At 64.5% G+C, this 115343-nt stretch carries 95 protein-coding genes and 6 pseudogenes (2 of these 101 cut by a window edge); 50 read left to right on the top strand and 51 right to left on the bottom strand.

Going from position 1 to position 115343, the window contains the following annotated elements; all coding sequences use genetic code 11:
• Both JOE31_RS13415 and JOE31_RS13410 read left to right on the top strand, forming a co-directional pair.
• Window positions 1-140 carry the end of a hypothetical protein gene (locus JOE31_RS13415; protein ID WP_209745364.1) on the top strand. The gene continues 535 nt to the left of window position 1, outside the view, so only the last 140 of its 675 coding nucleotides appear in the window; its start codon lies beyond the left edge, outside the window; it ends in the stop codon at window positions 138-140.
• Between the two features lie 9 nt (window positions 141-149).
• Window positions 150-464 carry a hypothetical protein gene (locus JOE31_RS13410; protein WP_209745361.1) on the top strand — a complete coding sequence of 105 codons (315 nt, stop codon included), beginning with the start codon at window positions 150-152 and terminating at the stop codon, window positions 462-464.
• Between the two features lie 878 nt (window positions 465-1342).
• On the opposite strand, the pseudogene istB reads toward JOE31_RS13410, so the two are convergent.
• Both istB and JOE31_RS21540 read right to left on the bottom strand, forming a co-directional pair.
• Window positions 1343-2183: pseudogene (gene istB, locus JOE31_RS13405) on the bottom strand (IS21-like element helper ATPase IstB).
• Window positions 2098-2430 (bottom strand): annotated as a pseudogene (locus tag JOE31_RS21540) (IS21 family transposase); the annotation flags it as partial. The pseudogenes istB and JOE31_RS21540, both read right to left, overlap by 86 nt.
• On the opposite strand from JOE31_RS21540, the gene JOE31_RS21535 reads away from it, so the two are divergent.
• The 4 genes and pseudogenes from JOE31_RS21535 to JOE31_RS13385 all read left to right on the top strand — a co-directional run.
• Window positions 2409-2555, top strand: coding sequence for a hypothetical protein (locus tag JOE31_RS21535; protein ID WP_245199175.1), 147 nt, complete (start codon window positions 2409-2411; stop codon window positions 2553-2555). The pseudogene JOE31_RS21540 and the gene JOE31_RS21535 overlap by 22 nt on opposite strands.
• A complete protein-coding gene (locus tag JOE31_RS21530) occupies window positions 2552-2773 on the top strand; it encodes a hypothetical protein (protein ID WP_245199174.1) in 222 nt (73 codons plus the stop codon). The genes JOE31_RS21535 and JOE31_RS21530 overlap by 4 nt, the downstream gene beginning before the upstream one ends.
• Window positions 2774-4321: 1548 nt before the next feature.
• Window positions 4322-5311 carry a serine protease gene (locus tag JOE31_RS13390; protein ID WP_307864417.1) on the top strand — a complete coding sequence of 330 codons (990 nt, stop codon included), beginning with the start codon at window positions 4322-4324 and terminating at the stop codon, window positions 5309-5311.
• A gap of 97 nt (window positions 5312-5408) precedes the next feature.
• Window positions 5409-5852 (top strand): annotated as a pseudogene (locus tag JOE31_RS13385) (molybdopterin dinucleotide binding domain-containing protein); the annotation flags it as partial.
• Between the two features lie 18 nt (window positions 5853-5870).
• Here JOE31_RS13385 and JOE31_RS13380 read toward each other — a convergent pair.
• Both JOE31_RS13380 and JOE31_RS13375 read right to left on the bottom strand, forming a co-directional pair.
• A complete protein-coding gene (locus tag JOE31_RS13380) occupies window positions 5871-7301 on the bottom strand; it encodes an MFS transporter (RefSeq protein ID WP_209745352.1) in 1431 nt (476 codons plus the stop codon).
• Window positions 7302-7656: 355 nt separating this feature from the next.
• Complete coding sequence (locus JOE31_RS13375; RefSeq protein WP_209745349.1) at window positions 7657-8295, bottom strand: DJ-1/PfpI family protein; 639 nt, start codon at window positions 8293-8295, stop codon at window positions 7657-7659.
• Window positions 8296-8455: 160 nt separating this feature from the next.
• Here JOE31_RS13375 and JOE31_RS13370 point away from each other — a divergent pair, with 160 nt between their 5' ends.
• The 5 genes from JOE31_RS13370 (at window position 8456) to JOE31_RS13350 (ending at window position 15333) form a co-directional block, all read left to right on the top strand.
• The gene (locus tag JOE31_RS13370) at window positions 8456-11173 is read left to right on the top strand and encodes a LuxR family transcriptional regulator (protein ID WP_209745346.1); all 2718 of its coding nucleotides are present in this window, start codon (window positions 8456-8458) and stop codon (window positions 11171-11173) included.
• A 109-nt stretch (window positions 11174-11282) separates the two neighbouring features.
• Window positions 11283-12311, top strand: coding sequence for an NAD(P)-dependent alcohol dehydrogenase (locus tag JOE31_RS13365; RefSeq protein ID WP_245199173.1), 1029 nt, complete (start codon window positions 11283-11285; stop codon window positions 12309-12311).
• Window positions 12312-12527: 216 nt separating this feature from the next.
• On the top strand, window positions 12528-13895 hold the full coding sequence (locus JOE31_RS13360) for an alpha/beta fold hydrolase (protein ID WP_209745344.1): 1368 nt from the start codon (window positions 12528-12530) through the stop codon (window positions 13893-13895).
• Between the two features lie 35 nt (window positions 13896-13930).
• Window positions 13931-14797, top strand: coding sequence for a type II CAAX prenyl endopeptidase Rce1 family protein (locus tag JOE31_RS13355; RefSeq protein WP_209745339.1), 867 nt, complete (start codon window positions 13931-13933; stop codon window positions 14795-14797).
• Window positions 14798-14976: 179 nt separating this feature from the next.
• Window positions 14977-15333: an NAD(P)/FAD-dependent oxidoreductase gene (locus tag JOE31_RS13350; RefSeq protein ID WP_209745336.1), complete on the top strand. Its 357-nt coding sequence runs from the start codon at window positions 14977-14979 to the stop codon at window positions 15331-15333.
• A 617-nt stretch (window positions 15334-15950) separates the two neighbouring features.
• On the opposite strand, the gene JOE31_RS13345 is transcribed toward JOE31_RS13350, so the two are convergent.
• On the bottom strand, window positions 15951-16217 hold the full coding sequence (locus JOE31_RS13345) for a hypothetical protein (RefSeq protein ID WP_209745333.1): 267 nt from the start codon (window positions 16215-16217) through the stop codon (window positions 15951-15953).
• A gap of 287 nt (window positions 16218-16504) precedes the next feature.
• Between JOE31_RS13345 and JOE31_RS13340 the strand changes: the two genes are divergently transcribed.
• Window positions 16505-17164 (top strand): GNAT family protein, encoded by a 660-nt coding sequence (locus JOE31_RS13340; protein ID WP_307864416.1) that lies wholly within the window; start codon window positions 16505-16507, stop codon window positions 17162-17164.
• Between the two features lie 149 nt (window positions 17165-17313).
• On the opposite strand, the gene JOE31_RS13335 is transcribed toward JOE31_RS13340, so the two are convergent.
• Window positions 17314-17532, bottom strand: a complete 219-nt coding sequence (locus JOE31_RS13335) for a three-helix bundle dimerization domain-containing protein (protein ID WP_209745327.1) — start codon at window positions 17530-17532, stop codon at window positions 17314-17316.
• Between the two features lie 246 nt (window positions 17533-17778).
• On the opposite strand from JOE31_RS13335, the gene JOE31_RS13330 reads away from it, so the two are divergent.
• Window positions 17779-17988: a hypothetical protein gene (locus JOE31_RS13330; protein WP_209745324.1), complete on the top strand. Its 210-nt coding sequence runs from the start codon at window positions 17779-17781 to the stop codon at window positions 17986-17988.
• A gap of 133 nt (window positions 17989-18121) precedes the next feature.
• Window positions 18122-18610, top strand: coding sequence for a universal stress protein (locus JOE31_RS13325; protein WP_209745320.1), 489 nt, complete (start codon window positions 18122-18124; stop codon window positions 18608-18610).
• A gap of 14 nt (window positions 18611-18624) precedes the next feature.
• Here JOE31_RS13325 and JOE31_RS13320 read toward each other — a convergent pair whose 3' ends face one another.
• The 4 genes and pseudogenes from JOE31_RS13320 to JOE31_RS13305 all read right to left on the bottom strand — a co-directional run bounded on the left by JOE31_RS13320 (window position 18625) and on the right by JOE31_RS13305 (window position 21844).
• Window positions 18625-19041: an SRPBCC family protein gene (locus tag JOE31_RS13320; protein WP_209745317.1), complete on the bottom strand. Its 417-nt coding sequence runs from the start codon at window positions 19039-19041 to the stop codon at window positions 18625-18627.
• A 131-nt stretch (window positions 19042-19172) separates the two neighbouring features.
• The gene (locus JOE31_RS13315) at window positions 19173-20690 is read right to left on the bottom strand and encodes a CYTH and CHAD domain-containing protein (RefSeq protein ID WP_209745314.1); all 1518 of its coding nucleotides are present in this window, start codon (window positions 20688-20690) and stop codon (window positions 19173-19175) included.
• 311 nt (window positions 20691-21001) lie between these two features.
• Window positions 21002-21280, bottom strand: a pseudogene (locus JOE31_RS21525) (amino acid transporter); the annotation flags it as partial.
• A 327-nt stretch (window positions 21281-21607) separates the two neighbouring features.
• Window positions 21608-21844, bottom strand: a complete 237-nt coding sequence (locus JOE31_RS13305; RefSeq protein ID WP_209745308.1) for a hypothetical protein — start codon at window positions 21842-21844, stop codon at window positions 21608-21610.
• A 184-nt stretch (window positions 21845-22028) separates the two neighbouring features.
• On the opposite strand from JOE31_RS13305, the gene JOE31_RS13300 reads away from it, so the two are divergent.
• From JOE31_RS13300 to JOE31_RS13260, 9 genes and pseudogenes are all read left to right on the top strand, one after another.
• Window positions 22029-22646 carry a hypothetical protein gene (locus JOE31_RS13300; RefSeq protein ID WP_209745305.1) on the top strand — a complete coding sequence of 206 codons (618 nt, stop codon included), beginning with the start codon at window positions 22029-22031 and terminating at the stop codon, window positions 22644-22646.
• 155 nt (window positions 22647-22801) lie between these two features.
• Window positions 22802-24778: an amino acid transporter gene (locus JOE31_RS13295; protein WP_209745302.1), complete on the top strand. Its 1977-nt coding sequence runs from the start codon at window positions 22802-22804 to the stop codon at window positions 24776-24778.
• Window positions 24779-25040: 262 nt separating this feature from the next.
• On the top strand, window positions 25041-25139 hold the full coding sequence (locus tag JOE31_RS13290) for a potassium-transporting ATPase subunit F (protein ID WP_209745299.1): 99 nt from the start codon (window positions 25041-25043) through the stop codon (window positions 25137-25139).
• A gap of 7 nt (window positions 25140-25146) precedes the next feature.
• Window positions 25147-26814, top strand: coding sequence for a potassium-transporting ATPase subunit KdpA (gene kdpA, locus JOE31_RS13285; protein WP_209745296.1), 1668 nt, complete (start codon window positions 25147-25149; stop codon window positions 26812-26814).
• Window positions 26811-28937 carry a potassium-transporting ATPase subunit KdpB gene (gene kdpB / locus JOE31_RS13280; RefSeq protein WP_209745293.1) on the top strand — a complete coding sequence of 709 codons (2127 nt, stop codon included), beginning with the start codon at window positions 26811-26813 and terminating at the stop codon, window positions 28935-28937. The genes kdpA and kdpB overlap by 4 nt, the downstream gene beginning before the upstream one ends.
• A gap of 9 nt (window positions 28938-28946) precedes the next feature.
• On the top strand, window positions 28947-29567 hold the full coding sequence (kdpC, locus tag JOE31_RS13275) for a K(+)-transporting ATPase subunit C (RefSeq protein WP_209745290.1): 621 nt from the start codon (window positions 28947-28949) through the stop codon (window positions 29565-29567).
• Between the two features lie 33 nt (window positions 29568-29600).
• Window positions 29601-32252, top strand: coding sequence for a DUF4118 domain-containing protein (locus tag JOE31_RS13270; RefSeq protein WP_209745287.1), 2652 nt, complete (start codon window positions 29601-29603; stop codon window positions 32250-32252).
• On the top strand, window positions 32249-32923 hold the full coding sequence (locus JOE31_RS13265) for a response regulator (RefSeq protein ID WP_209745284.1): 675 nt from the start codon (window positions 32249-32251) through the stop codon (window positions 32921-32923). Before JOE31_RS13270 ends, JOE31_RS13265 begins: the two co-directional genes overlap by 4 nt.
• A gap of 75 nt (window positions 32924-32998) precedes the next feature.
• Window positions 32999-33307: pseudogene (locus JOE31_RS13260) on the top strand (transposase); the annotation flags it as partial.
• A gap of 929 nt (window positions 33308-34236) precedes the next feature.
• Here JOE31_RS13260 and JOE31_RS13255 read toward each other — a convergent pair.
• The 6 genes and pseudogenes from JOE31_RS13255 to catA all read right to left on the bottom strand — a co-directional run bounded on the left by JOE31_RS13255 (window position 34237) and on the right by catA (window position 43951).
• On the bottom strand, window positions 34237-39093 hold the full coding sequence (locus JOE31_RS13255; RefSeq protein WP_209745281.1) for an NAD-glutamate dehydrogenase: 4857 nt from the start codon (window positions 39091-39093) through the stop codon (window positions 34237-34239).
• Between the two features lie 489 nt (window positions 39094-39582).
• Window positions 39583-40031, bottom strand: a pseudogene (locus JOE31_RS13250) (GntR family transcriptional regulator); the annotation flags it as partial.
• 120 nt (window positions 40032-40151) lie between these two features.
• The gene (locus JOE31_RS13245; RefSeq protein WP_209745278.1) at window positions 40152-41168 is read right to left on the bottom strand and encodes a DUF808 domain-containing protein; all 1017 of its coding nucleotides are present in this window, start codon (window positions 41166-41168) and stop codon (window positions 40152-40154) included.
• A gap of 114 nt (window positions 41169-41282) precedes the next feature.
• Window positions 41283-41501 carry a three-helix bundle dimerization domain-containing protein gene (locus JOE31_RS13240; RefSeq protein WP_209745275.1) on the bottom strand — a complete coding sequence of 73 codons (219 nt, stop codon included), beginning with the start codon at window positions 41499-41501 and terminating at the stop codon, window positions 41283-41285.
• Between the two features lie 156 nt (window positions 41502-41657).
• Window positions 41658-42947, bottom strand: a complete 1290-nt coding sequence (locus JOE31_RS13235) for a benzoate/H(+) symporter BenE family transporter (protein ID WP_209745272.1) — start codon at window positions 42945-42947, stop codon at window positions 41658-41660.
• Between the two features lie 107 nt (window positions 42948-43054).
• Window positions 43055-43951 (bottom strand): catechol 1,2-dioxygenase, encoded by an 897-nt coding sequence (gene catA / locus JOE31_RS13230; protein ID WP_209745267.1) that lies wholly within the window; start codon window positions 43949-43951, stop codon window positions 43055-43057.
• Window positions 43952-44270: 319 nt separating this feature from the next.
• On the opposite strand from catA, the gene benA reads away from it, so the two are divergent.
• The 5 genes from benA to JOE31_RS13205 all read left to right on the top strand — a co-directional run bounded on the left by benA (window position 44271) and on the right by JOE31_RS13205 (window position 51643).
• Entirely contained in the window at window positions 44271-45653 is a 1383-nt protein-coding gene (gene benA, locus JOE31_RS13225; RefSeq protein WP_209745264.1) for a benzoate 1,2-dioxygenase large subunit, read from the top strand.
• Between the two features lie 37 nt (window positions 45654-45690).
• The gene (gene benB / locus JOE31_RS13220; RefSeq protein WP_209745262.1) at window positions 45691-46227 is read left to right on the top strand and encodes a benzoate 1,2-dioxygenase small subunit; all 537 of its coding nucleotides are present in this window, start codon (window positions 45691-45693) and stop codon (window positions 46225-46227) included.
• A gap of 124 nt (window positions 46228-46351) precedes the next feature.
• The gene (gene benC, locus JOE31_RS13215; RefSeq protein WP_209745259.1) at window positions 46352-47923 is read left to right on the top strand and encodes a benzoate 1,2-dioxygenase electron transfer component BenC; all 1572 of its coding nucleotides are present in this window, start codon (window positions 46352-46354) and stop codon (window positions 47921-47923) included.
• Window positions 47923-48750, top strand: a complete 828-nt coding sequence (locus JOE31_RS13210; RefSeq protein ID WP_209745256.1) for a 1,6-dihydroxycyclohexa-2,4-diene-1-carboxylate dehydrogenase — start codon at window positions 47923-47925, stop codon at window positions 48748-48750. Before benC ends, JOE31_RS13210 begins: the two co-directional genes overlap by 1 nt.
• A gap of 61 nt (window positions 48751-48811) precedes the next feature.
• Window positions 48812-51643: an AAA family ATPase gene (locus tag JOE31_RS13205; RefSeq protein WP_209745253.1), complete on the top strand. Its 2832-nt coding sequence runs from the start codon at window positions 48812-48814 to the stop codon at window positions 51641-51643.
• A 40-nt stretch (window positions 51644-51683) separates the two neighbouring features.
• On the opposite strand, the gene catC is transcribed toward JOE31_RS13205, so the two are convergent.
• From catC to JOE31_RS13185, 4 genes are all read right to left on the bottom strand, one after another.
• On the bottom strand, window positions 51684-51962 hold the full coding sequence (gene catC / locus JOE31_RS13200) for a muconolactone Delta-isomerase (RefSeq protein WP_209745251.1): 279 nt from the start codon (window positions 51960-51962) through the stop codon (window positions 51684-51686).
• A 26-nt stretch (window positions 51963-51988) separates the two neighbouring features.
• Complete coding sequence (locus JOE31_RS13195) at window positions 51989-53092, bottom strand: mandelate racemase/muconate lactonizing enzyme family protein (RefSeq protein ID WP_209745248.1); 1104 nt, start codon at window positions 53090-53092, stop codon at window positions 51989-51991.
• Complete coding sequence (locus JOE31_RS13190) at window positions 53089-54033, bottom strand: LysR substrate-binding domain-containing protein (protein WP_209745245.1); 945 nt, start codon at window positions 54031-54033, stop codon at window positions 53089-53091. The genes JOE31_RS13195 and JOE31_RS13190 overlap by 4 nt, the downstream gene beginning before the upstream one ends.
• A gap of 121 nt (window positions 54034-54154) precedes the next feature.
• On the bottom strand, window positions 54155-55540 hold the full coding sequence (locus tag JOE31_RS13185) for an aromatic acid/H+ symport family MFS transporter (protein ID WP_209745243.1): 1386 nt from the start codon (window positions 55538-55540) through the stop codon (window positions 54155-54157).
• A gap of 282 nt (window positions 55541-55822) precedes the next feature.
• Between JOE31_RS13185 and JOE31_RS13180 the strand changes: the two genes are divergently transcribed.
• Both JOE31_RS13180 and JOE31_RS13175 read left to right on the top strand, forming a co-directional pair.
• The gene (locus JOE31_RS13180) at window positions 55823-56521 is read left to right on the top strand and encodes a maleylpyruvate isomerase family mycothiol-dependent enzyme (protein ID WP_209745240.1); all 699 of its coding nucleotides are present in this window, start codon (window positions 55823-55825) and stop codon (window positions 56519-56521) included.
• A gap of 696 nt (window positions 56522-57217) precedes the next feature.
• On the top strand, window positions 57218-58756 hold the full coding sequence (locus JOE31_RS13175; protein WP_307864415.1) for a hypothetical protein: 1539 nt from the start codon (window positions 57218-57220) through the stop codon (window positions 58754-58756).
• Window positions 58757-58938: 182 nt separating this feature from the next.
• Here the strand turns inward: JOE31_RS13175 and JOE31_RS13170 are convergent, their stop codons facing one another.
• From JOE31_RS13170 to JOE31_RS13150, 5 genes are all read right to left on the bottom strand, one after another.
• Window positions 58939-60060, bottom strand: a complete 1122-nt coding sequence (locus tag JOE31_RS13170; protein ID WP_209745233.1) for an FAD-binding oxidoreductase — start codon at window positions 60058-60060, stop codon at window positions 58939-58941.
• Between the two features lie 55 nt (window positions 60061-60115).
• Window positions 60116-61162, bottom strand: coding sequence for a Gfo/Idh/MocA family oxidoreductase (locus JOE31_RS13165; RefSeq protein ID WP_209745230.1), 1047 nt, complete (start codon window positions 61160-61162; stop codon window positions 60116-60118).
• The gene (locus tag JOE31_RS13160; RefSeq protein WP_280872861.1) at window positions 61162-61947 is read right to left on the bottom strand and encodes an amino acid ABC transporter ATP-binding protein; all 786 of its coding nucleotides are present in this window, start codon (window positions 61945-61947) and stop codon (window positions 61162-61164) included. Before JOE31_RS13160 ends, JOE31_RS13165 begins: the two co-directional genes overlap by 1 nt.
• The gene (locus JOE31_RS13155; protein WP_209745227.1) at window positions 61944-62732 is read right to left on the bottom strand and encodes an amino acid ABC transporter permease; all 789 of its coding nucleotides are present in this window, start codon (window positions 62730-62732) and stop codon (window positions 61944-61946) included. The genes JOE31_RS13160 and JOE31_RS13155 overlap by 4 nt, the downstream gene beginning before the upstream one ends.
• Window positions 62733-62829: 97 nt before the next feature.
• Entirely contained in the window at window positions 62830-63699 is an 870-nt protein-coding gene (locus JOE31_RS13150) for an ABC transporter substrate-binding protein (protein ID WP_209745224.1), read from the bottom strand.
• Window positions 63700-63860: 161 nt separating this feature from the next.
• Here JOE31_RS13150 and JOE31_RS13145 point away from each other — a divergent pair, with 161 nt between their 5' ends.
• Window positions 63861-64991, top strand: a complete 1131-nt coding sequence (locus JOE31_RS13145) for a LacI family DNA-binding transcriptional regulator (RefSeq protein WP_209748417.1) — start codon at window positions 63861-63863, stop codon at window positions 64989-64991.
• A 305-nt stretch (window positions 64992-65296) separates the two neighbouring features.
• On the opposite strand, the gene JOE31_RS13140 is transcribed toward JOE31_RS13145, so the two are convergent.
• The 8 genes from JOE31_RS13140 to JOE31_RS13105 form a co-directional block, all read right to left on the bottom strand.
• The gene (locus JOE31_RS13140) at window positions 65297-66547 is read right to left on the bottom strand and encodes an AGE family epimerase/isomerase (protein ID WP_209745221.1); all 1251 of its coding nucleotides are present in this window, start codon (window positions 66545-66547) and stop codon (window positions 65297-65299) included.
• A 282-nt stretch (window positions 66548-66829) separates the two neighbouring features.
• Complete coding sequence (locus JOE31_RS13135; protein ID WP_209745218.1) at window positions 66830-67573, bottom strand: sulfite exporter TauE/SafE family protein; 744 nt, start codon at window positions 67571-67573, stop codon at window positions 66830-66832.
• The gene (locus JOE31_RS13130; protein WP_209745215.1) at window positions 67574-69013 is read right to left on the bottom strand and encodes an NAD-dependent succinate-semialdehyde dehydrogenase; all 1440 of its coding nucleotides are present in this window, start codon (window positions 69011-69013) and stop codon (window positions 67574-67576) included.
• A gap of 40 nt (window positions 69014-69053) precedes the next feature.
• Window positions 69054-69869 carry a carbohydrate ABC transporter permease gene (locus tag JOE31_RS13125; protein ID WP_078029829.1) on the bottom strand — a complete coding sequence of 272 codons (816 nt, stop codon included), beginning with the start codon at window positions 69867-69869 and terminating at the stop codon, window positions 69054-69056.
• 4 nt (window positions 69870-69873) lie between these two features.
• Window positions 69874-70836 (bottom strand): carbohydrate ABC transporter permease, encoded by a 963-nt coding sequence (locus JOE31_RS13120; protein ID WP_209745212.1) that lies wholly within the window; start codon window positions 70834-70836, stop codon window positions 69874-69876.
• A complete protein-coding gene (locus JOE31_RS13115) occupies window positions 70833-72119 on the bottom strand; it encodes an ABC transporter substrate-binding protein (RefSeq protein WP_209745209.1) in 1287 nt (428 codons plus the stop codon). Before JOE31_RS13115 ends, JOE31_RS13120 begins: the two co-directional genes overlap by 4 nt.
• An 89-nt stretch (window positions 72120-72208) precedes the next feature.
• Window positions 72209-73093: an aldolase gene (locus tag JOE31_RS13110; RefSeq protein WP_209745205.1), complete on the bottom strand. Its 885-nt coding sequence runs from the start codon at window positions 73091-73093 to the stop codon at window positions 72209-72211.
• Window positions 73094-73105: 12 nt separating this feature from the next.
• On the bottom strand, window positions 73106-74023 hold the full coding sequence (locus tag JOE31_RS13105) for a PfkB family carbohydrate kinase (protein ID WP_209745203.1): 918 nt from the start codon (window positions 74021-74023) through the stop codon (window positions 73106-73108).
• A gap of 135 nt (window positions 74024-74158) precedes the next feature.
• On the opposite strand from JOE31_RS13105, the gene JOE31_RS13100 reads away from it, so the two are divergent.
• From JOE31_RS13100 to JOE31_RS13090, 3 genes are all read left to right on the top strand, one after another.
• The gene (locus tag JOE31_RS13100; RefSeq protein ID WP_209745200.1) at window positions 74159-75301 is read left to right on the top strand and encodes a Gfo/Idh/MocA family protein; all 1143 of its coding nucleotides are present in this window, start codon (window positions 74159-74161) and stop codon (window positions 75299-75301) included.
• A 73-nt stretch (window positions 75302-75374) separates the two neighbouring features.
• Window positions 75375-76157, top strand: coding sequence for a DeoR/GlpR family DNA-binding transcription regulator (locus JOE31_RS13095; RefSeq protein ID WP_209745196.1), 783 nt, complete (start codon window positions 75375-75377; stop codon window positions 76155-76157).
• The gene (locus JOE31_RS13090) at window positions 76154-77074 is read left to right on the top strand and encodes a 2-hydroxyacid dehydrogenase (RefSeq protein WP_209745169.1); all 921 of its coding nucleotides are present in this window, start codon (window positions 76154-76156) and stop codon (window positions 77072-77074) included. Before JOE31_RS13095 ends, JOE31_RS13090 begins: the two co-directional genes overlap by 4 nt.
• On the opposite strand, the gene JOE31_RS13085 is transcribed toward JOE31_RS13090, so the two are convergent.
• Window positions 77071-78459, bottom strand: coding sequence for a phosphomannomutase/phosphoglucomutase (locus JOE31_RS13085; protein ID WP_209745166.1), 1389 nt, complete (start codon window positions 78457-78459; stop codon window positions 77071-77073). The genes JOE31_RS13090 and JOE31_RS13085 overlap by 4 nt on opposite strands.
• A gap of 383 nt (window positions 78460-78842) precedes the next feature.
• Between JOE31_RS13085 and JOE31_RS13080 the strand changes: the two genes are divergently transcribed.
• Both JOE31_RS13080 and JOE31_RS13075 read left to right on the top strand, forming a co-directional pair.
• On the top strand, window positions 78843-79205 hold the full coding sequence (locus JOE31_RS13080; RefSeq protein ID WP_209745161.1) for a hypothetical protein: 363 nt from the start codon (window positions 78843-78845) through the stop codon (window positions 79203-79205).
• A gap of 10 nt (window positions 79206-79215) precedes the next feature.
• On the top strand, window positions 79216-79530 hold the full coding sequence (locus tag JOE31_RS13075; RefSeq protein ID WP_209745157.1) for a hypothetical protein: 315 nt from the start codon (window positions 79216-79218) through the stop codon (window positions 79528-79530).
• Between the two features lie 159 nt (window positions 79531-79689).
• Here JOE31_RS13075 and JOE31_RS13070 read toward each other — a convergent pair whose 3' ends face one another.
• From JOE31_RS13070 to JOE31_RS13055, 4 genes are all read right to left on the bottom strand, one after another.
• Window positions 79690-80595, bottom strand: a complete 906-nt coding sequence (locus tag JOE31_RS13070; protein WP_209745154.1) for an SRPBCC family protein — start codon at window positions 80593-80595, stop codon at window positions 79690-79692.
• A gap of 242 nt (window positions 80596-80837) precedes the next feature.
• The gene (locus tag JOE31_RS13065; RefSeq protein ID WP_209745151.1) at window positions 80838-81605 is read right to left on the bottom strand and encodes an SCO1664 family protein; all 768 of its coding nucleotides are present in this window, start codon (window positions 81603-81605) and stop codon (window positions 80838-80840) included.
• Window positions 81605-82156 (bottom strand): DUF3090 domain-containing protein, encoded by a 552-nt coding sequence (locus JOE31_RS13060; protein ID WP_209745148.1) that lies wholly within the window; start codon window positions 82154-82156, stop codon window positions 81605-81607. Before JOE31_RS13060 ends, JOE31_RS13065 begins: the two co-directional genes overlap by 1 nt.
• Before the next feature lie 24 nt (window positions 82157-82180).
• Window positions 82181-82873, bottom strand: coding sequence for an MSMEG_4193 family putative phosphomutase (locus tag JOE31_RS13055; RefSeq protein ID WP_209745145.1), 693 nt, complete (start codon window positions 82871-82873; stop codon window positions 82181-82183).
• A gap of 375 nt (window positions 82874-83248) precedes the next feature.
• On the opposite strand from JOE31_RS13055, the gene JOE31_RS13050 reads away from it, so the two are divergent.
• The gene (locus tag JOE31_RS13050) at window positions 83249-84298 is read left to right on the top strand and encodes a LacI family DNA-binding transcriptional regulator (RefSeq protein WP_307864414.1); all 1050 of its coding nucleotides are present in this window, start codon (window positions 83249-83251) and stop codon (window positions 84296-84298) included.
• Between the two features lie 69 nt (window positions 84299-84367).
• Here JOE31_RS13050 and JOE31_RS13045 read toward each other — a convergent pair whose 3' ends face one another.
• From JOE31_RS13045 to JOE31_RS13030, 4 genes are all read right to left on the bottom strand, one after another.
• Window positions 84368-86950 carry an alpha-L-rhamnosidase gene (locus tag JOE31_RS13045; protein WP_209745142.1) on the bottom strand — a complete coding sequence of 861 codons (2583 nt, stop codon included), beginning with the start codon at window positions 86948-86950 and terminating at the stop codon, window positions 84368-84370.
• A 68-nt stretch (window positions 86951-87018) separates the two neighbouring features.
• Entirely contained in the window at window positions 87019-87918 is a 900-nt protein-coding gene (locus JOE31_RS13040; protein WP_209745139.1) for a carbohydrate ABC transporter permease, read from the bottom strand.
• Window positions 87919-87924: 6 nt separating this feature from the next.
• A complete protein-coding gene (locus JOE31_RS13035; RefSeq protein WP_209745136.1) occupies window positions 87925-88809 on the bottom strand; it encodes a carbohydrate ABC transporter permease in 885 nt (294 codons plus the stop codon).
• A gap of 69 nt (window positions 88810-88878) precedes the next feature.
• A complete protein-coding gene (locus JOE31_RS13030; protein WP_307864413.1) occupies window positions 88879-90195 on the bottom strand; it encodes an extracellular solute-binding protein in 1317 nt (438 codons plus the stop codon).
• 229 nt (window positions 90196-90424) lie between these two features.
• On the opposite strand from JOE31_RS13030, the gene JOE31_RS13025 reads away from it, so the two are divergent.
• The 7 genes from JOE31_RS13025 (at window position 90425) to JOE31_RS12995 (ending at window position 96697) form a co-directional block, all read left to right on the top strand.
• Window positions 90425-90919 (top strand): TetR/AcrR family transcriptional regulator, encoded by a 495-nt coding sequence (locus JOE31_RS13025; protein ID WP_209745134.1) that lies wholly within the window; start codon window positions 90425-90427, stop codon window positions 90917-90919.
• A gap of 187 nt (window positions 90920-91106) precedes the next feature.
• Window positions 91107-91901: a hypothetical protein gene (locus JOE31_RS13020; protein WP_245199171.1), complete on the top strand. Its 795-nt coding sequence runs from the start codon at window positions 91107-91109 to the stop codon at window positions 91899-91901.
• Window positions 91902-91996: 95 nt separating this feature from the next.
• Window positions 91997-92524: a hypothetical protein gene (locus tag JOE31_RS13015; RefSeq protein ID WP_209745131.1), complete on the top strand. Its 528-nt coding sequence runs from the start codon at window positions 91997-91999 to the stop codon at window positions 92522-92524.
• Window positions 92525-92747: 223 nt separating this feature from the next.
• A complete protein-coding gene (locus JOE31_RS13010; protein ID WP_209745128.1) occupies window positions 92748-93713 on the top strand; it encodes an amidohydrolase family protein in 966 nt (321 codons plus the stop codon).
• A gap of 210 nt (window positions 93714-93923) precedes the next feature.
• Window positions 93924-94634 (top strand): class I SAM-dependent methyltransferase, encoded by a 711-nt coding sequence (locus JOE31_RS13005; protein WP_209745124.1) that lies wholly within the window; start codon window positions 93924-93926, stop codon window positions 94632-94634.
• Window positions 94635-94927: 293 nt separating this feature from the next.
• A complete protein-coding gene (locus JOE31_RS13000; RefSeq protein ID WP_209745121.1) occupies window positions 94928-95203 on the top strand; it encodes a DUF1326 domain-containing protein in 276 nt (91 codons plus the stop codon).
• An 84-nt stretch (window positions 95204-95287) separates the two neighbouring features.
• The gene (locus tag JOE31_RS12995; protein WP_245199674.1) at window positions 95288-96697 is read left to right on the top strand and encodes an MFS transporter; all 1410 of its coding nucleotides are present in this window, start codon (window positions 95288-95290) and stop codon (window positions 96695-96697) included.
• Here the strand turns inward: JOE31_RS12995 and JOE31_RS12990 are convergent.
• The 4 genes from JOE31_RS12990 to JOE31_RS12975 form a co-directional block, all read right to left on the bottom strand.
• Window positions 96684-97163, bottom strand: a complete 480-nt coding sequence (locus tag JOE31_RS12990) for a DUF2809 domain-containing protein (protein ID WP_209745115.1) — start codon at window positions 97161-97163, stop codon at window positions 96684-96686. The genes JOE31_RS12995 and JOE31_RS12990 overlap by 14 nt on opposite strands.
• Window positions 97164-97264: 101 nt before the next feature.
• The gene (locus tag JOE31_RS12985) at window positions 97265-97828 is read right to left on the bottom strand and encodes a hypothetical protein (RefSeq protein ID WP_307864412.1); all 564 of its coding nucleotides are present in this window, start codon (window positions 97826-97828) and stop codon (window positions 97265-97267) included.
• Window positions 97829-98146: 318 nt separating this feature from the next.
• The gene (locus tag JOE31_RS12980; RefSeq protein ID WP_209745109.1) at window positions 98147-100315 is read right to left on the bottom strand and encodes a glycogen debranching N-terminal domain-containing protein; all 2169 of its coding nucleotides are present in this window, start codon (window positions 100313-100315) and stop codon (window positions 98147-98149) included.
• Between the two features lie 253 nt (window positions 100316-100568).
• Complete coding sequence (locus JOE31_RS12975) at window positions 100569-101153, bottom strand: helix-turn-helix domain-containing protein (protein ID WP_209745106.1); 585 nt, start codon at window positions 101151-101153, stop codon at window positions 100569-100571.
• 121 nt (window positions 101154-101274) lie between these two features.
• Here JOE31_RS12975 and JOE31_RS12970 point away from each other — a divergent pair, with 121 nt between their 5' ends.
• Both JOE31_RS12970 and JOE31_RS12965 read left to right on the top strand, forming a co-directional pair.
• Entirely contained in the window at window positions 101275-102297 is a 1023-nt protein-coding gene (locus JOE31_RS12970; protein ID WP_209745104.1) for an NAD(P)/FAD-dependent oxidoreductase, read from the top strand.
• Complete coding sequence (locus tag JOE31_RS12965; protein WP_209745101.1) at window positions 102287-103078, top strand: trans-aconitate 2-methyltransferase; 792 nt, start codon at window positions 102287-102289, stop codon at window positions 103076-103078. Before JOE31_RS12970 ends, JOE31_RS12965 begins: the two co-directional genes overlap by 11 nt.
• 35 nt (window positions 103079-103113) lie before the next feature.
• Here the strand turns inward: JOE31_RS12965 and JOE31_RS12960 are convergent, their stop codons facing one another.
• The 4 genes from JOE31_RS12960 to JOE31_RS12945 form a co-directional block, all read right to left on the bottom strand.
• Window positions 103114-103926, bottom strand: a complete 813-nt coding sequence (locus JOE31_RS12960) for a hydrolase (RefSeq protein ID WP_209745098.1) — start codon at window positions 103924-103926, stop codon at window positions 103114-103116.
• Window positions 103927-104028: 102 nt separating this feature from the next.
• A complete protein-coding gene (locus JOE31_RS12955; protein WP_209745095.1) occupies window positions 104029-107478 on the bottom strand; it encodes a family 78 glycoside hydrolase catalytic domain in 3450 nt (1149 codons plus the stop codon).
• A gap of 149 nt (window positions 107479-107627) precedes the next feature.
• Window positions 107628-109340: an AarF/ABC1/UbiB kinase family protein gene (locus JOE31_RS12950; protein ID WP_209745092.1), complete on the bottom strand. Its 1713-nt coding sequence runs from the start codon at window positions 109338-109340 to the stop codon at window positions 107628-107630.
• Window positions 109341-109345: 5 nt separating this feature from the next.
• Complete coding sequence (locus JOE31_RS12945) at window positions 109346-109888, bottom strand: PadR family transcriptional regulator (protein ID WP_209745089.1); 543 nt, start codon at window positions 109886-109888, stop codon at window positions 109346-109348.
• Between the two features lie 210 nt (window positions 109889-110098).
• Between JOE31_RS12945 and JOE31_RS12940 the strand changes: the two genes are divergently transcribed.
• The 3 genes from JOE31_RS12940 to ppsA all read left to right on the top strand — a co-directional run bounded on the left by JOE31_RS12940 (window position 110099) and on the right by ppsA (window position 114045).
• Window positions 110099-110563 carry a phage tail protein gene (locus JOE31_RS12940; RefSeq protein WP_209745086.1) on the top strand — a complete coding sequence of 155 codons (465 nt, stop codon included), beginning with the start codon at window positions 110099-110101 and terminating at the stop codon, window positions 110561-110563.
• Window positions 110564-110657: 94 nt separating this feature from the next.
• Window positions 110658-111476, top strand: coding sequence for a pyruvate, water dikinase regulatory protein (locus tag JOE31_RS12935; protein WP_209745083.1), 819 nt, complete (start codon window positions 110658-110660; stop codon window positions 111474-111476).
• 151 nt (window positions 111477-111627) lie between these two features.
• Entirely contained in the window at window positions 111628-114045 is a 2418-nt protein-coding gene (ppsA, locus tag JOE31_RS12930; RefSeq protein ID WP_209745080.1) for a phosphoenolpyruvate synthase, read from the top strand.
• Between the two features lie 66 nt (window positions 114046-114111).
• Here the strand turns inward: ppsA and JOE31_RS12925 are convergent, their stop codons facing one another.
• Window positions 114112-114900: an alpha/beta hydrolase gene (locus JOE31_RS12925; protein ID WP_307864411.1), complete on the bottom strand. Its 789-nt coding sequence runs from the start codon at window positions 114898-114900 to the stop codon at window positions 114112-114114.
• Window positions 114901-115082: 182 nt separating this feature from the next.
• Here JOE31_RS12925 and JOE31_RS12920 point away from each other — a divergent pair, with 182 nt between their 5' ends.
• On the top strand, window positions 115083-115343 hold the 5' portion of the coding sequence (locus JOE31_RS12920; protein WP_209745077.1) for a hypothetical protein. 114 nt of this gene lie beyond the right edge of the window; the window shows 261 of its 375 coding nt (coding positions 1-261); it begins with the start codon at window positions 115083-115085; its stop codon lies beyond the right edge, outside the window.

The raw sequence follows: 115343 nt of genomic DNA, 5'->3' as shown, positions 1-115343 counted from the left end.
GACCAGCCCTGGCCTTGGCGGCGATCGTCAGTTATCGGGACCGCTCGGTGCTGTCGGCCATCGCCCTGGTCGCCGCCCCGGCGCAGCTGGCCTTCTTCGATCTGGCCTTTTTCATCAGTCTTTTCACACCCCACCCCTAGGCGGAAGACATGTTCCTGGCAGTCACACCACGATCAGCCTCCGGTCGCTGGAGCCTCCTCTTCGCTGCCATCACTGTGCTGGCGACCCTCACCGCATGGATCATTCTCCGGCCTATGATGGACTACCCATCCGCCCCCTGGGTGTGGAACTCACTCGGCCAGGCATGCATGGGACCCGCAGCCGCCGCAACAGCACTCGGACTGGTCAGCATCATTCACGACAAGGAACGCTCCCTGCTGACCTGGGCGACCACCGTGTTCGCCCTCGCAGCGGCGGTGGCGGCGGGCGTGATGATGTACTCCGCTGTCGCTCAGTATCAATAGGCCGCGTCGGCTTGGAATCAACGCACCAGCGATAGAGGTAGTGTCAGCGCCAGAGGCTGCGAGGGGATTGACAAGGTTTCAGTGAAAGTAGCCGTCCCATTTGGGCTCGTAGATGGTGTCTCGAAAAGCAAAAGTTTTCGAAACACGGGCTTCGCGTCTTGAAGTATCTAACGAATCGGCGTCGTGCCGGGCCACCCCGTCCGGCCAGACCTCTTATGGTAAGTACCGCTGGAACACCAGGGGCTGGGCTCGCGCGATTAACGGTGTCGTGGCCGGCGGCAATGAAGTGTGGGGGACACCTCAGGCCGGAACTTGCGGCGAATAGAAATATGGGAAGGCCGTTGCCTCACGATCGAGGTAACGGCCTTCCCGCTCTATTGCCTAGGGAACCCCCTATTTCGGGCCAAATCTAGTCGCCGCTGGTCCAGGAAGGACGAAGTGGACCCTCATCAGATTCGATCGGGCCACACCATCCTCGTGAGTGACCGCGCTGCTTTAGAACTCGTTCAACAGGATTCATCCGAAACACGTCGTCCGAGGAGAATCCTCCATAGGTCGCTGACCCCGGGCGGCGGAAGAGACCTATCGCCCACAGAGTGATCCGGGCGTAGGCCGTAGCCCCCGGACGAAGACCCCACGACGCCAATTCATAATCCTCAGCCATACTTGATTGTCACAGCCAATCCTTTGAGGTGTCTCGTCCTCCCTCAAGTCTCAATGCTGGCGGGCCGCCGGAACCTTGTCATTGCGACAACTCCTGTTGTTCTCCCAACCCCCGGAAAACTCCACCTACTTCCGCTTGGGATGGCTCTGGACCGGGAGTGTTGTTCCTGAAGCTGCTGCGGCATCTGACGCGATCCTCCGCCAGGAGTCTGTGATTAGGCTGATTTCTGTGTTCGGGTGTGGGCGAGACGATATGAATCGGTGCCTGTTTCGATGATGGCGCCGTTGAAGGTCAGCCTGTCCACGATCGCGGCGCAGAGACGTGGGTCGGTGAAGGTTTTGGTCCAGCCGGAGAAGGATTCGTTGGAGGCTATGGCGATGGAATTCTTCTCCTCTCGTTCGGTGAGGACCTGGAACAGAAGTTCGGCGCCGCGGCGGTCCAGTTCCATATAGCCCAGTTCGTCGATGCAGAGCAGATCCACGCGTCCGTAGCGGGCGATGGTCTTGGCCAGGACTTTCTCATCCGCGGCCTCGACGAGTTCGTTCACAAGCCGGGTCGCCAGGGTGTATTTCACCCGGTAGCCCTTCTCCGCCGCAGCGGTGCCGAGTCCGATCAGCAAGTGGGATTTTCCCGTCCCGGAATCCCCGATGAGACACAGGGGCGATCCTTTGTGGATCCAGTCCCCGGTAGCGAGGGTGTGGATAGTGGCGGGGTTGATATTCGGGTCGCGTCGAAATCGAAATCCCGAGCCATTTGTCCCGGGGAAAATTCGCGGCCTTCACGCGGCGGATCGAGGAGCGCCGGTCCCGGTCATCGCACTCGGCCAGCAACAGCTCCGCCAGGAACCCCTGGTAGCTCAGTTGTTCCTTTCCGGCGACGGTAAGGGCCTCGTCCAGGACCGCCCGGACGGTGGGCAGGCGCAGCCGGCGGCAGGCCTGGTCCACAGCCGCGACCGCGGCCTGTTCGGTCAGGCCGCGCCGCTGGCGGGAGCCCGGCGATGACCGCCGCCGGATCCATGAGCCGACGCTGGGTAAGGCTGACAACCCGTCGCACATTCGCGTCTTCTCGAGCAACGGGATGACGGTCCGAACCGGACCCGGCACCGGAGAGGCTTGAGATGTGTCTGCGGGCTTCGACCGCGACGACGTCGGCACTGACGGCACCCACCCCCAGCGCCGCGGTGATCCCGGCGTGGATATCACCTGCGTCCATGGAGCGGTGAAGCAGCAGGACATCGATCAGTTCACGGGTCCCGTCCGCGTCGCCGTTGACGGCGGGACATGGTCCTGACCAACGTTTATGGGCCGGCCATCCTGGCTAAAGCGGCATTACCGCACCTTACCGAAAACAGCGGCCACATGGTGCTGATCGGCAGCACCGCCGGGCGGAAGGTCTATCCCGGAAACCTGTACACCGCCACGCCGTGACCGGCTTCGCCGAATCCCTCCGCCAGCAGCTCGTGGGAACCGGCGTCCGGGTGCTGCACCTCGCCCCGGGCCACGTGGACACCCCTCTCTGGAAGGAGGCCCCGGACGCCGCCATCGCCCCGGAATCCGTCGCCGAAGCCATGCTGTGGGCACTATCCCAGCCGCCCGGCGTCGACGTCTCCGATATCACCGTCCGCGCGACAGGCCAGGTGTTTTGACACGAGCCCAGACCCATTTTCCTTCTGGTACGCGTTGAGCATAGATGCACTAATAAGCAATTCAGGAGCCAATTCGTGCTCCGGCGTCCGAAGGCAAGGATCGCCGCAAAGGCGACCTGGCCTGCGCAAGCAACAATTTCGTTAAAGAGCGGGACTCCCGCAGCTACTTCTACTCCCGCGCCGTAAGAGCCGATATTGAACCTTCCGTAACCTCAAGGGGAGACGGACTGATGCAGTGCTGTCCAGGTTCCGCACGCAGGGACTTTTGAGACCGGCGAGTCCACCGGCTGGCTCCAGCTGGGGGACGTAGTTCTTTCCTGATTCTGTTTTTAACCGAGAAGCGGCTCTACGTGCGCTACCTGGCGGGGGACTTCTATGGCTTGCTGCCGGCCTTAGCGCCCGGTTCCATGAACGCGGGCTCTCCGCCCAGCCCGCTGGTGACCCACACGGTACAAATCCGCGATTGCGGACGTTGTCGGTCCGCGGCCGCCCACGCTAATGACAAGAAGAGATTGATGGACTATTTTCAGCTGGCTTACCCATTCCTCGGTGCTGTTAACATCGAAGCTCGTAGCACGTTGCCTTGTGCCCCTGTTATCGAGGCAAAAGGCGCCAAAAGGAAACGCAAACAGGTCGGTCACCTTCGTGGCCGACTCGCGAATTTGCTCCATCGTGCCGCCTGGGCCCTGGGCCCTGGAGCCGGGCATGCATGATGGCACGCGGGCTCCAGAACCCGTTGCCCGCAGCCGGCCAGTTCCAACCAGCGCTGCATAGTCGGAACCGGACGGGTCGCTGCAATTGTCGTCGGCGATCTGGCCAGACTGGATCCAGACCCTATCTATTCACCAGCGGTAGATGCTATCTGATCTTGCGGTTTGGAGGATTGTTCGAACACATGCCCTTACCGATTTGTGCTCGGCCGCGGAACCCACGTTCCATGGTCTAGCCCCAATCAGGGGCGGCAACGAGCAGAGCCTGTTCATGAGTCAGGGGCGTTCATGCGAATGGCCGATGAGTTAAGCGGCGTGACACCATTCGGATTTGGCAGGACCGATCCGGAAAATCTGATTTTTCCGGTGCTAGTATGTCATCGCTGGGGTGTCTGAGTAACGAAAAGCGGCCGTTGATGGAATCATGGAGGGATCTCCCATTTTGCCTCCATGGCTCAAAGCTCTATTTCATGCGCCGCTTCCACGACTTATGAATGGCGTTGCGGGGCAGTAGGCAGGAGTGGTTCACACCCATGTACTGAGGCTGTTGTCCCGTTCCTTCAGCACCGGGAGGCAATTGATGAGCACTAAGCGAAGTCCCATGATTTGTACGATTGCGGCAGTCGTGAGCTTATGTTTATGGACAACGGGATGCACAACTGAGTCTGAACCTTCCCCTGATTCCTCTACCAGTTCGTCCGGACCGCCCACCGCACAAGGGCCTGTCCCAAGCGGAAGCACTCCTACCCCCAGCCAGAATCCATCCCAGAGCCCGAGCCCAAGCACGGAGGCCGTTCCCAGCAGTTGGCCGGAGGTTGTTGCACAGGCGCAGTCGGGTGTGGGGCAATTCAGCGTCACGAGGTGTGAGAACAGTTTCACGGGCACCGGCTTTCTTGTTGGCCCGGATTTGGTCGTCACCGCTGCGCACATGGTGCGGGACGCATCCGCGATAAGCATTTCGTTTGGCCGCACAACGGTAAATGCCACAACACTGGGTACGAACGAACTCGCTGATTTGGCGCTCGTAAGAACCGAGACCCCCGTCCAAGGTCATCAGTTTCAGTTCAGAACAACTGAACCGCCAATTGGAACTGATGTCGCTGCCCTCGGATTTCCCTTAGGTCGGCCTTTCACCTTGACCCGAGGGACAGTAAGCGCTCTGAACGCGGAACAGAGAATTGGCAACCGAGTTCTTAGCAATCTGATTCAAACCGATGCCGCTATCAACCATGGAAACAGCGGTGGACCCCTGATTACCCAGGATGGTCAGGTTTCAGGTGTTATCGTCACCATCGAATTCGACGAAAACGTCCGGGCCGAAGGCATCGCCTACGCAGTGACTGCGCCGCGGGCTGCTGCCGCCGTTCAGGAATGGCAGAAACGATCGGTGCCGGTCACGCTCAAAGACTGCGGCAACGCCCCGGCACCGGGTTCAGGATCCTTCCCGCTCACCGTCCTGGCAAGCCACGATCAAGCACGCAACATCGGGCAGAGCCTCTTGCTCCACGGCCAGGGCATCAACCAAGGGGCCTACGCCGCCGCCTTCAAGCAATTCACTCCCGAACTTCAAGCAACTTTCGGTGACTCAGTTGCATGGAGCGCTGACCTTGGATCCTCGTACTGGCAAAAGGTCGAAATCGTAGACGTTTCCGGCAGCGGCGATGCCCTCTCCGCTGATGTAAACCTACAAACACGCCAGGATGCAGCGCACGGCAGAAACGGCCAAACCTGTTCAAACTGGAAGCTTCGATATGCAATGCAGTGGGACGGCAGCGCCTGGCTCATAGCCGGCACGTCACTGCCCTTCGGTGAACCCACTGCCTGCTGAAGCTGACATAAGTAAGCCATAATCAATGTCATCCTTCATGCGCAATCGCGATCAATGCCCGGGCCGCCCGGTACTCCAAGCAAGCGGGTGAAAGCACGGGGCGAAAGTGCTCCAGACCATGCGCAGCCACGACCAGTACAACACCTCGTTCTACGGCGTGGATGACCGGTTCCGCGGGATCTCCGACGGCCGGCGCGTGATCCTGGTGCATCCGGAGGACGTGGCGGAACTCGGATTCAAGGACCGTGACCTCGTGGATGTGGTGAGCACGTTCCGGGGCAACGACCGGCAGGCGGACAAGTTCCGGCTGGTGGCGTACCCGACAGCGAAGGGCGCCGCGGCGTACTTCCCCGAAGCCAACGCCCTGGTCCACAAGGAAAACGTGGCCCGGGAATCCAACACCCCCGGGTTCAAAGCCATGTTCGTCCGCTTCGTGCCGCACGTTCCAGCTCGCTCCGAGGCACGCTACACGTCCGGGAGGGCGGTAGATTTTGATGGCGCGACCAGGCAGATGCACACGTCCCGCTGGCAGTTCGGCTAATGGTCTATGGCATTGGGGTCAGGGTCTGCCAACGGGCTTTGCGTCACTTTTGGAGGCTTCGGCTTGAAGGGTTTGGGGCTCCCTGTGCAGGGTTGACGAGCGGAGGAAAAATAGTGCGATGAGGGCTGCGGCAGTTGCCACCGTGCCCGAGGACACAAATGCGTATTGAAAGCCGATTTCGACTGAGTCGTTCCTTCCAACCGACATAACAGCGGTGAAGACGGCGACGCCAATAGCAGCCCCGATTTGGGAACTGGCGGTTGCTAGCCCAGAAGCAAGGCCGCCCTGGTCAGGAGCCAAACCGGAGGCGATGACCATCGTAGATGGCGTGAAGCTAAGGGCCACTCCCGCCGAGGCGACGAGCAGGCCAGGAAGAACATCAACCGAATATCCGATGTCTGCCGGCACCCGAGACAGCCAGAAGTGGCCTCCTGCTAGCAACACCAGACCCACTGTCAGTGTCCGCTCGGGGCCCAGCGTCCGCAGGAGCCGTGGCAAGAGTAGTAGCGAGACGATAAAGCCCCCTACCGATGTAGGGATCATCGCCAGCCCTGCCACGGAAGGGCTGGCTTTCAGAACTTCCTGAAGGTAGAGGGCGCTTAGAACAAAGGTTGATACTCTCACGGCCCCGCCGAGGAACCCGACGAGGATCCCGCCCCCGACCGATCGGCTGCGAAACAAGGTCAACGGCAAAATCGGATCAGGTGCTTTTCGTTCACAAAGAATGAAGTACACCGACAGTCCCACACTGATTCCCGCCCCACCGAGTGCCTCCGGGGACGTCCATCCCTGTTCGGCGCCAGAGAATATTGAGTAGATTGCTGCGAGGGCGCTTCCGGTTATGGCTGAGGCGCCCTTCACGTCGAAGTGGCGATTTTTCGTCTGCTTGGCCTGCCCCCGGAATAGCCTGGGAGCTGCCACGAGCGCGGTTACGGAGATCGGGATCGTAAGAAAGAAGACCCAACTCCACCCCGCGGTACCGGTAACTGCACCACCCGCCCCTACCCCTAAGGCCCCGCCGGCTGTCGAGGCAGCTCCCCATGCGCCCATTGTCTTGGCACGGCTTGCGCCCTGGAACTCCGAGAGAACTATGGAGAGTGCGGCCGGGCTGATCATGGCCGCGGCCACGCCCTGCACAAAGCGGGCGAAGACCAGTACTGCTTCATTTGGGGAACAACCGGCCAATAGCGTCGCCATCGCGAAAAGTGCGCTTCCAGCCATGAACATCCGCCGACTGCCGAAGAGGTCCACGGCACGCCCAGATATGAGTAAGAAACCGCCGAAAGCAAGGAAGTACGCGTTGACCACCCAGGCAACTCCCGTAGAGGTGAGGTCGAGGTCCCGCTGCATGGAGGGCAGCGCCACGTTCACTACGGAAGTGTCCAGCATGATCACGAACTGAGCTGAAATGAGGACAGGTAGGGTGAATCGTGCTTTCGACACCTTCATGATGGTTGCCTTTCTCTTTTTTGTGCGCTGTGGCTGGCTTTGGTGAATCTTTTGTTGCTTCCGCCCCGGGACCGGCTGACAGCGGCGGGTTCAAGCGTGACAGCCCCCTAACACGCTCGCCCCGGCCAAACTGCCGGTTTGGGCGTGAGTGGCATCCAACGCCCCAAAAGGGGAATCCACGGTTCTCTCCGTAGGGGGACGACACCGGTCAGCTGGACGCCATAAGGTCCGTGGCCGTGCTATGCAACGAGGAATCCTGGCGCAGTGGCCGAACCCTGCACAGGGATTACCGCACACCGTGGGATGTTCAGGGTCGTTCTGCTGGTCTCCTGGTCCAGGCTTCTGGCCGGCGGGCTCAGACTGGCGGTTCGGGGTCGTACTGGATGCCACGGCGGACGTCCTGCGCGCGTTCGGTCCCGGCGAACCGGGCGACCAGGTGCAGGGCCATGTCGACGCCGGCGCTGACGCCCGCGCTGGTGATGAGGTCGCCGTCGTCCACGAACCGCGCGTCCACGTCGGTGACGACGGTCGGGTCAAGCTCGGAGAGCAGGTTCAGCGAGGCCCAGTGCGTCGTGGCCGGCCTTCGGGTCAGTAGCCCGGCCGCCGCGTATACGAGGCTCCCTGTGCAGACCGAGGCCATCAGTGGAACCTCTGCCCGCTGCGTCCTGACCCACTCCAGGTGCGGCTCCTCCTTCAGGAGGCGCCGGGTGCCGGGGCCGCCAGGATAGATCAGGACATCGGGCGAGGGATAGTCCGCCACGGAGCCGTGGGCGCCGAGGACGAGGTTCTTTGAACCCACGACGTCCGCGCCGTCAACGGATACGCAACTGATGCTCCACCCGTCCTCGGGACATTCCTGCGTCCAGTGGGCCAGGACTTCCCAAGGGCCGACGGCGTCGAGTTCCTCCACGCCGTCAAAGAGGAACAGATTGATGTGGCGGCTGCTTCGGGGTGCTGGGTTCCGGTTGGCGGATGGGCGTGAAGGGGTGGTCATGCTGGGCCTCCTGGCGTTGGTGTCTGATGGTGCGGATTGACGGCGCGGCGACGGCCGTTGTGATGTTCACAAGTTTGGCGGCCTGAAGAGCGTCTCGCCCCGGTCAAACAGCCGGGTTTGGCGAAGGTTCAAAGGTGCCGGCCGATGGTAAACTCTGCCTGTGCTGGTTGGTCGTGAGCATGAGCTTGAAGTCCTGGCCGGAATCGTGGCCCGGGGACGTAACGGATCGGCCGGCAACCTGCTTATCCGTGGTGAAGCCGGTGTCGGAAAATCCGCCCTGCTCGACGAAGTGGTGCGCAAATCCCCGCCCGCCACAGTGCTCCGCACTCAGGGCATCGAAGTTGAAGCCCCCCTTCCGTTCGCCGCATTGCACCGCCTGCTCCGGCCCGTTACCCGCCTGCGCCAGCAGATCCCACCGCTCCAGGCCAGGGCACTCCGCATGGCATTCGGCGAGGAAGACGGCCCGACTGTGGAGCCTTTCCTGGTGGGAATCGCGACGCTGGGCGTACTTGCTGCCGCCGCTGAGGAGCACTTTCTGCTGTGCGTCATCGACGATGCCCAGTGGCTCGATCCGGCCAGCGCCGATGCCTTGCTTTTCTGCTCCAGGAGGCTGGGAGCGGACCGGGCAGTCATGCTGTTCGCCGTCCGGGAAGGCACCGCGGGCAGGATTGAAGACCAGGGCCTGCCCGAGATGACTTTGGGCGGGCTTGATCCCGGCGCTGCCACCGAACTGCTGATGAGCTCGGGACCCGGGGCCTGCGCCGCCGAAGTCGCCGACCGGCTCGTTTCCGACACCCGCGGCAACGCCTTGGCCCTGCTGGAAATCGCGGCCGACTTGAGCGAGGCCCAGCGTACGGGTGCGGCAGCGCTCCCGCCGCACCTGCACCTGCCGACACGGGTGGAACAGGTCTTCCTCGGCAGGATCCGGCAGATGCCGAAACCGGTCCAGTTGTTGCTGCTGCTGGCCGCGGCGGACGAGACGGAGGACGCCGGAGTCATCAGGCGGGCAGCTGACCACCTGGGGCTGGAGGCGGACGTCTTCCGGGAGGCCGCTGATTCGGGGCTGCTGATCCTCAGTGCCGAGGCGACTACCCTCCGGCACCCGCTGGTCCGTTCCGCGGTCTATCAGGCATCCAACACCCAGGACCGCCGCCGGGTCCATCTGGCCCTGGCTGCAGTCCATGCGGCGGGCGGCGACACAGAGCGCGAAACGTGGCATCGCGCCGCGGCGGCGGACGGGCCGGACCCCGACCTGGCCCTGGCCCTGGAGCGTGCGGGCCTTCGGGCGGTGCGGCGCGGCGCCCACGCCTCGGCGCTGGCTACGTACGAGCGTGCGGCCTCCCTGAGTTCCGACCCGCAGCGGCGCGCGGCGCTGACGTTTGCGGCAGCCCGCAGCGCGTGGGCCTGCGGGCAGGGGCTCCACGCTCGCGCCTTGCTCAATGAGGCGGACGGGGGCGCGGCGGAACCCGGACTGGTAGCGGACATCGCCCGGTTGCGCGGGCACATTGAGGTCAATCTCGGCTCGGCAGGCCTCGCCCACCGCATTTTCGTGGAAGCGGCAAGGGCCGCGCAGCACGCCGAGCCGCTCCGCGCCCTGGAAATGGCAGTCCTGGCCGCAACCCTGCGCGCCTATCAGGCCGACAGCGGGACAGCTTTCCCGGCGGATGGCCTCTCGCTGGAGCCGGCTGCCGGGGACACCCCGAGGACCCGGTGCCTGAAGGACATGTTCGCGGCCATGAACCTCAGCGTGGAAGGCCGCTGGGGCGAGGCGATTGAGGCTTTCGACCGGGCGGCGGGGAGCAGCGCGGACGTGGATGACCGGGAGGTGTTTTGGAATCTTGGCAACGCCGCGTTGCACCTGGGAGACGATGAGGCCCAGCTGCATTTCTACTCCGGGGCACTCTCGCGTGCCCGCGAGGCGGGTGCCGGCACCGCGGTGGTCTATGCACTGCAGCGGCTGTGCTTCAGCCATTTCCTTGTCGGCGACGCCGCCGCTGTGCGAAGCGCCGCTGAGGAAGCCATGGCGCTGGCGCTCAGCATTGGCCAGCCGTCGATGACCTTGCTCCCCACTGCGTGGCTGTGCTTGTTGGCAGCGATGCAAGGCAGCGACGAATACGACGGACTGGTGGCGCGGCTCGACGACGTCCCCAACCAGGCGTTGGGCATCCTCGCTGACCCTGTCCACGATCTCACCCGCTGGGCGAAGGGCGTGCGCGCAGTATCTACCGGCGACCGGTCCGGCGCACTTCATCACCTCTCCAGATTCCGGCTCCCGGCGCTGGCCCGGATGGCGGCCGTGGAGCGGCTCGATGCAGCCGTCCGCGCCGGGGACATCGACCGCGCACGCGCCTGGACGCACGAGCTGGAAAAGTTTGCCCAGGCGACAAACCGTCCCTGGGCACGCGCTGCGGCGGCGTACGGCCGGGCGCTCACCAGCGACGGGGCCCCCGCCGACGCGCTGTTCCGCGAGTCACTGACGGAGTACTCCCGGGCCCGGCGGCCCCTGGACGAGGCCCGCGTGCACCTCGCCTACGGGGAGTGGCTGCGGCGGGCCCAGCGCCGGGTCGACGCCCGGCACCATCTGCGCCTGGCCCTTGAAACCTTCCGGGATGCGCACACAGAACCCCTCGCGGAGCGCGCCGCCCAGGAACTTCGCGCCTCCGGCGAAACCGCCCGGAAGCGCGATCCTTCCACCCTGGTCAAGCTGACGCCCATGGAGTTGAAGATCGCCCGGCTCGTCGGCTCCGGAATGTCCAACAAGGACGTCGCCACCGAGTGCTGGGTGTCGCCCCGGACGGTCGCGTTCCACTTGCGCAACATCTTCTCGAAGGCCGGCATCACCTCCCGCAGCGAGCTCGCTCGGCTCGATCTCGTCTGACCCCAAACCAGCCGGATCCCGGCAATGTTGCCGGGGCGACGGGGTGGCGGAGAAAGGAAACTCTAGGAACAAGGTTCCCTCCCTAGCGAAAGCGAGACCCACAATGAACATGTCCGAACAGATGAACTCAAGCAAGGGGCAGACGCCTGGCACTGCCAATACGATGAAAGCAATCGTCCAGGACAGGTATGGCTCTGTCGACGTCTACCGTCAGGAGCGGATCGCGCTGCCTGAGGTCGCTGCGAACGAAGTGCTGGTCCGCGTTCACGCGGCCGGCATGGACCGGGGAACATGGCATATGATGACCGGCCGCCCCTACCTGATCAGGATCCTCGGGTTCGGCGTGCGGGGACCTAAAAACCGGGTGCCCGGGCTCGATGTCGCCGGCACCGTCGTCGCTGTCGGATCCGAGGTGTCGCGCTTCTCGGTGGGAGATGAAGTATTCGGGATCTCCCGGGGATCCTTCGCTGAGTACGCCGCCGTGCTGGAGGAAAAGCTCGCCCATAAGCCCTCCAACCTGTCATTCGAACAGGCGGCGGTAGTGCCGATCTCGGCCGGCACAGCCCTTCAGGCTTTAGACGCCGGCAAGGTGGAGCGCGGGCAAAAGGTTCTCATCCTGGGCGCCTCAGGCGGCGTTGGCACCTTCGCCGTCCAGTTGGCCAAGGCATATGGCGCCGAGGTCACGGGCGTTTGCGGCACCGGAAAGGTTGACTTGGTGCGTGCATTGGGCGCCGACCACGTGCTGGACTATACGCGGGATGACTTCGCCGACGGGACGCGGCGCTACGACCTGATCCTCGATATCGGAGGCAACCCCCCACTAACGCGGCTGCGTCGGGCCCTCGCACCAGGTGGAACAGCCATCATTGTTGGCGGCGAGTCGGGCGGCAAGTGGACCGGAGGCTTCGGACGGAACCTGCGGGCACCACTGTTTTCGCTCTTTGTGCGTGAGCGCCTGGCGATGCTCGCTTCCAAGGAACGCGCCAGCGACCTGGAACAACTCGCTCCCCTTATCGAAGCGGGCCAGGTGATGCCGAGCATTGACACGGTTTACAAACTCGAAGAGGTTCAGCAGGCCATGCGGCAGCTTGAAGCGGGCCGTGTTCGGGGCAAGATTGCCATCCACGTTTCCGAATAGGAGCGATCCGCCGAACGCATCTTCAGCGCCCGGCTTTTCTGAGCCGGGAAAGGGCTTCGACCGCTAAACCCGGTCGGGGCCCTTTCGTTTGGGCCCCCGGCTCCACGCGAAGGAATTACCTCTCGCGATCCCGGCCATCTTGCCGGGGCGACCAGGTGGCCGTCGGAAACACACTTGAACAACAAGGTTCCCTCCCCAACGAAAAGCGAGACCGCCATGAACACCAAGTCCCCGACAACCAACGCTGCTGGCGCCCAGCCTGCGGAGACGCGGCCGGACGGCACCCCGGTTGGGCGTGTCGTCGCCGCTTCCCTGACGGCGGGCGGCGTCGCGGCCCTCCTCCTTGTCCTGGTCGTGGTCCCGGGCGCGCCCGAGCATGTCATCACGGGTTCGTTGCTGCTGGCTTTCGGGTTCGGCTGGGCGATGCTGGCTGTGCTGACCTCCAGGCTCACCTCCCGGCCTCAGCGCTGGAGCACCGTTCCTGCGGCCGTGATGGGAACCATGGGTCTAGCACTTTTGGTATTCGCTCCGCGGGATGCCGCCCTTACCGTCCTGAACTGGGTCTGGCCGCCGGTGATGCTTGCCCTCGTTGCCTGGTCCGCGGTGAAAATGCTGGCTGCCCTGAAGGGCCGCGGCCGGTGGTTCATCGCACCTGTCCTTGCTGTGCTGGCAGCCGCAAGCATCGGAGCTGTCACCTCCAACATCGCCGACACCAATGCCCGGCAGTCGTACCCGGCCACCGGGAAGCTGGTGTCCGTGGGAGACCACCAGTTGCATCTTGACTGCCGAGGCCAAGGCAGCCCCACGGTGGTGCTGTTCAACGGACTCGGGGAGTTCTCGGGGTCGTGGGCGCGGGTCACTGACCAACTCACCGGCACCACCCGGGTGTGCGCCTACGACCGCGCCGGGCAGGGCTGGAGCGAAGATGCCGCGTCTGTCCAGGACGGGGTGACCGCCGCCGAGGAACTTCAACTTCTGCTCGCCCAGGCCGGCGAACAGGGCCCTTACGTCTTGGCCGGACATTCTATCGGCGGGACCTACGCCATGAGCTTCGCGGCGAAGTATGCCGAGCAAGTCTCCGGGATGGTGCTGCTGGACAGTTCAAGTCCCCAACAGATGACCGCCATCCCGAGCTACCCTGGCCAGTACGCGGTGATGCTGCGCGGCCTGGCGATGGGACCCACCCTTGCAAGGATCGGTTTGGGTCCGCTCTTCAGCTCCGGATCGCACCTTCCCGCCCCGGCAGCCGACGGGGTTCAGGCCCTGACCTCCACCGCCCGCGCCGCCAGGAACGCGCGGGACGAGATCGCCATGATTCCTGAGGTGTTCCAGCAGGCGCAGGCCCTGACGCTGAACGGGGTACCACTGGCTGTACTGACTGCGTCTGAATCATCCCTCGGAATAGCCGGATGGGACGCAGCCCAGGACAAGCTCGCAGCCCTCTCCGGCAACAGCTCGCACCGGAACATCGAGTCAACCCATCCGGGTCTGATTGAGGATGAACGCGGCGCCGAAGAATCCTCCCGTGCGATTGCCGACGTCGTCACAGCTGTCCGCACCGGCACTCCTCTCAGCGCACGCTGAATCCTGTCTCCCCATACAGCCCGGGAGGAATCACCATGAGCAGCAGTATTCCGGTTCAACCCGGAGCAGCGTCCGTCCGAACTGTTGTAACTACGTCGCAGAGGCGCCGCCTCGTGGAGGTGACCGGATTCGTTGCCGTATGGGCAGTCCTCGGACACCTCTTGCGGGTCGACTCCGAAACTTACCTGTTGATGGGTGTACCGCTCACGGTTGCATTCCAGCTCCTCATCCGCAGACGCCCGCTGCGCGAACTGTGGGTCAGGGATGCTCCCGCTTTCACGCTGGACCGCCGCGGCCTGGCTCTCGCCGGAGCGCTCATGGTCACCCCTCTGCACTTTGGACTGCAGGCACTCCTACAAGGGGCCCGGTGGGCCCTGGTGTGTTGGTGGCTGGTAGCCGCCGCAGGCGCCGTGTACGCAGCGTTCGCCCTGCGTTCCATTCCATTCAAGCTGATGCTGCGTTCCGCCGTGGTGCCCTCAGCGGTGGGTACAGGCGCCCTAAGCCTGGGTCTGGGTGGACTCCACATCATCACTGGCTCTCCGCTCGACGGGCTGGCAGTGGCCGGCACCATCCTCAAATACTTGGCGATCTACCTCCCGGTGACCTTCGTCCTCGAGGAAGTCACCTTCCGCGGTGCCCTGGACGCCCACGCCCACGAACCCGGCGAACCTCGCGGACGGCAGTCCGCACTGTTCATTTCCGCCCTGTGGGGGCTGTGGCACTTGCCCGTCTCCCCGAGCGGGTTACCCATTCCGCTCCTAATTCTCTTTGTGATCGTCTGGCATAGCCTGATTGGATTCTTCCTGTCAATGGCGTGGCGCCGTACCGGTAACCTGGCCGGCGCGGGCCTAGCTCACGCGGCCATCGACGCGGTCCGCAACGCTCTCATGCCGGGGCTGTAGGTACAGACACCGTGACCCTGACCCCCGCCGATGTAAAGAAGATGAGTCATGCCCGAATTTGACGTAGTAATCGTCGGCGGCGGACCGCCGGCCTGTCCGCCGCGCTGGTACTGTCCCGCACCCGGCGGAAAGTATTGGTGGTCGATTCCGGGGCGCCACGGAACGCGCCGGCGTCGCACATGCACGGCTTCCTATCCCGGGACGGGATGCCTCCGGCCCGGCTGCTGGCCATGGGCAGGGACGAAGTACAGCGTTACGGCAGCGAAGTCCGTAGCGGCATCGTTGATGAACTTGTAGCTGACGGCCAGTCCGGTTTCAAGGTCCTGCTCTCCGACGGCCAGAGGGTTTCGAGCCGCAGTGTGCTGGTGGCCACGGGGCTGCGCGACGAACTCCCCGCCGTCGAGGGGCTGCATGAGAGATGGGCGCGGGACGTGCTGCACTGCCCTTACTGTCATGGCTTCGAAGTCCGCGACCAGCAGCTCGGCGTGCTGGGAAGCTCTGCTGACTCGGTTCACTACGCCCAGATTGTGCGGTGATGCCGTGTTTAATGTGCAGTGGCCTATCTCTCCGACCCTTTCCTGTTACCTTCGGGTGCGGGAATGACTAGAGCCGCCCACGGCCTGGTTCATCGCACGGCAAGGGGCGAGTGCAGAATGCCAGGACGGGCGAAACCTAGGAGGCACGCTGATGCGGCCTTGATGTGGCACACCACCCCGGCTGGTATGCCCGCAGACATCGGCTGGTCATCCTCTCGAAAGACCAGGGAAACGTGTCTCGGGCATCGTTAAGTTGTGATGGATAGCCTTGAACAGAAGCCCGAATTGGCTGAGGAAGCCTCCGCCGCTCTGACTGCTTCTTGGGCGCCGCTTACTGTGGGCCAGGAGATTGAAGCCTGGTACCGGGGTCAGCTTGCTCATCGGGGCCGCGTGGCCCGCATTCTTCAGTCCAGTAATCTCTTTTGGATTAGCGATTCGTGCACGGGAGACAGGCGGCTGCTGGACTCGGATGAATTCAGCATCAGGCCATTGTCCGGGTAGTTCGTAAGTCAAGGCGCCGCGGTACGGGGCCTCGAGTCAGACGCTAGCCCCCGCCCGGGCCAACACCCGGGATTCCGCCAGTTGCGGTTCCGGACTGGCGGCGAATGTCGTGGCGGTCAGGCGTCCGCTCCGGCAGCCCCTTCCAGGGTCGAGGGGGCGAAAATTGCCGTGACGACGTCGTCGCGGAGGTAGTACTGGCGTTGTTCCAGCGGTACCAGGCTGCCGCGGACGACGTAGTAGCCGCGACCTTCTCCGGGGCCGCCGGCGGCGCGGTCAATGGCACCGAGTATGTCCGCGCTCAGCAGCTGTTCCGGCCCTTGTTTTTGAAGCGAAGCGAGCTCTTCCGGCCGGAGCGAGCTGATGAGCTTCTGAATGTCGGTCATTGTCCTCGTCCTTAACGGCACCGCAGGAATGCGATTGCTTCCCCCGCGGGCGTGTCCGGGGGTGCCTTGACCGGTTGCGTCCAACCCGATTGTAGAACCCGGTTATCTGCCGGAACAGGCGTTGATTTCGGGCCCGAATGGGGCTATGAGTGCGTCGAAGTGTGCTTTCCGGAACGTCAGGGCGGGTTCGTCGGCTGCAGGCTGTGCGGACGGACCTGCTACAAGTTCTGGCTTGGCAGAAAGAGAGAGATCGCCCTGCGTTCACCCGGTGTTAGTTGTGGTCCCGGATGCTGTCCGGACGATCCTCATATCGAAAGGTCACAATGACGCTTCGCCTGCCCCGCGCTCTTCCGACGCTCCCTACGGCCACAGGGCGGTTTGTTCTTACACCGTTCAGTACAGGTGACGTCCAAGCGCTGGCACATATCCTTGGCAACGATGAAATCTGGGCCACGGGGTTCGGTGACGGACACCACCGTCCGGTCACACACGATGAGATGGTCTGCTTTATCAACGTCCGCCATGAAGGGCTGCGGATCTTTGCCGTGCATTACACCGGCCTGCCCGGCGGCCCGCTGTTCGTGGGGACCACCGGCATCACGGAGTCACACACGCCAACACAGCGGGTGAAGATCGGCCGGACCATCATCAGCCCGGCATTCTGGGGCATGAACGTCAATCACGAGGTGAAGCTCGCCCTGCTCGACTGGGTGTTCTCCCGCGGCGCAGGACGCGTTGAGTGCGATGTGGATCCGCGAAACCACAGGTCAATTTCGTCGCTCAAGCGGTTCGGTTTCACCGTCGAGGGCACCCGACGGCGCTCCTCCCAACGGATCGACGGATCCTGGCGGGACATCGTGGTTCTGTCGTTGCTTACAGAGGAATGGCCGACGACCCGACAAAAGGCGCTCCTGGCCTTGGACAAACCGCGTGTTTCCCTTCTCTAGGCTAAGCCCCGGTCAACCGATATTTGACAGGAGCTTCGCCAATTGAACGACTATGAATCGCCTGCATATGTCCCAACGAGGAGCGCTGTTGGGCAAGGCCGGAGCCATGGCGTGACTTAATCGCGGGCATCGGACTCGGATTGGTGGTGTCAGTTCTCCGTTGGTGGCGAGGTAGCGAGGTGGCGGAGCCGGTTCTTGGCACCGTGTTCCACCAGCGTAGGTATGTAGGTCCGGATCCGGCTGGCCTCCAGTCGGTCGTATTCTTCGGCTACAAGGCCGGCGATGTAGTACCGGGATGTCTCGGGGTATCGCGCGGAGAGGCGGTCCGTGACTTTGGCGATGGTTTCGTGCTTTTCCTTATCGTCCATCAAATCAGTTTGGGGCCAGGGAACGGTGGCGTCCAGCAGCCTGCTTAGCGCATTGCAGCCCGGCGCCCGCCGCCTAAAGGGGGGATGTCGGCTGCCGCAGTGGGTGAGTAGCCTGGCATTTGGAAATCACGTTGTGGAAACTTTCGGGCAACCTGGGGCGTGCACTGTATAGATACGGAACGCTTTGGAAAGGACCCGCTCGTGAACGCAGCTGAGAAGAGAGCGGTGACTTCCTGTCATGAGCTGATGGACGGGGATAGTGTCGACGCCCTGTACAGGGAAGCGTTGGTGCACCGGGGACGGGTCACTGAGAGGATGCCCGAGCACGGGTTGTTTTGGATCATGGATGAGGTAACCGGTGGCCGGAGGCTGCTGGACATGGCCGAACTGGACATAGTCCTTCTGCAGCCGACGCCACTTCCGGACGCTGCCGGCACCGGGCCGGCCGCCGCGTAACTCCGGCCGAGACGGCGGAAGGAGGCGGCCCGGGCTTCCATTGGGGGAGCCCGGGCCGCCGGGGGATAGTGTTTGCGACGACGGCGTGTTTCGGTGCCCCAACCGCTTCGCCCCGACCACTGGGAGGTACCGGATGGATTCCTCATTCGACCCGGGGCCTGTGTGCGGTGACGGTCCAGTGGTGTTTGGTGCCCCGTGGGCCTGCCCGGCGCCATTGGTCAGGGCGTCGGCCCTCTTCGCCCGGTCGGTGAATGCTCATTTGGTTTGTGCGTTCGTGGATCCGGCGGGCTATCTGGCGGAATGGGATCCTCCCCGGTCCCGGAATGCTGTGTCGCTGGACCCGGCAGGCAATGCCGAGGCTCTGTTCCCGGCCGCGGACGTGAAGGCGAGCCTGGTGCGCTGCCTGGGTGCTCCCGGGTATGAGTGGTCCTTCCGGGTGCTGGGCGGGGCCGTCGCGCCGGCCCTGGCCCGTCTCGCGGCGAGCACGGGAGCGTCGCTGCTGATCGTCGGCGGTCCCCGGCCCGGTCTCCTCGCCGGGTTCCAGCGCCTGATGGAGGGCGCCGTTCCGGATGAGCTGCTCCGGATCCAGGACCGTCCTGTACTTATACTCCCGTCAGGGTAGCCCTCGCTATTCGGTCAGCCGATCAGTTCGGCACGTCTCTTCACGGCCCTGACATAGTCGGCGAAGGAGTGGTCCGCGTCCTGGACGGTGTTTCCTATGAGCCCCGCCAGGGGCCCGCAAGACTCCTCTGTGACCCTCAGGTGTGTCATCGCGGCCTGGGACGAGATCGTGAAGGTCCGGACGCTTTTGAACAGTCCCAGGGGCAGGCCGCGGGTCCAGGTCATGAACTCGCCCGGGACTTGTTCGACGTGGAGGCGGTACCTGCGGTTATCGGCGGTAGTGCGGATCCGGATGGTGCCGCCGTTGCGGACCTCCCCGTCGATCGCGGTGATGCCGGAGTCCCATACGGTGTAGTTCCCGGCGTCGGTGATGATGTCCCAGACGGTCGAGCTGCGGGCGTTGATCAGGGTCCCGGCATGAAGGATGTGCATGGCCGTCACAGTAGCCGCCGGCTCCTGTGACGGCCGGTTTTGCCCCCGTTGCGGGTGAACATCACATGTCCCTGGCAACACATTCCGGGAGATGGGCCTGGCGCCGCGTGTTCCAAGGTTTGCCGCCAGATCTAGAGGCGGCGCCCACGGGCCTTCTTGCGCAGCTTCCGATAGGCTGCCTCGGTTTTAGCGGCCGTTTCGGCTTCCTGTTTGGTCAGGGCCGTGTAGACGGCTACGGTTCCCGGGGCAATGTCAGGGGCTGCGGCGAGCCGGTGCAGGAGTTCGCGCGCGACGACGGTGTCCTGGTGGTCGCCGAGGACGGTTTGGATACGGTGCCCTGTCTTTTCCAGCCGCCTGGCCCGTTTCCCGTGAATGGTGATGACGGATTCTGCGGCGTGACGGAGCCGTTTGGCGTCTTTGCGGACCTGATGGAGCGCGGCGTCGTATCCGGGGCTTCCGGCAGCTTTACGGGAGGCCCGGTGGGCCCGGTGCAAGCGGCGCGCAGCGTTGTTCACCAGCCGTGTGCTGGCTTTCCGGGCGGGTTTGGAGGCTTTGGATTTTGATTTCACGGGCGGGTGGTCGCGGAAGTGTTCCAAAGCGGTCAGGATCCGGTAGTACCGGGCCGAGTTGAGCGTTGCGAGGGCGCGCTGGTAGCCGGTGTTGTAGGCGGTGCCGAGTACGTGCTCGATCTGTCCGAGCGCGGGCCCGGAGGCCTGCGCTTCGGGCAGGGCGTGCAGGTTCGCGAGGATCCGTTCCCGCATCACTTCGGCGTCGCGCGGGCGGCCCAGGATCCGGCCCAGCCACTGCAGGTCCCGCTCCAGTCCGACGACGGCGTCCTTTATGAACAGGGTCCGGTAGGTCCGCAGCACGGACCGGATCCTGCGGGCGGCCGAACGCATCTGATGCACGGCGTCCGGCACCTCCTGCCGGACGCCGGCGTCATGGGTGAGGAGTTCGTTGAGCTGCGCGCCGACATACGCGGTCACGACGTCGCGGACGGGTCCCTTTTTCCGTGGCGGGCCGGAGCCGGTGGTCCGGGCCGCGGGCCAGGCCTTGCCGAGGGCGCGGGCGAGTTTCGCGGCGTGGGCTGAGGGCACGGCCCCGGCAGCTTCCAGCGCCGGTTGCGCGGCCGTGAAGAGCTCGGGTGCGGCGTGGACGAGTTCGAGTTCCCATTCACGCCAGTGCGATTCCGGTCCCAGATTGCGTAACGGGACGGCGTAGACGCGGTCATCGGTGAAGTCGGCGAGGTGTTCCCCGGCCGGCCCGTGCAGCCGGTAGGTTGAGCGCCGGGTGGACAGGCGGGCCACGGCCGAGAGCTTCCGGCCGCGGGTGAAGGCGGCGAGGTGATCGAGCAATTCGGCCGGGACTTGGTCGGGCTGGCCGAGGGGTGCCTGGAGTTCGCGGCGGCTGTCCGGTCCGGCCGGCAGTTTCAGGTGCCATCCCTGGTCGGTGCCGCCCGTGCGGCGGCGCAGGGTAATGCCCCGGGCTGCGAGTTCGAGTCCGGCGGTGTCATAGTAGACGGCCTCCAGGAATGTCTCCGCGGGTTTGCCGGCCTGGTCGACGCCGGAAATATCGGCGAAGACCGGGACCCGGGCGTTGTGGCCGGTGTCGTACTTACGCTCCGTTTCGGTGCTGTCCCGGGATGCCATAGGTCTCAGCCCGTCGGCCTGGTGACAGGGGCGGTGACGGCTGCAGCGCTGTTCGTCATGGTGCATGTCCTTGCCTGACGCCGGGCGATGGCATGGGGCAGGACGCCCCCAGTACCCGGTTGTGCACTGATTCTAGGTCCCGAACCTGCGCCGGGCCAGTGTCCTTGGACCGTGTTCGGCGGGCCGGGACGGTCCCGGTCCAGAGTCTGACCGGGGTGCCAATCCAAGAGGTGCCGGCGGGCACTGTTTCCCCGCGCATGACCAGGGACGCCCGTCCCACAGTTCCGCCGGCGCAGATCCGGGCCGCAGGCAGCTGACGAAAGCGTGATGGCGATGATCCAGGAAGTTGCCACGAACCCGAGGAGGATCAGGACGAATATCGGCAGAAAGCTTTCCAGGATTGCCGCCGAGCCTTGTCCCTTGGGGCTTTCCCGGGGGACCCTGCAGTACATCGGCAGCATTCCCAGAAGGGTAAGGGCAACCATCAGCAGGGTGGCTAGCGGGGACAGGGCTCCGGCGGCAAGGGCCGCGATGGCCGGCAGGTAGGACAGCGTGGAGAAGTAAGCGCCGCCCGTCAGGCACATGACTTCAGCGGGAATGTCTCGTGGCCTGTGTCACTCACGTGCGTCTCCTCCGCTTCGCGGGGGCGCAGCTCATCCAAAATGTCCGACACTCCTGCGATTCAACCTAGTCCCCGGACGGTCGACGAATGCGTGTTTGAACGTTTTCTTTACGCGTTTATAACGCCCGCCGTTCCGCCAGGGTGGTGGCCGCGGCCCGGGTGCAGTGAGTCACTCGCATCTGAAGAAGCACTCGTGGTGGCAGGTGATGTGCCTGACGGGAGTGCTGGTGGCCGTCCCGCTGCCACGAGAGGGTGTGCCTTAAGCATCCGGACGATCGGTTGAACGCACACGGAACTACTCGTCCTCGGGAACTTCTTCGTTTGCCGTTTCCTCGATCCAGTCGATTGCCTCATCCGAGAGGAAGAACCCCTCTGGAGCGTTGTGCCCAACCCAGGAAGCATCTGCCGTGGATGCGCCTGCGACGGCGGAGATCTGTTCCAGAATATTGAGCGGCACGACGTCACCGTTGTTGTCGATTAGCCATTGCCGGGCTGACGGGTCCACCGCTGGCCACCACTCTTCAATGCGCATGGCCTTATCATGGCACGGCCCCAAACTCTCCGACAGCGGAATGATCACGCAAATTTTCGACCTCTGCGCCTATGGAAACCATCAAGGCAGGTTCCGTTGAGGCCCTTGTCGGTGGTGTCATGGAGGAAAAGTGACACCGCGGCCGCAGTGGCCGCGGTCCGCTCCCAGTCAGGAGCCAACTGAAATGAACAAGAACACGGTGCAGCAGGGCGGGGGCACGTCCGGTCTCCCGACCGGTACCGGTGACGCCCGGGATTTTATTGCCGTTGATGACAGCGGTGAGTTTTCGTATCACGGGTCCGAACAGGATCTGCTGTCTGCGTTTGAATACGTCGAGGAAGTCGCGTGCGTTGTTGACCGCAGCGGCGGAACCCACCGCCTGGCGTTGGATTCGAACCGCCATCTCATTTTGGGCCCCTCGCGCGGTCCGGTGGAATTCCATTGGCTCCGACAGGCGTGGCTGGACGCGCAAAACGCGCACCCGGAACGGCACCGGCTGCGGCGCTTCTTCCCCCTGACCAGGGACGAGGTGGTGGCGGACCTGTTCGAAACGTTGGTATTGGAACACGGGCCCGAGCCGGCCGTAGGCTCATGGACCATGGATGTCAGGGGCATGACATCGCAACCGGCCGGTCTGGTGGAAGTTGATCGCCGGCTCGCGCGTCGGGACCTGCCGGAACATGTCCACGTGAAGGACCCGTTCGGTCACGTCTACCGGCCGTTGCGGCACCGCAGGCACTGGTACCTGCCGGCGACCGCCGGATTCAACCTTTACATTGAAGTTCCGCCTCCGCCTCAGTAGTGCCTGTTCCCTCACCCGCGGCGAGTCAGGCGGGAACCGCGGGTCGTTGCGGCGTTAAGGATCCGTCAAGATTGTCCCGGGGCCGGGAGCGCCGCGCGGGGCCGGTGTTATCGTCGGCATTGGACGCGATGGCGCGCATCGCAAGGAAGGCCGCTATGACCACGATGAGCAGGCCGCCAGCGGATCCTCAGGCCGCACGGCCGGGAGCCGGGGACAACTTCAGGCGTTGGTTGCTGTTCGGCCTGGTGGACGCCAAGGGGGTCCACCAGGGGCCCGGCGCGGTTGGCGATTCGCACTTGAAGAAACATCCGTGGTGGCAGGTGATGTGCCTGACGGGTGTGGATTATTTCTCCACCCTGGGTTATCAGCCGGCCATCGCGGCCCTGGCGGCGGGCGTGATCTCACCGCTGGCGACCATGGTGCTGGTTGCGGTCACCCTGCTGGGTGCCCTGCCCGTGTACCGCCGGGTTGCCGGGGAGAGCCACCGGGGCGAGGGGTCCATCGCTATGCTGGAGAGGTTGCTGCCGCGCTGGGGCGGGAAACTGCTGGTTCTGGTGTTGTTGGGGTTCGCAGCGACTGACTTCATGATCACTATGACACTCTCGGCAGCCGATGCCACGGCCCATGCGATCCAAAACCCTTTCGTTCCGGGTTGGATGCAGGGACAAAATGTGCCGGTCACGCTGTTCCTGCTCGCACTGCTGGGCGCCGTCTTCCTGCGCGGCTTCAAGGAGGCCATCGGTGTGGCGGTCGTCCTGGTCGGCATCTACCTGGGACTGAATGTCGTGGTGGTGATCACCACCATCTTTGAAGCGTTTACTCACCCCGTTGCCGTGGGCGGCTGGTGGCAGGCACTGACCACCTCGCACGGGAATCCGTTCATGGTGGTCGGGATTGCGCTGCTGGTCTTCCCGAAGCTGGCGCTGGGCCTGTCCGGTTTCGAGACCGGGGTGGCCGTGATGCCGCAGATCAAGGGCCGGCCCGGGGATACCGAAGATAGGCCGGTCGGCCGGATCGAGGGGACCCGACGGCTCCTGTCCACCGCGGCCGTCATCATGAGTGCTTTCCTGATCACCACCAGCTTCACGACCGTGATCCTGATCCCGGAGCAGGAATTCCAGCCCGGAGGTCAGGCCAACGGCCGCGCCCTGGCTTTCCTGGCCCACGAATACCTTGGCCCGGGTTTCGGGACCGTGTATGACATGAGCACCATCGCGATTCTCTGGTTTGCGGGCGCTTCCGCGATGGCGGGCCTGCTGAATCTGGTCCCGCGGTATTTGCCGCGCTACGGTATGGCCCCCGGGTGGGCACGGGCTGTGCGGCCGCTGGTGCTCGTGTTCACTGCCGTCGGGTTCCTGGTCACCTGGCTGTTCGACGCCGATGTCGATGCCCAGGGCGGCGCATACGCCACCGGCGTGCTGGTGCTGATGACCTCCGCAGCGGTTGCCGTGACCCTGTCGGCAAGGCGCCGGCAACAGCGCAAACGCACCCTCGGGTTCGGTGTCATCGCCGTGGTGTTCATTTACACGACGGTGGCCAACATCTTTGAACGGCCCGAAGGTATCCGGATCGCCTCGTTCTTCATCGCCGGCATCATCGTGATCTCGCTGCTCTCCCGGGTCCGGCGGTCCTTTGAACTCCACGCCACCCACGTTCATCTGGACCGGCAGGCGTTGGAATTCATGTCCTCAAACCTTTCCGGCCCGATCGCGCTCATCGCCCACGAACCGCTCCGGCTGAGCCCGGAGGCCTACAGGGACAAGCTGACCTCTGCGATCGAAGTCAGCCACATTCCTGTTGATTACCAGGCGCTGTTCCTGGAAGTGGTAGTGGACGATTCCTCCGATTTTGAGACAGCACTGGAAGTGCGCGGCGTGACCCGGCACGGGTACCAGATTCTGGAGGTCCACGGACCGGTGGTACCGAACACGATCGCTTCGGTGCTGCTGCATATCAGGGACGTGACGGGCCTGATGCCGCACATCTACTTCCGCTGGACCGAGGGCAATCCGGTCACCAACCTGCTGAAGTTCCTGTTCCTGGGTGAAGGTGAAATCGCTCCGGTGACCCGCGAAGTGCTCCGCGAAGCCGAACCGGACGTCACCAAACGGCCTTGGGTCCACGTAGGCTGACTGCCGCTGCAGGCCGGGCGCGTTAAGACGGCGTCAAGATCCGCTGAGTGTGCGTTAAAAAAACATCAGGAACCTCATTTTGTCTCCGCCGGGGGAGTTGACTGTCAGTAGCCCCGCAAACGGGGCGCGGATGAAAGGAACCTGCAATGGCCGACCTGGCTGTTATCGGAATCCTCATGGTGTCCATGGGGTTCGTCATGTGGATCGGCCACGTCCTGGCTGGAATGGTCGGCGGAGCCGATGACAGGCCGGAGGGCGGGCAATGAGCCTCGACGCGATCATGTGGCTGGTCCTGCTCATCTCTGGCGTGGCTTTGTTCGGTTACCTTCTCGCAGTGCTGATCCACCCGGAAAAGTGGTGAGTACCAGGTGACGTTTAACACCGCATCCTTCCTCACCCAGATCGCCGTCCTGCTCCTGGCCCTGGCGGCCGCCCATAAACCGCTGGGCCTCTATCTCGCCCGCGTTTTTGAGGACACGACGTCGACACGCCCGGAGCGGCTGTTCTACCGGCTCGCCGGAGTCGACGCCGGCACCGAACAGACCTGGCCCGTGTACCTCCGCAGCGTCCTGGCCTTCTCCGCCGTCTCCATTCTGGCCGTGTTCGGCCTCCAGCGGCTCCAAGGTGTTCTCCCGGGTGCCGGTTCACTGCCGGGGGTTGATCCGTGGGTGGCGATGAACACTGCCATATCCTTCGTTACGAACACCAACTGGCAGACCTACGTCCCCGAAACGACCGTCGGAATCTTCGTGCAGATGTCCCTGCTGGCAGTGCAGAACTTCCTATCCGCCGCCGTCGGCATCGTCGTGGCCGTCGCCCTGATCCGGGGCATCGCCCGCACCCGGACTGACAGGCTCGGCAACTTCTGGGTGGACCTGGCCCGGACAAGCTTCCGCGTCCTGCTCCCGCTGGCAGCAGCCGCCGCCGTCGTACTGGTGATCGGCGGGGTGGTCCAGAACTTCTGGTCCACCGACGTCACCAACCAGGCAACGGGCATCAGCCAGACGATCCCCGGCGGTCCGGTCGCCTCGCAGGAGGCGATCAAGATCCTGGGCACCAACGGCGGCGGGTACTTCAACGCCAACTCCGCGCACCCGTTGGAGAACCCCAATGTTTTCATCAGCCTGTTCCAGGTCTTCCTGCTCCTGCTGATCCCCTCCGCGCTGCCGTACGCGTACGGCCGGATGGTGGGGGACCGTAAGCAGGGCTACACGGTGGCCGCCGTGATGGGCGCCTTGTGGCTGGCTTCGGTTTCGTTGATGGGATGGGCCGTTGCCACAGCCCAGGGCACCGCCACCGCGGCCGCGGGCGGTCTGGGCGAAGGATTCGAGCAACGCTTCGGCGCAGCAACGAGCGCGATCTTCGCCGCGTCCACCACGCTCACCTCAACCGGCGCCGTCAACGTCGCCCACGACTCCCTGCCGCCGCTGGCCGGTGGCCTTGCGATGGTGAACATGATGCTTGGCGAGGTCGCCCCGGGTGGCACCGGGTCCGGGCTCTACGGCATGCTCATCCTGTCCATCATCGCAGTCTTCATCGCCGGACTCATGGTCGGGCGCACACCGGAGTACCTGGGCAAGAAGATCGGGCCGAAGGAAATGAAGCTCGCCGCCCTGTACATCCTCGTCACCCCGACCCTGGTTCTGGCCCTGGCCGGCATTACCGTCCTGCTGCCGGACATCATGGCCAACGCACCCGCTACCGGACCGCACCAGTTCAGCGAGGTGCTCTATGCCTTCACTTCCGGGGCAAATAACAACGGCTCCGCGTTCGGCGGCATCACCACCTCCGGGCCGTTCCTCTCGGTCATGATGGGCCTGGCCATGCTGCTGGGCCGGTTCCTGCCGATTGTGCTGGTTCTGGCCCTTGCCGGATCCCTCGCCCGGCAGGCCAAGGTTCCTGCCTCCGCCGGTACCGTCCCCACGCACGGCGCGCTGTTTGGTTCGCTGCTGCTGGGCGTGACAGTCATCCTGACCGCCCTCAGCTACTTCCCGGCCCTTGCCCTGGGCCCCCTCGCAGAAGGACTCTTGAAATGACCCCGTCACGGACGGACACTGCCGCCCAGACTTACGCCGACGGCAACCCCCTCGGCACCCCCGGCGAACACAAACACCACACCAAGGCACCTGCGAAACTGACGCTCGCCTCCGTCGCAGCGGCCCTGCCCCTCGCTGTCCGAAAGCTGTCGCCGGGCCAGATGATCCACTCCCCGGTGATGTTCACCGTGCTCATCGGGGCCGCCCTATGCACGGTCATCTCCTTCCTCAAACCGGACGTGTTCAGCACCGCCGTCACCGCCTGGCTGTGGCTCACCGTGCTGTTCGGGACCCTCTCGGAATCCATCGCCGAGGGCCGGGGCAAAGCCCAGGCCGACAGCCTCCGCGCAAGCCGGAAAGGCGTCATGGCCAGACTCCGTCAGCCCGACGGCACCACCAAAGAAGTTCCGGGCACGGAACTGCGGCTCAACGACACCGTCATCTGCGAGGCCGGAGACGTCATCCCCTCGGACGGCGAAATCATCGACGGCCTGGCCAGCGTCGACGAGTCCACCATCACCGGTGAATCAGCGCCCGTCATCCGTGAATCCGGGGGCGACAGGTCCTCCGTCACCGGCGGCACGAAAGTCCTCTCGGACCGGATAGTCATCCGCATCACCGCTGAACCGGGCCAGACCTTCATTGACCGGATGATCAAGCTGGTCGAGGGCGCAGTCCGGCAGAAAACCCCGAACGAGATCGCACTGCACGTGCTCCTGGTGTCCCTGACCATTGTGTTCCTGGCCGTCACCATGTCACTGGCGCCGTTCGCGTCCCTCGCCGGAGCCACACCGTCGCCGATCGTGCTGGTGGCGCTGCTGGTCTGCCTGATCCCCACCACCATCGGCGCGCTGGTGCCGGCGATCGGCATCGCCGGCATGGACCGGCTGGTCCAGCACAATGTGCTGGCCACCTCGGGCCGTGCCGTGGAAACCGCCGGGGACATCACCACGCTGCTGCTGGATAAGACCGGCACCATCACCTACGGCAACCGCCGCGCCGTCAACTTCTACCCCGCCAACCACGTGGAGCGCACCGATCTGATCGAGGCGGCCCGGGTCTGCAGCCTGGCCGACGACACCCCCGAGGGGCGCTCCATCGTGGACCTCGCCGCCGACAAAGGAATGACAGGTCCGGATCTGGCCGCCCTGGAACACAGTTCCGGCGAGTTTGCAGTGGTTCCGTTCAGTGCCAGCACCCGCATGAGCGGGCTGGATCTTGACGGGCTGCAGATCCGCAAAGGCGCCGCCTCCACGGTGGGGGCATTCGTCGCAGAGCTAGGCGGACACACCCCGGCCGAGGTAGAGAACCGGGTCAAAGAAATCTCGGCCCAGGGCGGAACACCGCTGCTGGTCGCCAAGGTCGGAAAGGACGGCGTCGCGGACATCCTGGGCACCATCCATCTCGCCGACGTCGTCAAACCCGGCATGCACGCCCGGTTCGCCGAGCTGCGCAAGATGGGCATCAGAACGGTGATGATCACCGGCGACAACCCCATCACTGCGAAGGCGATCGCGGCCGAGGCCGGCGTCGATGACTTCCTGGCCGAAGCCACCCCGGAGGACAAACTCGCAGTCATCAAGAAAGAGCAGGCCGCCGGCCGGCTCGTGGCCATGACCGGGGACGGCACCAATGACGCCCCCGCCCTGGCCGCAGCCGACGTCGGCGTCGCGATGAACTCCGGCACCCCGGCGGCGAAGGACGCCGCGAACATGGTGGACCTCGACTCCGACCCCACTAAGCTGATCAACATCGTCGGGATCGGCAAGCAACTGCTCATCACCCGCGGAGCGTTGACCACATTCTCGGTCGCGAACGACGTCGCCAAATACTTCGCCATCGTTCCAGCACTCTTCACCGCAGCTTTCCCCGGACTCGGGCTGTTGAACATCATGGCGCTGGCCACACCGGCCTCGGCCATCCTGTCGGCGGTGATCTTCAACGCGCTGATCATCATCGCCCTGGTGCCGCTCGCGCTCCGCGGGGTCAAGTACCGTGCCGTTTCGGCGAACCAGGCGCTTGGCCGGAACCTGCTGGTCTACGGGCTCGGCGGCCTCGTCGCCCCGTTCATCGGCATCAAACTCATCGACCTGACCATCGCCCTGATCCCCGGAATCGGCTAGGAACATCCCATGAACGCTCTCACCGGTTACCTCCGCCAGGCCGGAACCGCCCTGCGCTTCCTGTTCCTGGCCACCCTCGTCCTCGGCGTCGCCTACCCCCTGGCCATCTTTGGCGCCGCGCAAGTGGTTGCCCCGTACCAGGCCAACGGCTCCATCCTCAAAGACGACGGCGGGGCCCCCGCAGCGTCCGCCCTAATCGCCCAGTCAGCCGCCGACGACACCGGCGCGCAGGATCCGCGCTGGTTCCACGCCCGACCTTCCGCCGTGAAGTGGGACCCGGCATCGTCCTCCGCCAGCAACCTTGGGCCCAATGATTCCAAACTCCTCGACGCCGTCAAGGCCAACCGCTCCGCCGTCGCCGGATCCGAAGGCATCAGCGAAGCGGACGTGCCCGCGGACGCCGTGACAGCGAGCGCCTCGGGCCTGGACCCGAACATCTCGCCGGACTATGCCCGGGTTCAGGTACCCCGTGTCGCCGCGGCCCACGGGCTGAGCCCCGAGGCGGTCAGGGCTCTTGTGGCGAGGCATACCAGCGGCGGTCTGGAGGCGTTCCTGGGCCAGCCATCGGTCAATGTCACCGACCTGAACTTGTCCGTGGCATCAGCGGCACAGTCCGGCCCTCAGCCGTGAGACCGTGCCCTGTTCAGGTGAAAGACTGACCCCATGGCACGCGGAACACTACGGATTTTCCTGGGGGCCGCCCCGGGAGTCGGCAAGACCTACGAAATGCTCGAGGAAGCCCACCGTCTGGGCGAACGTGGCGAGGACGTCGTCGTCGCGTTCGCCCTGGACCACGGACGTGCCGACACCCGCGCGCTGCTGGACGGGCTGGAAGTCATCCCGCCACGGCGGCTGCCGTACCGGGGCACCGAATTCGATGAGATGGATCTGGACGCCGTACTGGCCCGGGCACCCGAGACAGCCATCGTCGACGAATACGCCCACACCAACATCCCCGGCAGCCGGCATCCCAAACGGTGGGAGGACATCGACGAACTCCTCAACGCCGGCATCAACGTCCTCTCCACGGTCAACATCCAGCACCTGGCCTCCCTTGGGGACGTCGTCAACGCCATCACCGACGTCCGCCAGGCCGAAACCGTGCCGGACGAAATCGTCCGCAGGGCCGACCAGATCCACCTGGTCGACATCTCCCCGGAGCTCCTCCGCCAGCGCCTGGGCGACGGGAAGATCTACTCCGCCGAGAAGATCGATGCCGCCCTCTCGAACTACTTCCGCCTGGGCAACCTCACCGCATTGCGCGAGCTGGCGTTGCTGTGGTTGGCCGACAGGGTGGATGAAGGACTAGCACGGTACCGGGAAGAAAACGACATCCAGGCCACCTGGCCGGCCCGCGAACGCATCGTGGTCGGGCTGACCGGCAGCCCCGAAGGTGAAGTTCTCATCCGCAGGGCTGCCCGGATCCTGAACCGTGTCAACGGCGGGGACCTTCTGGCCGTGCACGTCCGCGCCGCCGACGGCGTCGCCGAGGAATCCCCCCAGGCCTTGGAGGCCCAGCGCCGCCTAATCCAGGACCTCGGCGGCAGCTACCACATTGTTGCAGGCGAAGACCCCGCCAGCGCGCTCCTGGACTTCGCCCGCAGCGTCAACGCCACCCAGATCGTCGTTGGCATCTCCCGCCACAAGAAACTGGCCGGCCTGTTGGGCGCACTGTTCGGCGGAGGCATCGGCACCAGGGTGGTCCGCGACTCCGGAGACATCGACGTGCACATGGTCTCCCACCCCCTCGGCGGGCGCGGTACTGGTCCGGTCCGGCAACGCGACCTCGGCAGGATCAGGGTCACCATCGGCTTCGGCCTGGCCGTCGTACTGCCCATACTCGTTCAGCTCATGCTCTCTGCGAATCCTGAACCGAACATCACCACAGCCGCACTCATCCAGCTGAGCGGCTGCGTACTCGTCGCACTCATCGGCGGCCTCTGGCCGGCCATTCTCGCCGCCCTCTGGTCCAGCCTGCTGGTCAACTACTACTCCACCCCGCCGGTCGGCACACTGACCATCAGCGACCCGCAGAATATCCTGGCCCTGGTGGTCTTCGTCGGAGTCTCCGCAGCCGTCGCGGTCGTCGTCGACATCTCGGCACGCCGCTCCAAAGAAGCCTCCCGCGCCCGCGCAGAAGCCACCACACTCGGAGACCTCACCCGAGGCGCAGCCCGCGCCGAAGACACCCTGAAAGGACTACTCGAACAGGCCCTGGACGTCTTCCAAGTCAGCGGCGCAGCCCTCTACACATCCACCGGCGACACGGACACAGGAGCGCCCGGCAGAACCGTCTGGCGGCCCGTTGCAGAAGCCGGCACACTCCCTCCCGGCGGACCGGATACTGCCGACAACATCGAACAGATCGACCCCACAACCCGGCTGGTTCTCACCGGCCGGACCCTTCCGGCCAGCGACAGAAGGCTGCTCGGCGCGTTCGGGGTGCACCTGTCCGCCCAACTGGAACGCCAACAACTGGCTGCCAGCCGCCGGGAGGTCCTCCGGCTCGCGGAAAGCAACACCATGCGCACCTCCATCCTCCGTGCCGTGTCGCACGACCTGCGGACGCCTCTTGCCGGAATCAAACTCGCCGTCGGCGGCCTCCTCCAGCACGGCGTCAAATACACTCCTGAAGAAGAAGTGGACCTGCTGCAGACCATCGACGCCTCCGCAGACAGGCTGGACCTGCTGGTCGGGAACCTCCTGGACATGTCCCGCATCAGCGCCGACTCCGTCAACCCCCTGCTCCGTCCCGTGCGCTGGTCCGAAGTCGTCCCCGCCGCCCTGCACGGCACGCCCCCGGGACGTGTCCGGGTGGAACTGCCTGCAAACATGCCCGAAATCGACGCCGACCCGGGGATGCTCGAGCGCGTCATTGCAAACATCGTCGAGAACGCGGTGAAATACGCCCCCGATTCCGAGATCGTCCTCGTGGGAGCAGTCGGCGGCTTCAGGTCCGCCACCACCGCCGGGCGGCCGGCCAGCGAGCTGCGGATCATCGACCACGGCCAGGGCGTACCGGCGGAACGCGTTGTCGAAATGTTCCGCCCGTTCCAGCGCCTGGACGATATCCCGCAAACCAACGGGGTGGGGCTCGGACTGGCCGTCGCCAAGGGGTTCACGGAAGCCATGGGCGGGACACTCAGTGCCGAAGAAACCCCGGGCGGGGGACTCACCATGGTCATCTTGCTTCCTCTCTCGACCGGTGCGGCCCCCGATGGCGGTGACCGGCAAGCGCCCGTGCAGCCGCAGTCCTTGCTGGCCAGGCGAACCGACTCGCGGCCCTTCCAATCGTCCACTACGGAGAACCCATGACCGCTGTCCTGGTCGTCGACGACGATCCGCTCCTGCTGAAAGTCCTGAAGATCACCCTCCAGGCCAACGGCTACACCGTCACTACCGCCACGGACGGTAAATCCGCCCTCCTGGCCGCCACGCAGCATCCGCTGCGGCTCATCGTCTTAGACCTGGGCCTGCCCGACATGGACGGGACTGCCGTGATCAAAGAGCTCAGGAGCTGGAACCCGGTTCCCATCCTCGTGCTCTCGGCCCGGCACGGCTCCGAGGACAAGGTGGAGGCATTGGACGCAGGAGCGGACGACTACATCACGAAACCCTTCGGACCGGACGAACTTCTGGCCAGGCTGCGAGCCCTGCTGCGCCGGGCGTCGGACCATAGCCAGGATCCCACCGTCAAAACGGACTCATTCACCGTGGACCTCGCCAGACACCGCGTCATGCGTGATGGCAAGGACGTTCGGCTGACACCCACCGAGTGGAACATCCTGGAACTCCTGGTCCGTAACCCGGACAAACTCATCACCCAGCGGCAGATGCTGACCGAAGTCTGGGGGCCCGCGTACGCCACCGACTCCAACTACCTGCGCGTCTACATGGCCCAGCTCCGCCGCAAACTCGAACCGGAACCAGGCACCCCCCGCCACTTCCTCACCGAAGCCGGCATCGGCTACCGATTCCAACCCTGACCCACGGGACTGTGGAATTAACGGTGTATCTGGCTCGACACGCCGGGCGGTGAGCCTGGCGGGGAGGAACCCGATATGGCCGCAACACTTGAGGCTGTGCCGAGTACGAAAACCGTTGAAAAACTGACAGAGAAGTCGGAGGCCGAGGCTGCCCGCGAATTGGTGAGGATGGCCAAGGAGCAGGGCCTGGCCTTGACCGGTCCTGACGGGCTGCTGAAGCAGTTGACCAAGACCGTCATTGAGACCGCGTTGGACGAGGAACTGACCGAGCATCTCGGGTATAAACGGCGCGACACGGCGGCTAAGGACACTGCCAACTCGCGCAACGGCGTTCGGGCCAAGACCGTGCTGACGGAGACGACAGGTCCGGTGGAGATCGATGTTCTGGGAGCGTCGGAGTCAAGCGTACTGTCAGCCCAGCCAAAAGCGATTAGATAACTGGAACACCATGAGCACCTAGGGGCGTTCTGCAGGGCGCAAGGACCTCATCCAAGGAAGCCGGCACCAGCGATTTGGTTGCGAAACCGTGGCCCTGATGCTCAGATCGGTATTCTTTCGGCGTTCCAGTGTTCGGGAGGTCAGTATCAGTATGGGCTGCCGAGCAGGGCTCCGAATATGTTTTTCGAACCATAATTTGTCCTTTGCAGTGTCTCTGGGGACATCTCAAGTTGACGCGCGCCTACCAAACGTGACGGACATAAGTCCATGATGCTCTCGTGCCCTCACTTCCTCGGGTGGGATCCCGGGTAAGGGGCTGGCGTACCCTTATGTCGAAGCTTTCAAGGCGGTCTGACTTTCCAGCTGAGCCATGCGGATCTTGCTTTTGGCTAGTCCGTCTCCTCTTGGAGGTTCTTCCTCGGCTAGCTGCTTTCTGCGAGGCAGGCAGAGGGCGCCCATCGCATGTTTGTCCGGCCAAAAGGGGCGTGCACATCGTGCACGGGCGGCTTTCGACCCGTATGTTGATCGCTTCCTCCCCGCTCTGCCTTCACTAGTTCATGCAGAGTATGAGAGGCTATGGCGTTCCACCCGGCGGCAGAGTGGAGGTGTGTGCGATCCGGACTCTCCTTCCGGGCAGCCCAAGTTTGGTTGATCCGCCTGACTTGGGGAAGGAACGACCCACCAGTGACCTCACGGCACGGCGCCACTCGCGACGGAATGAGGGGTTCCTCAACCGGCGCCGAGTTCCTCCGTCTGGCTACCGCTGAGCTGCGCCGCCACTGCCGCGGAGGAGCAAGATCGAAAAGGCCGAAGCCGCGCGGTCTGGTGGACCAGTGGCTTCGATATGGAACCGGAGCCGGGGAATGCACCTCTAGCTAGCGGCTGACCAAGGCCCGCAACAGCTTGACCGCAACGGACAATGCTGCAATGTCCACCGGCCCCGGCTTGATGGCCTCCTTGATGGTTTCCTGGATCCTGCCGAGTTGTTCGATGTTTTCGCGTTCCCAAACGACGATGCGCTCCACTGGATCGGTTCCGGGGGCGGAGGGGCGTGGAGTAGTCCGCACAACAGCCTTCGTCATGCCTGCAAGGACCAGATACAAGTCGTCTCGAAGCGCCGCCCGCGCGAGGGCCTGCCAGTGGGTTTCCCGCGGCAGCGCCGTGATGTGTTCAAGAATGGGGACCGCCGAGATCCGCTCGAAGACGGCAAAGTACACTTCGGCCACGGTGTCCGCGGGCTCTTGGAGCTCTTCCGATATGGCGGTGATGTCCAGAAGGCCATAGCTGACCAGGATCTCGGAGGCACGCACACCCAATTCATGGGGCAGGCCGACGGCGTCGGTGTGGGCCAGGCGGGTCATCACATGCTGCAGATTCACGCCGTGAAGGAAGCTGCTGAACTTTGGGCGCAGAAGTGACATGGGGGGCCCGAGCCGGGCCATTGCATCGGCGATTGGCTTGTCCCGGAAATCGTGGTTGACATACCACCGTGTCGAGCGGTCCAGCGTGCGGCGCATGTCCAGCGCCACGGCACACCCGTGCTCGCTAGGGATGCTTGCCGGCAGCTGTGAGAGGGCCTCGGCGATTGAGTCAAAGTCCCAGATCTTGCGCATGACCACGAACCCGCGGGCCACGGCGGCCGCCGATACCGTGGTCTCTTCCATTGCCCGGAAGGCGAAGGCAACGCCCCCCAGATTGATCATGTCGTTGGCAATAACAGTGGCCACGATCTGTTGCCGCAGCGGATGCGTGGACAGCTCATCCCCGAACCGCTCCGATAGCTGGCGCGGAAAGTAGTCACGCAGCGTCCGGGCGAACCAAGGGTCGTCGGCCAGTCCGCTGAGTGTAAGTTCCCTGGCCAGCTCGATCTTGGCATACGCGGCCAGCACTGAGAGCTCCGGAGATGTCAGGCCTGCGCCGGTCTGCAGACGGGTGTGCAGTTGCTCCGTGCTGGGCAGGCATTCAAGGTTCCTGTCCAGGTCCGTCACGGCCTCCAGCCAGTCCATGGTCCGCTCAAAGCTCGGGCTCCAGTGAAGCACCAGCTGGCGGTCGTTGAGGAGGAGCACGTTCTGGTCCGCATTGGTTCTCAAGACCAAGCGTCCGACTTCCTCCTGAAGGGAGTGCAGGAAGCCTGTCCTTTCGTCCTGGGACATCCTTCCCGCAGCGATCATCCGGTCGAGGAAGATCTTGATGTTTACCTCGTGGTCCGAACATTCCACCCCGGCGGAATTGTCGATGGCGTCGGTGTTCAGCAGGACCCCACCCAGTGCCGCCTCTATCCTGCCTCGCTGGGTGATGCCGAGGTTGCCGCCCTCGGCGATGATCCTGGTCCTTAGCTGACTGGCGTTGACACGGATGGCATCGTTGGTCTTGTCGCCCACATCCGAGTGGGTCTCGGTGGAGGCCTTGACGTACGTGCCGATGCCTCCGTTGTAGAGCAGGTCCACGGGGGCCCTAAGGACGGCCCTGAGCAGCTCCGGTGGGCTCATCGCCGTCGTCCCCGGCTCCAGCCCAAGGGCACGGCGCACCGCTTCAGTGATCTCGATCGACTTTTCCAGCCGGGAGAACACGCCGCCGCCCGGGCTGATTTTCGAGACGTCGTAGTCGGCCCAGGAGGAACGGGGAAGCCCGAACAGCCGCTGCCTCTCCGCATAGGCGACGGCCGGATCGGGGTTCGGGTCCAGAAAGATGTGTCGGTGGTCGAACGCCGCCACCAGCAGGATGTGGCGGGAAAGCAGCATTCCGTTGCCGAACACGTCACCGCTCATGTCGCCAATGCCTACTACCGTGAAGTCCTGGGCCGTGGAGTCGATGAGCAGCTCGCTGAAATGGTGCCGGACCGACTCCCAGGCCCCGCGTGCCGTGATGCCCATCTGCTTGTGGTCATAGCCTACCGAGCCGCCGGAGGCGAAGGCATCGCCGAGCCAGAATCCGTACTCGAGGGCCAAGGCATTGGCGATGTCCGAGAACGCGGCTGTCCCCTTGTCGGCGGCAACAACCAGGTAGTAGTCATCGCCGTCGTGCCGGACCACCCGCTCGGGCGGTACAACCAGCTCGGTGGACCCGTGGGCGCCGTCCGGGGATGGGAGTAGATTGTCGGTGATGTCCAGCATGCCGCGGATGAAGATCCGGTAGCTCTCCTGGCCTTCCGCCAGCCAGGCCGCACGGTCCGTGGCGGCGTCGGGCAGCCGCTTCGGATAGAAACCACCCTTGGCACCCGTTGGCACGATGACAGCGTTCTTGACAGTCTGCGCTTTCACCAGTCCCAGGATCTCCGTCCGGAAGTCCTCCCGGCGGTCGGACCAGCGAAGCCCGCCCCGGGCAATGGCGCCAAAACGCAGATGCACCCCTTCAACCCGGGGCGAGTAGACCCAGATTTCGTATTTTGGCCGCGGGGCAGGTGCGACGGGGACTCCGGAGAGGTTCAGCTTGAAGCTGAGGTAGGGCTTGTCCAGGAAGTAATTGGTGCGCAGGGTGGCCTCGACAAGACTCGCGAAGGAACGCAGCAGCCTGTCGGCGTCCAGGACCGGCACGGCGTCGATGGCAGCCGTCAGCTCGCTTCTGGCGGAGTCCATGTCGAAGAGGCGGGTTGGCTGGTCGAGATCCGGATCAAACTTTGCCTCGAACAACGCAAGGAGTGCGCGCGTGGCCCGGACGTTTGCCCGCAGCGTGTCCGCCATGAAGCCGTAGGAGTTGGTGGTCCCGAGCTGCTGCAGGTATTTCGCATAGCCTCGCAGGATGGCCGTCTGACGCCATCCGATTCCTTCCCTGATCACCAGTGCGTCAAATGTGTCGGACTCGATGTCTCCTCTCATGGCGGCGCAAAACGCGTCGGCAAGCAGCTCGCTGGTGCCCAGGGGGTCCACGCCGGAGGGGTATTTCAGCCCGAGGTCGTACAGGAAGAAGGTGCGGCCATCGGCACGCCGGACGTCGAAGGGCCGTTGGTCGAGTACCTCAAGCCCCAGGTTGTGGAAGAACGGCAGAATCTGCGTCAGGCTCTGCGGCCGTGTCAGGTAGAGGCGGATCCGGGCGTCCTCGGCCAGCACCGCAGTCCCCGGGCGTGCGTAGACAGAAAGCAGCGGGTCATCGCGGTTCCTGCCGCCAGGTCCGTCAAGGCTTTCGAATTTGATGATGTCCTCGACGGCATCCTCCACCTCGTAGTCAGCCTTGTAGCTTGCCGGAAACGCCCGGGCCCACTGCATGGACAGCCTGGCGGCGTCGCCAACGGGGAATCTGGCCTGCAGCGCCTCGTCCAAGCCCTCGGCCCATGACCTCGTGGCAGCAATGATGCGCAGCTCCAGTGCTGAGGCGTCGACGGCGGCCCCTCCTCCGCCCGCAAGGAGGATCCGGAAAAACACGCGGGCCATGGCCGACTCGCTGAGTCGAAGTTCGAACTCGACGGCCTTCGAGTTGAAGGCCTCCCGCAGTTCCCGCTCGATGTTGAGCCTGACCGCCGTGCTGTAGCGGCGGCGGGGGAGGAAGACCAGGGCGGACATGAAGCGTCCATAGGAATCGGGCCTGAGGAACAGCCGGGTGCTGTGGCGTTCCTGGAGGCGGAGGATTTCGCGCGTGTGGCCGGCCAGATCGTCCGCGTCGATGTGGAAGAGTTCGTCACGCGGATAAGCCTCAATGGCGGCCAGCAGTTCCTTGCCGGCCTGGGACCCTGGCGGGAATCCGAAACGGTCCAGTACCGTGGCCACCTTGTCCCGGATGACCGGGATCTGAAGCACGGAACGGCTTGCAGCGCCGGGGGCGAAAAGGCCAACAAAGCACGCTTCCCTGGTGGGATTGCCGGCCGCGTCAAACCTCAGGAGGCTGACTTCGTCCAAGTAGGCGTCCCGGAGGACTGTGGAACGGATGCTCGCCTTCGTGAGGGCCAGGGCCGGACCGGGGGGCCCAGGCATGGCGGAGCCTTGCAGAGGCCGGCTCTGCTCCCGGTGCCGGAGGAGCCCGAGCCCGGACCCCGGCCGCGCCGCGAGGACCGGCAGTCCGGCGTCGTCGTCCAGGCCATACCCGCGGTACCCGAGAAAAAGGAAGTTGCCGTCGTACAGCCACAGCAGCAAATCCTTGGTCTCCTGCACGGTTGCGTCGCTGGCCGCAGCCGCGCTGGCATCCAGGTCGGCAATTTCCGCAGTCAGATGCCGGTGGATGGCTGCGGAATCCTCGGCGGCCGCCCGAACATCGGCCAGGACCGCCTGGAGATTCAGAGTGAGCCGGTCGGCACTGGCCTGATCCGGCAGCCTGGCGATTTCGACGGCGATCCAGGCTTCCGCGCAGCTCAAATCTCCAGTCGATTCAGGCCGTGACGGCATCGCTGAAGGCTCGTTTCCCACCGGCAAGGCAGTGCGCAGCGGTACCGGCTGGATGTCCACGAGCCTGTTCGTTCCGCGGGCCCTGGCTACGGTGAACGTGGGGTGGACCAGCCAGCGTATGGCGGCATTGTCACGGGCCAGTGCCGCCGTGATGGAGGGAAGCAGATACGGCATATCCTCAGCCACGATTGCCACTATGCTGGCGTCCGTTTCACTCAGCACTCCGATGACGGCCTTGCCCGGGCCCCGGGTAGCGGCCAGCGAGCGATGGTATTCCGCACGGTTCCGGAGCGATTCGGCAGTGTAGTTCCGCAGGTCGTCGTCGGCCACAAGCTCGTAGTAGTCTGTCAGGAACTTGTCCGGTACCTCGACGGAAGGGTCCGCCGGCGCATGATCTGCAGGGCCGGTTCTTGGGGACATTGCGCTGCGCCTCCAACGCGCAAGGAGCGGCCGTGTTGCTGCGGTCGCCGGAACCTCGCGCCTGCTTTCATGATGGCTGACGCGGGGCAGGCAGTCCACCCCCTGCAGAGACAAGCAAAAGATCAGCAAGAACATTGGCCAGTCGCCGCCCTGCCCCAGTCCCGCAATCATCGCCAGTGGCCGGCCTTTACCGTCGCACGCATGGTGGATTTTGGTGCTCAGCCCGCCCTTGGAGCTTCCCGCGGCTGTGTCCGGAGGTCCAGCAAACAGTTTCTTGGCGGCGCTTCTGGTGTCACGCCGGGAGGCTGCGGTTCGTGGCAAGGCTGGAACGTCTTGTTCAAAGCGGGTCGTGCGTGTACCGGCCGGATATTGATCCGGCTGGTCCTCGCATGGTCCGAGGCACTCGAAGGCCTCCGTTCCAGGGGAAAGCCGGTCGAAAGACCGCGAGCTCGTTCGCCAGGACGACACCCACGCCAAATTCCGCAGGCGTCACTCGCCGTGGATTTCGGCCTGCTTTGCCTCGGAGCGGTCCAAGTATGCCAGCAGCAGCTCGGCGGCCCGCTCGAGTTCGCCGTTTCCCGCCAACGCGACTATCGCCCCGTGAAAGTGCTGGTTTGCGGTACCCAGCCCCTCGTCGTCGTCCGCTGCTGCGGCGATCTTGCCTTCCTCCATCGGCGCGCGTACGGCTGCCAGAGCCTCCGGGCTGCCCCCGCCGGGGATGGCGCCCACTTCGATTGTTCGGCGGACGGTGTAGACGTCGTGGATGTCGCCGGGCTCCAGGCTCGCCACAAAACCCGGTTGGGGTGCCGCACCACCAGCCGTTCGCTGGCCAGCTCGGCAAAGGCCTCGCGCACCGTGTTCCGCGAGACGCCGAGGTCCTCGGCAATGGTGGATTCGGTCAGCCGTGTGCCGGGGAGCAGGACTCCCTCGGTCAGCTGCAGGTGTGCGGACAGCCCGGTTCAGCTCCTCAGACGGCGAGCTCGGAGCGGATCTCACTGTGCTCTCAAAGCCCTTCCTGGACCCTGAGCGGGAACCCCGGCCACCCCACCGGCCGCCAGCTATGAAGCCGGATCGGAGTTACGGTTCGCCGGCCCGCGCACGGCGACTGCGTCGCTCTCATCGTGCCCTTTTTCCTTATTGCCGAACGGCAGCACTTTCAGCAGCGGGCCGACGATGGCCATGACAATGAGGCCCCAGGCGAGTCCGAGGACGGCCGAGCACAGCGTGTTTACGAGCCAGCCCAGGAAGCCGCCAACCACTGCGAACCCGGCGGCGGGCTCCTCAAGGACATGGACGAGGTCGTAAGGGGCGTGCCAGCCTAGGTCGTGCGCGCCCTGCAGCATGATGTGGCCGCCCACCCACAGCATGGCGATCGTCCCGATTAGGGTGATAGCGGTCAACACGGCGGGCATTCCTTTGACGAGCAGTTCGCCGAACCGCTGGGAGCGCGCGGAGTCCTTGGTGGTCAGGTGCAGGCCGACGTCGTCCATCTTGACGATGAGGGCGACGGCGCCGTACACGAGCACTGTGATCACCAGAGCCACGACGACCAGGATGAGCGCCCGGACCCATATGGACTCAGTGGCCACCTCGTTCATGGAGATGACCATGATTTCGCAGGACAGGATGAAGTCGGTGGTAATGGCGCCTTTGACCACCTTGGCCTCCGCCTCGGGCCCCCGTTCGACCGCCGGCGTATCTTCGTCCGTGGAGTGGTGGCCGCGGAGCTTGTGCCAGACCTTCTCGGCACCCTCATAGCAGAGGTAGGTGCCGCCCAGCATGAGGATGAACGGGATGGCCCACGGAACGAAGGCGCTGACGATCAGCAGTGCCGGCAGGATGAACAGCAGCTTGTTTTTGAGCGAGCCCCAGAAGATCCGCTTGATCATCGGTAGTTCGCGGGACGGGTCCGCTCCGGAAACGTACTGCGGGGTGACGGCGGCGTCGTCGATTACCACGCCGGCGGCCTTGGCCCCCGCCTTCGCAGCTCCGGCAGCGACGTCGTCCACCGAGGCGGCAGCTATGCGGGCCAGGGCTGCGATGTCGTCCAGCAGCGCGACAAGACCGCCGCTCACAGCTCGCTCCCTCGATGGTCGAGGGCAGGCTGCCGGGCGTGAAGGTCTTGGGTGAGGTGCGTGATTGGCATGCTCAGATTATATGCGCCGTGCTATCGCGGGAGACTGTTGGTGTCAGTGTTCTGCCGGTGGCCGGTTGGCGTTCCCCCGGAGTCGGTTCTTGGCCCCGTGCTCGATCAGTGTCGGGTTGTAGGTGCGGATCCGGCTGGTGTCCAGGCGGGCGTACTCTTCGGCGACGAGCCCGGCGATGTAGTACCGGGACGTTTCGGGATATCGTTCGGACAGGCGGTCCGTGACTTTGGCGATGGTCTCTCGTTTTTGCGTATCGTCCATCCAATCAGTTTGAGGGTCTGCCGGGGAATGTCTCCGGCTTCGGGCGGGTGTATGCCTGCCATGAGTTGATGGACGGGAGGCTTCTGAACAGTCCCAGGGGCCGGTCGCGGGTCCAGGTCATGACCTCGCCCTGCGGAGAATCATGAAAACACCTCGCTAGGATCCTGTTGCAGGATGGTCCGCGCGTTCAAGGACCCGGGACACTGTGTAGCCGATGACCAGTCCCCAGAATGCCGGGTGAATGTTGGCAAGGCTCATCCCGGACATGGTCACCACGAATGTCACCAAGGACCCCAGTGTGAAGGCATTGGCGAACGCGGTGACAAGAGCTTGCTGGAGTGCCCGAAGCATCGCAATGCCGCCCAGGGTCAATATGAATTCCCTGGGTGTTGCGAGCATGAGCCGGGTCAGTGCGGGAGCGAGAAGTGCGCAGGTCATGGCCAGGACGCCGAAAACCACGGCCGCCGTGTACTGGCGCTGCCTGGCTCCTGAGGAAGTCATGAGGGCGTTGGTTGGACCGGTCACGCACGCTGAGACAGCGCCGCAGCCGGCATTGATCAACGAAAACGCACCCGAAACGATGGCGAACACGTTGACCGGCGGGTTGTGGCCTGCGGCACGGAGAACCGCGATGCCCTGCCCATTCTGAACAAACAAGACCGTCAGGGCGAGGGGAACAACCAGTTCCAGCTGGGCAGCCCAAGCGAACTCAGGAACGGTGAAGACCGGGGTGGCCAGAACCGGGCCGCCTTTTTGGAGGGAAAATTGGCCACTTAGCGCCACAGCGACACCACCAACCGCAAGAGTACCGAGCACTGGCGGAATATACCTGCCGAGCGCAGGCGCGGCAGTGAGGACCAGGAATGCGACCACCATCGGTGCAGCCACTACAGGGTTGGCCTGGGTTGAACCAACTATGTCTGTGCCGAATTTCAGGAACACCGCGGCCACCATCGCCATGACGATCGGCATGGGCACCATTGCCATGATCCTGCGGACCAATCCGGTGGCGCCCAGCGCGAGGACGAGCAATCCGGACGTGAAGAAAGCCCCCACCACCTCTGGAAAGGACAAGTGCTGCAGGGACGGACCCAGGAGCACCGTCCCGGGAATGGACCAGGCAAAGCCCAGGGGTTGTCGGTAGAGGAGAGACATCACCAGCGTCGCCGCCCCGCCCGAAAAAAGGATGCCAAACACCCAGGACGCGAGTTGGCCCTCGGTGAGGCCTCCCGCCGCTCCCACGGCGAGGGTGACGGCTATGGGGCCGGAGGCGGAGAAGATGAGGCCGATCACGCCGTTGGAGATGTAGGGCAGGCCGAGGTCACGGAGAACCCGGCGTACGCCTGCGGGGCGAACGCCCGGACGTTCCAACAGCGGTTGGCGTCTCGGAGCCTCTACGGCTTCCACATGAGCGATGGCGGACGGGTTCTGTCGGGATGGCGGCATCAGGGCTCCTTGCAACGGCGGCAAAAGGAAGGCGCCCCGGAGCTTGCACTCCAGAGCGCCCTCGGTGCCGGGCCGAGGCGCCGGCACCGATCTGTCAGCGGTGGCTCTTACTTGTGCTGGCCTTCCTTGGCGAGCACGTAGTCATACACCACTTCTTCGCCGGCCCCGCCATCCGTGCGCCTCTTGGGTTCCAGCATCAGCTCAGCCTTGACTGCCGAGGCGATGTCGTCCGCGTTGTGCGGGTCGCCCGGGAAGTACAGCTGCTGAGTCACGGGCTGGAATCCCGGCGCGGAAACCTTGATGTGGATGTGCGCCGGGCGCCAGGCGTGCCATCCTGCCGCGCTAATCAGCTGCCCGCATGCCCCGTCCGTGGGGATCTGGTAGGGAGCCGGGCGCATCGTGTTGATTTCGAAGCGGCCCTCATCATCTGCTTTGACCGTTGCACGGAAGAGCCACTCGGGGAGACCCGGCGCGTACTGGGAGTAGAACCCGGCGCTGTCGGCGTGCCAAATCTCCACCTGTGCGTTCTGGATGGGGTTACCGTCCGTATCGGTGAAGCGGCCGCTGAAGTGCAGCGGTGTGCCCTCCTCGTCCTCACGCATCTCTACAGTGGCAGGGGTCGGGAGCGCGGGGGACCCCGGCACGTAGTAAGGCCCTTCAATGGTGCCCACGGTTCCGGGGCGATCCTGAGAGTTGACGTCCTCCACAGTGTGCTCCAGCCACACGTCAAGGAAGAGCGGCCATTCCCCGTCGGTGCCCACCTTGATAAGCCAGGCTTTGAGTGCGTTGTATTCCTCGTAGGTGACCTGGTGCTCGACGACGATGTCATTGGCGGCTTTGATGAGTGCCCCCGCCAGCAGACTCACTCGTTCCTTCGGCACATCCAGGTGGGAGAGCTTGCCTGATGCGGCGAAGCGTTCCGTGGCCTTGGAGCCGGCTTCGACTGCAGTGCCCTCGTCCTCGTGGCGGGTGTCTGCTTGGGTCTCGGTCATGGTGATGTCCATACTCCTCTTTGAATAGGGGACGGGAACTGCTCCCGAACCCGGTGCCACCGGTTTGGGGGCAGGATCTGAACCTGTCGCGGCGCAGTTCCCGTGATGTCCGTCTCATCGTAGGCGTCAAATAAGGACGCAACAAATATCGATTAGGCCTGTTTTCTGTCAAGAAGCGGACATAAAGGAACCCTTGGTCGAACCTAGGTATTTGCCTGATGTGAGAGCCATCACGATGGGTAAGACTTGCCTGACAACGTCCCGCGGGAACACCGCCGCCGGCAACAATTCCTGACCATCCGTCCAGCACTCTCCAATGAAGGAGCACGCCATGACCGAGAACCTGGCCCACGTCCGCGACGTCCTTGCCGACGCCGTGATCGACGACCGTGAGAACGGCGTCATCCGTGCCAAGCGCGAAATTTTCACCGATGAAGAGATCTTCGAACTGGAGATGAAGCACATCTTCGAAGGCAACTGGGTCTATCTCGCCCACGAATCCCAGATCCCCAACGTGGGGGACTACTTCACCACCAACATCGGCCGCACCCCCGTGATGATCACCCGCGATAAGGACGAGAAACTCAACTGCCTCGTCAACGCCTGCTCGCACCGGGGTGCCATGCTGTGCCGCCGCAAGACGGACAACCGCACCACTTTCACCTGCCCGTTCCACGGCTGGACGTTCAAGAACTCCGGCGAGCTGCTGAAGGTGAAGGATTCGCGAAACGCGGGCTACCCGGAGACCTTCAATAAAGCGGGCTCCCACGACCTCACCAAAGTGGCCCGCTTCGAGTCCTATCGCGGCTTCCTCTTTGGTTCCCTGAAGGCGGACGTGCTCCCGCTCGAAGAACACCTGGGTGATGCAGCCAAGGTAATCGACTCGATCGTGGACCAGTCCCCGGAGGGACTCGAGGTGCTGCGCGGATCGTCCACCTACACCTACGACGGCAACTGGAAGGTGCAGGCCGAGAACGGGGCAGACGGCTACCACGTCACCGCCGTGCACTGGAACTATGCGGCCACCACGGCCCGCCGCACCGCCGGCGACTCCGCCAACAAGACCAAGGCCATGGACGCCGGCAAGTGGGGCAAGGTCAAGGGCGGTTTCTATTCGTACGACCACGGACACCTGCTGCTGTGGCAGGAATGGACCAACCCGGAGGACCGCCCGCTGTGGGACCGCCGCGAGGAGCTCGTCGCGAAGTACGGCGAAGAGATGGCCAACTTCATGATCAACATCTCGCGGAACCTCTGCCTGTACCCGAATGTCTACATCATGGACCAGTTCTCCTCGCAGATCCGGCACTTCCGGCCCATCTCGGCGGACCAGACCGAGGTGACCATTTACTGCATCGCGCCCAAGGGCGAATCACAGGAGAACCGGTCCAAACGGATCCGCCAGTACGAGGACTTCTTCAACGCCACCGGCATGGCCACGCCCGACGACCTCGAGGAGTTCCGGTCCTGCAACAAGACCTACTGGGCCACCTCGGCGCCTTGGAACGACATGACCCGCGGGTCCACCCATGAGATCGCAGGCCCCGACGAGCAGGCCCAGGCGCTGGGCATGACCAGGGTCATCGCCTCCGGGGTGCGCACGGAGGACGAGGGGCTCTACCCCATTCAGCACGGGTACTGGAAGGAAGTCATGGACCGGGCGCTGGCGGAGGAGGAGACCTCCACCCTGGATGCTCTTCCAGTCACAGCCTGACCCCCGTCCACATGGAACCAGAGAGAGTGCACAACCCATGACCAACCTGACAACACCCGCTGCGGCGCTCAAGAACGCCGGGGAGATCGCCACCCTCGAGACCGTCCGCGCCTTCCTGTACAAGGAGGCCCGCCTGCTGGATGACCGCCGGTTCGATGAGTGGCTTCAGTGCTACCACCCGGACTCGGAGTTCTGGATGCCCGCATGGGACGTCGATGACCGGCTGACAGAGGACCCGCAGAACGAGATCTCGCTCATCTACTACGACAACCGCGGCGGCATTGAGGACCGGGTCTTCCGGATCAAAACGGACCGGTCCTCGGCCACGTCCCTGCCCGAGCCCCGCACCGGGCACAACATCACCGACGTCGAAATCATGGAGCACGACGGCGGCCAGGTGAAGGTGCGCTTCAACTGGTTCACCCTCTACTTCCGGTACAACACCACGGACACGTACTTCGGGACCAGTTTCTACACGATCGACCTCGCCGGCGGCGAGCCGGTCATCTTGAAGAAGAAGGTTGTCCTCAAGAACGACTACATCCACCACGTCGTGGACGTCTACATGATCTGACGGCTCCCGGCCGGTGCCCGGCATCCTGCCCGGCACTGACCTCGTCCGTTTCAAAATCCGTGCCCGTCGGGCACATCCGAACTACCAGGGTCGCATCGACGCGATTCCCAGCCAGGAGGAAACCATGGGCCACAAAGTAGCCCTCAGCTTCGAGGACGGCGTCACCAAGGTCATCAAGGTCGGCGACTACGAGACCGTGATGGACGCTGCGTACAAGGCACGCATCAACATTCCATCGGACTGCCGGGACGGTGCGTGCGGCACCTGCAAGGCCTTTTGCGATTCCGGCTCCTTCGACCCGGGCGACTACATTGACGATGCGATGACGGAGGCGGAGCTCGAGAAGGGGTACCTGCTCACCTGCCAGGCTGTTCCGGAGTCGGACCTGAGCATTCAGATCCCTGCCACGTCGGAATCAGCGAAGACTTCGGCCACCACCTTCACCTCCACCGTGAAGGAGCTCAACAAGCATTCCGAAACGACGGTTTCCTTCACCCTGGAGACGGAAAACCGGGACGCCCTGGCCTTCCTCCCGGGCCAGTACGTCAACATCAAAGTCCCCGGAACGGACGCGGAGCGCTCCTATTCGTTCAGCAGCGGCCCCGAAGTTCAGGACGCATCGTTCATGGTGCGGGTGACGCCGCAGGGTGCGATGTCTGAATATCTGCGCGATCGCGCGGCAGTGGGAGACGCCATCGAATTCACGGGCCCCTACGGGTCGTTCTTCCTGCGCGAGCCCAAGCGGCCCCTGCTGCTCCTGGCGGGCGGCACCGGCCTGGCCCCGCTCCTGTCCATCCTTGAGAAGCTGTCTGAGAACCCGCCGTCGGTACCGGTCCATCTGATTTATGGCCTGACCAGGGAGGCGGACATCGTTGGCCTGGACTGGTTGCGCGAGTATGAGGCGAAGCTGCCCGCTTTCACGTGGGACTACATTGCCTCCGAACCGGGCACATCTGCTCCCCACACGGGCTACGTCACCCAGATCATCGAACCAAAGCACTTGAACGACGGCGATGTCGACATCTACCTGTGCGGTCCGCCTCCCATGGTAAACGCTGTGTCGAAGTGGCTGGATTCCGAGGGCATCAAACCCGCCAACTTCTACTTTGAGCGGTTTGCCCCGAAGGAAACCACCGGGGGTGACGCCGAAACAGGGGCACCGGCACCCGCAGAACGGATTGCAGCCGAAGGCGACACGATGAGCCGCAGCGAGGCGGTCTCTTCCTTGGAAACCGGCCGGCTGGACTTCCGCAAGGAGGACAGCTTCGCCCAGCTGGACGCTCGCATGGGCCTGGAGCTCGCGGTGAGCGAGCTGATGCTGGGCCGTCTCAGCGAAGAGCAGCTGCACCAGTTCCGCCGGCTCGCCGAGGCCACCACCCGCTCCGTAACAGAAGGCACTATCCAGGAACCGGATGAGTTCGCTCGGACCAACGAGGAGTTCCACGAATACCTCTTCGTGGCCTGCAACAACCCCATGCTGCTGGAGTCCTACCGCCGGCTCGACGTCCACGCCCAGATGGCCGCGGCCTTCGAGGCGGGAACCCCCATCTTCAAGCGGGTCACCCAGGACCACCTTGATGTGGTCGACGCCTTTGAGCGCCAGGACAAGGCGCGGGTGCGGGAGGTCATCATGGCCCACGCACACGACGCCAAAGAAACCATGGCGGGAGCCATCGAAGCCAAGGCGGCCCGCTGATGACCCGGCCATACGCCGGACAGTTCGTTACCCCCGGCCGGTACGCAGGCAAGGTGGCCATGGTGACGGGTTCTGCCCAGGGAATTGGCCGGAAGGTGGCCGAGCGCATCAGTGCCGAGGGAGGCGCCGTCGTCCTGGTAGACCGGGCCGAATTGGTCCACGAGGTGGCGCAGGAGATCGAGGCGGCCGGGCAGGGTTCCGCTTCAGGAGGTTCGGCCACCGCGGTGACCGCAGACCTTGAGACCTTCGCGGGAGCGCAGCAGGCCGTTGCGGCGGCGCTCGCCGCCCACGGCCGGGTGGACGTCCTGGTCAACAACGTCGGCGGGACCATCTGGGCCCGCCCGTATGAAGAGTACGACGAGGAGAGGATCGAGAAAGAGATCCGCCGCTCGCTCTTCCCCACCCTCTGGACCTGCCGCGCGGTGCTGCCGGCCATGCTGGAGCAAGGTTCAGGCACCATCGTCAACGTTTCCTCGGTGGCCACCCGCGGCATGCATCGCGTGCCGTACGCGGCAGCGAAGGGCGGGGTCAACGCCCTGACCCAGTCGCTGGCGATGGAAGTGGGCGGACGCGGCATCCGCGTGGTAGCGGCAGCCCCCGGCGGCACCGAGGCTCCGCCCCGCCAGGTCAAGCGCGGTCCCGAAGCGGAATCCGCCACGGAAAAGGCCTGGTACCAGATGATCGTTGACCAGACCGTGGACTCGTCCTTTCTGAAGCGCTACGGGACATTGGACGAACAGGCCGCACCCATCGTGTTCCTCGGATCAGACGAAGCGTCCTACGTCACCGGCAGCATCCTTCCGGTCGCTGGCGGGGACCTGGGCTGAGTACGCCATGATGGATGGCCGCAGCCGAGTCCGGCCTGGCGTCTCCGGTAGAGTTGCGGCCATGACAGGGGCCTCCACACACGGTGAAATGGCGGAGGACCTACCGCTTGTTGGCCGGTCGGGGGTCTTTGCGGAACTGCTGGAGATTTTCCGGACCGTCCGAAAAGGCAAAGTGGGTGCAGTGGTGATCACCGGCCCCACCGGGGCCGGAAAGACCGCGGTTCTGGAGTTCTTCCTTGAGCACTGCCGCACGGCGGCCCGTGGTGTCCGCGTGATGTCCGCCATGGGCGATGAGTGGGAGGCGCAGTTTCCCCTCGCTGGCTACTCCCAACTCATGCTCACCTCGCCGCTGCGTTCGGCAAAGAATTACGACGGCGGCCCGGCGCTGCCCGCGGGGCCCGTTGCGGCGCTTACCCCCGACCAGGTGGTTAATTACGCTTCCACGCTCAGTACCCACTTGGAAGGACTGCAGTCACATGGCAGCGTGGTTGTCGCCGTGGATGACGTCCATAGACTCGACGTGGAGAGCTTGCGCATCCTCACCTTCGTGATGCGCCGACTGCACGGCAAACGGATTATGTTTGTGCTGACCCTCAACCCGGACGATGCCTTACGCGTCCCCGCCGGTACGTTGGACTTCCTGACGGGCCACCAGGTGGCCACGATCCCGCTGGAGCCCCTCACCCCGCAACAGGTGCAGGACCTCGCCAGACGGATGTTCGGCGTCGATCTGAGTGCGACGGCGGCCCACGGGCTGGTGCGGCACACGGGCGGGCACGCACAACCGATCGTGGAGCTGCTCCACGAACTGCCGGCGGAAACCTGGCAGACGTGGTTTCCCTCCCTCCCTCCGACGTCTCGCGTGCGCGCCCGGGTGCGGAGTGTCCTGGCCGCAGCCTCCCCGGGGCTGGTTGCTGTCGCGGAGGCCGCGTCAGTGCTCGGGAGCGCCGCAAGCGTGGCAGAGGTTTCCGAGGTCAGCGGGGTGGGGTCCGTCATGGAGGCACTCGATGAGGGACACCGTGCCGGTCTGCTGGGGCTGACCGTTGACCAGGCCCGTTCCGCCGTCGTGTTCTTTGAACCAGGCACTGCGGAGGCCATCTACGAACAGATCGTTCCCAGCCGGCGCATTGCGCTTCACCGGCTGGCCGCTGCGGCGGTGCAGGCCGAGGGTCAGCGGCTGGGCCACCGCGTCTCCGCTACCCCCGGCGCGGACGAGTCCTTGGCGGAGGAGCTGGAGGAATTCGCCCGGCGCCAGGCCCGGGTAGGCGCGTGGCAGGACGCCTCAACAGCACTGTTCTCCGCGTCCCGGCTTTCTCTCGACATCCGTTCCCGGAACGACAGGCTCCTCAGGGCTGTGGATGCCCTGGTGGGTTCCGGCAACATTGCCGAGGCCCAGATGTGGATGGCGGCGGTGGACGCCCTGCCGCCGTCGCCGCTTCGATCCTCCGTCCTTGGCTACCTTTCCACGGCGTCGGGACAGAACGACAGCGCGCAGACGCAGTTGGAGATGGCCTGGCGCACCTCCAACCCGCAGCGTGATCCGTCTGCCGCTGCGCAGGTGGCGCAACGCTTCGTCCTGCACGGGGTAGCGTCCTGGGACGGCCCGATGATAACCACCTGGGCTGAACGGGCCATGGACCTAACGCAGCCTGGAACCCCCGCCCACGTTGAGTCGGAGGCCATTTATGGCCTGGGCCTGTACGCGCAAGGCCGGATTTCGGAGGCGGAAGCCGCCTACCACCGGGCCTTCGAACATGCTGCCGAGAACGCCCAGAAGCAGCGCGTCCAGATGGGCGCGGGCTGGCTGGCGCTGCGCCTTGACAACGCCGAGACGGCGCTGGTGAACTTCGAGTCCGCGGCCCCCACTGAATACCGCGGCGGCTCGATGCGGATCTCCCTCTGGGCTGAGGCCTGGCTGGCGCGCACCCACCTGGTGCTCGGCAACTGGGATGCAGCGGCCGCCACCGTGGCGCGCGCGTCAGTGCGCCTCGAGACCTCGAGAATGCCCCTGATCCGCCCCCTGCTCTTCTGGACTGCGGCGGAGCTCTGGTCCATGCGGGGGGACTGGGAGCGGGCCCGGTACTACGTTTCCCAGGCCGCAGTCCAGCCTGGAACATACCGGGCCATGCAGGTGCCGGCGAGCCTCGCCCGTGCCCGCTTCCACGAGGCCAGGGCGGACTATGAGGGCGCCTTGGCTGTCCTTCAGCCGCTGACCGAGTTGGACCCATGGACCGAGCACCGGGTGTCCTTCTGGCCCTGGCAGGACACCTACGTCAATGCCCTTGTCATGACCGACCAGCTTGACGCCGCAGACTCCTTCCTGACGGCGTTCGAGCGTGTGCCACGCGAGCGGGAGATCCCGTCGGATATGGCGCGCATGGCGTGGGCGAGAGGCCGACTCGTGGCCGCACAGGGAGACCCGGACACTGCACGGGAACATTTTGAGGCGTCCCTGGGCCACCTTAGGGGGCTCAACCGGCCGTATCTGCGGGCACGGATTAGTTTTGCTTTCGGCCAGAGCATGCGCCGTGCGGGCAAACGGCGCCTGGCCTCGACCGTTCTGCGCGCGGCACGCGACTTATACGACACCCTGGGGGCGGTCACATATGTGGAGCGGTGCGACCGGGAACTCAAGGCGACAGGCCTCGACGTCGGCAACATGCCGGACCCGGCCGACCCCGTGCTCGCTGCGGTCAGCGACCACCACCTCCAGCTCACAGCGCAGGAGCGGGCGGTGGCCGAGCTGGTAGCGGCCGGCGCTACCAACAAGGAAGCAGCACGGGCTCTGTTCCTGGCCGAGAAGACCGTGCAGTACCACCTGACCCGGCTTTACCGGAAAATGGGAATCCGCTCCCGCAGCGAGCTCGCGGCCGTGTTCAGGGCCAAGGACTGACCCCGGACACGGCCGGACCTGCCGCACTTTGCGAGGACGCCTACTTGACGTCCGAGGGGTGCTTCGCCAGTGGCACCACTGAGATGTCCATGTAGGGGAACAGCGGCAGGTTCTGCAGGATCTCATGGAGTTCGTCGTTCGAATCGACGTCGAAGATCGAGTAATTAGCGTATTCGCCCACCACCCGCCAGATTTCCGGCCACTTGCCTGAGTGCTGCAGCTGCTGCGAGTAGGCCTTCTCCGTAGCCTTGATCTCTGCGGCTTCGTGGGCCGGAAGGTCGGCAGGCAGGTTTACGTCCATGTGGACCAGGTATTTCATGAATATCCTTTCGGTACCGGGGTTTGCTATCGGTCGGTGCGGTAGAGGGCGAGCTTGTCTTCGTCCACAGCGGTGCCCGCGCCGGGGCCTTCAGGAACCCGGATGCGTCCTCCGGTGATGGCCAAAGGCTCGGCCAGCAGGTCGTCGGCCATGTCGAGGTAATTGGAAAGTTCCGCTGCACGTTTGGCCGTGTGGGCGAAGGCGGCGCCGAAGGTCACCGAGGCTGCCGTGCCGACCTGGGTGTCGATCTGGTTGCCTATGTAGACGTCGATGCCCATGCCCTCGGCCATCCCGACGATTTTGGCCGCCTCGGTGAAACCGGACCGGGCCGTTTTTACCGCCAGGAGGTTGGCGCCCCCGGTGAGGATTTCCCGTGCGGCCTCACCGAGGTTGGCGGCAGATTCGTCTGCGGCGATCGGGATGGGGGAATTCTCCACAAGGCGGCGGCGGCCCAGGACTTCGCGGGCGTCGTCGGGCTCTTCAAGGAACTGCAGGCCCAATTCCGCCGTGCGGCGCAGGACCTCGGCCGCCTCGTTGGCTGACCAGCCGCGGTTGGCATCCATGTAGAGCTCGGCATCGTCGCCCAGGCCCTCGCGCAGTACCCGGGCGGCCTCGACGTCGAGGTACAGGGGGCGGCGGCCGGTCTTGAGCTTGAACGTGTTGATGCCGTACGTCTCCCGGAACTCCAAGGCCAATGCCAGCAATTCCTCGGCGGGTTTGAACCCGAGCATGTGGGAGACGCGCAGCGAGTCGGTGTACCCGCCCAGCAGTTTTGTGACCGGCTGGCCGAGGGTCTTGCCGATGACATCCCAGAGCGCGATGTCCACAGCACCCTTGGCGGTTTGGTTGTGCACGGTCCGGTAAAGGATGGCCTGGACCTTCTCGCGGTCGAAAATGTCCACGCCGATCAGTTGCGGAGCAAAAATGTCCTCCACCACTGCCATGATCGACTTCTGTGTCTCCCCGTAGGTGTAGGGGCGCGGCGGAGTGTCAGCGGTGCCCACCACGCCGTCGTCCGTGCGCAACCTGACAAGCACATGGTCCGCCTCGTGCACGGAACCGGACGCGAAGTGCAGTGGATGAAGGTAGGGGATTGAGTACGGAATCGCCTCAATGGCTGCGATCTTCATGCTTGGGTAAGCCTTTCATCAGTGGGAAACGGCGCAGGGCCGGGGACCGGGGCAGGCGCCGTCGGTTCCGCAGTTGCGGTCACCACGACGTCCAGAAAATTGCGTAGCAGCGCCGAATGATGCCCGCGCATCCAAGCGACAGCGAGTTCCACTTCGGGGACGTTTTCAATCTCGCGGTAAGCCACGCCTTCAAGCTGGAAGGCCTGAACGCTGGACGGCATGACCGCAACCCCGCCGCCTGCTGCTACGAACGCCAGCATGGTCGAAGTCTCCCCAACCACCTGGGTGATGCGTGGCTGGAAACCCGCCTGGCGGCACAGGTCTGCGGTAGTGCGGTAGAGGACCGACTCTGGCCCGTACGCGATAAAGTCCTGGTCCTGCAGTTCGTGCATCGCCACGGGACGATCCACGGCCAGCGCGCTGAACGAGGGAAGCGCGACAACGAGCGGCTCCCGGGTCACCGTCCGGTAGTCGATGTCCTGCGAAGCGACCGGCGGGCGCAGCAGCGCTGCGTCCAAGGTGCCGTCCCGCAGGCCCGCTTCCATGGACGGCGTGAGCATTTCGCCGTGCAGCGCCAGGGACAGGCCTGGCAGGACCTGTTTGGCAAGACGGGCGATCCGGGGCATGACGCCGTAGGTTGCGGAACCTGAGAAACCCACCCGCAGGACGCCGGTGGCGCCCCGACCGACCTGATACACATCGGCCTGAAGCTTGGCGACGTCGTTGACGACCTGCCGTCCGCGGTCCAGCAGAAGCTGACCCGCCGCCGTGAGGTCAACCCTGCGCGTGGTCCGGTTGAGCAGCTTGACTCCAAGCTGATCCTCCAGTTGGCGGATCTGCTGCGAGAGAGGTGGCTGCGCCATATGCAGGCGCTTGGCGGCCCGGCCGAAGTGCCTTTCCTCAGCCACGGCGATGAAATAGTTCAGTTGGCGGATGTCCAAAGTGGCGCCGTCCTTCCGCTGACCGGCCCCGATGGATTCTGTTGGGCTCGTGATTGATTCAAAGAATAACCCTAATGAGCCCTACTAGGATATTTCAACGACGTAATATTGTGGGCGTTGACTACTGCAGCTGTTCAGCAGGAATGCTCTTTTCTGCCCGGCCTTCTGCGATTTCCTCGACCTTGTGCTCGGCCTGCTCCAGCTTGCGCTGGCGAGGCACCAGCACGGTGACCACGGCGCCGACCAGGGCCACGGCCCCGTAGATGTAGAAGGCTGTGGATCCGCCGATGCCGGCGGCGGCCAGCCACCCGCCGATGATTGGACCGAGCACGCCGCCCAGCCGCCCCACGCTGGCGCACCATGCCACGCCTGCGGCACGGGCATTGGTGGTGAAATAGTTGGACTGGAACCCGTAGATCAGCACCTGGGTTCCCAGCGTTCCCACGCCTGCGAGGGCGATAAAGGCAAAAAGCAGCGGCAACGGAAAACTGAACGTCATGAGCGCCAGGGAAATGGTCGCCAGCGCGAAGGTGGCCGCGATGACCCGCTGCGGCCCGCTCTTGTCCGCGAGCCGGGAAGCTAGCAGGCCGCCCGCTACTGCTCCAAGGTTCAGTGCCAGCGGGAAGAACAGGGAGTACGTCCGCCCGTAGCCGTAGCCCTCCATGATTTTGGGTAACCACGTGTTGAGACCGTACGTCAGCAGCAGACCGCAGAAGGACATCAGGCCCAGCAGAATCGCTGCCACGGCAAACTGGCGGGAAAACACGGCTGCGAAGCCCGATGTCTGGGGTGCAGCGCCGACCTCCAGGATGATCCGCTCTTCGATGAGCGGGACGCCGGTGCGCTGTGCGGCGGCGAGGGCCTCCTGTTCCCGGCCCCGGGACAGCAGCCACCGCGGTGATTCGGGGAGCTTGCGCCAGGCAATGGGCAGGAGGATGACAAGCGGCAGCGAGCCGATGATGAACAGCCCGCGCCAGCCGATGCTGTCGAAGAAGAGGATGCCCAGGATGGAGGCCAGGACGCCGCCTGCCGGGATGCCCGAATACACAATGGCGTTGTAGAACTGGCGCTTTCCAGCAGGTGCGAATTCAGCCATGGTGGCACCGGCGCTGGCGATAACTATGCCCAGCCCAAGGCCGGTGGCAAACCGCAGGGCACCAAAGGCAGGGACACTGGTGGCAAAGGCTGTGGCAAACATGCCGATGGAGAACCAGGCAATGCCCAGGAGCATCAGCCGCCGCCGGCCGAAAAAGTCACCGACAGCGCCGCAAGCCAGTGAGCCTACGAGTACCCCGATGAGGGCCCAGGAGCCGAGGAGGCCGGCGGTGACTGCATCGAACGCTCCGATCTGGCTTGGGTCCGCGAGCAGCCCTGGCAGTACGGTGCCGTAAATGACAAGGTCGTAGCCGTCAAACAGGAGGGCTGTGCAGATGATGAGGGCCACCCATTTGGCTGTGCGCGCCTCCTTCTGTGGATTTTCGGCTATAACGGCGTGCGGTTGTGACATGGTCCCTAAGTCCTCTCTGACTCATGTGGAGGCCTGCGGCGCCGGGAGAACCCGAGGGGCCGTCCTCCGAGTGCTTCTAGCCTGACAGAGGTGTGACCCGTGACATATGAGGGGAATACCTGGCTTTCCGCCCGGGGGCGATTCATACGCCGCCGATCTCAAACGGCCCCCTTGCCGAGGTGACCCTCGGCGGTGCTGCCCGTCTCAGTCGAGACGATCTGGATATGGAACGGCGGGTCGTGAACGGTGGTTTGAGAACATCCCCGTGGGTAGGCTGGGAAAATGATCAACCCTGCACGCCTTCATTCGGACCTGTCCCGCCTCGGCAGGGAAACAGACATGTTCCTGGCCACCGTTGAGTCCCTTGCCGACGACGAAATGACTGTTCCCTCCCTGTGCGAGGGCTGGACCCGGGCTGATGTCATAGCCCACGTCGCAACCAGCGGCCTTGCCCTGGTGAATCTCATCGACTGGGCCACCTCCGGGGAGGAGCGTCCCCTGTACGCGTCACCCGCGGCCCGCTCCCAAGAGATCGCTGCACTCGCGGCCCTGCCCCGCCAGGAGCTAATTGCGGAACTGCGGGAGTCCGTCCGGAACTTTGCTGAGCAGGCACAACGGCTTAGCGGCGAACTCGCGGCCACGGAAGTGCAGGTCAATGGCAAGCCGGTCCCCGCCACGTCCATCGTGGCCCTCCGTATTGCCGAGGTGGTGGTGCATCACCACGACCTCAACACCGCCTGGACCGTCGAAGAGGCCGATCCGGATTCGCTGCTGAATGCCCTCGAAGCCGTAGTGCGGTCCCTGCGTGCCAAGGGTGCTCCCGGTATGACGCTGGTGACCGAAGAGCGTGACGAGTGGGTCATCGGGGACGGCGGATTGCGCGTTGTGTCCGACCGTGAGGGCCTGCTCCAGTGGCTGGCGCGCGGGGACGCTGAACACGTGGATATTGACGGTCCGGCGCCGGCACTGCCGTCCTGGTAGGCAGACCTGCCCAGTCCGAGCTAGAGAAGGCCTCCCCGCTTTGCTGGTCATTGGAACCGGCACCTACCGCTGATTCGGACTATGTCCGGTACGTTCACCGTGGGAAGCATGCTGCTGGTAACCGATATTCCGTTCATCAGCGTCATGGCAGACTTCTGGACCAGCAAAATTGGGGCGGAATTGAGGGTGTGCGCAACGTGCACACCCTCACCTTCGGACCGGATCGTCCCGGGGTCGGATCGGGCCGGATTCCGCATTTTTCCGGGACTTCCCAGTGGGCGCAATGGCCTGGAATGCAGCTCGAGTCCCACCTCAGGCACGCATAACCCCTCGTCAGAGGGGTTATTGCTTTAATGTGTGGACATTGCCCCTCCACGGTCCCTCTAACGCTGTCCGTGGTTTGTGCCTGGCGCCGCGGTGGCTTGTGAAGTTGTGTGGGTGGCGGGGTCAGGGCCCTGGCTCATGGGCTCGGAACGCTGGCCCTGCGGTCGCGTAGATGCCGGGGCCACTCCCAGCCAGCCGATTAATCACGTTGGCAGGGGCGTGCACAGGGGCGGGATCCCTGGCGGCGAAGGCGGCCGAGTGGGATGATTTGGTCATCCTTCGAATAGGGGGGCCATCATGGCTGGCCTTCGTGCTCTTCGACCTGGCCGCCGCTCCCGGGCATCCGCGCCCCGACTCCTGGCGGTTTTACTTGTGCTCGCACTCGGCGTGCTGTTTGCTGCACCCGCCCGAGCGGTCGACTACGGACATGATGTTTCGTGGCCGCAGTGTCCGGGCGGTCTTCCGATGCCGCCGGAAGACACGGAGTTCCTGGTCGTGGGGCTGACGAACGGACTCGCATTCACCGAGAACCCCTGCCTGGACGGGCAGTTCCAGTGGGTGCTCGACCGAGGCGTCCGGGCTCAGGCCTACGCCATGGCTACGTTCCCCACCACCGCGCAATACGACACCTATGGCGACGACGGCCCCTGGCCCGCAAGCACCAGGCCGGACCGGCTGCGCAACGTCGGGTACGCCGAGGGTCGCGCGGCTCTCGCGTCTCTCGGTGAGGTGGGATGGCGACCGGAGAGAATCTGGGTCGACGTCGAGCCCCGTCCGCAACAGCCCTGGCCCAGCTCGACAGCAGCCCAGCAGCAGGAGAACCGGTACGTCATCTCCGGGCTCCTGGCTGCGCTGGCGGACGCCGGGTACCCGCACGGGATCTACTCCTATTTGAGCGGTTGGCAGGCCATCACCGGGTCGTGGCAGCTTCCAGATGTGCCCGTCTGGTCACCGGCAGGGCGTCTCGACTTCGCCAGTGAAGCATCCGACCTCTGTGTGAATCGCAGCTTCTCCGGTGGTACCGTCCACATCTCGCAATGGACCGACGGCACCTACGACTACGACATGACGTGCATCGGGGTCTACCAAGCCCACGTCGCGACGATCGGCTGGCAGCCGAGCGTCTCGGACGGCGCCACCGCAGGAACGACCGGCCGGTCACTGCCGATGGAGGCGTTGCGCCTGTCGGTGGCAGGAGACCGCCTGTCGGGCGACATCCTGTGGCGGGGGCATGTGCAGGACATCGGCTGGCAACCATGGACGACGTCGGCGTCCCCGATCGGAACGACCGGGCGCGGTCTGCGCCTGGAAGCGTTCGAGCTCCGGTTGACAGGGGATCTGGCCTCGCAGTACAGCATCAGGTACCGCGCCCACGTGCAGAACGTCGGCTGGCAGCCGTACGGGATCGACGGAGCCCCGGCTGGCACTGTCGGGCAAGGTCTGCGGGTGGAAGCCGTTACGATCGAGTTGGTTCCGAAGGTCGCACCGGCATTCACTGCCGTGTACGCCGCCCACGTTCAGAACCTCGGCTGGATGGCGAACGTTTCGGATGGGACCGTCGCCGGGACAACGGGTCGGGCCCTTCGGGTCGAGGCGTTGCGCCTCAATGTGTCCAGTACTGCTTATACCGGGGACATCGAGTGGCGGGGGCATGTGCAGTCGATCGGCTGGCAGCCGTGGACATCCTCGGCCAATCCCATCGGCACGACCGGGCAAGGGCTACGTTTGGAAGCGTTTGAAATCAGGCTGACCGGTGAGATGGCGAACCATGATGGGATCCACTACCGCGCCCACGTGCAAGATTTGGGCTGGCAGTCATGGGTCGCCGACGGCGGAACGGCGGGCACGTCGGGTATGGGCAAACGGATCGAAGCCGTGCAGATCCTCCTCGCACCCAAGACGGGCGGTTAGCGCGGGTTTCCCCGCCAGGCAGACGTCGCCGTCGTCGCGGCCTGCAGGCATCAATCAGGTGGGCCTGCATCGAAGTTGAAGCGGAACCTCCTTCGCACGGCCAGCCGTCAAAGGGGCTCGTGCTCCGCTGTCACCCGGGCAGTGCAGGCAGGGCCAACGTGACGGCCCTGCCTGCGTACGGTCTAGGAGAAGCGCCCCGGCCTGAAGGTAGCAAGCATGGGGTGCTTGTTGCCGGTCATGATCTCGCCGGAGAGGAGTTCGCCGGCGATGAGCCCGAGCGTGGCGCCGGAGTGCGTGAAGGCCACGAAGCAGCCGGGCACCTGGCTCAGTTCGCCGAAGACAGGTTCGCCGTCGCCAGGGATGGGCTTGTAGCCGATCTTCCACGATGCCGGCTTGAGGTCAGGGTTGCCGGCGATGAGTTTGGACGCCTCGTCGGCCAGTTCCTGGACCACTTCGTCGGGAATGCTGAACGTGCCGTCCGCATGCTCGGTGATGTGCTCCTCGTACCAGTCGTGGTCCAGTGCAAACGTGTTGCCGGGGTTGGGACGTACCGCGGCCCGCGGCGTATTCATCACGGTCTTTACATCGTGATCCACCGGTTTGGTCAGGACCAGCATGGAGACAGGGGAACCGTTCGGGATCTCGACGCCGAGGGGTGCGACGACGGCGGGCGTCGCGGCGCCGCACGCCACCAGCACCGCATCGGCCTCGTAGTTCTCGCCGGCCGCTGTCTCGACACCGGTAGCCCGTGCTCCATTGACCGTTACCGAGGCTTTGCCTGCGTTGAGGACGAGTCGGCCGCCGCGGGCGTGGAATTCATCCATGAGGAATTCCACCAGGTCCGGGAGGCTGACCCAGCCTTCGCCCGGATTGAAGATGGCGTTTTCCGGCACGGCGCCGGCGTCGATGCCGGGCGTGACGGCTCCGATGTCTTCGGGTGCGAGCAGTTTTGAGTCGTAGCCGATGGACTTTTCGTAGGTGTGGCGGGCTTCGGTGACGGAGTGCTGTCCGGCCGCGTTCCACATCAGGCCGCCGTCGAACTGGAGCCACTCTCTTGCCGGATCTTGAGCGAAGAGGGTGCGGTAGCGGTCCACGCCCGCCACCCGCAGCTGGTGGTACGGCGCAGACCGCTCGCCGGCGGAATTGAGCCAGGAGAGTGATCGGCCGGTGGCTTCACTGGCTAGGCCGCGTTCGGTCAAAAGGATTACGGATGCGCCCTGGCGGAGCAGGTGGACGGCAGTGGAGACACCGAGAATGCCGCCGCCGATGATGGCGACGCGTTTGGGTGAGGTGGTGGAGGACATGCGTCTTCCCTTCCTGTTCGTTGGTTGGTCAGTTGCCCGCGGGCTGCCCCGGCGGTTAGGCGAGGGCGTGAATTTTTTCGATGATGCTCAGGACTTCGAGGGACTCGAAAGGCTTGACCGGCAACTCTTCCCGGCCGTGTGTGGCCTCAGCGAGTTGGCGGTAGAACCCCGGATAGTTGCCCCGCTGGGCGGGAACGGGCGTGGTGCTGCCGTCAATTCCCAGGGCCCCCCAAGAGTCCTGGGGCTCAACGCCGTAGGCGGGATCCGAGGGTTTCAGCCCGGCAGCGAGGGCCGGTTCCTGGCTATCCAGGCCCCATTTGGTGTAGCCGGCCTTGGAGCCCAGGACGTGGAAGCGCGGGCCGACTTGGGCGGCCATGCCGTTCATCCACAACCTGGACCGGACCCCGGATTCGTGGAACAGGGACACGAAGGCTTCGGTATCAGCCCCCTCCGGATGTCCGTGGTTGGCGGTCTCTCCGTAGCTGTCCTGGACAGGACCGAAAAGCTGGATGGCTTGGTCGATCAGGTGGGCGCCGAGGTCGTGAAGTATGCCGCCGCCGTCCGTCAGGACGGCAGTGTCCCGCCAGTTCCCGAATCCTTCCGGCCGCCACCACTCGAACCGCGACTCGAATGTGCGGATTTCGCCCAGCGTTCCTTCCCGGACGAGTTTCCGGAGCGTCAGGAAGTCGGCGTCCCATCGGCGGTTCTGGAACACCGTCAGATGCACGCCGGCGCCGGATGCCTGGGAGATAAGAGACTGGCCCTCTGCCGATGTGGTGACGAACGGCTTATCCACCACCACCGGAAGACCATGCGCTATTGCCGTTGCTGCCAGATCGAAGTGTGTGAGCGGGGGAGTGCCGAGGATGATGAGGTCAAGGTCTGCGGCCAGGATGAACATGGCCTCCGCTGTCGGAACAATCCGGGCCTTCGGGTAGCGCCGGGTCGCCTCAGCCGCACGCTCCGGATCCGCCGTTACGATCACGTCGAGGGAGTAACCGGGATCCGCCTCGATCAGCGGTGCGTGGAACACGCTGCCTGAGATCCCAAAACCCACGACGGCGGTCCTGATGGGTGCCGCCGCAGCTGCGGTGTTTCCCATCAGAGCACTTCCGATAGGAATCGCTGGAGGCGTTCACTGCGGGGATTATCGAAGAGTTCGGCAGGCGTACCTGCCTCCACCACTTCGCCTTCATCCATGAACACGACCTGGTCGGCTACCTTACGGGCGAAACCCATTTCGTGGGTGACGACCAGCATGGTCATGCCGCGTTTGCCGAGCCCGGCCATGAGGTTCAGCACGCCCTTGACGAGCTCGGGATCCAGGGCGCTGGTGGCCTCGTCGAAGAGCATTACCTCGGGCTCCATGGCCAGGGCGCGCGCGATGGCGACGCGCTGTTGCTGGCCGCCGGAAAGGTCCCTGGGCCGGTGGTCCGCGCGCTCCGCGAGACCCACCTCGGCGAGGCGGCGGCGGGCGCGTTCCCGCGCTTCGGTCTTGGACATTCCCTTGACGCTCCAGAGCGCCAGGGCCACGTTCTCGAGGGCCGTGTGGTCCGGAAAGAGATTGAAGTGCTGGAAGACCATTCCAATGCGGGCCCGCAAGATGTCCGGCTTGACCTCGAGGGCACTTTCGCCGGCCAGCAGGACGTCCCCGCTCGTGGGTTCGTGCAGGCGGTTGACCCCCCGCAGGAGGGTGGACTTGCCTGATCCGGACGGCCCGATGATGCAGGTGGTGGTACCCGGTGCGACGGTGAGGCTGACGTTGCGCAGCACCTTTATGTCGCCGTAGGCCATGGTCAGGGTCTTTAGTTCCAGGCTGGAGCCGTGGAAGGTCTCGATGTCCGGAACCGAATTGTTCGTGCTGGTGCTGCTGCTTGTGAGGCTCATGTGTTGCTCCCGGTGATCAGCGGCGAGGCCGCGTCGAGTTCCTTGACTTCCTGCAGTCCGCTTGTGGGGGCGGAGGGGCGGCGGCGGCCGGTCCTGAACCTGTTATCGAAGTAGTTGACCAGGTGGGTCAGGGGCACCGTGATCACCAGGTAGAAGATCCCGGCCATGACCAGGGGGGAGAGGTTTCCGGACAGTACTGCCGCGTCCTGGCCCACGCGGAAGAGCTCACGTTCAGTAACGAGCAGTCCCAGGAAGTAGACCAGCGAGGAATCCTTGACGATCGCGATGAACTGGTTGACCAGCGCCGGCAGGACTCTGCGGATGCCCTGCGGAACCACTACCAGCGCCATGGACTTGGCGTAGCTCATGCCCAGTGCGCGACAGGCTTCGCCCTGGCCCTTGTCGACGCTCTGGATACCCGCACGGAAGATCTCGCCAATGTAGGCGCTGGCGATCAGGCTCAGCGCGATGATCCCCAAGGGATAGGGCGACGGGCCGAAGATCGACTGGCTGAGACGGGCGAATCCTTGGCCAATCAACAGGATGGTGAGGATGGCGGGGAGGCCGCGAAAGAGATCGGTGTAGATGCGGGCCGGCACACGGAGCCATTTCGAGGGGGAGATGCCCATGACTGCGACGACCATGCCAAGCGCCACCCCGATGATGGTGGCGGCGATGGAGATGATGAGGGTGTTAAGAAGACCGACTCCCAGTAGCTGGGGCAGGACTTCGGCCATTGCGCCGAAGTCGAAGAAGGTGCGGATGATGGTGTTGAACCAGTCCATGGGTTGCTCTCAGACGTAGGTAGCTTGTGAATCCCGGGCGGGCCGCGGTGCGCGGCCCGCCCGGTCCTGAGCCGGATTGTCCGCCGGCGTGGGTGGGTTACTTGCCGGGGGTCGGTGTGGCTTTCTGCTCAGCCTTGGGCAAGTACTGCTCGGGCATCGGGGAGCCCGGGAACCACTTCTGGTAGAGCTTCTTCCAGGTGCCGTCCTCCATCGCCGCAGCGAGCCCCTTGTTCAACGCGTCCCTGAAGGCTGTCTTGCCCTTGGCGATGGCGAACCCGGCGGGCGCGTCGAAGGACGGAATGTCTGCCGCACTGACCAGTCCGTGCTGTTCCTCATAGGCCTTGGCGGCTTCGTAGTCCAGGAAGTGGGCGTCCACGGTGCCACTGTTCACAGCGGCAATGGCTGTGTTGTTGTCCGGGAATCGCACTAGGTTGGCCGACGTGAAGTTCTTGACCGCGTAGGCTTCCTGCAGCGTTCCCTGGACCACGCCGAGCCGTTTGCCGGACAGGCCGGCGGCATCCTTGATGCCCGAGGTCTTCGTGGTGATGACGGTCAGGTAGCCTGCGAGATAGCCCTCGGAGAAGTCGACTGTTTCCTTGCGCTTGTCCGTGATGCCGATGGCGGCCACGCCGACATCGAACTGGCCGTTGGCCACGGCGGAGAGCAGTCCGGAGAAGTCCTGTCCGGTGAAAACCACATTGTCCACGCCGGCGCGGTGCGCCACGTCCTTGAAGAGTTCGACGTCGAAACCGGTGAAGTTACCCTGCGCATCAGCGAAGGTATAAGGCTTTGAGTCGCCAAGGCTGGCTACCCTGATGGTGCCCGGCTGTATCAGGCCGTAGGGGTTGTCCGCTGCAGTCGAAGATGATGCGGGAGTCGATCCTGCGCAGCCTGACAGCGCGAGGAGTGCCGCGACGGCACCAGCGACGACCGCTCCAGGGCGGCGGAAGTTGAATCGTTTGCTCAAGGGTTTTCCAATCGTGGAAGCAGGGCGGATAGCTTTTGTCGTGGGGAGTCTCTTGTTGAGTCCGGTCTCAACCGCTACGATTGAGACCGGACTCAACAAGGGTTGCTATGAATGTAACCCAAGCCACATTGGCCGTCAAGGCCTCTTTTCGGAAGGCCGAAATGATCAGTAATGGATCCAGGCGACGTGATATTACGGTCGCGGACGTCGCAAAAGCCGCCAACGTGTCAAAGGCCCAGGCGGCACGCGCTTTGGGGAATTACGGCGCCGTGAGCGACGACGTGCGGGAGCGGGTCCTGGCTGCTGCGGAGGAGCTTTCCTACCGCCCGAATGAGCTCGCCCGCAGCATGAATACGGGAAAATCGCACACTATCGGCGTCGTGGTGGGAGACATCGAAAACCCTCACTTCGGCCTTGCCACGCGAGGCATTACGGACACCGCGAAGAAGAGCGGCTACAACGTTATTCTCGTCAACACCGACGAGGAAGAAACGGCCGAAGTAGAGGCCGTCCAAGTGCTCTTGGACAAGCGGGTGGACGGCCTCATCGTGGCACCCGCGTCGTCCGTGGAGACAGAACATTTGCGGCGCGTTTACGATTCCGGGCGTCCTTTGGTCCTTCTTGACCGGGCCGCCGCAGGGCTTGAGGTGGAAACCTTCGCAGTTGACATGACGGCGATCTCCTACGAGTCCACCCGGTACCTGCTTGAGGCCGGGCACCGGCGGATCGCCTTCGTCTCGACCCTCAAAACGGACCGGCCCTATGTCGCCGGCATGGAACTGGCCTCCTCGCAGATCTCCGAGCGGCTGGCCGGCATGCGGCGTGCGTTCGAGGAGAAGGGCCTCAGCCAACCTGTGGATCTGGTCCGGCTCAATGCCGGCGACGCCGAATCCATCAAAAGGATCACCAGGCACCTTTTGGAGGGACCGGGTGCGGCGACGGCCATCGTTGCCTCGGATGGTCTTATCGCATTGAGCATCGTGGAGGCCATCCAGGAACTGGGACTGTCCATTCCCGCAGATGTCTCCTTCCTGATGTACGACGACTTCGCGTGGACTCGCCTCACTACACCGCCCCTCACCGTTATTGCCCAGCCTGTCTATGAGATGGGGATAGCGGCCGCCAGTGCCCTCATTCGGCTGATCGAAGGACGCAAACCATCCGCACCCGGCACGGAACTCACGGCGCGACTGGTCCGCCGCGGATCCATCGGGTCGCCCGCGCCCGAGAAGCCTTCAGCTGACGGCGGGGCGGGCCATGCGCAAAATGACAACCAGTTCACTCCTGCTTGACCGACATCCGCTGTCGGCCTACCCAATGGACGCAGACTTCGACTGGCTAGTACAGCAGCGGTACGTCTGGAGAGGCCCGTTGAGCACGACGTCAGTGCCCACCTGTCCGCACCCACTTCTTCGATTCTTACGGGGGCGCGGTGCCGCGCGTCACTACTATCACAACGAATCCGTCGGCATCCCTGAAGGAGGCGTCCGTACTGCCCAGAATAGGTGACCACTATGGTCACCTATTCTGGGTTGCTGGGTGTCTAACTAGCGGCTTTCCACAGGATCACGAAATCAGGGGCCGCAGGTTTCTCGTGTTACCTGGACGCAGCAAGCCGTGCATCCAGCAGGCCGGCCGCGACGGCGGGAGCAAGCCCCGGCGCCAACGGAAGTCGCGGCACTACCAGGCAGTGCCAGAGGTGGTAGATGTCCGCCTTGCCCGACCACACAGTGGAGGTGACATTGCCGTGCTCGTCGAGTTCCTGCTTCCAGGATCCGTGCTCGTAATCGATGAACCAGTCGCGGGCGTGGTCCCAGATTTGTTCGTACCATTCTGAATACTTCTTCTCGCCGGTGGCGATGTACAGAGCTGCCGCGCCCCCGATTGCCTCGGCGGGAACCCAGCGGATGCGGGTGGTGACAACCGGCTTGCCTTCCCAGTCGACGGTGTAAACAAATCCGGGATGGCCGTCCGGCTGCCAGGCGTCGCGGATGGCGGCGTCGAACAGGCCCCGTGCGTCGTCCAGCAGCCAGGCTGGGACGTCCATGCCGCGGGCTTCGAGCCCGGCGCGGATGTGCAGGAGCAGGCGTGCCCACTCAACCCAGTGGCCGGGGGTTCCGCCGTACGCGCGGAACTGGCTGGCCCGGTCATCGGTGTTGTACTCCGGCATGGGGTTCCACTCCGGGTCGAAGTGCTCGAAGACCCGGTAGTTGTTGTTGCGCGCGAAGTCGTGGATGAGCACCTCGGCGATGTGGAGGGCCCGTTCGAGCCAGCGGTTCTCCCCGGTCACATCGGCGACGATGAGGTACGCCTCGACGGAATGCATGCTCGCGTTACCGCCACGGTATGCTTCGGTTTCCGTAAATTCCCGGTTCCACGAGTCGAAGCACATGCCGGCGTCGTGGTCCCAGAACCTGGTGTCAGCGATGCGCAGTGCCTCGTCGAGCAATTCCCTGGCGCCCGGGCGGCTGGCCGCAACGGCGCTGGCAGCGGCGAGGAGCACGAAGGAGTGCTGGTAACCGGACTTGGTGTCGTTTACCGGTCCGTTCCCGTCTACCTCGGCATACCAGCCGCCGAACTCATCATCGTGGAAGACTCCGTTGAGGGCGGCGATGCCGTGGTCGACGAGGGTAGCAGCGCCTGGCCGCCCCATCAGGGCAGCGACGGCGAAACTATGAACCATCCGCGCGGTAATCCAGAGGTGGGTCGGCTTGTCGGTGAACACCGCGCCGTTGTTGTCGAGCCAGCCGAATCCGGTGGGCACCTTTGAACCCGCGGCGAAATTGATCAGCCGATCGGTTTCGGACTCCAGCCATCGCGCGTGAGCGGCGCTGTTCAGCCACGTCATGTTATTTCCTTTCCATGGTGGGTGCAGATTGAGAATGATGCCTGATTAGTGAGTGCCGAAGTCGGTGTCTGTGTATGCGCCAGCAACTCTGGCAGTGCCCCCGCAGCTGCACTGCCCTCGAACATCAAGCTGGATGGTCACTGGAGCGCCCGCATCAAGCGTCAGGGTGACGGTCTCGCCCTGGTTGGTGGACACGCGCAGTAGGTTTTCTTGTGGGGAGACGAGAGCCATGGCAGCCCTTTCGTTGATGGTTGAGGGGATGGGGTGGTGCACCAGCGGCTGCTAGCCGATGGCATCGAGCACACCGCGGATGATGGTGGCAGCCGCTCCCAGGTAGGCCAGGACGATCAGCAGGACCTGGGCGGCCCGCGCCGGGACGAACCGGGCAGCGACGTCGCCCAGCACCAGGCCTGCGAGGCAGGCCACGGCGACGGCCACCCACATTCCCCAGGGCAGTGCGGGGAAGGTGGCCGGGGCAGTGAGGGCCTTGGAGATCAGGGAGAACACGCCGATGGTGAAAAAGTACGGTTGCATGGTGGCAGCGAAGGATTTGTGCTGCCACCGGGTGGCGATGGAGTACATGCTGACGGCAGGCCCGCCCACCCCAGCCGCCGTATTCATAAACCCGCTCAGGCCGCCGGCCGTGAACAGGTAGCGGCGGCGCGGAGGAAGCGTGGCGGACTTGAGGCCAAGCAAAACGGTGAGCCCGACGGCGAGGAGCACCCCGATGGAGATCTCCAGCACCGCCGGCGGGATGAGCCGGATCAGGAAGGCTGCGGGGATGATTCCCAGCAGCGCCGACGCCGCCAGTGCCGCGTACCGCTTCCAGTCGATGTCCCGCACCACCCGGAAGATGATGGCCCCCGCGGTCACGGCGCCGCAGACGTTCACCAATACGACCCCCTCCACCGGGCCCAGGAGCAGTACCAGGAAGGGGGCTGCCACCAGGGCGAAGCCCATGCCGGTGATGCGCTGCATCCCGGCTCCCATGACGACGGCGCCCAGCACGAGCCCGGTGGTCAGCATTTACGGCCTCCAGGCCACGTACTGGACCTCCTCGAACTCCTCGAGGCCAAGGCTTGCTCCTTCGCGGCCCAGGCCGGACTGCTTGGCGCCGCCCATGGGGGCGAACGCCACGGAGGGGAGGGGATCGTTGACCCCCACGATGCCGGCTTCCAGGCGTTCAGGGACGTCCCAGGCGCGCTTGGGATCGCGGCTCCAGACGTACGCGGCGAGGCCCATCTCTGTGGCGTTCGCCTTGCGGATGGCGTCCTCCTCGGAAGAAAAGGTCACGACGCCGGCCGCCGGGCCGAACACTTCTTCGCTCACCAGGGGTGCGTCGTCGGGGACGTCCGTGAGCAGTGTGGGGGCCATAAACGCGCCCTGCCGGGGGACATCGGTCCGCTGCGTGACGCGCCGGGCGCCTCGGTTCAGGGCGTCATCCACGAGGGCCTGAACGGCGGTCACCCGCTCGGCGTCGATCATGGGACCAAGGTCCGGGACCGATGCGCCGCCCTCGGGGACGCCATGCCCGATGCTCATCGCGTCGAAGCGCGCGCCCAGCTTCCGGGTGAACTCGTCGGCGATGCTGTCCTGAACCAGGAAGCGGTTCGCTGCCACGCACGACTGGCCGGTGTTGCGCAGCCGGCCCAGGACGGCGCCGTCGACGGCTGCGTCCAGGTCCGCGTCCTCGAAGACGATGAACGGCGCGTTGCCGCCCAGTTCAAGCAGCGGACGGACCACGCGTTCTGAAGCGGAGGCCATGATCTGGCGGCCTACGCCGGTGGATCCGGTGAAGCTGACGGCCCGCACGGCGGGGTGTTGGAGCAGGGCTGCGGTGATTTCGCGCGAGGGTCCGTGGACCAGGTTGACGACGCCGGCGGGGAACCCGGCCTCGTGCAGGACCTCGAACAGTCCGGTGGCGGCGAGCGGCGCCTTTTCGGAGACCCGGCCCACAACGGTGCAGCCTGCGGCCAGCATTGCGGCGAGTTTGCGGGCCTGGATGGATACGGGAAAGTTCCACGGGGTGAGGCTGAGTGCCACGCCGATGGGCTTGCGGAGGCTGAGGTGGCGCCGGCCCTGGAGTTCGGGCGGGCTGACGGTGCCGGTGGAGCGGCGGACTTCCTCGGCGAACCAGCGGAAGTACTCCACCGAGAAGTCCACCTCACCCTGGGCTTCCGGGAGCCGTTTTCCGGCTTCCAGGGCCAGGGTGTGGGCCAGTTCGTCCCGGCGTTCGGCCAGCAGGTCGGCGGCGTTCCGGAGCAGGTCTGCCCGGTTGCGCGCGGTGGTCCGGGACCAGGAACCGAAGGCGTCGGCCGCGGCGCCTGCGGCCGCAGTGGCGTCTTCGGCGGTGCCCCAGGCCACTTCGCCAACCGTGCTGCCGTTTCCGGGGTCGGTCACGTCCTTGGAACTGCCGGCCGTGTGCCAGGTTCCATTCACCAGGTGTCGGGCTGATTTCAGGTTCACGTATGTTGCCTTTCGTTGGGCTGGTGGAGGTCCGGGGTCCTCATCCCTTGCTTGCTCCGGCGGTGATCCCGGCAACGAAGTAGCGCTGCAGGAAGACGTAGGCCACCACCACGGGCAGGGACGCCAGGATGACACCGGCGAACAGGAGCGGGTAGTTGGTTTGGAACTCGCCCTGGAAGCTGAGCAGTGCCAGCGGCAGGGTCCGGTTGCCCGGGGACTGGATGAACAGCAGTGGATAGAGGAGTTCGTTCCAGTGGATGACGAACAGGAAGATCGCTGCTGCGGCCACTGACGGGGCGGACAGGGGGAGCGCGATGGAGACGTACGTCCGCCACGGGCCGGTGCCGTCAATGGAGGATGCCTCGTACAGCTCCTTGGGCAGGGTTCGCATGAACCCACCGAGGATAAAGACGGCGATGGGCAGGGTGGACACGACGTTGGCCAGCACCAGGCCTGCCAGGCTGTCCAGCAGGCCGAGCCGGCCGAACAGGACGTACAGCGGCACCATGTTGGCCTGCGCCGGGATGGCCATGCCCAGGACCAGGAAGCCGAAGATGGCCCAGGCCATAAACCCCTTGAGCCGGGAGATGGCGTACCCGGCGAGGCTGGCCAGGAACAGGGTGAGCGGGACGGAGATGGCGGTGACAATGACGCTGTTCATGAACGACGACCCCAGATCCTGGCCGCCGATCACCTCCGCGTAGTTGGCGGGTGAGAGGGACTGCGGCAGGCTGAACGGTCCGGCGAAGAGTTCCTGCGTGGACTTGAAGCTGCCGAACCCCACCACGGTCAGCGGAACGATGATGATGACCGCGTAGATTCCGAGAATTGCGCGGCGACTTAGTGAAGCGAGCATGCTGTCATTCCCCCTTCGGGGTCAGCCGGAGCAACCGGCGCTGGAGCCAGGTGACCAAGGCGATCATCGCCATAAAGATGATCGACTGGGCGGCGGCGTAGCCGAATTCCGAGTTGGCAAAGGTGCTGTAAATGCGGGTGGAGAGGATATCCAGGGACTGCTTGGGCGGGTTCCCCGCGATGCCCAGGATCAGGTCGAAGGCCTTGAACGACTGGACGGTGGTGTAGGCGACGACGATTGACGTTGCCGGGGCCACAAACGGCCAGGTAATGGACTTGAACTGCTGCCATTTCCCGGCACCGTCCATCTCCGCGGCCTCATACAGTTCCCGCGGGATGGCCTGCAGGCCGGCGATGTAGACCACCATCATCTGTCCCGCGTGGAACCAGACCTGCGTCACGGCCACCCAGTACAGGGCCTGGGCGTTGTTGCCGAGGTAGGAACCCTGCAGGGCTTCCAGGCCAACTCCGCCGAGGACCGCATTCGCCAGGCCGAAGTTGGGGTCGTAGATGAACTTCCAGATGAAGGCCACGGAGACGGAGGACAGGATGGTGGGGAAGAAGAACAGGGCGCGGAGCAGGATGCTGCCGCGGGAGTTCTTCGTCAGGAGCAGGGCCAGCACCAGCGAAAACGCTGTCTGCGCGATGACCACCATCAGCACGAACTTCAGGTTGTTGGTCAGCGCGTTGGTGAAAAGCGAGTCCTTGGTGAAGGCGCGGACGAAGTTGTCCAGCCCCACGTAGTTGAACGCCGCCGAGAAGCCGTTCCAGTCCGTGATGGCGTACTGGAACGCCTGCAGGGTGGGCATCACCAGGAAGAACGCAATGATGGCGACGGCGGGAAGCGGGAAGAGGTACAGTGCCGGATTCACCCGCGTGGGGGAGCGGCGGCGCCTCTTCGCTGCGTCGGTTTCAGTCCCGCCGTCCGGGGCCTTCCGTTCGGCAGCCATTTTGGTGTGGGTGCTCATAGCCGTTCGTCAACAATCTTCTGGGCGGCTTCGGCGGCCTGCTCGGGGCTGGTGCCCGAGATGACAGCCGTGGCACTGGCCTCCACCGCGTTGCGGACATCGAGGTTCTGGAACTGGAACCGGGCGGCCAGCGCCGTCTTTTTCTCAAGCCAGGGGCTCAGGCGCTTCAGGTCCGGGTTGGTGTACTCCACCTTGTCCACGGTCACGTGCTGGGCTGTCTGGTTGGCGTAGTAGCCGGCGTTCTCCGGCTCGGACAGGAAATCGATCCACGCTGCCGCGGCGGCCTGGTTCTTGCTGGCTGAGTTGACGCCCAGGATGAACGTGGCGTTGTAGGCGCCCTCGTACTTGCCGGAGCCGTCGGAGGTGTTGGGGAAGACGAGCTCGATGGGGAACTTGGCTCCCAGCCCGCGGACGGCGGCAAGGTGGTACGAGCCGGTGGCGAGCATCGCGGCTTTTCCTTGGGAGAACAGGTTCTGCGCCGGCTCCACCGCGGTGCCGGTGGCATTGGGCTGCAGGTAGGGGATGAGTTCCTTGTACTGGTTGAGCATCTTGATGAACCAGTCGTCGGTGCACTTGAGCTTGCCCTGCTCGATCTGGGTGCACATGTCGTCGACGGGGGCGTTGTTGGCGATCATGCAGTTGAACAGCTGGCCGCCGTTTCCGACGTCGCCGCCGGGCCAGGAGATGGGAATGACGCCGGAGGCTGCGAGCTTTTCGCACATGGCCAGGAAGCCGTCCCAGTCCTTCGGGGCGATCTCCGCGCCGGCCTTATCGAACAGGTCGGCGTTGGCCATCGGCATGGGGAAGACCACCTGGTACGGCAGGCCCAGTTGGCTGTCGCCGGACTTCCCGGCGGAAAGCAGGCCCGGCTGGTAGTTGCCTACTGCCTTGCTGTCCTTGAGCTCGGTGTAGATGCCGGCCTCGGTGAAGTTCTTGAACTGTGCGCCGCGGAAGGTGGCGAACGCGTCGCCGATGGCTGCACCGCGGACCTTCTGCAGGCCCTGGGCGTTGTAGTCGTTGGAGGTGGAGATGTCCTGGGCGACGTCCACGCCGTCGTGCAGTGCCGCGAAGCGCTTGATGAGTTCATCGAACACCGCCTTGTCCTCACCGCGCCAGTGGGCGAACGAGACCTTGCCGGTGACGGCACCGGTGGCGGGTGCAGCGGGTCCGGCGGCGCCGCCTGGCGCCGTGGTGCCGCCCGGTCCGGCGCATGCTGCCGCAGTTGCTCCGAAGCCCAGGGCTCCGAGAATCGCGATGGCCTGCCTGCGTGAAATCTGACTCACAATATTCTCCTCGTTGAGTGTTTTGCTGTGCCTTGCTTGTTGCCTACGGAATGGCTGTCACCAGGAAGCGCCTGGCGCGTCGGGACTGCTCATGCACTCGTCTTTTGCGACGAGACCACGTCGTCCACCACGGCGCACAGGCGCTGCAGCCGCCGGACGGCGTCAGTGGAAAGGGATTCGACGACGTCGGGGGCGCCGATGCAGGACGCCCAGACGGCGCGTCCTGAGAGGAAGCCGCTGGCGCCTTCGAGGCAGGCCCACCGGACTGCGTCGGGGAAAACATCCTCGGGGACGCCGGAGGAAAGGACCACCCACGGGCCGTCGATTGCCTGGGTCAGGTCGGCGCAGGCTGCGCGCACGTCGGCTTCGGGAGCCTGGCCGTGGAAGGGAACCTCGGCCTTGTAGAGGTCGGCGCCCAGGCTCCCCAGTTCCTTGGCAGCGGCCAGGATGCCTGCGTTCCAGTCGAAGTCATCGCCGGAGAGGGGTTTGCGGGATACAGGTTCGATGATGCTGATGAGCCCGGCGGACTTACAGATCTCCACGAATTCGCGGACCATGGCCACGCGGCCGTCGGCGGGCTCGTCCGGGCGGTACAGCACCAGCAGCTTGAGGGCCTTGACGCCGAGGGCAGCGTATTTGTGCGGGTCCACCAGCCGGTCGATGGTCACTTCGCCCACCAGCTCGCCGTGCGCGGATTCGAAGTGGTCGGCGGAGGCGATGAGTCCGCAGCCGGGGTCAACCACGTTGTCCTCGATGGCCTGGTCGAGGGCGAACTGCCGGTCGATGAGGACGCCGGAGGCATAGGGGGTGAGGATTTTGGCGGCCTGGAGCTTGAAGTCCTGGAGGTCCTGGTCCGTGACGGGGGCTTCCTGGTGTTCGGCGATCATGTTGCGCATCGCCTCGCGCTGGTCCACGGCGAGCATCGCGAAGGCGCCTGACGGGCGCTGGAGGGGTGAGAGGTCTGTGAGGGTCATGTGCTGCTTCTTTCAGCTAGGGCTGTGGTTGGAGGCAAAGGCGGGGGTGATGGTCTGGTGCGGAATTTTGGAACGGCCGTCCAGTCCTTCGCAGGAAGCGGAGGCGGTGCGACCGGCGAAAGCTGCGGCGTCCACCAGCGGCAGGCCGGCGGCAACAGCGGCGAGGAGGGCGCCGTGGTAGACGTCGCCCGCGCCGAGGGTGGACAGGATGGTGGCCGGCGTGGCCGGAACGTGGACCGCGGGGCCGTTTCCGGCTTTCACCCAGGCGCCGTCAGAGCCGGCGGTGGCGACGACGGCGGAGGCGCCGTCGTCGATGGCTTTCTGGAGCAGTTCCTCAACGGCCAGGTGCCCGCCGTACTCGGCGCTGAGCCGTTCGATGGTGGGGACATACAGGGCGACGCCGCGCGGACTGAAAGACGGGATGGGGTTGCCGGCGTCCACGCTGAGGTTCAGGTGGACGTTGTTGAGCCCGGGGAGGTTGGCGACGGCGTTCCAGCCCAGGTGGTCCACATGCACCCACGCCGCGGCTTCCAGGAGCTCGCGGAAGCGCCCCTCGGCCGGGAAGCTGACCGGCGGCACCGGGCGGGTGACGATGGCGCGGCTTTCGCTGGCCTTGCTGACCACTATGACACTGGCTCCGGTTTTGACGCCGGGATCGCGGACCACGGCTGAGGTGTCCACGCCTTCAGCCTGCAGACCGCTGATGATGCGGTCGCCTTCCTCGTCGGTGCCGATGACTCCGGCGAAAGCGGCCTGCGCGCCTGCCCTGGCGGCAGCAACGGCGGCGGTGGCAGCCGGGCCGCCTCCCGCCGTCGTAAAGTCTGTGGCCACGGTGCGGCTGTCTGCAGCGGGATAATCCTGAACCAGGGCTATGGAGTCCAGGGTGGCGGAGCCTATAAAGAGCAGGGTTCCGGTTGACGGTTGGGACACGTTCCACCTCGTTGTAGTCGGCTTGTACTGAAGAAATATACACACGCTATGTTGGAATAACAACACTTTCTGTATAGTTCTGTTTGGGATGCAACGCCGAGGTCCCATACTCAACGTAGAGAAACGGAGCAGCTCATGTCATTGCCTTCTGCGGAATCGGTCCGGACCATTCGTTACGGCCTTATCGGTGCCGGCCACATGGCCCGCGAACACGTCCGGAACCTTGCCCTGATCCCGGGAAGCCACATCACCGCCGTATCCGACCCCCAGCCGTCATCGCTGGCGGAGACGGTTGCGGAAATCGGTTACGAGGTACAGACCTTCTCCCGCCACCAGGAGCTGCTCGCTTCCGGGCTGGTGGATGCCTTGGTGATCGCCAGCCCCAACGACACGCACCTGGCCATCCTCAAGGACATCTTCGCGAGCGGCACCAACCTGCCCGTGCTGGTGGAAAAGCCCGTGTGCACCACGGCGGAGCAGGCCGACGAGCTTGAAGCGCTGGCAGCCGACTACACCGCGCCGGTGTGGGTTGCCATGGAGTACCGCTACATGCCGCCGGTGCAGGAGATCATTCAGGCAGCCCACGGCGGCAGGCTCGGCAACGTGTACATGCTCTCCATCGTGGAGCACCGCTTCCCGTTCCTGCACAAGGTGGACGCCTGGAACCGCTTCGCGGAGCGGACCGGAGGCACGCTGGTGGAGAAGTGCTGCCACTTCTTTGACCTGATGCGGCTGATCCTGCAGGACGAACCCGTCCGCGTCTACGCCAGCGGCGGCCACGACGTCAACCATATGGACGAGGTGTACAACGGCAGGGTGTCGGACATGATCGACAACGCCTACGTGATTGTGGACTTCAAGGGCGGACGCCGGGCCATGCTGGAGCTGTCCATGTTCGCCGAGGGCTCCAAGTTCCAGGAGCGGATCTCCATTGTGGGCGACGCCGCCAAGATCGAGACCCTCATCCCGGTGGCAGCCAACCACTGGATCGAAGGCGACGAGGCTGAGGCGACGGTGGAATTCAGCCCGCGCTCGCCGCTGGGGCCGGAAATGCACGAAGTTCCTGTGGACGAGGCCGTCCTCGCCGCCGGCGCCCACCACGGCTCCACGTACTATGAACACCTTGGCTACCGCAAGGCCATCCTGGGTGACGGGCCGGTGGAAGTTACGGTTGCCGACGGCCTGCAGTCCGTGCGCATGGGCCTGGCGGCCGAGCGCTCCATCATCGAAGGACGCCCCGTAGAGCTGACGAATGCCGGTGTCGGGCTCAGTCACTGAGTAGATTTGTGTTGGAATTGCAACACCCTGGCAGGCCAAATTCGCCCGGTTAAGGGAAGCAGGAGAAGGGGATATGAGCAGCTCACCGAAAGAGGCGCCGTTGACGCCCCGCCAGCGCACCATCCTGGACCACCTCGAGCAGCGGGGCTTCATCTCCACGATGGACCTCGCCGAAACGTTCGCGGTCTCGGACATGACGGTACGCCGGGACACCCGTGTGCTGTCCCAAAAGGGGCTGGCACGGGTGGTCCACGGCGGCGTCAGCGCCGTCAACGCCAGCGGGCAGAACGCGGACTTCGCTGCCCGGGTCCGGGAGGATGCTGACGCCAAGCAGCGGGTGGCCCGGGCCTGCGTGTCCATGATCGGCGAGCGGGACGCCATCATTCTGGACGCCGGGACCACCACGTACCAAATTGCCCTGGAGCTGCCGCCGACGTTCGCGGGCACCATCATCACGCACTCCGCGCCCGCCATCCAGCGCTGCCTGCAGCTGACGGCGGCGCGGACCATCTGCCTCGGCGGTGAGCTGCTCCTGGACAGCCAGGCGTTCAACGGTCCCATGACGGTGAGCGCCGCCGCCGGCCTCCGGGCCAAAACGGCGTTTATCGGGGTCAGCGGGCTCCACGACGAGGCGTTCTACATTGAGCGGGACGTGGAACGCGCCACCAAGATTGCGCTGATGGACTCAGCTGAACAGGTGGTGGTGGTGGCAACGCACCAGAAAATGCTGCGGTACGCGCTGGCGCGGCTCGCCGCCTTCGACGCCGTGGACGTGCTGGTGACGGACGCGCCGCCGCCCCGGGAGATCGAGGACGCACTGGGTGCCGCCAACGTGAAGATCGTGGTGGCCGCGTGAGCGTGCCGCTGCGGGTGGCCCTGCCCGACCGGAAGATGCTGGACGCGCTCGAGCCGATTGCCGGCGTCGAATTTGTCCTGTGGGACCTCAGCGGGGCGCCGCCGTCGGGCCGTTTAGACCTGTTGGTGCCGCCCTACATGGGCAAGCCTGCGGCGCTGGCCGCGCTGGACGGCGTTGAGGTGGGGCTGGTGCAGAGCCAGTCGATCGGCTATGACGGCGTGGCTGCCGTCCTGCCCGACGGTTGTGTTTTCGCCAATGCGGCCGGAGTCCACGAGACGTCCACGGCGGAACTCGCCGTGGGCATGATCATCGCCAGCCAGCGCGGGATGCCCGACTTCGTGCGGAACCAGGAGTCCGGGACCTGGGACAACATCCAGCGGCCCAGCCTTGCGGACCGACGCGTGCTGCTGGTGGGCTACGGGGGAGTGGGGAAGGCCATCGAGGCCAGGCTCCTGCCGTTCGAAACGCACGTGACGCGGATGGCCAGCGGGGAGCGGGACGATGAGCGGGGCCGGATCCACGGGATCGATGCGCTGTATGAACAGTTGCCGCTGCACGACATCGTGGTGGTCAGTGTCCCCTTGAGTGAGCTCACGCACCAGCTGGTGGACCGGAAGTTCCTGGCCGCGATGCCGGACGGAGCGCTGCTGGTGAATGTGGCCCGAGGCCCGGTGGCTGACACGGATGCCCTGCGGGCCGAAACGTCGTCCGGTCGGCTGCGGGCCGCCCTGGACGTCACCGACCCCGAGCCGCTGCCGGCCAGCCACCCGCTGTGGACCACTCCCGGCGTGCTCATCACCCCGCACGTGGGCGGGGCGAGCTCGGCGATGTTCCCGCGGATGGTCCGGCTGGTCAGGCAGCAGATCTCGTTGCTGCTGGCGGGCGAGGAACCGGTGAACGTGGTGCTGGGCCGCTAGGCCCGGATCTGCTGGAGGACGGCGTCGCGCACCTGGGCCATGGTGGCGGTGTCGGCGGCTTCGACGTTAAGCCGCAGCAGTTCCTCCGTGTTGGAGGCCCTCAGGTTGAACCACCAGTCCCCGGCCTCGCTGCTGACGCTGAGCCCGTCGAGTTCATCGATTACGGCACCGTTCGCGTAGCTGGCCCGCACGTCCGCCACCTTGCCGTCGACGCCGTCAACGGATGAGTTGATTTCGCCGCTGGCCGCGTACGGGTCGAACTCGCCGGCCAGTTCGGACAAGGGCCGCTCCTGCTCGCCGAGGGCGGCCAGGACGTGCATGGCGGCAAGCATACCCGTGTCTGCGTTGTAGAAGTCGCGGAAGTAGTAGTGGGCCGAGTGTTCGCCGCCGAACACGGCGCCCTCCTCGGCCATCCGAGCCTTGATAAAGGAATGCCCCACCCGGGTCCGGACCGGTCGTCCGCCCGCGGCGGCAACAATTTCCGGCACCGCGCGCGACGTGATCAGGTTGTGGATGATCACCGGTTCGGCTTCCCCGGCGGCCTGGGCGCGGCGGATCTCCCGGACGGCAATCAATGCCGTAACGGCCGACGGCGTGACTGGCCTTCCGTTCTCGTCGACCACGAAGCAGCGGTCGGCGTCGCCGTCGAAGGCCAGGCCAATATCGGCGCCGTGGGCGATGACGGCGGCTTGCAGGTCGCGGAGGTTCTCCGGCTCAAGGGGGTTGGCAGGATGGTTGGGGAACGTCCCGTCGAGCTCGAAGTACAGCGGCACAACAGTGAGCGGCAAAGCAGGGTGGAACTGGTCCCCAAGGACCGCGGGAACGGTCAGGCCCGCCATGCCGTTGCCGGCGTCCACCACCACCTTCAGCGGCCGGACGGCATTCAAGGGCACGAGCGAGCGGAGCTTTCCGGCGTAACCCGCGAGCACGTCAAGCGTGGACACGGTGCCCTGGGTCGCGGCGGCGGGGATCCCGCGGTCGACATACTGCTGGGCCAGATCCCGTATGGCCGTGAGCCCGGTTTCTGCGGAAACCGGGACGGCGCCGGCCTTGGCCATCTTGATCCCGTTGTATTCCGCGGGGTTATGGCTCGCGGTGAAAATGGCCCCGGCTATGTCCAGGGCGCCGCACACGTAGTAAAGCTCATCGGTGGAGATAAGGCCCAGGGACTTCACGTCCGCACCGCGCCGGGCAGCACCCGCCGCAAAGGCGCCGCTGAAGCCGGGTGAAGAGGGCCGCATGTCCCCTCCGCAGGCGATGGTCTGGCCGGACAGGCCCAGCACGTCCACAAACGCGGCGCCTACTGCTTCGGCGCTTTCCTCACTGATGGAAACGCCGACGAGGCCCCTCACGTCATAGGCCTTGAAGGACGGTGACAGGTCCATATTGCTCCCGGGAAGTCGTGGCCACGCGCATTAGTAGCTATGCGAACATGGAGTGTTGGAATTTCCACACAACTTTAGCAGGTCTAGGTCACGTCTCACGGAAACGGCTCAGCACTGCTGACAGGACTTTGAGCCCTAGCCTCGGCCTATCGATCAGGCGATCCTTTTATGGAAACGGAATACCCTTCAGAACTCCGCCAGCAGGGCCGGTTATTTGGGCCACTGTCGTCGTCGGCTGCTTTGTTCTCAGCACCGCCACAGCGATCGCAGCCGAGGCGCGAAAGCATCGCGTAATCCGCACGCGGCTCGGCTACTGGGCCCTCGCGTTCCTCATCCTTTCGGCCGCGTTCATGGCTGCTGCCTCGGTAGGTTTCTCGTCGGGCATGCAGATGCCCGTCACTCCGGACGTATTCATCTCCGCCGGAACCATCGCTCTCATCGCGGCAGCTGTCCTAGGCATTCTCGCGGCGTTCCGCGCTGAAGGAGCAGCCACCCGGTTCCTGCCCACAACCCCCGCAGGGTGGTGGGCCGTGGTCTTCCTGGCAGCCTTCCTTGTCCTCGGGTTCAGCCCGTGGGCTGTCCTGACGCCAGCGGCAGGGATGGCCGGACCAGCTCTCGCGCTGGCGGCAATTATCAGTTACCGGGACCGGTCCGTGCTGTCGGCAATCGCACTGGTCGCCGGCCCGGCGCAGGTGGCCTTTTTTGACCTCGCATTTTTCATCAGCATGTTTACACCGCACCCCTAAGGCAGAAGGGATGTCGCTCGCGATCACACCGCAAACAGCAGCTGGGCGCTGGAGACTGCTCTTCGCTGCCATCACCGTGCTGGCGACCGCCACTGCCTGGATCACGCTCCTGCCCATGATGGATTACCCGTTCTATAGCGGGGCGTGGAACTCCCTGGGCCAGGCATGCCTGGCACCTGCAGCCGCCGCAACGGCCCTCGGGCTGGTCAGCGTTATTCACCACAAGGAACGCTCGGTCTTGACCTGGGCCACCACGTTGGCGGCCCTTGCAGCGACGGTGGCGGCGGCTGCGATCATGCTCTCCACGTTCGCAGAGATGCAGTAGGTCCATGGCCTCGACCGGTGCATTAAACCAAGGCCCCGGGGTGAGCGGGTTCATGGTTCTTCGGCCCGCCTTCACTGTGAAGGGATAGCGGCTGTCCCGCCTTGATTGCTGCCACGGCGCCCGGATTCTATTTCGTGGCTGTCGCGTTGCCGCGGACTCTCACCGTGACCCCGTGCCTGCTTCCGCAGTTGCCTTGATGCCCGCAAGGAGCTCTGCCTGGCTGCGCTCGGACATCTTCATGACCAGCGAATCAACTGCGGCCTCTGCCATGTTCCGTGGGACGACATCTGATCGCATGCTGAGCCGGGTTCCGCCGTTGGCCGGAGCAACCTCCACCTTGAAGACAGGACCTAAGGCCGCTGTTGACGTGAAGTGCTCGTTCGGGACGTACTCGGTGTACTCATGGGTCGTCTTGAGCGGAATACCAAGGACCTTCCACGCAGCCTGGAAGCTCGTTCCTACGCCCTCCGGTGTGGTGTTGAGGTCGGAGATCTGGACGTCCGGTCCCAACCAGATGCTGGGGTTCTTGACGAGATCGAAGACCCGCTCCACCGGCGCGGCGATGGTGATCCCGTCCGACCACGTCAGTGTCTGGGTGGGCATTGTCCCGGCTGTTTCAGGGACCGCTTTTTCCCCGGTCTCGATCAGGCTCTTGATATTGGCCACCATGCCTCGGAGGTCGTTATCGGTCCAGCGGGCAAAGAGAGCCTGAACCGGCACCCGTACCAGGGGAGCATTGATATCCAGATGCTCTTCAACGGTCAGCTCAGTGCCGTCGTCGACCGGTTCCAGGGAAAACGTGAGGACCGGTCCCACGGACGCCTTGGACACGATGCGCTGGTTCGGAACCACATCTCGGTACTCGTGGGTTACGGACATGGGAACGCCCCACATCTTGGCAGACCACCTTGCGGACGTACCCGCACCACCAGGTTTGATGTCCAGGTGTGTAACTTCGCTCTCCCCGGGCATGGCGGTCATCCAGTGTGTCGGATCACTCAGGAAGGAGTAGACCTTGTCCACCGGGGCGTTGATCGTGGTGCTGTGAACGACGTTCTTGGCCATTTTTACGTCTCCTCTCGGGCAGGAGCATTCAGTCGGCACCTACTGGTACAAGTGCATCCCCGGGGGTGGCATCAGACCAGAGGAATAGGTCCCGGCGGGCCATCGGCGTGGTTCGACGATGGGTGCCTGCCAGGTAATCCCAGTTCCAGAAGATTGGAGGGCCTCATCAGAGTGGACAGCGCTACCTTAGGATCCATGCCATCAACGTGACGCAGCCTGTGGAGCCCTTAGCCGTAATTCCCTTAGAACAGCGGCCAGGGCACCGCCGACATCTCACCGCTCGGAGCCGGAAACCGCCCTGCCAAGCGCAACCGGGCGCAGCGCGCGGCGAGCGATGCGATTTCTTCGGCGCTGAGCAAGTCTGCCAGGTTTCGGCCCAGCTCACCGTGCAGTCCTTCGCTGACACGATCGATGCCGTCGCGTTCCTCGGCGGTCAGAGCGTCTCCCAGCCATCCCCACAGCACCGTGCGCAGCTTGTGGTCACGGTGAAAAGTGAGCCCATGGTCCACGCCGTGCCGGTGTCCGTCCGTCATGGCCAGGACGTGATTGCCTTTGCGGTCGGCGTTGTTCACGATGGCGTCGAACACCGCCATGCGCCTGAGAGCCGGAGAGTCCTCGTGGACGAGGGCGACCATCCGTCCGTAGTCATCCTGACCCTCAAGGACTTGTTTCCACCCGGTCTCCGGTATGTCGTCCGCCGCAACGAGGTCTACTGCGTTCTGGTCGGGGTCTGACTCCTGCCACAGCTGCACCATTCCTTTACCCAATGGACCGTCCCGCAGCCATGTGCGCGGCACAACGTTCCAGCCGAGGACCTCAGAAACCAGGTAGGCGGCGACCTCCCGGTGGGCAAGGAAGCCGTCGGGAAAATCCCACAGCGGTTTCTCCCCGGCAATCGGCTTATAAACGACCGTGGTGTCGCCGATGCTGCCCAGGAAGGTGGCGTTCGATGCCGTCGTGATGCGCCCGGTGAGGATCAGCTCGTCAGTCAGCAGGTCGGGTGCCGGCATCAGACCTCGGGCAAGGTGCAGACGTGCCCGTCGGCGTCTACGGGATAACCGCAGAGCGGGCATGCCGGACGTCCGGCGCCCACCACCTCTCGGGTCCGCTTGGCGAATGCTCGGGCGGTGCCAACCGGCATCCGCACCAGCAACATTTCGGGCACGTCAGCGCCGTTCTCAGCCAGCGATTCGACGTCATCAGCATCGACTTCGGTGATTGGGTATGCCTCTATGACCACCTGCGCGGTCGTCGGGTCCCAACCTAAGGTCATGGCCCCGGTTCGAAACTGCTCCGTGACCGCCTCGAGCTGCTCATTGTCGACGAGTTCGATGGGAGTACCCGTGGGAACGCTGAAGGGGTTGCCTTCGAGGGTAATGAGCTGATCGAGGATTTCGTCAATCTTCTCGGCGAGCTGGGCTGACTGCTGCTTCTCCAGTGCGATGCTAACAATTTGCTTACCTGTGCGTACCTGCAGGTAGAACGTGCGGGCCCCCGGAACGCCGATGGTGCCGATGACGACCCGGTCAGGCCAGGCAAACTCGTGAACAAGTGTGGGCATGTCAGTATTTTAGGCACATGAGGTCTACGGTGCCTTTTGCCCTGCGCCGCCGCCGACTTGCGCATCGCCGGAGTTGATGCCGTTCGACAGCCACGACAGATCCCCCGCGTCGGTGTTCGTCGCATAGACGGTCGGCCGAACAGCACCATAGTGGACGATCGATACGGAGGCAGGGCCCACGTTAATGCGCTGGAACAAGTCGAGGTGCATGCCGAGCGCGTCGGCGAGGATTGATTTGATGATGTCACCGTGAGTCACTGCCACCCACACGGCTCCCGGCCCGTTCCCGGCTTCGAAGGCTGCGTCGTGGCGCCGGATTGCCGCTACCGACCGAGCCTGCATCGCGGCCATGGATTCACCGCCGGGAAATACGACGGCGGACGGCTGCGACTGCACAGCAGCCCACAGGTCTTCGGTGGCGAGCTCACTGAGCAACCGGCCCTGCCACTGGCCGTAATCGCACTCGGTGAGATCGGGATCGGCCGGCGCAGAAGGATTGCCAGCCTGGCGATCGAGGATGAGCTGGGCGGTTTCCTGACAACGCTCGAGGGGGCTTGACACCACCCCGACTACGGGCACGGCCGCGAGCCGGTCTCCGGTCAGAGCCGCCTGGTCGTGCCCGATCTGGTCCAGGCTGACGCCGACGGCCCGACCGGCCAGCAGTCCAGTGGCATTGGCTGTGGTGCGGCCGTGCCGCACGAGAATAACTGTCGCCATCTCCCCAGCCTAACCACCCGCTCGATGGCGGTGTGAACCGTACCGGGTCGCGCGTCGAACAGGCAGAGGTCCACCTTGCGAGATGGAGTGGGCGGTTTGGCTCACACTAGTTGACCCAGATCGCAGAATCGCGCCCTGTGCAGCTGATCCGGAATCCGCGGAAATCCGCGGATTTTGGGCCGAATACGTCTAGTGGGATTCGATCACGTTGGGTGAGACGGGACACCGGCGACGTTCTGGCAGTTTCGGCTTGACGCGCTGCTTTTGTGACGGGCCTTTTGGCAACTCTCAATGCCACACGGTCATTCGTCCGGCCTGGGCCAATGGTGTGAAAAAATGAAGGACGAGTTCGTATAGAGGAAGCAGCGGGAAAACGTGCCTAAAGAAATCGCCGCGGAGGCAGGGGTCGATTCTGCACCGAGCATGAACGATGTGGCCCGCGTCGCACGCGTTTCGCTGGGCACTGTTTCCAATGTGCTGAACAAACCTGAAATCGTGGCGGAACGGACCCGGTTGCGGGTCCAGGCCGCCATTGACGAGCTGGGCTTCGTCCGAAACTCCGCCGCGCGCTCCCTGGCGGCCGGCAGCAGCCGGACGATTGGCCTTGTCCTGACCGACGTCGGCAACTCCCTCTTTGTGGATATTGCCCGCGGCGCCGAGAGTGCCGCGCACGAAAACGGCCACTCCCTGCTGTTGGCAAACAGTGACGTCGACCTGCAGAAGCAGGAAGGCTACCTTGATATTTTTGATGAGGCTCGGGTTGCCGGCATCATTCTTGCGCCGTTGGACGCTGAACTGGACGGCGTGGACCGGGTTCGCCGCCACGGGCGGAACATCGTCCTCGTCAACTACGCCGGCGGCCGCACGGACTGCTGCACTGTGCTGGTCGACGAGGAACATGGAGGCTATCTGGCGGCCCGGCACCTCATTGACCTGGGCCGCCGCCGGCTGGTGTTCGCCGGCGGTCCCGATGACCTGCACGCCGTGAACGACCGCCGCAAGGGCGCCATGCGCGCCACGTCGGAGACCCGGGGAGCCGTCTCCCTTGAGGTGATCCTCGGGCGCAGCCTCAACAGCCCGGAGGGGCGCCGTATTGCGGGGGACCTGGCCAGCCGGGGCCGGAGCAGGATGCCCGATGGAATCATTGCCCCGTCGGACCAGTTGGCCGCCGGAATCATCCATGAGCTGACGGGCACCTATGGGCTCCGGGTACCGCAGGATATTGCCGTGATCGGCTATGACAACAACCAGTTCGCCACCGAAGCCGCCATCCCCATGTCCACCATCGGCCAGCCGGGGCACGAAATGGGCCGGGTGGCGACAAAACTCCTCCTGGAGGAAATCAGCCAGCCGGGCCAGCACGTGCACCGCAATCTGATGCTCGAACCAACCTTGTTCGCCCGCGCCAGTACCCTGGGCCGCTAACCCTGGCAAGCGATTTAACCGCGACCGGCGCCGGGGGGGCGGCTTCCGCCCCCGGCGCCGCCGTGAGTTTTAGGCGACCGGTTCCACGGCGTAGCTGAACGCCCCCGAACCCACCTCCAAAGGCGCCTGACCGGGGAGTTCCACGCGGGCAGTGCAACCGGTGGGGACCTCCACGTTCACGTTCAGGCCCGCGGCACCAAAAGTCCAGGAAATGCTTGCGGTCCCATAGGGTGTTTCGTGTCGTGCGGAGGCATGGGTGAGCTGCCCGCCGGGGCGCGGCTTGAACAAGATCCTGCGGTAGCCGGGTTCCAGCGGCGAAATTCCGGCCACCACGCGGTGCATCCAGTCAGCCACTGCTCCCAGGGCGTAGTGGTTGAAGGATGTCATGTTTCCCGGGTTGACGGTGCCGTCGGGCTGCATGGCGTCCCAGCGTTCCCAGATAGTGGTCCCGCCCTGGTCCACCGCGTAGAGCCAGGACGGGCATTCCTTTTCGAGCAGCAGATCATAGGCGGTATCCAGCGCGCCCGCGTCGGTCAGTGCATCGGAGATGACCGGCGTGCCCGCGAAGCCGGTCGCGATCCTGTTGCCGCCGCCGACAACCAGCTCGGACAGCCGGCGCCCGGCCAGCTGCTTCTGCTGTTGGCTGGGGAAGAGGTCGAACACGATGGCCAGTGCGTAGGCAGTCTGTGCGTCCCCGGCAACGGCTCCGGTGGGGAAGACGTATTCGTCCGCGAACGCCCTGGCCACGGTCCGGCCGAGCTCGGTGTAGTGCAGTTCGTCAGCGGTATTTCCGAGGACGCTGGCGATCTTGCCCAAGTGCATGGCGGACCACGCGAAGTACGCCGTTGCCACGAGGTAGGGGTCCGTCTTGGCCGCGGTGGGGTCATGCGGCGGGGCCGTCGGATCAAGCCAGTCACCGAGCTGGAAGCCGGTGTTCCACAGATGCGTCCCGCCGGCACGGGTGTCCATCAGGTCCACCCAGGCTTTGGCGCTGGCGTACTGGTCGCGGAGCACTTGGGTGTCGCCGAACCGCTGGTAGATGGTCCACGGGGTCAGGACTGCCACGTCTCCCCAGACGGCGCCGGGCCGGATGGGTGTCCACTCATCACCGCCCGGGATGACCGGGACGTACCACGGAATGGTTCCATCCGGGAGCTGTTCTACGGCGACGTCTTTGAGCCAGGACGTCAGCATGCCGGAGCAGTCGTAAAGGAAACTTGCCGTGGGGGCGAAGACCTGGATGTCACCGGTCCAGCCGAGCCGTTCGTCGCGCTGCGGGCAGTCCGTGGGGATGTCCACGAAGTTGCCGCGCATGCTCCAGCGCACGTTTTCGTGCAGGCGGTTCAGGTCCGGGTTGGAGCTGTCGAACCAGCCCGTGCGTTCCATGTCAGTGTGGTAAACCCGCGCCACCACGTTCTCGCTGATGTCGCCGCCGGTCCAGCCGTTGATTTCGGCGTAGCGGAAGCCATGGATGGTGAAGCGCGGCTCCCAGGTTTCGGGTCCGGTCCCGGCAACCGTGTAGGTGTCTGTCGAGATGGCGCGGCGAAGCGGTCTGGTGAAGAGTTCGCCCTCCTGCAGCACTTCGGCGTGGCGTAGCGTGACCTGGTGGCCCGGATTGCCTTGCACCGTGATCTTCAGGCGGCCCACCAGATTCTGGCCAAAATCCACAAGCGTTTTGCCTGCCGGGCTGGTGAAGACGCGCACTGGGCGGACTTCCTCGGTACAGCGGACTGGAGGCCCGTCCGGGGCAACGAGGGTGCCGGGATCACGGTCGACGGTCGTGACGGGGCTCCAGCCGCCGTCGTCGAATCCGGGCTGGCTCCAGCCGGCCGGCAGCTGCCGGGCATCGTAGTTTTCGCCCTCGTAGAGGCCGGTGAATGCGATGGGCCCGAAGGCTGCCTTCCAGGTCTGGTCCGTACCCACCACGGTGATGGACCCGTCGTCGTGCGTGATCTGGATTTGCGCAAGCAGGGCGACTTTGTCGCCGTAGAGGTTCCGGTAGCCGTCGTGGAAGCCGATCCGCCCGCGGTACCACCCATCAGCCAGCCAGCTTCCGACGGCGTTATCACCTTCGCGGATCAGTTCCGTGACGTCGTAGGTGTAGTAGCGCAGCCGTTCGCCGTAGACGGTCCAGCCGGGCGATAGGGTGTCGTTGCCAACCCGCGTCCCGTTGATCTCGACTTCGTACAGACCGTGGGCAGTGACATAGAGCCGGGCTTTGACGATGGGAGAGTGTACGGAGAAATCGCGCCGCAGCAGGGGAGGGCGGCGGTCTGAGTCGGGGTCTTCATCCCATGCTGGCGCGATGGCGGCCGCGGTCCAGTCTTCAGGATTCAGAAGGCCGGCCTCAACACGTGAGGGTGTGCTCCAGTCACTCGGTTCGGCATCGCCGGCGCCCCAGACCCGCACGCGGACGGCAACTTCATCACCGGACTTAAGGGGAACCGCGGGCCAGGGGAGCAGGACGGACTCCGTCGACGCGATGCGTGCACTGAGGCTGATTTCCCCGTTGCTGGTGGTTTCAACCTGGTACGCCGCCTGTGTCCAGCCCGGAGCCGCCACGGTCTTCCAAGAGATGCGGGGAGTGCTGTTGCCAACGCCGAGGGCTTCGCGGAGGTGATCGAAGGTTGCCGGCTTTACGGTCGTTGGCATGGTGTGGTGCTCCTGGTGGTGGTTGGATTTGGCACGGTCGGTGGGTGCGCGGTGTGTCAACGCCTGTCCTAGCCTTTGACCGCGCCGCCGGCGAGGCCCTTCATGACGCGCTGGTTCAGGAAGAGGTAGAGGACGAGAGTGCCGAATACGTTGATGCAGATCGCTGCGAAGAGGGGGCCGTACTGCACTGCGCCGAATTCGCCGGTGAAGTTCAGCAGGCCGACCTGGATGGTGTTCAGTTGGGCGTTGTTGGTGAACGTCAAGGCGATGAGGAGGTCGTTCCAGATGAAGAAGAACTGGACCAGCGCCACCGTGAAGACGGCGTTGCGGACCATGGGGAACCCGATGGAGAAGAATGCGCGGATCATGCTGGCGCCGTCGAGCGTCGCCGCCTCGAAGACTTCCCGGGGTACTGCACGGAAGTAGGTAGCCATCATGAATACGGTCAGCGGCAGGCCTGTTGCGGTGTAGGTGATGATGAGGGGCCAGAGCGTTCCCGTCAGTCCGACCTGGAAGTAGGCGGAGAAGAGCGGGAGCAGGATCATCTGGCCTGGGACCATGATTCCGGCGAGGAATGTAAGCAGGACGGCGTTGCGGCCTTTCCACACCAGCACTTCAAGGGCGAAGCCCGCGGCGACGCCGAACAAGACGATGAGGAAGAGCGAGGGGATGGTGGCGATCAGGCTGTTGCCAACGTAGGTGGCCAGGTTGCCGGTGGTCCAGGCCTCGGTGTAGTTGTCGAAGCTGAAGTTCTGCGGGAGGGTCCAGACGGGGCTGTTGAGGAACTCGTCCTGGGTCTTGAAGGAGCCCATGAAGAGCCAGACCAGGGGGTAGATCTCCACGATCAGCAGGAGTGCCACCAGCAGCTGGACGGGCAGGCGTTTGAGTACTTTGATCCTTGGTGTACGGCGGGGCGGTGCGGAGGGGGTAGTAGCGGTGCGTTCCCGAAGTGTGGCGGGTGCGGTCATCGTCGGTCAGTCCTTGGTCAGGTCGCGGCGCGACGAGCGGAAGATGAACAGGGTGACGATCAGACACAGGATCGTCAGGAGCAGCGCGACCGTGCTGCCGTAGCCGTAGTCGCCGTAGGTGAATGAAGTCCTGAACATGTGCAGGGTCAGGGGTGTGGTGGCGCTGCCGGGCCCGCCGTTGGTGAGGGCCACGATCGAGTCGAAAACCTTCAGCGTGCCGTTGATGCTGAAGATGATTGAGGAGAGCAGTACCGGCAGCGAGAGCGGCAGGACAATGTGCCGGATCAGGCGAAGTCCCTGTGCGCCGTCAAGGCGGGCTGATTCGAGGATGTCCTCTGGGATGTCCACCAGGCCTGTGTAGAGCAGGACGGCGTAGAAGCCCATGGACCTCCAGAGATCCATGATGACGATGACCCAGAATGCTCTGGAACCGTCGCCAAGCCAGTCGATGGAACCCATCCCGAAGACGTTGAGGGCTGAGTTGACGAGGCCGTTCTGCGGCGCGATTTCGAACATCTTCTGGAACAGGAGTGCAACGGCCACAGTCGGCAGTACGACGGGGAAGAAGACCAGCGTCCGGATGAGGCTTGAACCCCGTTTGAGGGCGAACACGTAAAGCAGAGAGAGGAAGTAGCCCAGGAGCACCTGACCTGCCGTGATGACGACCGCGTAGCGGACAGTGAACCAGAGGGCTTCGCCGACCGCGGGGTCGGAGAAGAGCTTTTCGAAGTTGGAGAGCCCGGCGAAGGTGAAGCCCGTAATGGCGTTGCCGGAGAGGAAGGTGTAGCCGAGGGACCAGAAGACTGGAACCAGCATGGCCAGGGTGTAGACCAGCAGTGCGGGACCAAGCAGGACGACTACAGCCTTCTTGTCTCCGAGGACGTTGTTCATGGTGCTTCTTTCATCGGGATTCGGGTGCCGGTCGCCGGGACCGGCTCGCGCCGGCCCCGGCAGGGCCGCCTACTTGGTGTTCAGATCGTTCTGGACGAGTTCCATGAACTTCTGCGGGGTGATGCTTCCGGAGACGAGGCCTGCGGCGTTGGTCTGGCTGGTGGTGGTGGCCTTGGTGCTGAAGAGCGCCTCGAACCACAGGACGCTTTCCTTGGTGTTGTTCACGGTTTCCTGCGTGGACTTCACCAGCGGCGGGACGCTGTCCACCGGAGTGGTCAACTTGAATCCGGAGATCGAGTTCTTGTCCTTCAGCGCTGTGCTGCCGTAGTTGGTGGCAATGCACTTGAGCCAGGCGGAGGCCTTGTCGTCGTACTTCTTGGCGTTGAAGGTCATCGGCAGACCGACGTTTGCGGCGTACTGGTTGTCAATGCCCTGCCCGCCGGCGACCTTCGGGAACGGCAGGAAACCGATGTTTTCCTCGCCGATCTTGTTCTGCGCCTTGTCGTTGAAGTTCGAGAGGATCCAGCTCCCCATGTAAAACATGCCGGCTTTGCCGCTGAGGAACTGCGAGGCGGCGGTGTCGTAGTCGATGGATCCGATGCCCTGGCCGAAGTAGCCCTTGGCGCCGAGATCGGCGACCGCTTCAGCTGCCTTGACGTATTCCGGGTCTGTCAGCTTGGCCTCGCCATCCGAGACCTTCTTCAGCGCGTCAGGACCCAGGTCACTGAAAAGGTAACCGCTGACGAGGCGCGTCAGGGGCCAGCCCTGCTTGCCCGACGCCGAGAGAGGCGTCACGCCGGCGGACTTCAGTTTTTCGCCGGCAGCGACGAAATCGTCCCAGGTCTTCGGAACTTCGATGCCGTTCTCAGCGAAGAGTTTCTTGTTGTACCAGATGCCTTCGACGTTGTACTGGTACGGCAGGACGTTGAGCTTGCCGCCGTAGAGGGACTTGATGGTGGATGCAGCACCCGGGAGGATGGCGTCCGAGATGTTCAGGTCCTTGAGGGCCTTTTCAAAGTCCAGGATGTTGCCGGACTTGTCCAGGTCCTGGGTTAGGGCGGGGGCGTTGCCGGCTGCGAACTGGACCGGGAGGGCGTTCTGCCCCGCGAGCAGCTGCAGCTTCTGGTCGAGGCTGGTCTGGGGCACGGTCTCAACCTTGAGTGGCGCTGCCTCGTTCTCGGCCTTGCACTGGTCCTTGCTCAGGGCCTCAAGCTCGCCACGGATGGTGGTGTTTTCGACGTTGGTAAGATAGGTAAAGTCCTTCGAACCCTGGGCGGACGACCCGCCGCCGGCCCCGCAGCCGGTCAGCAGAAGGGCGAGTGCACCGACTGACGCTACTACGGGGGCGAGAACGCGGGCCTTGGGCCGCGACACTACAGAAACCACAGTTCCTCCTTGAAGTGTGCTTCTTTTGAAGCGTTTCAATTAGACTAGAGGGAAGAGTTTCAATGTGTCAACCATCACTCGATCCTCGGCTCCCCGCGCGCGCTGGCCCTCAGAGTCGAAGGAGCGTTGACTCAAAGGGAAATTTGGCCTTAAAGGTGAATCGATACAATTGGAGCGCTTCAAACTCCGGCCTGTTTTTTGATTACTTTGCTGCCCTGGTTGGCGGTGGGTGCACATTGGCACGGGGACTTTATTCCTATATGCCAAGACCAAGGGGGAGCTGCTCCTGCTCGTTCAGAACTCCACCTACGCCGATGCGCTCGTCAAGGGCAGAACGGCCGCCGAGGCGATTCCCGACGTGTTCGACGCCGTGATGGCGATCGTTCGCCCGGTGGTGGAATGCAACCGAAAGCAGATCGACAATGGCCGAACCTACCTGCGCGAGATCGTGTTCGGGGATCCCGAAGAACCCCACCACCGCGACGCCCTGGCCCTCACCGTTCAGACCGAGGAAGCGATTGCCGACGTACTGGCGAGGGACCCCCGGATCGAACCTCGGAACGCTGCCAGGCTGGCGCATATAGTCTCCGCGATAATGTTCCTCAGCATGGCGGCCACGATCAACATCTCCAGGTCCGTTGACGAAATCCTCGCGGAGATCTCAGAGCAGGTCGACGTTCTCTTGCCCGCAGGTGCAACAGGCCGACCGGCTGGGGAGAGCTGATCCACAGCCGATCTCGCCGCGGAACCAGGTCTTGCTGAACTCAGGGACCACTTGTGCTCATAGCGACGAAGTAACGGGCTCCGGTGGCGGCCAGGCAATACCCGGCGATCCTCCGCTGCCACTGCGCCGCACTTAACCGCGCGGACGGCCGACGGCGGCCCGCCTCCCGCATTGCTACAGTGAGCCCATGAGCATGGCCAGAGGGGAGCAAGACCCGGCGGATGCCAACCCGGGGGCACTGCCGAACGGCCCGGCCGGCGTCGGCCCAGCAGCTGTTATTCCGGTAAATGGGACGGTCGGGAATCCTGGTTCCCGGTCCTCTGCCGCGCCGGCTGTCCCGCTGCCTCAGCGGCTGCCCGCCTGGCTGGTCCGGAATCCGCTGCATGCAGGCTGGGCGTGGACGGGTTTTTGGGCGTTGCTGATCATTGTTGACGAGTTCGTGGACCTGGCCGGCTGGACCTGGTACGTGCTGGTGGGGATGGCTGCCCTGCCCACACTGGCCTGCACTGTGGCCGTGCTCCATGCGACCCCGCGCCGGTACCTCAAGCCGCAGAAAGAATCGGTGCTCGCGCACTTCTTTGTCCGGTTCCTCGCGCTGACGGCTGCGTTTATGGTGTGGGGCCTCTCCGTGGTGGCCAGCGCCTCGATTTCCACAACGGTGCAGGCACTGGCCGGGGACTCGGAGCGTGCGGTGACGTCGTTGGGGTTCAACCTGCTCCTGGCGGCGGTTCCCCTGGTTGTATCGGTGTTGTGGATGGCACTTATTGTGCGCTGTGCGTGGTTCTTGCGCCGTCTCCGCGGCTGGCGGCAGAACCCGCAGGATTCGCGGCTGCCCAAGAGATTCCTGCGGCATTCGCCCCAACTCCGGCGCGTTGTGGTGGGTCTCGCCCACCCCGGTCTGCTTCTGGTGGCTGGGCTTGGCACGTCGGTTCTGGCACTCTTCCTCGGCGCCGTGGAACTCACGCTCAACCTGATTGCGTGAGGACCGGCGGCTTCCGGCAGGAAACATACCTCTACCCCTGGGCGCGGGGCTGCTCGGTGGCTATCCGCGTCAAGACACCCGATAAAGTTGGTGACATGGGGGAAAAGAAGGCTGCCGACGAGCACTTCCTGCGGGCAGTGAATCGTCCGTACTACTACGGGTACGCCAAAACAGGCAAAACCGTCTACGCGTACACGAAGGAAGAATGGGGCATCGGCGCAAGTTCTGGCGGCGGCGACCAGCACCTGATCCGCTCCTTCTGCTTCAGCCTCCTGGCAACCGCCCTGATCTTTCTCCCGGCCACCCTAGCCTGTGTCATCTTCGGGCTCCTTGTGCTGTTGAAGATGCCGCTCATGACTTTGGTCATGCTGTTCTTCGCTGCCCTCTTCGGCCTCGGAGTCCTCCAGGGCTACTTCAACGTCACCCAGGAATGGCGGGGGAGGAAGGCCCGGAAACTCAAAGGCCTCCCCAAGCCCTGGTGGCAGGCGGCGGACGACCACGCCTACGAATGGTTCCTCACCCACCCTGATCCCCGCATCCAGACGACCCTGGATTACTTCCCGTATTCGGTGAAACTCCGGAATGAAGCGCGAAGCAACGGCCAGATCAGTGGAGGGGCCTGACGTGCCTGGCGGCTCGCCGGCAGACTCCGACATCCCGGTCGAGGTGAGCATGAAAGTCGAGGACTGGCAGTGACTCGAAGCGACCATCGACAACCTAGTTGCTGTTAACGCCGTGGTCTTCTCGTAGAAGCCAGGCTTGAGGACAGCGAGTAAATTTACAGCATCCGCTGTTCTCTATGGCGCCTCAGAGCAGCGAAACTCATGGGTTGGGCAGAGGAGTGGGATGAGTCGGCCGTACCGCATTGACACTCACCAGCACATCGTTCCGCCTGGTTATGCGCGCTGGATACATGAAAAGGGCATCCGCCCCGGCGGTTTAGACCTGCCGTCGTGGTCCGAGCGCTCCGCGTTGAAGTTCATGGACAGGCACGACGTGCAGACCGGCATCCTGTCCCTGTCCACGCCCGGTGTGTATTTCGGGGACGCTGCGGAGGCGCGGCGGCGGGCGCGGGAGGTCAACGAGTACAGTGCAGAGGTGGTGGCCGCCCGGCCGGAGCGGTTCGGGTTCTTCGCGACGCTCACGCTGCCGGACGTGCAAGGCGCTTTGGCGGAGGCCCGGTACGCCCTGGACACCCTGCTCGCGGACGGGATCGTGTTGTTGGCCAACAACGACGGCCGATATCTGGGTGATCCCGGCTTTGAGCCTCTGCTGGAGTTTCTGCACCACCGCCGGGCCGTTGTGTTCATCCACCCCGGTGAACTGCCCGCCCCGGCGGTGCCGGGCATACCCACCTTTGCCGCAGATTTCTTGCTGGACACCACCCGCACTGCTATCAGTCTGATCCTGTCCGGTGCGATGGAGAAGTACCAGGGAATCAAGTTCATCCTGGCCCACGCCGGCGGCTTCGTGCCCTACATCGCCAATAGGATCCTGCTGACGATGCTCAACGATAAGGACCTGGCCCTCAGCGCGCTGGCGGCGCTGGGAGATAAGAAACAGTCCATCTTGCGGCGGTTCTACTACGACGTCGCACTGTCCGCCAGCCCGGCAACCCTGCCCAGTCTGCTTGAGGTAGCTGACCCGGGCCGCATTACATACGGCACTGACTTCCCATTCGCCCCCTCTGTGGCGATCGATTTCCTGAACATGCAGTACGAGAATTACCCTCTGGAACCCTCCCTGCGTGCGGCGATAGACCGCGGCAATTCGGAGGCGCTGTTTCCCCGTCTGAAGTCTGGTCAAAAGTAGTTCAGTGTGCGCCGACTTGGGCGTCGAGCCGGACGGGCTCTTAACGGACAAGGCATCGGGCGAGGACGTCAAGCGCGGCTGACGCTCACGGGGCACCCGCATCATGTGACTCTAAGGGGTCTTTTGTAAGTGGAGGGGGAGGACTGCTCGTGCTTGCTAGGATCAGCCCTGTTGTCCCGCCCGTGAGGATTCGCCTGAAGGGGAAGATCAGTGAAGTCCAACCACTACGACAATTTTGCCGAGAACTACTCCGCGGAGAACGAGTCCAGCCTCCTCAACGCCTACTACGAGCGACCGGCGATGATTGGCCTGGCCGGCGACGTCGACGGTCACCGGGTCTTGGACGCAGGCTGCGGCTCCGGGCCCCTGTCCGCGGCACTGAGCGCGAAAGGCGCGATCATGACCGGCTTAGATTCCAGCCCTGCGATGCTCGAATTGGCCAGACAACGATTGGGCGCGACCGCAGACCTGTACATGGCCGATCTCAGCGAACCGCTCCCTTTCGCCGATGGCTCCTTCGACGACGTTGTCTCGTCTTTGGTGCTGCACTATCTGGAGGACTGGTCAGCACCACTTGCCGAACTGCGGCGCGTGCTGAAGCCGGGCGGTCGCCTGATCCTGTCGGTCAATCACCCCACGGTCAGCGTGATCAACCAACCAGCCGAGGATTACTTCGCCATCCGGCAGTACTCGGAGGATTATGAGTTCGACGGCGAGCCTGCGGTCCTGACCTTTTGGCACCGACCACTTCACGCGATGGTCAGCGCCTTCACATCGGCGGGATTTAACGTAGCCACCGTAAGCGAACCAGAGCCGTCTCCAGACGCACCGCACGAACTCCTTCCGCCGCGCATCCTCAACGGCGAGAGGACAGCGTTCCTGTCCTTCATCTTCTTCGTCCTCGAAGCAAACAAAGTCTGAAGTCGTGCCGGGGCCGCCCGGGGATGCGAGCCCGCAAGCCGGTGCTTACGTGGACCTCCTCGCCGCCAGCGCCATACAATCCGGGTAATCGATCCTGGTGAGCCTCATGACGTCTTTCGAGAGGCAAATCTTCGCCCCAGAGACGCCTGGAATCGAATCACATTCCCGTCGGGACAGCCGAAGCGCAGAGCGGCCTGTAAAGGCCTTTTGCATGGGTCGTCGCGTCCCGTTGACACTGCTCAGGGCGGCGAGGAAACTATTTTTTGGGGGAGCCTCTTCGAAGGCAGCCCTAAATGCCGTGGCATATCGAGGGCACCTATTTTGAGAATTGCAGCTGCGACATGGTCTGCCCGTATTCCACTTCAGGGCTGACCGCGCCGGCGGATGACGAACGCTGCGACGTGGCATTGGCGTTCCGCGTCGAAACCGGCGAAGTAGACGGTGTCTACGTCGGCAGCCTGACCGCCGTCATTGCCGTGGAATTCCTGCCGGGTCCGGGACTATTTCGTTGCATCGGGCAGTTATGCCCCAAGGGCCGCACCCAGTCTGTGCCCAGCGCTCTTGGATGACGACAGGAATGAGATCACGTGACGACAACGCCTGCAGAGGGAGTCGGCTTTCGCTCCAAGCGAGGACCCATACTGATTTCCTTGATGCTCTCTACGGGCTTGGTGGCGATCGATTCGACGATCGTCGCGACCGCGGTGCCGTCGATCGTGCATGACATTGGTGGTTTCGTGTCTTTTCCCTGGCTCTTTTCTGCCTACCTGTTGGCGCAGGCCGTGTCTGTCCCCGTCTACGCGAAACTCTCCGACGTCGTCGGCCGTAAACCGATCATCCTGATCGGTATCGGGCTATTCCTACTCGGTTCGATCCTCTGCGGAGTGGCCTGGAGCATGCCGGCCCTCATCGCGTTCCGTGTGTTGCAGGGCCTGGGCGCGGGTGCAGTCCAGCCGATGGCGATCACGATCGCCGGGGATATCTATTCGCTGACTGAGCGGGCGAAGGTGCAAGGCTACCTTGCGAGCGTTTGGGCGGTGTCCTCCGTCGTTGGGCCGACGCTCGGTGGAGTGTTTTCGGCACTTGGCATGTGGCGCGGGATCTTCCTCGTGAACATTCCACTGTGCCTCCTGGCAGGGTGGATGCTGAGCCGAACGTTCCACGAGAATGTCGAGCGCGCCAGGCACCGGGTCGACTATCTGGGGGCGGGCCTGCTGACTGGCTCGCTGACGCTGATTATTCTTGGTGCCCTCGAAGGCGGCCAGGCGTGGGGCTGGACCTCCGCCATCAGCGTTGCGGTGTTCGCCGGCGGAGCACTCTTGTTCGCCGTGTTCATCCTGGTCGAGCGCAGGGCGGCCGAGCCGGTCCTGCCGCCGTGGGTTGTCTCCCGGAGGCTGCTGGCGACCACGGCACTGATCTCCTTTGGCGTTGGAGCGGTCATGCTTGGCCTCACCTCTTACGTTCCCACGTTCCTCGAAGGAGCCCTCTCGACCTCCCCGATCCTGGCCGGGCTCGCGCTGGCAGCATTGACGATCGGCTGGCCGATCAGTGCGTCCCAATCTGGCCGGTTCTATCTACGGATGGGGTTCCGGAAGACGGCGATGATCGGCATCACCATCACGGTCATCGGTACAGCGGTACTTGCCCTCACCGCCTCCGCACCCAACGTTCTCCTGGCGGCGGCGAGCTGCTTCATCGTAGGGCTCGGGCTCGGGCTGGTTGCCACCCCGAGCCTTATCGCCGCCCAGTCCAGCGTCGACTGGAACGAGCGCGGAGTTGTCACCGGTACCAATCTTTTCGCGCGATCGATCGGTAGTTCCATCGGTGTCGCGGTTTTCGGGGCCGTTGCGAATGCGATCTATGCAGGCACTCCGGGCAGCAATACGGATCCGCACACAGTCGTCTCAGCCTCCGGGGCTGTGTTCGTGGCCGTACTGGCCGCCGCCGTACTCACCGTCGTCGCCGTTATCGCGATGCCCGCCACCGACAACAAGACCACCGCCTCATCGGGCATCGACCCTGCGGTGGCAGCCGAACCTAGCACGGCAGCTAGTGATGGCTAGTGGTGTTCACCACCGCGCCCGTCGTCCGATCCACCGCATAGGCGACTGCAGTACCCACGGCGTAGGCCAACAAGTCCGCGGTGCCGAATGTGGTTCCGAGGACCAGCCGAAGGGGTGGCCAGGAGTCTCCGAGTTCGGCAGGAAGACCGGTGAGCTGGAACAGTTCGATCATCACGCAGACCGTAACGGCTGCGGTTGCAATCAGCACCTTGGGCTTTGACGGAATCAGGATGGCCACGAGAATGTAGACCAGTGCCGCGTACATGCCATCACCGGCAGGGCCGGTCCACGCCGCATCGCTGAACGTACGAATGCTCAACCCGAGCACAACACTCATCAGCCCGGCGACGCACAGCAAGGGCCGTCTGATTCTTGAACGCCCCTGTTCGACAGAACTCACAGCTTCAGTGCCGCCGCTGTTCCCTGACAGATCACTGCCCAAAGCCCCGCTGTCGAAGCTGCTCATCACCCTCCCCAACGCAGACCCACGAGAGTCCTGGCATTCAGCCTAGCTCAGCGCTCCCTTGCGGTAGGCGGGCCGGCCGATGGCGGGTCCGCCAAATCGGATCAGGCCTTGGCGACCGGCAGCACCAGCAGGTAGCCGGTCGGCAGATCAGTGCTCCAGCGTCGCGGCTCACGGACGACGAACTGAGTCGCCAACTGCTCGGGGGTGAGCAGGCTGTTAGGCGCAGGGGATGGACCCCACTGTTCGCCGCCGTACGGGTAGAGCGGATCTTGCACACGGATGGCGGTGACCGGGAACTCCGGGAACTGGCTGGGATCGCCGAGTGATTCGAAGCCGCTCATCACCGATACGTGGCGACCGCGCCACAGGACCAGCCCGACCGGCCGGCCTGTGTCGACGATGGCGCGCGCAGCGGTCTGCAGCGCGTCCTCGTAGTCAGCGATGCTGACGACGGCGTACGGCCCCATCCCGACCTCGTTGAGCACCTGCGCCCAACCCAAGGGGTTGGCACCGTTGAACGAGTCGGTCGACCGTGCCCGGGCCATCTCCCAGAGTTCGCCTTGCTGAACGCTATCGGCCCACGTCACGGTCCCCGTCTTGTCGATGAGGTTGTGCATGATCTGGATGCTTGCTGCCACACACCATTCAAAGGTGTACTGCGGCACGAAGTCCCCCTCCTGGTAGAGGTTGAGGGCGAACGCCTGGGGTGCCGGGGGCGGCACGGGAACCGACGTCGGGGTGGGGGAGGGCGTCCGTTGAGGAGGGGGGACGTCATCGCGTGCGGCCGGCGGGGCCGATGGGGTCTGGATCGGTTGATCGGTGGTGACTTCATCGAGCCTGGTTGCAGGCGCGCAGGCCGAGAGGAGGGTCGCTATGGCGACGAACCAGGCTACAAGAAGACGGAGCGGAGCACCGATCATGATCGGTCCAGTTTATCGCGACGCGGCGGGAATGCGTCGTGTAGTTCTTGGCGCCCGTGAGCCTCAAGGCCGGCGGCGGCCATGCGGAAGGCGTTTACTGGCTTGCTCGACCAGTTCTGTTATCCATGGGCGGTGCCCGCGGTGGAAAGCCATTCCTTCGGGCAGGCCCTGGACGGATGGGACGGACCCGGTGATATCTATGGTGATCCTGCCGCCGGCCATGGGTGCGTTGGTGATGTGGAGGTCACCGTACGATTCCGGAAGCACCGGATCCAGCCAGAAGCCTCCGCGGGAAACGTGGGCGTCATACCGCATCAGGCTGGTCACCAGAAGTATCGGTGTGGTCGCTGCCCAGGCCTGCGGTGAACAGGCCGTGGGGTAGGGCACCGGCTCAGTGAACTGCTCACGGCTGAAGCCGCAGAACAGCTCCGGCAGCCGGCCGTCCGAGTATTCTGCAGCCTCCAGCAGTGCCGTGGAGATTCGTTGTGCTTCCGCCACGAAGCCATAACGGAGCAGACCGGCCGCGATGATTGCATTGTCGTGCGGCCAGACTGAGCCGTTGTGGTAGCTGGCGGGGTTATAGGCACCCATGTCGCTGGCGAGGGTGCGCACGCCCCACCCGCTGAACATCTCCGGTGACATGAGGCGTTCGGCCACTTTGGATGCTTTGTCCTCATCGATGAGGCCCAGCCAGAGACAGTGGCCCATATTGGATGCGCAGGCATCAACCTGCTGCTTTTTGCCGTCCAGGGCCACTGCATAGTAGCCGCGCTCAGGCATCCAGAACTGTTCGTTGAACTGCTTCTTCAGCGCCGAAGCCCAGCCGGCGAGTTTGTCGCCCAGAACCGTGTCGCCGTCGTCGTATGCCATCCATGCCCGCGCCAGGTACGCCGCGAAAACATAGGCCTGAACCTCGCAGAGCGCGATGGGTGGTTCGGCCAGTCGGCCGTCGGCGAAGTTGATGCCGTCCCAGGAGTCCTTCCACCCCTGGTTGATCAGCCCCTGGTCGTTGAGGCGCTGATACTCGACGAACCCGTCGCCGTCTTTGTCTCCATAGTCACGGATCCAGTCCAGCGCCCGGTCCGCGTGGGGCAGTAGTGCGGCGATGGTGTCCTTGGCGAATCCCCAGCGGCTGACCGCCCCGAGGACGTCAACAAACAATGGCGTGGCGTCAACACTCCCGTAGTAGACGGACTTACCTCCCAGGGATAGTCCGCTGGAGACATCGAGCCTGACCTCGTGGAGGATTTTTCCCGGTTCCTCCTCGCTCATTGGATCGACCACGGTCCCTTGGCGGTCCGCCAGAGTCTGGAGCGTGCCCAAAGCCAACGATGGGTCCACCGGTAGCGCCATTTCCGAGGCCCACAGCGAATCCCGTCCGAACAGGGTCATGAACCAGGGCGCACCGGCGGCCACCACGACCCGGTCCGGGTGGTTCGGATCCTCGATGCGAAGCGCGCCGAGGTCGTCGTAGCTCCGCCTTAGCGTGCGTTCGATCGACGGGCTCCCCATGTGGAGCACCGGGATCCTGGCCACCCACTCCTGGCGGCGCCGGTCACTAGGGGACAGCCCGTCACCCTCAGCATGCACGAACGAATCAGAGGTGGCTCCGTCCATGCCGGGCACCGCGATGAGGACGGCGCTCCACTGGCCGTGGGCTGCGATAGAGGCCCTGTAGGTGATGGCATCCGGAGTCACGTCCGCTCCCGGGGCGCGGACTACAACGCCTTTCCGGACGTCTTGCCAGGCAGCCCGGATGGTCAGCACATGGCCTTCCGCTTGACGGTTTTCGTTCCATTGCCGCTGGATCCGCGCTTCCTTGACTTCAAAGAGATCGGCGAAATCAGCCTCAACGGTAAGAGAGACAGAGCACTCGACAGGGTCCAACGAGAAATTGCGGACGGTAATCTGCTCCCGGATTCCAGCTCCCACCTCACGGAGCCGCTCAACAATCAGGGGGCTGTCGGCATATCCGTCGGTGCGTGGAACACGACCCGCAAACAGTGCACGGTACGGTTCCTTCGTCTCCGCGGCCAGTGGCTCGAGCGGTTGTCCGTTGATGGTCAGGCTCCACTTGGAAAGGATCCGGGTGTCCTGGACGAAAAGGCCATGGGGATGTTCCGGGTGGATGTCGCCGTTCGGCAAGGAGATACAGAAGGACGATCCCTCGACCAGGGTGACCGTCCCGGGCCCCATGGGACCGGCCGCCGTGTCAGAGTTCCACCCAGCCATTTTGGCCTCCCTCGGAATCAAGGCCCCGACGACCCCGGTTCCGGGCCGCTGCCGTCGAAGTCAACTCTGTGATCGACGCTACGCTCGCCGGTCCTCCGACGCTAGGGCTTTGATCAGCGGGACGCGGGCACGGTATAAATCCGGTCCATACCGGGCATAAAGACACTCGTCTTCCGCGGGCCGGGCGCCCACGGGGAGAGTAGTTGTGACAAAGCAATCAGCTCCACAACAAAGGCCCCTCGGGCCCCCTCGGCTATGAAGGCTTGGGCCGCGCGCGGACGTGCATCCGCTCGCCCTGCTGTCCAAACAGGCTGATGAACTCGACGGGTCTGCCGTCAGCGCTGGCGAACCAGTGCGGTGTGTGGGTGTCGAATTCCGCGGCTTCGCCAGGGCGAAGTTCAAAGTCTTTGTCGCCCAGCACCAGACGCAGTCGTCCGTTGAGGATGTAGAGCCATTCGTAGCCTTCGTGAACGCGCGGGTCGGGCTCCGACCCGCGCGCATCACCCGTGAGCACCATCTTGAAGGCCTGCAATCCGCCCGGACGGCGTGTTAGAGGAACAGCCGTCATGTCGCCATGGGTGATGGGCTGCAGGTGAATTCTCGGATCCCCGGTGGGCGGCGCGCCAACAAGGTCGTCGAGGGGAACACCGTACATCCTCGCGAGTGGCAGCAGGAGTTCAAGGTTGGGCCTGCGTTGGCCGGATTCCAAGCGGGACAAGGTGCTCACCGACACTCCGGATGCGGCGGACACATCCCCAAGGGTGAGGTTTCGTTCTGTGCGGAGTGCCCGAAGCCGGGGGCCGACTGCCCCGAGAACGTCGTCAAGCTCAGTTTCCATGACCCCACTTTGCCATAATGGCAATCATGTTTGTCAATTCTCGATTGTGCGATGGAAGCTGGTGTGACCGCCGCAGGACTCCGGCGACGAACTTCCAGGACGCGAAGAAGGAAAGATCTGTATGGACACCACACGCTGTGACGTTGTAATTGTCGGCGGCGGCGCGGCGGGACTCAGCGCTGCCACGACTCTGGGCCGGGCGCTGCGCTCGGTGCTGGTCATCGATTCCGGAACTCCACGCAACGGACCCGCTGCGGGAGTGCACGGCTATCTTTCGAGGGACGGCATGGACCCCTGGGAACTCCTGTCCACAGGACGCAGCGAAGTGCTCTCCTACGGGGGAACGGTCATCGACGGCGAAGCCGTTTCGGCACGCCGGACGTCCGATGGATTCGAGGTGGTTCTCGGAGATGGCCGCCGGTTCCACTGCAGACGCCTCCTCGTCACCACCGGCCTGACAGACGAGCTGCCTCCCATCGACGGGCTGCGGGAGCAATGGGGAAAGGGCGTTGTGCACTGCCCCTATTGCCATGGCTGGGAAATCCGCGGGCAACGGATTGGCGTGCTGGGCACAGGACCGCTGTCCGTTCATCAGGCACTGTTGTTCAGGCAGTGGTCCCCGGATATCACCCTGTTCCTCAACGACACCGTGGAACCCACCGACGAGGAGTGGGAAAAGCTCGCCGCCCGGTCCGTAACGGTCGTCGACGGCGCCGTGGCTTCCGTTGACGCCGTCGACGGTGTCCTCACGGGCCTCACGCTCCGCCAGGGCTCCTCGTTCGACGTACAGGCACTGGCTGTCGGAACACGGATGGAGGCCAGATCCATGCTTCTGGAATCACTCGGGCTAGGTTCCCAGGTGCACCCGTCGGGGGCCGGACGGTTTATCGAGACCGATGCTATGGGTGCGACGGCCGTCCGCGGTGTGTACGCGGCCGGCAATGTCTCCAACCTCATGGCTCAGGTGATCACCGCAGCGGCCGAGGGTGTCATGAGCGGCGCACGGATCAACGCCGACCTCATCGAAGAGGAAACCCGGTGGGCTGTCGAGGGTCACTTCGGCCCCTTCTCGGCCGCCTCGGAAGCAGCCGTCTCTCAGATCGTGCTAACACACCGACGCCATGGCCTTGATGATGGCATCTGACCGTCACGACCAGAACCGCTTCCTCGACCTCGATGCCAAGGTGTTCGGCGACCATCTCGCAGCCGTCCTGGACCTGGCCGGAGTGCCGGCTGCGCGCAGCGTCGTTGACCTCGGCGCCGGCACCGGCGCAGGTAGCCGGCTGCTTCGCCAGCGATTTCCCGACGCCGCGGTGACGTGCGTTGACAATGACCCGCAGATGCTCGAGCTGCTGCGCGGGCAGGGCTTCGCCGTGGTCGAGGCCGACCTCGACCACGGCTTCCCTGCGCTGGGCGGCTCCTTGATAGCGGCGGGTGCAGCGGCCGAGGCGCCGGTTGACCTGGTGTGGGCATCGTCCTCGCTCCACCACGTAACCCACCCCGCCCGGCTCTTGTCGGGGGTCCGCCGGGCACTGGCCCCGGGCGGGGTGCTGGTCGTCGTCGAGCTCGCCGCCCTGCCCCGCTTCCTGAGCCATCCGCGCGGAGCGCTGCTGGAGCTGCGCTGCCACGCCGCTGCGGCGGCCGAGGGGTGGAACCATTACCCGAACTGGACGCCGGTCATCGAGGCCGCCGGGTTCGCCGTCACCAGGTCTGAGGTGACGGGCATCGCACCAGTTACGCCGGCCGCGCGGGAGTACGCCCGGCAGTGGTTCGCGCGCTTCTCACACCTGGCGGCCCTCACCGCGGACGACCACGAGGCCGTGGCAAACCTGCTGAAGCGATTCACCGACGACGTTGAGCTGGACCCCCGCACCACCCGGACCGTCTGGGTGGCCACGCCCGTCGAGGCCCAGGAGCAGCCTTGAGCCAGCTGGTGAACGCATAAGAGCTAAGGGGCGGGTCAGGTCAGACGGTCGAAGTCTCCTCGCGCCCAAGCGGCGTGCCGTTGGGCGGAATCGTGCAGGACGGCCCTGGCCCCGGACGCGATGACATTGTTGAAGTTGCCGTAGATCCGGTCGAACTCGAGTTCCCCGAGCTGAGCGGCGATTCGCAACGCTACCGCGCCGGATAGCGGCAAATGATTCGGGTAGCTGCGCATGAAGGAGATGGACCGACGGTCTGGATTGGGAAACACGCTGTCACCGGTCAGCAGGACTCCTCTGCCGGCCGCTCCTGCAGCCCAGTGCACCACCGCACTGCCGGGGAAGTGCCCCCCGGTCTGGTGCAGTGTCAACCCTTCGGCGACAGTGTGACTGCCGGACCAGTAGTCGATGACCGGATCGTTGCGCCCCAGCCATCGCCGGTCTGCGTCCGCCACCAGCACAGGGACGCCACCGAGCCGATGCGACCATTCGACCTGCATGCCAAACATGTGTGGATGGCTGGCGGCGATCGCGAGGACCGGGCCCCGCTCGAGCGCTGCGTCCACGGCACTGTCATCGACATATCCCACCGGATCCCACAGCAGCGAGCCCTGGTGTGTCACCACCAGCTGAGCGGTCTGGCCGATCCCGACTTTAGGTTCCGTCTTGATCGCGATAAGTCCCGGTTCATTCTCCTTCAGCACTGTCTGCTGACCCCCTCGAGCCAGCCCGTCCAGTGTCAGCCACTTTTGTCCGTCCTCGGGCACATACTGCCGCTCATCGGTGCAGATCGGGCAGAGCTCCGGGGCAGGTTCGTCGCGTTCGACGGCGCAGGTCGCGCAAATCAGCATGGTTGGCCCCTTCCAAACGTCCTGTGTCCTGCTATCCGCCTTACTCACGGCCGCAGGCTGGCGTGCCCACACTATGGCACGTGAGTCTGAGGAAGAAAGGTGCTAACCCGGTTTCTGACAGGATTCGCAGGACGGCGTGAAGTTCCAGGTTCCCGCGTGGACCCGGAAGTCACGCGTTGCAGGTCCGTTGGCCGGGGCGGTGCTGCTACGCCCGCTACCGTTTGAGGCACTGCTTAGGCTGGAACTCACGACGGCGGGTCCCGCCGTCGGTCCCTGGATTCCGTAAGTGCTGTCGGGCAACCGGACGATGGCGGTGACGCCGGCGGGAACCGTGCACTCCAAGTGCGTTCCAGCCGAAGAACGCCGCCAAGCAACAGCAACGTCACCATTGGGCAGCGGGAGACTTCCCCGGGCGTGCTCGAGCCGGCAGGCCGGCGGTTCGATCAGCAGTTCGCTGCCTCCGGGAACCGTCACACGCACGCCGAGCAGGGACTCCAGGATTTCCTTCACCACGGAGGCGGACCAGGCGTGGGACTGGCTGTAGTCGGTGCCGTCTTCCAGTTCCCAGGCTTCCCAGGTGAAGCTGGCGCCCTGATCGAGGAGCCGCGCCCAGCCGGGCTGGTCGGACGATGTGAGCAGGTCGAGGATCGCGTCGGTCAGTCCCTCGGCCACCAGGGCGCGCACCAGGCGATGCACGGTCATGGGTCCCTGGCGCATGCCCTGGGCCGCGATTTGCTCTGCGTCAGCCGCTGCGTGCGCAGGATCGGTGATTCCGAGGGACAGCGGGAAGGACGTTGCGTGTTGGGATGCATGGGTGCTGGGTGTTCCATCAGCGTGCAGCCCGTCCACCATCACGCCGTCCACGCGCAGGCGCGTGCGGATCGTTTCCGCGAGGGCACTGGCATGTCCGGCGTAGCGCACGGCATCGTTTTCCTGGCCGGCGATGCTGCACAGCCGCGCAGTGGACATGAGGGCCGAGTAGGCCTGGGCGTTGACGGTGGTCTTTGCAGCGCACTCCATGTCGTAGCCGAAGCGGCCGGGGGCTGGCCAGTCCACGATGCCGTGAAGGTAGGGGCCGGAGCCGCCGCCCAGTTCGGTGACGAGTCCCGCCGTCGGGCCGTCCGCGGCGAGGTACCGCAGCGCGTAGTCGGCGGTATTCCGGAGGTGAGGGAGCAGTTCCGTCACGAGTGCGAGGTCTCCGGTCCGGAGGTGGTATTCCTCGGCCCACTCCGGCATCATGAGCGAGAAGTCGGGGATGTCGCGCTTCCCGTCGCCGTTGGGATAGACCGCGTTGTAGCGCCCCCGGTCCTCGCCGGCGTTCCAGTAGCGACCTGCCGACCAGCCGAACTCCCGCAGCGCCTGAGCCGTGTAGGCGTGCTCGCCGAAGAGTGCCATGGTGGCATAGGAGATGTTGACGGCGTCGGCCAGGAACTGGCCTTTCTCCCGCGTGGGCGTATCCACGAACTGCTCCTGGACGCCGTACAGTGCTGAATCGCGCAGCAGCCGGAAAACGGCATTCAGTGCGCCGTCTGAGCTGCTGAAGCTCCCCTCGTGCGGGTGCCGGCCATGGACGACGACGGCGCCCACCCGGGACAATTCCGACGCTTCCACGCCGGGGAGTTCCAAGTACCGGAAGCCCAGGTGCACGCTGCTACGGAATTGCTGGGGGCCTTCCGCCTGCGTATACGGGAAGGACATGTCCGTGTTCTGGCTGGGCGTTTTGCTCCTGTCCACCCTGCCGCCGGCGTCCAGGGAGTACCCGGCCCGGATCATCACGGTCCGCCCGGCCACGCCGGCGCCGAAGTCCACTTCCGGGCGCGCCGGGATGACCCGGCCGAAGTCCGCCACCAGCGTTCCGTCTGCCGCTGTCATGAAAGCCTCCGGGGCCACAAAAGTCTCGGAAAGGAAAGTGCGCCGGGGGTGCAGTGCCGGGAATGCCGGGACGGGGTGGGGGCCGTAGCTTAGGGCCGGCAGAAGGTCCTGGCAGGCGCCGAACGCTGCCGCGGCCTGACCGTCGAGGTGCTCCACGGGATCGCCCTCGTCGTTCCGGTAGCCGGACTGCCGGTACGGGGCCTCGGCCGCGCTCCAGTCCGGGCCGGATCCGAAGATCTCGCGGCGCCCGTCGGTGTAGTCAACGCTGAGCCGGACCAGCAGGCCGGGGACGCTGGCAGCCCTGCCCTGGCCGGGGCCGTACCAGTGCAGCAGGGCTGTCAGCGAAACATCTGTGGGTAGCAGCCGGCCGGGCTGTGCTGCCGTGTCTTGCGGTGTGTGGGCAGCCAGGAGCGCAGTGACGTCGGCGGCGTCGTAATATCCTTCGCCGGGATAGCTGAACGAAGTGGTGTTGAGGCAGGGCCTGCCGTTCACGGCAAGCTGGGCATGATGGCTGGCTGCGGCGAAAAGGCGCGCACGGGCAACGGCGCCGGTGAGCCTGATGGTGGTGCGGAGGAGGGTCCATTCATCGGGCTGCCGGTGAACCGTGGTGCGCGCCCAATGGCTCAGGAAGGCACGGGCTTCCTTCGTCCCGGCGTCGAACCTATGGTCCAGGAGCAGCATGGCATTGATGGGATCCGCCGTTTGAGGGGGCGCAGCGTCAGGTGCGGGCCCCCTGGCGGTGACCCGTATGGAGGCGTACTCGGCTTGGCTGCGGGGTCCCTGGTGGAGTGCCAGTCGGCCCTCCGATCCGGCAGGGGAGGGTTCAGCCACGGAAAGCAGCTCAACGCCGTCGAGGCTCACGGTGATGGTGACGCCGTCGTCAGTGACGGTCAGATGCTGCCATGTGCCTGGGACCAGGTCCTTGCCGGGCAGTCGCTCCTGGCTGGCCACGGCCCCGCGTTCCAGCTGTGCGCTGGCCAGTACTTCGGTGCCGGGAGTAGCAGGGGCTGGGATTTCCCAGGCCGGCGCACGGCGGAGCACGACGCTGCCAGCGGTGTTCAGTTCCAGCAGCAGTCCCGTGCCCGGGCCACTGCTGCGGAGAAGCAGACCGGCCCATCCCATCACCGGACGGAGGCGGGCGTCCAGGGTGAACTCCCGGACGGGCGCGCAGGGGACGGGAAGGAACGGCGAGCCTGCAACACGAAGGGCACCGTCCAGGACGTCCAGCGGGGGCCGGCCGCCTGCCGCCCGGTGGATCCAGTGGACGCCCCACCCGCTGTCCGAAAGTCCGGTACTGAAGATCGCCGCTTCGGACCAGGGGCCGGGGCTCCCGGCGGCGTCACTCACGCGTACACGCCAGCTGTAGTCGGCGTCCTCAGCCAGTTCCGGTCCGGCGTAGGGGACCCCGGATTGGCGGGATGACGGGACGGGTCCGGAGTGCCAGATCTCGATTCCAGTCGCGTCTTCGATGGCGATCTCATAGCCGGTCTGCCGGGCGGCGGCAGGATCGGCGTCTTCCGGCTGGCTCAGCCTCCACCTGAACACCGGGCGCAGAGATGCCGTGAGGCAGGGGGCGAGGCCGTCGGTCAGCAGGCCGGCAGCACGAAGTCCGCCCTGGCGCCGGACAGGATCCGCACTCGGGGAGGGCGACTTGGGGGCGGTGCCGGACGGGGTTTTCAATGGATCTCCGTTTCTGCCCGAAGGCACAAGCCAGAAAGCGCTTTCTGCGACCCAAGTCTGGACTATGGACGAGCGGAGAGTCAAGCGATGTAACGATTCAAAGAAGGCCCTGACCCGCGGGTTTCCGCCGGGGCTCCTCACCACTTCACTTAGAGGCCTCGGCGCCCCGCCCACAGCCCGTGCAACAGCGGCAGGACCGACATGACCATCAGCAGGTTGCCGAGCAGCGCGTCGTCCGCCCTAACCACGGAGCCTGCGATAAGCAGGGCGCCGAAAACGAGCGCCGATGCCGCTCGCTGCGCCGTCCGGTCCAGCCGAGCCATCTGCCGTTCGAGACGCGGATTAGCCACGGTTAGCGATCCGTCCTCGATTCGCGTGAGAAGCCCGTCCAGTCGTTTCGGCAGACCCAGTGTGACCCCGGCGGCGTCGAGCGCCTGCTTAGCCACGTCCTGCACGATGTTTCCACGCTCGTCGCGCAGCAATTGCGCCGCGTAGGGTTCCACCGCGTCCCACAGATTGAACTTGGCATCCAGCGAGCTGCACACCCCCGAGGTGAGTGACATCGCCCGGATGATGAGCAGGTAGTTCTCCGGCAACTGGAACGGCAGCGAGCGGACCAGGTCGCCGAACTCCACCGCAAAATCGAGGAACTCCCGCGGGTCCACTTCGCGAAGTTCGGCGAAGCCCATCCCGCCGAACCGGGCAAAGAGATGCGTCATCGCCCGCTCAAGCTCGGCCGTGTCCGCCGACGGCACCAGCACACCCAGATCGCGGATCGCGGCCACCAAGCCCTTACCGTCACGCGATGCGGCCGCGATCAGAAGCTTCCGCAGGCCGCTGCGGGTACTGGGAGGAACCTCGCCCATCATGCCGAAGTCGATAAACGTCAGCTTCCAGGGGCGTCCTGCGGATGCAGTGGAGGCCGGCGTGACGAAGATGTTACCGGGGTGCGGATCGGCATGGAAAAAGCCGCTGCTGAACAACTGGTCGAACATGACCGAGGCGAAAACCGGGGCAACCTGCGCCGGATCGATACCCGCCGCAAGAAGTTCCTCCGAGTCAGTGATCTTGATCGCCGCGACATTTTCGAGGACAAGCACGCGGCGGGTGCTCCACTCCCAGGCGACCTCGGGCACACCAACCCGGTCGTCGTCGGCGAAATCAGTCGCGAAGCGTTCTGCATTCGCTGCTTCATGCAGGTAGTCGATCTCCTCAAGACTAATTTCCGCAAACTCCTCCACCAGGGCGGGCATGTCCGCACGATCGGACACCAGGCGCACATGGCTCAGCCAGCCGCCCACTTTGCGCAGCGCCGCCAGGTCGACGTCGACAATCGCGTCGATGCCGGGGCGCTGCACCTTCAAGACCACGCTGTGGAGCCCTGCGTCGGCGGCATTGGCAGGAAGGAGGTGCGCACGGTGCGCCTGCCCGAGGGATGCAGCGGCGATTGGCATCTCTTCTACTGAGGCGAAAACCTTCTCCAGCGGCGCGCCCAGCTCCGCCTCGGCAAGTGCGCGGATTGCGGGAAACGGGACGGGGGGCACCTCGTCCTGGAGTCCCTCAAGTTCCTTGGTGATCTCGGGCGGAAGTACGTCGAGTCTGGACGACAGGAACTGACCCACCTTGATCATCAGGCCGCCCAAATCGACGGCCAGCACGCGGAAGCGCTGCGCGAAGCGCCGCATCCTCCTCGTCCGGGTGCGCTCGGCAATGTTGCCTAGCCCGACGCGGGGGAGGAACAGCTCAAACCACCAGGTCACCGCCAGATGCCACGCGGCGAAGCGCAGGATGCGACGGTAACGGGCGCGGGTGTTCCCGGCGCCGGGTACCGGATCTGCCCGGTCCCGACGAACCGACGTCACCCCCGTCAGTCCTGGGCGAGGATCGAATACAGCCGGCGGCGGGCCTCGTCGAGCACCGCCACGGCCTGTTGCACCTGCTCCGGCGATCCGGTGCGACCCACCTGGGACGCGGCCTGCGCCAGCTCGAGGCCAGCCTTGGGCAGTGCCGCGAATCCGGTGCCGGAGGCCTGGCTCCCTGACTCCCACGGCGCTGACGCATGCGCACCGGCCACTTCCTCCCGGCCTGCCTCGGTGAGCGAGTAGATCTTGCGGCCGTTGGACTCCTCGGCGCGGATCAACCCCTCGTCGGCCAGCAGCTGCAGCGTGGGGTAGACGGAGCCAGCGCTCGGCTTCCAGCTGCCGCTGCTGCGCTCCTCAATCTCACGGATGATCTGATAGCCGTGCATCGGCCGCTCCGCCAGCAGGGCCAGCACCGCCGACCGCACCTCGCCTCGCCCCGCGCGGGTGCCGGAGCGCTTCTCAAACCTTGAACGCAGCTCTTCAACGGCGTGCCACATGCTGTCGATGTTGGGGCCGCCAAATCCGCCAGCCGGGTATGCATTACGCATGTTGCTCTCCTCAGTGAATCGCGAACGATACTCAACGATACATTTCGATATACGCGAAAACCAGCATTGCCGGGGCCGAAGGGACTCAGCGCGGGACCGATTGCCAGTCGCCCACTCGCCGAGGACCGGCGGAGGCACGCGAGCGTTCCGACGTTGGCGCAGTATGTGCTCACGTTATCGTTGGTCCAACACATCTCATCAGGAGGACGCATGCCGTACGTTGTTGACTTCGAGGACGTTTCCATTGTGGGTCTGGAATCATCCCCGTTCGCCGAGACGCTCGCCGGGTTGCGCGCCAACGAGGGACGTTATTACCGGAACAAGTACGATCACGATTTCACTGTTAGCCCTGCAGGCGACCTCCCGGAGGTGGTTGACCGCGTGAGCCGCATCCTCAAGGAGGAACGCGACATCGTCATCGGCTCGCGCCCGCTGGAAGCGACAACCTTCGAAGTCGAAGGTTTGCGAATGGACTACGTGTTCTACGAGTCGGGGCTGTCGATCAACGTCATGTACAGCATTGAGGACGGCGGGAAACGGGCGGTGGGATTCAAACTGGCCGAAGGCATGGAGATTCCGGAAGAACTGGCATCACGTTTCAAGTTCGCCCGCCAGAAATCAAAGCTCGCAGGAGTTATCCGCGGCTCCTACTTCGTGATCAAGGGCGAGTACTGATCGGCTGACGTTCCGCGTCCGGTGCCCCGGACTTGGGTTTCGTCGGCCCCCCCCGCGTTGGGATACCGGACCGCTCCTGGTGGAGAATGCGTTCATGACCAATGACGATCTTCGGCCTGTCTACTTTCTTTCGGACAGCACCGGCATCACGGCGGAAACGCTCGGCAACACGCTGTTGACCCAGTTCCCCGCCAACAACTTTGACCGGATCACCGTTCCCTTCATTACCACCGTCGAGCAGGCCAGAACCGTCGTCCGTACCATCGACGACCTCGCCGCCACCGGCCCGCGGCCGGTCGTCTTCTCCACTGCTGTCAGCAGCGACATCCGCCAGGCCCTGGCCAAGTGCCAGGGGATCGTCGTGGATCTTATCGGGACGCATGTCGGACAGTTGGAGCAGGCCCTCGGCTCACCGGCCAGTGGCGAACCCGGCAGGGCCCATGGCCTGGGCAATGCAGAGCGGTATCAGTCCCGGATGGCCGCTGTCGAGTACGCCATGGAACACGACGACGGCCAGAGCCTGCGTGCGCTCGAAAAGGCGCAGGTCATCCTGGTGGCACCGTCACGCTGCGGAAAGACGCCCACAACCATGTATCTGGCGCTGCAACATGGAATTTTTGCCGCTAATTTCCCGCTGGTGGACGAGGACTTTGAGCGGGAGGGGCTTCCCAAGCCCCTGAGGCCTTTCGTTGAGAAATGTTTCGGACTCTCCTCCAACCCGCTGCGCCTGAGCCAAATCCGTACCGAACGCCGCCGCGGTTCGCCTTACGCCTCACTGCGGCAGTGCGGCTTCGAGCTGCGCAGCGCCGAGCAGCTGTACGTCTCCCACCGGATTCCATACTTGAATTCAGCCACGGTGTCCGTGGAGGAAATGGCTGCGACCATCCTGCAGCGCATGAACCTCAAGCACTAGGGAAAATTTTCACAAACTCAGTGTGGCGCACATCATGTGGAAAGAGCGCCCGAGACCTGTCACTGTGGACAGGATTCGCGCCCACCAACCGGTCATCGCCGGGAGCGGGGCGGCACATCTGCATGCCATCATCTGCAAAGGAGCAGCAACTATGACGACAGACATCCTGTGGTTCTCAGAACTCGGACTCAAGGACCTGGACCGGGTGGGCGGAAAGAACGCCTCCCTTGGTGAGATGGTGCAGAACCTGACCTCTGCCGGCGTCCAGGTCCCTGACGGCTTCGCCACGACAGCCGACGCGTACCGCACCTTCCTGGCTGACTCCGGCCTGGACCAGAAGATCGCCGACCGGCTGGTCGGGCTGGACACCGACGACGTGACGGCACTCGCCGCGGCCGGTCAGGAAATCCGGACCCTGATGCGCGAGACGCCCTTCCTGCCGGACTTTGAAAAGCAGATCAGAAACTCCTACCAGCAGCTGGTGGACAAGCACGGCGGCTCGGATGACTTGTCTTGGGCCGTCCGTTCCAGCGCAACGGCGGAAGACCTTCCCGATGCCTCCTTCGCCGGGCAGCAGGAAACCTTCCTGAACGTCCGCGGTATCGAGAACATCCTGCTCGCCATCAAGGACGTCTTCGCCTCCCTCTACAACGACCGCGCCATCGCCTACCGCGTGCACCACAAGTTTGAACACGCCGAGGTGGCGCTCTCCGCCGGTATCCAGCGGATGGTCCGTTCCGACGTCGGCGCTTCCGGTGTCATGTTCACCATGGACACCGAATCCGGCTTCAAGGACGCTGTCTTCGTCACCTCCTCGTACGGCCTCGGCGAAGCAGTGGTCCAGGGCGCCGTCAACCCCGACGAGTTCTACGTCTACAAGCCCGCCCTGCAGGCCGGACGGCCCGCCATCCTCAAGCGCGGACTGGGCGAGAAAGCGCTGCAGATGACGTACACGAGCAGCCGGGAGATCGGCCGCACCATCGACTTCGTACCGGTTGAGGCTTCGTTGCGGAACCGCTTCAGCCTCACGGACGACGACGTCGAGCAGCTCGCCCGCCACGCGGTCGCCATCGAGAACCACTATGGCCGTCCGATGGACATCGAATGGGGCAAGGACGGGATTGACGGCGGCCTGTACATCCTGCAGGCGCGCCCCGAGACAGTGCAGTCCCGCCGTGCGTCCGGCAGCCTGAGCCGTTTCCGCCTCAACGGGACCGGCCGGGTGCTCGTCGAGGGCCGCGCCATCGGCCAGCGCATCGGCGCCGGCAGCGTCCGCATCCTTACCGCGATCGACCAGATGGCGGCCTTCAAGACCGGCGATGTCCTCGTCGCGGACATGACCGACCCGGACTGGGAACCGATCATGAAGCGTGCCTCCGCGATCGTCACCAACCGCGGCGGACGCACCTGCCACGCGGCCATCATTGCCCGCGAACTGGGGATTCCCGCCGTCGTCGGCACCGGGAACGCCACTGACGCACTCTCCGACGGTCTCGAAGTGACCGTCTCGTGCGCCGACGGCGAGACCGGCGTCATCTACGAAGGGCTCCTGGACTTCAGCGTCGAGGAAACCGAGATCACCCAGCTGCCCGAGGCTCCGGTCAAGGTCATGATGAACGTCGGCACGCCCGAACAGGCCTTCACCTTCGCCCAGCTGCCCAACCACGGAGTCGGGCTGGCCCGGCTGGAATTCATCATCAACCGCCAGATCGGCATCCACCCGAAGGCGCTGCTGAACCTGGAGGATCAGCCGGCGGAGGTCATCGCGGAAATCCGGGATCGGATCGGCGCCTACGAGAGCCCGCGTGAGTACTACATCAAGCGCCTCGCAGAAGGGGTGGCGACCATCGCCGCGGCCTTCGCTCCGGAGCCGGTGATTGTGCGGATGTCCGACTTCAAGTCCAATGAGTACGCCAACCTGATCGGCGGCCCCGCCTACGAACCACACGAAGAGAACCCGATGATCGGCTTCCGCGGCGCGTCACGCTACTTGGAACCGTCCTTCCGGGACTGCTTCGACCTGGAGTGCGAGGCCCTGTCCTTCGTGCGCAACGAGATGGGGTTGACCAACGTCAAACTGATGATCCCCTTCGTGCGGACCGTGGACGAGGCCAGCGGCGTCATTGACCTGCTCGCGGAGAACGGCCTGCGGCGCGGGGAAAACGGCCTCGAGGTCATCATGATGTGCGAGATTCCGTCCAACGCGCTGCTCGCCGACGATTTCCTGGACTATTTCGACGGATTCTCCATCGGTTCCAATGACATGACCCAGTTGGCGCTTGGCCTGGACCGGGACTCCGCAATTGTCTCGGGCGGCTTCGATGAACGCGACCCCGCCGTCAAGAAGCTCCTGAGCATGGCCATCAAGGCATGCAAGGCGCGCGGCAAATATGTGGGCATCTGCGGCCAGGGGCCCAGCGACCACGCGGACTTCGCCGAATGGTTGGTTGGGGAAGGCATCGACTCGGTTTCCTTGAACCCGGACACCGTGGTGGATACCTGGCTCCGGCTCGCCGGCGCGGCGGGCCTGGCTGAGGGCGGAGCGGCCGTCGGCGCAGAGGCGCGCTGACTTTCGGAGTAGGCACGAGTGTCCGCCCGGGAAGACCCCCGGGCGGGCACTGCCATACCAGTCGCCTTACTGGCGGGCGGAGTGCTCACGCACGCGCATCAACCATTCGGCGACGAAGGCTTGCAGGAGGTCGGGTTGTTCGTGCACCAAAGCGTGGCCGGCCCGATCGAGCATCGCAAAGGTAGCGCGGGGGTAGTGCCCGATTAACTCCAACGGGCCCGCATGCCCGGCCGTGGCATCCTGCCTTCCGGCAAGGATCAACACTGGATGGGGATAGGCTTTCGAGGCCTCCGGCGGATCCCGTAGCTCCCAGTGCGAAAAGATTCGCATCAGGCCGGACTCGTCAACAAGCGGCATTGCGGGTGCCACAGACTCCCGGAACCGGCGCAGGGTCGCAGCAGTCTGCACAACGAAGTAGCTACGGTAAGCAGCCTCGAGATCGGGCCCCAGGTCGCCGGGCATATCGACCACAGAGGCAAGGACCTCGTGCTTGGGCACGTCACGCGTATGCGCGCCGACCGGGCAGATGAGTGCCAGCCCGCTGGCCTGGTCAGGTCTCCGGTTCGCAATGGCCCGGGCTAAATAACCGCCGTAGGACTGACCAATGACAAGAAACGGTTCATCACCGATAGTGCTGTCGATCAGGCCGTGCAAAATGTCGAGCACGTCATCGTTGCTCGTGACCCCCTCGGTCGCCGGCGTGTGGCCCATCCCCGGCAGGTCCGGATATAGCCGCCGGAAACCAGGCACGTTGCGGAAAATCGGTTCAAGAGCGCCGGCGATTTCGCGATGGTCCACACCGGCCCCGTGCAGGGCGAGAACCGGCGTGCCATTGCCATACTCGGCGTAATGCACAGGCACTCCATTGACTGTACATTTCATCCGGATAGTGTAGAGCGGGTCGCGGCTTTCCAACACCGTTACAGCGCGCCAGCCGACGGACACTTCCGCCGCAGTGGGGCCGGACTGCCTGGTGACCAGCGCAGGAGGCACTGTGGCCCTACTCCAAGGGGGCGGTCAATCCATAGCATTGCGTCATGGAACAGTTGCAGGAAGCCAACGCCGAAGAACCGGAATTGTCTGCCACCACAGTTTTCGCCAGTCTCGCGGAGTTGAGGGACGCCCCCGGCTATGGCCCAAAGGCGATAGCCGAAAGGCTCATAAATTCGATGGGCTCTGAGGCAGCGGCCCCGCTGCTGGGCGTGAGTGTCGGACGTTTGGATCGGTGGGCAGCGGGCGAGGATGCGCCGGATGCGGACGGCCGCCTTCAGCTTGCTGACCTGGACGCCCTGGTCGGG

Source organism: Arthrobacter sp. PvP023, assembly GCF_017832975.1.
In the GTDB taxonomy this organism is placed as follows: Bacteria; Actinomycetota; Actinomycetes; order Actinomycetales; family Micrococcaceae; genus Arthrobacter.
This window is presented reverse-complemented; position numbering and strand designations above follow the sequence as displayed.

Bases quoted from the DNA above. Each gene is read 5' to 3' on its own strand.
- JOE31_RS13290 (WP_209745299.1), top strand. From the start codon at position 25,041: ATGAGCCTCGACGCGATCATGTGGCTGGTCCTGCTCATCTCTGGCGTG.
- JOE31_RS13185 (WP_209745243.1), bottom strand. From the start codon at position 55,540: ATGTCACAACCGCACGCCGTTATAGCCGAAAATCCACAGAAGGAGGCG.
- JOE31_RS13155 (WP_209745227.1), bottom strand. From the start codon at position 62,732: ATGGACTGGTTCAACACCATCATCCGCACCTTCTTCGACTTCGGCGCA.
- JOE31_RS12980 (WP_209745109.1), bottom strand. From the start codon at position 100,315: ATGGCTGGGTGGAACTCTGACACGGCGGCCGGTCCCATGGGGCCCGGG.
- JOE31_RS13365 (WP_245199173.1), top strand. From the start codon at position 11,283: ATGTCCGAACAGATGAACTCAAGCAAGGGGCAGACGCCTGGCACTGCC.
- JOE31_RS13075 (WP_209745157.1), top strand. From the start codon at position 79,216: ATGTCGCTCGCGATCACACCGCAAACAGCAGCTGGGCGCTGGAGACTG.
- JOE31_RS13380 (WP_209745352.1), bottom strand. From the start codon at position 7,301: ATGAAGGTGTCGAAAGCACGATTCACCCTACCTGTCCTCATTTCAGCT.
- JOE31_RS13180 (WP_209745240.1), top strand. From the start codon at position 55,823: ATGATCAACCCTGCACGCCTTCATTCGGACCTGTCCCGCCTCGGCAGG.
- JOE31_RS13145 (WP_209748417.1), top strand. From the start codon at position 63,861: ATGATCAGTAATGGATCCAGGCGACGTGATATTACGGTCGCGGACGTC.
- JOE31_RS13240 (WP_209745275.1), bottom strand. From the start codon at position 41,501: ATGGACGATACGCAAAAACGAGAGACCATCGCCAAAGTCACGGACCGC.
- JOE31_RS13010 (WP_209745128.1), top strand. From the start codon at position 92,748: ATGAGTCGGCCGTACCGCATTGACACTCACCAGCACATCGTTCCGCCT.
- JOE31_RS13035 (WP_209745136.1), bottom strand. From the start codon at position 88,809: ATGAACAACGTCCTCGGAGACAAGAAGGCTGTAGTCGTCCTGCTTGGT.
- JOE31_RS13100 (WP_209745200.1), top strand. From the start codon at position 74,159: ATGTCATTGCCTTCTGCGGAATCGGTCCGGACCATTCGTTACGGCCTT.
- catC (WP_209745251.1), bottom strand. From the start codon at position 51,962: ATGAAATACCTGGTCCACATGGACGTAAACCTGCCTGCCGACCTTCCG.
- JOE31_RS13085 (WP_209745166.1), bottom strand. From the start codon at position 78,459: ATGGACCTGTCACCGTCCTTCAAGGCCTATGACGTGAGGGGCCTCGTC.
- JOE31_RS13270 (WP_209745287.1), top strand. From the start codon at position 29,601: ATGGCACGCGGAACACTACGGATTTTCCTGGGGGCCGCCCCGGGAGTC.
- JOE31_RS13080 (WP_209745161.1), top strand. From the start codon at position 78,843: ATGCAGATGCCCGTCACTCCGGACGTATTCATCTCCGCCGGAACCATC.
- JOE31_RS13295 (WP_209745302.1), top strand. From the start codon at position 22,802: ATGACCACGATGAGCAGGCCGCCAGCGGATCCTCAGGCCGCACGGCCG.
- benB (WP_209745262.1), top strand. From the start codon at position 45,691: ATGACCAACCTGACAACACCCGCTGCGGCGCTCAAGAACGCCGGGGAG.
- kdpC (WP_209745290.1), top strand. From the start codon at position 28,947: ATGAACGCTCTCACCGGTTACCTCCGCCAGGCCGGAACCGCCCTGCGC.
- JOE31_RS13135 (WP_209745218.1), bottom strand. From the start codon at position 67,573: ATGCTGACCACCGGGCTCGTGCTGGGCGCCGTCGTCATGGGAGCCGGG.
- JOE31_RS13125 (WP_078029829.1), bottom strand. From the start codon at position 69,869: ATGCTCGCTTCACTAAGTCGCCGCGCAATTCTCGGAATCTACGCGGTC.
- JOE31_RS21535 (WP_245199175.1), top strand. From the start codon at position 2,409: ATGGTCCTGACCAACGTTTATGGGCCGGCCATCCTGGCTAAAGCGGCA.
- JOE31_RS13340 (WP_307864416.1), top strand. From the start codon at position 16,505: ATGCTGTCCGGACGATCCTCATATCGAAAGGTCACAATGACGCTTCGC.
- JOE31_RS13325 (WP_209745320.1), top strand. From the start codon at position 18,122: ATGGATTCCTCATTCGACCCGGGGCCTGTGTGCGGTGACGGTCCAGTG.
- JOE31_RS13345 (WP_209745333.1), bottom strand. From the start codon at position 16,217: ATGACCGACATTCAGAAGCTCATCAGCTCGCTCCGGCCGGAAGAGCTC.
- benA (WP_209745264.1), top strand. From the start codon at position 44,271: ATGACCGAGAACCTGGCCCACGTCCGCGACGTCCTTGCCGACGCCGTG.
- JOE31_RS13040 (WP_209745139.1), bottom strand. From the start codon at position 87,918: ATGACCGCACCCGCCACACTTCGGGAACGCACCGCTACTACCCCCTCC.
- JOE31_RS13210 (WP_209745256.1), top strand. From the start codon at position 47,923: ATGACCCGGCCATACGCCGGACAGTTCGTTACCCCCGGCCGGTACGCA.
- JOE31_RS13330 (WP_209745324.1), top strand. From the start codon at position 17,779: ATGGACGGGGATAGTGTCGACGCCCTGTACAGGGAAGCGTTGGTGCAC.
- JOE31_RS13195 (WP_209745248.1), bottom strand. From the start codon at position 53,092: ATGAAGATCGCAGCCATTGAGGCGATTCCGTACTCAATCCCCTACCTT.
- JOE31_RS13410 (WP_209745361.1), top strand. From the start codon at position 150: ATGTTCCTGGCAGTCACACCACGATCAGCCTCCGGTCGCTGGAGCCTC.
- JOE31_RS12945 (WP_209745089.1), bottom strand. From the start codon at position 109,888: ATGCGTAATGCATACCCGGCTGGCGGATTTGGCGGCCCCAACATCGAC.
- JOE31_RS12990 (WP_209745115.1), bottom strand. From the start codon at position 97,163: ATGAGCAGCTTCGACAGCGGGGCTTTGGGCAGTGATCTGTCAGGGAAC.
- JOE31_RS13045 (WP_209745142.1), bottom strand. From the start codon at position 86,950: ATGCCAACGACCGTAAAGCCGGCAACCTTCGATCACCTCCGCGAAGCC.
- JOE31_RS13140 (WP_209745221.1), bottom strand. From the start codon at position 66,547: ATGACGTGGCTGAACAGCGCCGCTCACGCGCGATGGCTGGAGTCCGAA.
- ppsA (WP_209745080.1), top strand. From the start codon at position 111,628: ATGACGACAGACATCCTGTGGTTCTCAGAACTCGGACTCAAGGACCTG.
- JOE31_RS12935 (WP_209745083.1), top strand. From the start codon at position 110,658: ATGACCAATGACGATCTTCGGCCTGTCTACTTTCTTTCGGACAGCACC.
- JOE31_RS13335 (WP_209745327.1), bottom strand. From the start codon at position 17,532: ATGGACGATAAGGAAAAGCACGAAACCATCGCCAAAGTCACGGACCGC.
- JOE31_RS13315 (WP_209745314.1), bottom strand. From the start codon at position 20,690: ATGGCATCCCGGGACAGCACCGAAACGGAGCGTAAGTACGACACCGGC.
- JOE31_RS13355 (WP_209745339.1), top strand. From the start codon at position 13,931: ATGAGCAGCAGTATTCCGGTTCAACCCGGAGCAGCGTCCGTCCGAACT.
- JOE31_RS13320 (WP_209745317.1), bottom strand. From the start codon at position 19,041: ATGCACATCCTTCATGCCGGGACCCTGATCAACGCCCGCAGCTCGACC.
- JOE31_RS13235 (WP_209745272.1), bottom strand. From the start codon at position 42,947: ATGCCGCCATCCCGACAGAACCCGTCCGCCATCGCTCATGTGGAAGCC.
- JOE31_RS13020 (WP_245199171.1), top strand. From the start codon at position 91,107: ATGAGCATGGCCAGAGGGGAGCAAGACCCGGCGGATGCCAACCCGGGG.
- JOE31_RS12940 (WP_209745086.1), top strand. From the start codon at position 110,099: ATGCCGTACGTTGTTGACTTCGAGGACGTTTCCATTGTGGGTCTGGAA.
- JOE31_RS13015 (WP_209745131.1), top strand. From the start codon at position 91,997: ATGGGGGAAAAGAAGGCTGCCGACGAGCACTTCCTGCGGGCAGTGAAT.
- JOE31_RS13265 (WP_209745284.1), top strand. From the start codon at position 32,249: ATGACCGCTGTCCTGGTCGTCGACGACGATCCGCTCCTGCTGAAAGTC.
- JOE31_RS13120 (WP_209745212.1), bottom strand. From the start codon at position 70,836: ATGAGCACCCACACCAAAATGGCTGCCGAACGGAAGGCCCCGGACGGC.
- JOE31_RS13070 (WP_209745154.1), bottom strand. From the start codon at position 80,595: ATGGCCAAGAACGTCGTTCACAGCACCACGATCAACGCCCCGGTGGAC.
- JOE31_RS13205 (WP_209745253.1), top strand. From the start codon at position 48,812: ATGACAGGGGCCTCCACACACGGTGAAATGGCGGAGGACCTACCGCTT.
- JOE31_RS13170 (WP_209745233.1), bottom strand. From the start codon at position 60,060: ATGTCCTCCACCACCTCACCCAAACGCGTCGCCATCATCGGCGGCGGC.
- JOE31_RS13110 (WP_209745205.1), bottom strand. From the start codon at position 73,093: ATGACCCTCACAGACCTCTCACCCCTCCAGCGCCCGTCAGGCGCCTTC.
- JOE31_RS13060 (WP_209745148.1), bottom strand. From the start codon at position 82,156: ATGCCCACACTTGTTCACGAGTTTGCCTGGCCTGACCGGGTCGTCATC.
- JOE31_RS13160 (WP_280872861.1), bottom strand. From the start codon at position 61,947: ATGAGCCTCACAAGCAGCAGCACCAGCACGAACAATTCGGTTCCGGAC.
- JOE31_RS12965 (WP_209745101.1), top strand. From the start codon at position 102,287: ATGGCATCTGACCGTCACGACCAGAACCGCTTCCTCGACCTCGATGCC.
- JOE31_RS13305 (WP_209745308.1), bottom strand. From the start codon at position 21,844: ATGCGCATTGAAGAGTGGTGGCCAGCGGTGGACCCGTCAGCCCGGCAA.
- catA (WP_209745267.1), bottom strand. From the start codon at position 43,951: ATGGACATCACCATGACCGAGACCCAAGCAGACACCCGCCACGAGGAC.
- JOE31_RS13055 (WP_209745145.1), bottom strand. From the start codon at position 82,873: ATGGCGACAGTTATTCTCGTGCGGCACGGCCGCACCACAGCCAATGCC.
- JOE31_RS13300 (WP_209745305.1), top strand. From the start codon at position 22,029: ATGAACAAGAACACGGTGCAGCAGGGCGGGGGCACGTCCGGTCTCCCG.
- JOE31_RS13350 (WP_209745336.1), top strand. From the start codon at position 14,977: ATGCACGGCTTCCTATCCCGGGACGGGATGCCTCCGGCCCGGCTGCTG.
- JOE31_RS13065 (WP_209745151.1), bottom strand. From the start codon at position 81,605: ATGCCGGCACCCGACCTGCTGACTGACGAGCTGATCCTCACCGGGCGC.
- JOE31_RS13000 (WP_209745121.1), top strand. From the start codon at position 94,928: ATGCCGTGGCATATCGAGGGCACCTATTTTGAGAATTGCAGCTGCGAC.
- benC (WP_209745259.1), top strand. From the start codon at position 46,352: ATGGGCCACAAAGTAGCCCTCAGCTTCGAGGACGGCGTCACCAAGGTC.
- JOE31_RS13255 (WP_209745281.1), bottom strand. From the start codon at position 39,093: ATGTCCCCAAGAACCGGCCCTGCAGATCATGCGCCGGCGGACCCTTCC.
- JOE31_RS12960 (WP_209745098.1), bottom strand. From the start codon at position 103,926: ATGCTGATTTGCGCGACCTGCGCCGTCGAACGCGACGAACCTGCCCCG.
- JOE31_RS13360 (WP_209745344.1), top strand. From the start codon at position 12,528: ATGAACACCAAGTCCCCGACAACCAACGCTGCTGGCGCCCAGCCTGCG.
- JOE31_RS12995 (WP_245199674.1), top strand. From the start codon at position 95,288: ATGCTCTCTACGGGCTTGGTGGCGATCGATTCGACGATCGTCGCGACC.
- JOE31_RS13375 (WP_209745349.1), bottom strand. From the start codon at position 8,295: ATGACCACCCCTTCACGCCCATCCGCCAACCGGAACCCAGCACCCCGA.
- JOE31_RS12975 (WP_209745106.1), bottom strand. From the start codon at position 101,153: ATGGAAACTGAGCTTGACGACGTTCTCGGGGCAGTCGGCCCCCGGCTT.
- kdpB (WP_209745293.1), top strand. From the start codon at position 26,811: ATGACCCCGTCACGGACGGACACTGCCGCCCAGACTTACGCCGACGGC.
- JOE31_RS13095 (WP_209745196.1), top strand. From the start codon at position 75,375: ATGAGCAGCTCACCGAAAGAGGCGCCGTTGACGCCCCGCCAGCGCACC.
- JOE31_RS13165 (WP_209745230.1), bottom strand. From the start codon at position 61,162: ATGGGAAACACCGCAGCTGCGGCGGCACCCATCAGGACCGCCGTCGTG.
- JOE31_RS12970 (WP_209745104.1), top strand. From the start codon at position 101,275: ATGGACACCACACGCTGTGACGTTGTAATTGTCGGCGGCGGCGCGGCG.